Annotated in this window: 112 protein-coding genes, 1 tRNA gene and 1 rRNA gene (1 of these 114 cut by a window edge); 50 read left to right on the forward strand and 64 right to left on the reverse strand. The window is 61.6% G+C overall.

Features of this window, described 5'->3' with window-relative positions; translation table 11 throughout:
* The 6 genes from D3250_RS00005 to D3250_RS00030 all read right to left on the reverse strand — a co-directional run.
* Positions 1-94 (reverse strand): 16S ribosomal RNA (locus D3250_RS00005); the annotation flags it as partial.
* A 443-nt stretch (positions 95-537) separates the two neighbouring features.
* Positions 538-2,073, reverse strand: coding sequence for a maltokinase N-terminal cap-like domain-containing protein (locus D3250_RS00010; RefSeq protein WP_119901319.1), 1,536 nt, complete (start codon positions 2,071-2,073; stop codon positions 538-540).
* Complete coding sequence (gene rlmB, locus D3250_RS00015; RefSeq protein WP_119901321.1) at positions 2,070-3,065, reverse strand: 23S rRNA (guanosine(2251)-2'-O)-methyltransferase RlmB; 996 nt, start codon at positions 3,063-3,065, stop codon at positions 2,070-2,072. Before rlmB ends, D3250_RS00010 begins: the two co-directional genes overlap by 4 nt.
* Positions 3,066-3,067: 2 nt before the next feature.
* Positions 3,068-4,510 (reverse strand): cysteine--tRNA ligase, encoded by a 1,443-nt coding sequence (gene cysS / locus D3250_RS00020; RefSeq protein WP_119901323.1) that lies wholly within the window; start codon positions 4,508-4,510, stop codon positions 3,068-3,070.
* Positions 4,511-4,550: 40 nt separating this feature from the next.
* Positions 4,551-5,867 carry a 2-C-methyl-D-erythritol 4-phosphate cytidylyltransferase gene (gene ispD, locus D3250_RS00025; protein ID WP_119901325.1) on the reverse strand — a complete coding sequence of 439 codons (1,317 nt, stop codon included), beginning with the start codon at positions 5,865-5,867 and terminating at the stop codon, positions 4,551-4,553.
* Between the two features lie 32 nt (positions 5,868-5,899).
* Positions 5,900-6,400 carry a CarD family transcriptional regulator gene (locus tag D3250_RS00030; RefSeq protein WP_119901327.1) on the reverse strand — a complete coding sequence of 167 codons (501 nt, stop codon included), beginning with the start codon at positions 6,398-6,400 and terminating at the stop codon, positions 5,900-5,902.
* Positions 6,401-6,592: 192 nt separating this feature from the next.
* Here D3250_RS00030 and D3250_RS00035 point away from each other — a divergent pair, with 192 nt between their 5' ends.
* The 7 genes from D3250_RS00035 (at position 6,593) to D3250_RS00060 (ending at position 12,197) form a co-directional block, all read left to right on the forward strand.
* Entirely contained in the window at positions 6,593-7,156 is a 564-nt protein-coding gene (locus tag D3250_RS00035; protein ID WP_119901328.1) for a hypothetical protein, read from the forward strand.
* Between the two features lie 242 nt (positions 7,157-7,398).
* Positions 7,399-8,541: an ABC transporter ATP-binding protein gene (locus D3250_RS00040; RefSeq protein ID WP_119901330.1), complete on the forward strand. Its 1,143-nt coding sequence runs from the start codon at positions 7,399-7,401 to the stop codon at positions 8,539-8,541.
* A gap of 165 nt (positions 8,542-8,706) precedes the next feature.
* Positions 8,707-8,883: a hypothetical protein gene (locus D3250_RS11740; RefSeq protein ID WP_158583024.1), complete on the forward strand. Its 177-nt coding sequence runs from the start codon at positions 8,707-8,709 to the stop codon at positions 8,881-8,883.
* 258 nt (positions 8,884-9,141) lie between these two features.
* On the forward strand, positions 9,142-10,095 hold the full coding sequence (locus D3250_RS00045; protein ID WP_119901332.1) for a Cof-type HAD-IIB family hydrolase: 954 nt from the start codon (positions 9,142-9,144) through the stop codon (positions 10,093-10,095).
* Positions 10,092-10,982: a glycerophosphodiester phosphodiesterase family protein gene (locus tag D3250_RS00050; RefSeq protein WP_119901334.1), complete on the forward strand. Its 891-nt coding sequence runs from the start codon at positions 10,092-10,094 to the stop codon at positions 10,980-10,982. The genes D3250_RS00045 and D3250_RS00050 overlap by 4 nt, the downstream gene beginning before the upstream one ends.
* Before the next feature lie 60 nt (positions 10,983-11,042).
* The gene (locus D3250_RS00055) at positions 11,043-11,372 is read left to right on the forward strand and encodes a PLD nuclease N-terminal domain-containing protein (RefSeq protein WP_119901336.1); all 330 of its coding nucleotides are present in this window, start codon (positions 11,043-11,045) and stop codon (positions 11,370-11,372) included.
* Between the two features lie 96 nt (positions 11,373-11,468).
* Complete coding sequence (locus tag D3250_RS00060) at positions 11,469-12,197, forward strand: CDP-alcohol phosphatidyltransferase family protein (RefSeq protein ID WP_119901338.1); 729 nt, start codon at positions 11,469-11,471, stop codon at positions 12,195-12,197.
* On the opposite strand, the gene D3250_RS00065 is transcribed toward D3250_RS00060, so the two are convergent.
* The 7 genes from D3250_RS00065 to D3250_RS11705 all read right to left on the reverse strand — a co-directional run bounded on the left by D3250_RS00065 (position 12,194) and on the right by D3250_RS11705 (position 17,038).
* The gene (locus tag D3250_RS00065) at positions 12,194-13,165 is read right to left on the reverse strand and encodes a carbohydrate kinase family protein (RefSeq protein ID WP_119901340.1); all 972 of its coding nucleotides are present in this window, start codon (positions 13,163-13,165) and stop codon (positions 12,194-12,196) included. The two genes, D3250_RS00060 and D3250_RS00065, sit on opposite strands and share 4 nt — an antisense overlap.
* 72 nt (positions 13,166-13,237) lie before the next feature.
* The gene (moeB, locus tag D3250_RS00070) at positions 13,238-14,476 is read right to left on the reverse strand and encodes a molybdopterin-synthase adenylyltransferase MoeB (RefSeq protein ID WP_119901342.1); all 1,239 of its coding nucleotides are present in this window, start codon (positions 14,474-14,476) and stop codon (positions 13,238-13,240) included.
* Positions 14,473-15,207: a thiazole synthase gene (locus D3250_RS00075; protein ID WP_119902193.1), complete on the reverse strand. Its 735-nt coding sequence runs from the start codon at positions 15,205-15,207 to the stop codon at positions 14,473-14,475. Before D3250_RS00075 ends, moeB begins: the two co-directional genes overlap by 4 nt.
* Before the next feature lie 56 nt (positions 15,208-15,263).
* Positions 15,264-15,503, reverse strand: a complete 240-nt coding sequence (gene thiS, locus D3250_RS00080) for a sulfur carrier protein ThiS (RefSeq protein WP_119901344.1) — start codon at positions 15,501-15,503, stop codon at positions 15,264-15,266.
* 32 nt (positions 15,504-15,535) lie between these two features.
* Positions 15,536-16,183 carry a class I SAM-dependent methyltransferase gene (locus D3250_RS00085; protein ID WP_119901346.1) on the reverse strand — a complete coding sequence of 216 codons (648 nt, stop codon included), beginning with the start codon at positions 16,181-16,183 and terminating at the stop codon, positions 15,536-15,538.
* A 53-nt stretch (positions 16,184-16,236) separates the two neighbouring features.
* Positions 16,237-16,860, reverse strand: a complete 624-nt coding sequence (locus tag D3250_RS00090) for a CDP-alcohol phosphatidyltransferase family protein (protein ID WP_119901348.1) — start codon at positions 16,858-16,860, stop codon at positions 16,237-16,239.
* Positions 16,853-17,038: a hypothetical protein gene (locus tag D3250_RS11705; protein ID WP_147383446.1), complete on the reverse strand. Its 186-nt coding sequence runs from the start codon at positions 17,036-17,038 to the stop codon at positions 16,853-16,855. Before D3250_RS11705 ends, D3250_RS00090 begins: the two co-directional genes overlap by 8 nt.
* Positions 17,039-17,190: 152 nt before the next feature.
* Between D3250_RS11705 and D3250_RS00095 the strand changes: the two genes are divergently transcribed.
* From D3250_RS00095 to D3250_RS00105, 3 genes are read left to right on the forward strand one after another with little or no spacing between them, the layout of a single operon-like run.
* Positions 17,191-18,273 carry a type III polyketide synthase gene (locus D3250_RS00095; protein WP_119901350.1) on the forward strand — a complete coding sequence of 361 codons (1,083 nt, stop codon included), beginning with the start codon at positions 17,191-17,193 and terminating at the stop codon, positions 18,271-18,273.
* Between the two features lie 12 nt (positions 18,274-18,285).
* Positions 18,286-18,978, forward strand: a complete 693-nt coding sequence (locus D3250_RS00100; RefSeq protein WP_119901352.1) for a methyltransferase domain-containing protein — start codon at positions 18,286-18,288, stop codon at positions 18,976-18,978.
* Positions 18,971-20,083: an FAD-dependent oxidoreductase gene (locus D3250_RS00105; protein ID WP_119901354.1), complete on the forward strand. Its 1,113-nt coding sequence runs from the start codon at positions 18,971-18,973 to the stop codon at positions 20,081-20,083. Before D3250_RS00100 ends, D3250_RS00105 begins: the two co-directional genes overlap by 8 nt.
* A gap of 10 nt (positions 20,084-20,093) precedes the next feature.
* Here the strand turns inward: D3250_RS00105 and D3250_RS00110 are convergent, their stop codons facing one another.
* A complete protein-coding gene (locus D3250_RS00110; protein WP_119901356.1) occupies positions 20,094-20,951 on the reverse strand; it encodes a UbiA family prenyltransferase in 858 nt (285 codons plus the stop codon).
* Between the two features lie 76 nt (positions 20,952-21,027).
* Here D3250_RS00110 and D3250_RS00115 point away from each other — a divergent pair, with 76 nt between their 5' ends.
* From D3250_RS00115 to D3250_RS00125, 3 genes are read left to right on the forward strand one after another with little or no spacing between them, the layout of a single operon-like run.
* Positions 21,028-22,752: an ABC-ATPase domain-containing protein gene (locus D3250_RS00115; protein ID WP_119901358.1), complete on the forward strand. Its 1,725-nt coding sequence runs from the start codon at positions 21,028-21,030 to the stop codon at positions 22,750-22,752.
* Between the two features lie 60 nt (positions 22,753-22,812).
* Positions 22,813-24,327 carry a succinic semialdehyde dehydrogenase gene (locus D3250_RS00120; protein WP_119901360.1) on the forward strand — a complete coding sequence of 505 codons (1,515 nt, stop codon included), beginning with the start codon at positions 22,813-22,815 and terminating at the stop codon, positions 24,325-24,327.
* Positions 24,328-24,338: 11 nt separating this feature from the next.
* Positions 24,339-25,175: an SDR family oxidoreductase gene (locus D3250_RS00125; protein ID WP_119902194.1), complete on the forward strand. Its 837-nt coding sequence runs from the start codon at positions 24,339-24,341 to the stop codon at positions 25,173-25,175.
* On the opposite strand, the gene D3250_RS00130 is transcribed toward D3250_RS00125, so the two are convergent.
* Both D3250_RS00130 and thiO read right to left on the reverse strand, forming a co-directional pair.
* A complete protein-coding gene (locus D3250_RS00130) occupies positions 25,153-25,653 on the reverse strand; it encodes a DUF3995 domain-containing protein (protein ID WP_119901362.1) in 501 nt (166 codons plus the stop codon). The two genes, D3250_RS00125 and D3250_RS00130, sit on opposite strands and share 23 nt — an antisense overlap.
* 62 nt (positions 25,654-25,715) lie before the next feature.
* Positions 25,716-26,942 carry a glycine oxidase ThiO gene (thiO, locus tag D3250_RS00135; protein ID WP_119901363.1) on the reverse strand — a complete coding sequence of 409 codons (1,227 nt, stop codon included), beginning with the start codon at positions 26,940-26,942 and terminating at the stop codon, positions 25,716-25,718.
* Between the two features lie 256 nt (positions 26,943-27,198).
* Between thiO and D3250_RS00140 the strand changes: the two genes are divergently transcribed.
* The 3 genes from D3250_RS00140 to D3250_RS00150 all read left to right on the forward strand — a co-directional run bounded on the left by D3250_RS00140 (position 27,199) and on the right by D3250_RS00150 (position 29,715).
* On the forward strand, positions 27,199-28,191 hold the full coding sequence (locus D3250_RS00140) for an alpha/beta hydrolase (RefSeq protein ID WP_225973052.1): 993 nt from the start codon (positions 27,199-27,201) through the stop codon (positions 28,189-28,191).
* A gap of 131 nt (positions 28,192-28,322) precedes the next feature.
* The gene (locus D3250_RS00145; protein WP_119901364.1) at positions 28,323-28,916 is read left to right on the forward strand and encodes a TetR/AcrR family transcriptional regulator; all 594 of its coding nucleotides are present in this window, start codon (positions 28,323-28,325) and stop codon (positions 28,914-28,916) included.
* A gap of 37 nt (positions 28,917-28,953) precedes the next feature.
* Entirely contained in the window at positions 28,954-29,715 is a 762-nt protein-coding gene (locus D3250_RS00150; RefSeq protein WP_119901365.1) for a maleylpyruvate isomerase family mycothiol-dependent enzyme, read from the forward strand.
* A gap of 163 nt (positions 29,716-29,878) precedes the next feature.
* Here D3250_RS00150 and D3250_RS00155 read toward each other — a convergent pair whose 3' ends face one another.
* Both D3250_RS00155 and D3250_RS00160 read right to left on the reverse strand, forming a co-directional pair.
* Entirely contained in the window at positions 29,879-30,670 is a 792-nt protein-coding gene (locus D3250_RS00155) for a hypothetical protein (protein ID WP_119901366.1), read from the reverse strand.
* A 146-nt stretch (positions 30,671-30,816) separates the two neighbouring features.
* Positions 30,817-30,887 (reverse strand) — tRNA-Gly (locus tag D3250_RS00160).
* An 82-nt stretch (positions 30,888-30,969) separates the two neighbouring features.
* On the opposite strand from D3250_RS00160, the gene D3250_RS00165 reads away from it, so the two are divergent.
* The gene (locus D3250_RS00165; RefSeq protein ID WP_119901367.1) at positions 30,970-31,575 is read left to right on the forward strand and encodes a GNAT family N-acetyltransferase; all 606 of its coding nucleotides are present in this window, start codon (positions 30,970-30,972) and stop codon (positions 31,573-31,575) included.
* A gap of 4 nt (positions 31,576-31,579) precedes the next feature.
* On the opposite strand, the gene D3250_RS00170 is transcribed toward D3250_RS00165, so the two are convergent.
* The 4 genes from D3250_RS00170 to D3250_RS00185 form a co-directional block, all read right to left on the reverse strand.
* On the reverse strand, positions 31,580-32,392 hold the full coding sequence (locus D3250_RS00170; protein WP_119901368.1) for an alpha/beta fold hydrolase: 813 nt from the start codon (positions 32,390-32,392) through the stop codon (positions 31,580-31,582).
* A gap of 146 nt (positions 32,393-32,538) precedes the next feature.
* On the reverse strand, positions 32,539-32,889 hold the full coding sequence (locus tag D3250_RS00175; protein WP_119901369.1) for a DUF2200 domain-containing protein: 351 nt from the start codon (positions 32,887-32,889) through the stop codon (positions 32,539-32,541).
* Positions 32,890-32,911: 22 nt separating this feature from the next.
* Positions 32,912-33,931 (reverse strand): bile acid:sodium symporter family protein, encoded by a 1,020-nt coding sequence (locus tag D3250_RS00180; RefSeq protein WP_119901370.1) that lies wholly within the window; start codon positions 33,929-33,931, stop codon positions 32,912-32,914.
* 99 nt (positions 33,932-34,030) lie between these two features.
* Entirely contained in the window at positions 34,031-34,960 is a 930-nt protein-coding gene (locus tag D3250_RS00185; RefSeq protein ID WP_119901371.1) for a DMT family transporter, read from the reverse strand.
* Between the two features lie 160 nt (positions 34,961-35,120).
* Here D3250_RS00185 and D3250_RS00190 point away from each other — a divergent pair, with 160 nt between their 5' ends.
* Positions 35,121-35,678: a type 1 glutamine amidotransferase domain-containing protein gene (locus D3250_RS00190; protein ID WP_119902196.1), complete on the forward strand. Its 558-nt coding sequence runs from the start codon at positions 35,121-35,123 to the stop codon at positions 35,676-35,678.
* The gene (gene thiE / locus D3250_RS00195) at positions 35,675-36,388 is read left to right on the forward strand and encodes a thiamine phosphate synthase (protein ID WP_119901372.1); all 714 of its coding nucleotides are present in this window, start codon (positions 35,675-35,677) and stop codon (positions 36,386-36,388) included. Before D3250_RS00190 ends, thiE begins: the two co-directional genes overlap by 4 nt.
* Here the strand turns inward: thiE and D3250_RS00200 are convergent.
* The 4 genes from D3250_RS00200 to D3250_RS00215 form a co-directional block, all read right to left on the reverse strand.
* On the reverse strand, positions 36,385-37,158 hold the full coding sequence (locus D3250_RS00200; protein ID WP_119901373.1) for a LysR substrate-binding domain-containing protein: 774 nt from the start codon (positions 37,156-37,158) through the stop codon (positions 36,385-36,387). The two genes, thiE and D3250_RS00200, sit on opposite strands and share 4 nt — an antisense overlap.
* A 257-nt stretch (positions 37,159-37,415) precedes the next feature.
* Entirely contained in the window at positions 37,416-38,744 is a 1,329-nt protein-coding gene (locus D3250_RS00205) for an ABC transporter substrate-binding protein (RefSeq protein WP_158583025.1), read from the reverse strand.
* A gap of 67 nt (positions 38,745-38,811) precedes the next feature.
* Positions 38,812-39,717: a carbohydrate ABC transporter permease gene (locus D3250_RS00210; RefSeq protein WP_438830117.1), complete on the reverse strand. Its 906-nt coding sequence runs from the start codon at positions 39,715-39,717 to the stop codon at positions 38,812-38,814.
* Positions 39,714-40,703, reverse strand: a complete 990-nt coding sequence (locus D3250_RS00215) for a carbohydrate ABC transporter permease (protein WP_119901375.1) — start codon at positions 40,701-40,703, stop codon at positions 39,714-39,716. The genes D3250_RS00210 and D3250_RS00215 overlap by 4 nt, the downstream gene beginning before the upstream one ends.
* Positions 40,704-40,966: 263 nt before the next feature.
* Between D3250_RS00215 and D3250_RS00220 the strand changes: the two genes are divergently transcribed.
* The 11 genes from D3250_RS00220 to D3250_RS00270 all read left to right on the forward strand — a co-directional run bounded on the left by D3250_RS00220 (position 40,967) and on the right by D3250_RS00270 (position 50,406).
* Entirely contained in the window at positions 40,967-41,320 is a 354-nt protein-coding gene (locus tag D3250_RS00220; RefSeq protein WP_119901376.1) for a hypothetical protein, read from the forward strand.
* Positions 41,317-41,703, forward strand: a complete 387-nt coding sequence (locus D3250_RS00225) for a cation:proton antiporter (protein WP_225973053.1) — start codon at positions 41,317-41,319, stop codon at positions 41,701-41,703. The genes D3250_RS00220 and D3250_RS00225 overlap by 4 nt, the downstream gene beginning before the upstream one ends.
* Positions 41,700-42,671, forward strand: coding sequence for an MnhB domain-containing protein (locus tag D3250_RS00230; protein WP_119901377.1), 972 nt, complete (start codon positions 41,700-41,702; stop codon positions 42,669-42,671). Before D3250_RS00225 ends, D3250_RS00230 begins: the two co-directional genes overlap by 4 nt.
* Complete coding sequence (locus D3250_RS00235) at positions 42,671-42,979, forward strand: NADH-quinone oxidoreductase subunit K (RefSeq protein WP_119901378.1); 309 nt, start codon at positions 42,671-42,673, stop codon at positions 42,977-42,979. The genes D3250_RS00230 and D3250_RS00235 overlap by 1 nt, the downstream gene beginning before the upstream one ends.
* Complete coding sequence (locus tag D3250_RS00240) at positions 42,976-44,493, forward strand: complex I subunit 5 family protein (RefSeq protein ID WP_119901379.1); 1,518 nt, start codon at positions 42,976-42,978, stop codon at positions 44,491-44,493. Before D3250_RS00235 ends, D3250_RS00240 begins: the two co-directional genes overlap by 4 nt.
* On the forward strand, positions 44,490-46,010 hold the full coding sequence (locus D3250_RS00245) for a complex I subunit 5 family protein (RefSeq protein WP_225973054.1): 1,521 nt from the start codon (positions 44,490-44,492) through the stop codon (positions 46,008-46,010). Before D3250_RS00240 ends, D3250_RS00245 begins: the two co-directional genes overlap by 4 nt.
* Positions 46,011-47,804, forward strand: a complete 1,794-nt coding sequence (locus tag D3250_RS00250) for a complex I subunit 5 family protein (RefSeq protein ID WP_119901381.1) — start codon at positions 46,011-46,013, stop codon at positions 47,802-47,804.
* Positions 47,804-48,340 (forward strand): Na+/H+ antiporter subunit E, encoded by a 537-nt coding sequence (locus D3250_RS00255; RefSeq protein WP_147383447.1) that lies wholly within the window; start codon positions 47,804-47,806, stop codon positions 48,338-48,340. The genes D3250_RS00250 and D3250_RS00255 overlap by 1 nt, the downstream gene beginning before the upstream one ends.
* Positions 48,341-48,449: 109 nt before the next feature.
* Entirely contained in the window at positions 48,450-49,148 is a 699-nt protein-coding gene (locus tag D3250_RS00260) for a winged helix-turn-helix transcriptional regulator (RefSeq protein ID WP_119901383.1), read from the forward strand.
* Positions 49,145-49,762, forward strand: a complete 618-nt coding sequence (locus tag D3250_RS00265) for a dihydrofolate reductase family protein (RefSeq protein WP_119901384.1) — start codon at positions 49,145-49,147, stop codon at positions 49,760-49,762. The genes D3250_RS00260 and D3250_RS00265 overlap by 4 nt, the downstream gene beginning before the upstream one ends.
* 2 nt (positions 49,763-49,764) lie before the next feature.
* Positions 49,765-50,406 carry a dihydrofolate reductase family protein gene (locus tag D3250_RS00270; protein WP_119901385.1) on the forward strand — a complete coding sequence of 214 codons (642 nt, stop codon included), beginning with the start codon at positions 49,765-49,767 and terminating at the stop codon, positions 50,404-50,406.
* Between the two features lie 105 nt (positions 50,407-50,511).
* Here D3250_RS00270 and mutM read toward each other — a convergent pair whose 3' ends face one another.
* From mutM to D3250_RS00285, 3 genes are all read right to left on the reverse strand, one after another.
* The gene (gene mutM / locus D3250_RS00275) at positions 50,512-51,492 is read right to left on the reverse strand and encodes a bifunctional DNA-formamidopyrimidine glycosylase/DNA-(apurinic or apyrimidinic site) lyase (protein ID WP_119901386.1); all 981 of its coding nucleotides are present in this window, start codon (positions 51,490-51,492) and stop codon (positions 50,512-50,514) included.
* Between the two features lie 75 nt (positions 51,493-51,567).
* Positions 51,568-52,086: a GNAT family N-acetyltransferase gene (locus D3250_RS00280; RefSeq protein WP_119901387.1), complete on the reverse strand. Its 519-nt coding sequence runs from the start codon at positions 52,084-52,086 to the stop codon at positions 51,568-51,570.
* On the reverse strand, positions 52,083-52,598 hold the full coding sequence (locus D3250_RS00285) for a GNAT family N-acetyltransferase (RefSeq protein WP_158583026.1): 516 nt from the start codon (positions 52,596-52,598) through the stop codon (positions 52,083-52,085). The genes D3250_RS00280 and D3250_RS00285 overlap by 4 nt, the downstream gene beginning before the upstream one ends.
* Before the next feature lie 86 nt (positions 52,599-52,684).
* Here D3250_RS00285 and D3250_RS00290 point away from each other — a divergent pair, with 86 nt between their 5' ends.
* Positions 52,685-53,542 (forward strand): hypothetical protein, encoded by an 858-nt coding sequence (locus D3250_RS00290; protein ID WP_147383448.1) that lies wholly within the window; start codon positions 52,685-52,687, stop codon positions 53,540-53,542.
* A gap of 143 nt (positions 53,543-53,685) precedes the next feature.
* Here D3250_RS00290 and D3250_RS00295 read toward each other — a convergent pair whose 3' ends face one another.
* From D3250_RS00295 to D3250_RS00320, 6 genes are all read right to left on the reverse strand, one after another.
* Entirely contained in the window at positions 53,686-54,225 is a 540-nt protein-coding gene (locus tag D3250_RS00295) for a YceI family protein (RefSeq protein WP_119901390.1), read from the reverse strand.
* A gap of 274 nt (positions 54,226-54,499) precedes the next feature.
* On the reverse strand, positions 54,500-55,504 hold the full coding sequence (locus tag D3250_RS00300; protein WP_119901391.1) for a LacI family DNA-binding transcriptional regulator: 1,005 nt from the start codon (positions 55,502-55,504) through the stop codon (positions 54,500-54,502).
* 5 nt (positions 55,505-55,509) lie between these two features.
* Complete coding sequence (locus D3250_RS00305) at positions 55,510-56,955, reverse strand: GH1 family beta-glucosidase (protein WP_119901392.1); 1,446 nt, start codon at positions 56,953-56,955, stop codon at positions 55,510-55,512.
* Positions 56,952-57,860: a carbohydrate ABC transporter permease gene (locus tag D3250_RS00310; protein ID WP_119901393.1), complete on the reverse strand. Its 909-nt coding sequence runs from the start codon at positions 57,858-57,860 to the stop codon at positions 56,952-56,954. The genes D3250_RS00305 and D3250_RS00310 overlap by 4 nt, the downstream gene beginning before the upstream one ends.
* Positions 57,857-58,822 carry a carbohydrate ABC transporter permease gene (locus tag D3250_RS00315; protein WP_119901394.1) on the reverse strand — a complete coding sequence of 322 codons (966 nt, stop codon included), beginning with the start codon at positions 58,820-58,822 and terminating at the stop codon, positions 57,857-57,859. Before D3250_RS00315 ends, D3250_RS00310 begins: the two co-directional genes overlap by 4 nt.
* Positions 58,823-58,825: 3 nt before the next feature.
* Positions 58,826-60,142 (reverse strand): ABC transporter substrate-binding protein, encoded by a 1,317-nt coding sequence (locus D3250_RS00320; protein ID WP_225973055.1) that lies wholly within the window; start codon positions 60,140-60,142, stop codon positions 58,826-58,828.
* 342 nt (positions 60,143-60,484) lie between these two features.
* Here D3250_RS00320 and D3250_RS00325 point away from each other — a divergent pair, with 342 nt between their 5' ends.
* From D3250_RS00325 to D3250_RS00375, 9 genes are read left to right on the forward strand one after another with little or no spacing between them, the layout of a single operon-like run.
* A complete protein-coding gene (locus D3250_RS00325; RefSeq protein WP_119901395.1) occupies positions 60,485-61,261 on the forward strand; it encodes an FHA domain-containing protein in 777 nt (258 codons plus the stop codon).
* A 14-nt stretch (positions 61,262-61,275) separates the two neighbouring features.
* The gene (locus D3250_RS00330) at positions 61,276-61,776 is read left to right on the forward strand and encodes an FHA domain-containing protein FhaB/FipA (RefSeq protein WP_119901396.1); all 501 of its coding nucleotides are present in this window, start codon (positions 61,276-61,278) and stop codon (positions 61,774-61,776) included.
* Positions 61,777-61,783: 7 nt separating this feature from the next.
* Positions 61,784-63,346: a PP2C family protein-serine/threonine phosphatase gene (locus tag D3250_RS00335; RefSeq protein ID WP_119901397.1), complete on the forward strand. Its 1,563-nt coding sequence runs from the start codon at positions 61,784-61,786 to the stop codon at positions 63,344-63,346.
* Positions 63,343-64,812, forward strand: a complete 1,470-nt coding sequence (locus D3250_RS00340; protein WP_119901398.1) for an FtsW/RodA/SpoVE family cell cycle protein — start codon at positions 63,343-63,345, stop codon at positions 64,810-64,812. Before D3250_RS00335 ends, D3250_RS00340 begins: the two co-directional genes overlap by 4 nt.
* Positions 64,813-66,273, forward strand: coding sequence for a penicillin-binding transpeptidase domain-containing protein (locus D3250_RS00345; RefSeq protein ID WP_119901399.1), 1,461 nt, complete (start codon positions 64,813-64,815; stop codon positions 66,271-66,273). It abuts the gene before it with no gap.
* Complete coding sequence (locus D3250_RS00350; protein ID WP_119901400.1) at positions 66,270-68,117, forward strand: protein kinase domain-containing protein; 1,848 nt, start codon at positions 66,270-66,272, stop codon at positions 68,115-68,117. Before D3250_RS00345 ends, D3250_RS00350 begins: the two co-directional genes overlap by 4 nt.
* Entirely contained in the window at positions 68,114-70,387 is a 2,274-nt protein-coding gene (locus D3250_RS11745) for a protein kinase domain-containing protein (RefSeq protein ID WP_158583027.1), read from the forward strand. Before D3250_RS00350 ends, D3250_RS11745 begins: the two co-directional genes overlap by 4 nt.
* A 9-nt stretch (positions 70,388-70,396) precedes the next feature.
* Positions 70,397-71,689 carry a Mur ligase family protein gene (locus tag D3250_RS00370; protein ID WP_119901401.1) on the forward strand — a complete coding sequence of 431 codons (1,293 nt, stop codon included), beginning with the start codon at positions 70,397-70,399 and terminating at the stop codon, positions 71,687-71,689.
* Positions 71,689-72,450 carry a type 1 glutamine amidotransferase gene (locus D3250_RS00375; protein ID WP_119901402.1) on the forward strand — a complete coding sequence of 254 codons (762 nt, stop codon included), beginning with the start codon at positions 71,689-71,691 and terminating at the stop codon, positions 72,448-72,450. Before D3250_RS00370 ends, D3250_RS00375 begins: the two co-directional genes overlap by 1 nt.
* 19 nt (positions 72,451-72,469) lie before the next feature.
* On the opposite strand, the gene D3250_RS00380 is transcribed toward D3250_RS00375, so the two are convergent.
* From D3250_RS00380 to D3250_RS00385, 3 genes are read right to left on the reverse strand one after another with little or no spacing between them, the layout of a single operon-like run.
* Positions 72,470-73,099: an anthranilate synthase component II gene (locus D3250_RS00380; RefSeq protein ID WP_119901403.1), complete on the reverse strand. Its 630-nt coding sequence runs from the start codon at positions 73,097-73,099 to the stop codon at positions 72,470-72,472.
* 9 nt (positions 73,100-73,108) lie between these two features.
* A complete protein-coding gene (locus tag D3250_RS11825) occupies positions 73,109-73,273 on the reverse strand; it encodes a hypothetical protein (RefSeq protein WP_192892536.1) in 165 nt (54 codons plus the stop codon).
* The gene (locus tag D3250_RS00385) at positions 73,273-74,133 is read right to left on the reverse strand and encodes a class E sortase (protein ID WP_119901404.1); all 861 of its coding nucleotides are present in this window, start codon (positions 74,131-74,133) and stop codon (positions 73,273-73,275) included. Before D3250_RS00385 ends, D3250_RS11825 begins: the two co-directional genes overlap by 1 nt.
* Before the next feature lie 81 nt (positions 74,134-74,214).
* Between D3250_RS00385 and D3250_RS00390 the strand changes: the two genes are divergently transcribed.
* Positions 74,215-74,514, forward strand: coding sequence for a cell division protein CrgA (locus D3250_RS00390; RefSeq protein WP_225973056.1), 300 nt, complete (start codon positions 74,215-74,217; stop codon positions 74,512-74,514).
* A gap of 3 nt (positions 74,515-74,517) precedes the next feature.
* Here D3250_RS00390 and D3250_RS00395 read toward each other — a convergent pair whose 3' ends face one another.
* Both D3250_RS00395 and D3250_RS00400 read right to left on the reverse strand, forming a co-directional pair.
* Entirely contained in the window at positions 74,518-77,787 is a 3,270-nt protein-coding gene (locus tag D3250_RS00395) for a S41 family peptidase (RefSeq protein ID WP_119901406.1), read from the reverse strand.
* Positions 77,788-78,033: 246 nt separating this feature from the next.
* Positions 78,034-78,807 (reverse strand): hypothetical protein, encoded by a 774-nt coding sequence (locus tag D3250_RS00400; RefSeq protein ID WP_119901407.1) that lies wholly within the window; start codon positions 78,805-78,807, stop codon positions 78,034-78,036.
* Between the two features lie 59 nt (positions 78,808-78,866).
* On the opposite strand from D3250_RS00400, the gene D3250_RS00405 reads away from it, so the two are divergent.
* From D3250_RS00405 to D3250_RS00415, 3 genes are all read left to right on the forward strand, one after another.
* Complete coding sequence (locus tag D3250_RS00405; RefSeq protein ID WP_119901408.1) at positions 78,867-79,412, forward strand: peptidylprolyl isomerase; 546 nt, start codon at positions 78,867-78,869, stop codon at positions 79,410-79,412.
* 77 nt (positions 79,413-79,489) lie between these two features.
* Positions 79,490-80,281: a rhomboid family intramembrane serine protease gene (locus D3250_RS00410; protein ID WP_119901409.1), complete on the forward strand. Its 792-nt coding sequence runs from the start codon at positions 79,490-79,492 to the stop codon at positions 80,279-80,281.
* 212 nt (positions 80,282-80,493) lie between these two features.
* The gene (locus tag D3250_RS00415) at positions 80,494-81,357 is read left to right on the forward strand and encodes an NAD(P)H-binding protein (RefSeq protein ID WP_119901410.1); all 864 of its coding nucleotides are present in this window, start codon (positions 80,494-80,496) and stop codon (positions 81,355-81,357) included.
* Between the two features lie 20 nt (positions 81,358-81,377).
* On the opposite strand, the gene D3250_RS00420 is transcribed toward D3250_RS00415, so the two are convergent.
* The 5 genes from D3250_RS00420 to D3250_RS00440 all read right to left on the reverse strand — a co-directional run bounded on the left by D3250_RS00420 (position 81,378) and on the right by D3250_RS00440 (position 86,532).
* Positions 81,378-82,772 carry a cryptochrome/photolyase family protein gene (locus D3250_RS00420; protein WP_119901411.1) on the reverse strand — a complete coding sequence of 465 codons (1,395 nt, stop codon included), beginning with the start codon at positions 82,770-82,772 and terminating at the stop codon, positions 81,378-81,380.
* Positions 82,769-84,358, reverse strand: a complete 1,590-nt coding sequence (locus D3250_RS00425) for an SDR family oxidoreductase (protein ID WP_225973057.1) — start codon at positions 84,356-84,358, stop codon at positions 82,769-82,771. The genes D3250_RS00420 and D3250_RS00425 overlap by 4 nt, the downstream gene beginning before the upstream one ends.
* A gap of 223 nt (positions 84,359-84,581) precedes the next feature.
* Positions 84,582-85,577 carry a M56 family metallopeptidase gene (locus D3250_RS00430; protein ID WP_119901412.1) on the reverse strand — a complete coding sequence of 332 codons (996 nt, stop codon included), beginning with the start codon at positions 85,575-85,577 and terminating at the stop codon, positions 84,582-84,584.
* Positions 85,574-85,963, reverse strand: a complete 390-nt coding sequence (locus tag D3250_RS00435; RefSeq protein ID WP_119901413.1) for a BlaI/MecI/CopY family transcriptional regulator — start codon at positions 85,961-85,963, stop codon at positions 85,574-85,576. Before D3250_RS00435 ends, D3250_RS00430 begins: the two co-directional genes overlap by 4 nt.
* Positions 85,960-86,532 carry a hypothetical protein gene (locus tag D3250_RS00440; RefSeq protein WP_119901414.1) on the reverse strand — a complete coding sequence of 191 codons (573 nt, stop codon included), beginning with the start codon at positions 86,530-86,532 and terminating at the stop codon, positions 85,960-85,962. Before D3250_RS00440 ends, D3250_RS00435 begins: the two co-directional genes overlap by 4 nt.
* 95 nt (positions 86,533-86,627) lie before the next feature.
* Between D3250_RS00440 and D3250_RS00445 the strand changes: the two genes are divergently transcribed.
* Genes D3250_RS00445 through D3250_RS00460 form a run of 4 tightly spaced genes read left to right on the forward strand, consistent with a single transcriptional unit; the run spans position 86,628 to position 90,221 of the window.
* Positions 86,628-87,416, forward strand: a complete 789-nt coding sequence (locus tag D3250_RS00445) for a DsbA family protein (protein ID WP_225973058.1) — start codon at positions 86,628-86,630, stop codon at positions 87,414-87,416.
* Positions 87,416-88,288, forward strand: coding sequence for a cytochrome c biogenesis CcdA family protein (locus D3250_RS00450; protein WP_119901415.1), 873 nt, complete (start codon positions 87,416-87,418; stop codon positions 88,286-88,288). The genes D3250_RS00445 and D3250_RS00450 overlap by 1 nt, the downstream gene beginning before the upstream one ends.
* The gene (locus D3250_RS00455; protein ID WP_119901416.1) at positions 88,285-89,556 is read left to right on the forward strand and encodes a PQQ-binding-like beta-propeller repeat protein; all 1,272 of its coding nucleotides are present in this window, start codon (positions 88,285-88,287) and stop codon (positions 89,554-89,556) included. The genes D3250_RS00450 and D3250_RS00455 overlap by 4 nt, the downstream gene beginning before the upstream one ends.
* A 29-nt stretch (positions 89,557-89,585) precedes the next feature.
* Positions 89,586-90,221 carry a class I SAM-dependent methyltransferase gene (locus D3250_RS00460; RefSeq protein ID WP_119901417.1) on the forward strand — a complete coding sequence of 212 codons (636 nt, stop codon included), beginning with the start codon at positions 89,586-89,588 and terminating at the stop codon, positions 90,219-90,221.
* A 238-nt stretch (positions 90,222-90,459) separates the two neighbouring features.
* Here the strand turns inward: D3250_RS00460 and D3250_RS00465 are convergent, their stop codons facing one another.
* The 10 genes from D3250_RS00465 to D3250_RS00510 all read right to left on the reverse strand — a co-directional run bounded on the left by D3250_RS00465 (position 90,460) and on the right by D3250_RS00510 (position 100,957).
* Entirely contained in the window at positions 90,460-91,206 is a 747-nt protein-coding gene (locus tag D3250_RS00465; RefSeq protein WP_119901418.1) for an SDR family NAD(P)-dependent oxidoreductase, read from the reverse strand.
* Position 91,207: 1 nt separating this feature from the next.
* Complete coding sequence (locus D3250_RS00470; protein ID WP_119901419.1) at positions 91,208-92,059, reverse strand: fumarylacetoacetate hydrolase family protein; 852 nt, start codon at positions 92,057-92,059, stop codon at positions 91,208-91,210.
* A 69-nt stretch (positions 92,060-92,128) separates the two neighbouring features.
* Positions 92,129-93,451, reverse strand: coding sequence for an enolase C-terminal domain-like protein (locus tag D3250_RS00475; protein WP_119901420.1), 1,323 nt, complete (start codon positions 93,449-93,451; stop codon positions 92,129-92,131).
* A gap of 43 nt (positions 93,452-93,494) precedes the next feature.
* Positions 93,495-94,754, reverse strand: coding sequence for a TRAP transporter large permease (locus D3250_RS00480; RefSeq protein WP_225973059.1), 1,260 nt, complete (start codon positions 94,752-94,754; stop codon positions 93,495-93,497).
* Between the two features lie 16 nt (positions 94,755-94,770).
* Entirely contained in the window at positions 94,771-95,319 is a 549-nt protein-coding gene (locus tag D3250_RS00485) for a TRAP transporter small permease (RefSeq protein WP_119901422.1), read from the reverse strand.
* On the reverse strand, positions 95,319-96,329 hold the full coding sequence (locus tag D3250_RS00490; protein WP_119901423.1) for a DctP family TRAP transporter solute-binding subunit: 1,011 nt from the start codon (positions 96,327-96,329) through the stop codon (positions 95,319-95,321). The genes D3250_RS00485 and D3250_RS00490 overlap by 1 nt, the downstream gene beginning before the upstream one ends.
* A 93-nt stretch (positions 96,330-96,422) precedes the next feature.
* Complete coding sequence (locus D3250_RS00495) at positions 96,423-97,478, reverse strand: Ldh family oxidoreductase (protein WP_119901424.1); 1,056 nt, start codon at positions 97,476-97,478, stop codon at positions 96,423-96,425.
* Positions 97,471-98,331 carry a GntR family transcriptional regulator gene (locus D3250_RS00500; RefSeq protein WP_438830118.1) on the reverse strand — a complete coding sequence of 287 codons (861 nt, stop codon included), beginning with the start codon at positions 98,329-98,331 and terminating at the stop codon, positions 97,471-97,473. Before D3250_RS00500 ends, D3250_RS00495 begins: the two co-directional genes overlap by 8 nt.
* Positions 98,328-99,500: a fumarylacetoacetate hydrolase family protein gene (locus D3250_RS00505; protein ID WP_119902203.1), complete on the reverse strand. Its 1,173-nt coding sequence runs from the start codon at positions 99,498-99,500 to the stop codon at positions 98,328-98,330. The genes D3250_RS00500 and D3250_RS00505 overlap by 4 nt, the downstream gene beginning before the upstream one ends.
* A gap of 17 nt (positions 99,501-99,517) precedes the next feature.
* Positions 99,518-100,957, reverse strand: coding sequence for an aldehyde dehydrogenase (NADP(+)) (locus tag D3250_RS00510; protein WP_119902204.1), 1,440 nt, complete (start codon positions 100,955-100,957; stop codon positions 99,518-99,520).
* Positions 100,958-101,528: 571 nt separating this feature from the next.
* Between D3250_RS00510 and D3250_RS00515 the strand changes: the two genes are divergently transcribed.
* Positions 101,529-102,902 carry an NAD(P)/FAD-dependent oxidoreductase gene (locus D3250_RS00515; RefSeq protein ID WP_119901425.1) on the forward strand — a complete coding sequence of 458 codons (1,374 nt, stop codon included), beginning with the start codon at positions 101,529-101,531 and terminating at the stop codon, positions 102,900-102,902.
* A 326-nt stretch (positions 102,903-103,228) separates the two neighbouring features.
* Here the strand turns inward: D3250_RS00515 and D3250_RS00520 are convergent, their stop codons facing one another.
* The 9 genes from D3250_RS00520 to D3250_RS00560 form a co-directional block, all read right to left on the reverse strand.
* Positions 103,229-103,699, reverse strand: coding sequence for an Lrp/AsnC family transcriptional regulator (locus D3250_RS00520; protein ID WP_119901426.1), 471 nt, complete (start codon positions 103,697-103,699; stop codon positions 103,229-103,231).
* A gap of 78 nt (positions 103,700-103,777) precedes the next feature.
* Positions 103,778-104,845 carry a C45 family autoproteolytic acyltransferase/hydrolase gene (locus tag D3250_RS00525; RefSeq protein WP_119901427.1) on the reverse strand — a complete coding sequence of 356 codons (1,068 nt, stop codon included), beginning with the start codon at positions 104,843-104,845 and terminating at the stop codon, positions 103,778-103,780.
* Between the two features lie 46 nt (positions 104,846-104,891).
* The gene (locus D3250_RS00530) at positions 104,892-105,761 is read right to left on the reverse strand and encodes an ABC transporter ATP-binding protein (protein WP_119901428.1); all 870 of its coding nucleotides are present in this window, start codon (positions 105,759-105,761) and stop codon (positions 104,892-104,894) included.
* Positions 105,762-105,763: 2 nt separating this feature from the next.
* A complete protein-coding gene (locus D3250_RS00535) occupies positions 105,764-106,558 on the reverse strand; it encodes an ABC transporter ATP-binding protein (RefSeq protein ID WP_119901429.1) in 795 nt (264 codons plus the stop codon).
* Positions 106,558-107,430, reverse strand: a complete 873-nt coding sequence (locus D3250_RS00540; protein ID WP_119901430.1) for an ABC transporter permease — start codon at positions 107,428-107,430, stop codon at positions 106,558-106,560. Before D3250_RS00540 ends, D3250_RS00535 begins: the two co-directional genes overlap by 1 nt.
* 1 nt (position 107,431) lies before the next feature.
* On the reverse strand, positions 107,432-108,373 hold the full coding sequence (locus tag D3250_RS00545) for an ABC transporter permease (RefSeq protein WP_119901431.1): 942 nt from the start codon (positions 108,371-108,373) through the stop codon (positions 107,432-107,434).
* Between the two features lie 35 nt (positions 108,374-108,408).
* Entirely contained in the window at positions 108,409-109,791 is a 1,383-nt protein-coding gene (locus tag D3250_RS00550; protein WP_225973061.1) for an ABC transporter substrate-binding protein, read from the reverse strand.
* A gap of 404 nt (positions 109,792-110,195) precedes the next feature.
* Positions 110,196-111,509 carry an NAD(P)/FAD-dependent oxidoreductase gene (locus D3250_RS00555; RefSeq protein WP_225973062.1) on the reverse strand — a complete coding sequence of 438 codons (1,314 nt, stop codon included), beginning with the start codon at positions 111,507-111,509 and terminating at the stop codon, positions 110,196-110,198.
* Positions 111,510-111,632: 123 nt separating this feature from the next.
* A complete protein-coding gene (locus D3250_RS00560; RefSeq protein WP_119902205.1) occupies positions 111,633-113,072 on the reverse strand; it encodes a gamma-aminobutyraldehyde dehydrogenase in 1,440 nt (479 codons plus the stop codon).
* A 194-nt stretch (positions 113,073-113,266) separates the two neighbouring features.
* On the opposite strand from D3250_RS00560, the gene D3250_RS00565 reads away from it, so the two are divergent.
* Positions 113,267-113,584, forward strand: partial view of an aspartate aminotransferase family protein gene (locus tag D3250_RS00565; RefSeq protein ID WP_225973063.1) — the start only. 1,098 nt of this gene lie beyond the right edge of the window; only the first 318 of its 1,416 coding nucleotides appear in the window; it begins with the start codon at positions 113,267-113,269; its stop codon lies off the right edge, out of view.

A 113,584-nucleotide genomic window follows, 5' to 3' on the forward strand; every position in this document is an offset into this window, starting at 1 on the left:
TCCACCAGTGCAAGCACCAGCTTCATCGTTCGACTTGCATGTGTTAAGCACGCCGCCAGCGTTCATCCTGAGCCAGGATCAAACTCTCCATCAAAAAATTAAAAGAGAGAAACAACAACCTAAATAAATAATCCAACTCTGCCGGAAAAACAGAGCCTCACAGGACTAAAAACCAAAGGCTGTTGCATAATCCATGGCTAATGTCGCAGATATCTATCACGGGGGTGACAGACCTGCGACCATAACCAATGTAAATAATTGGTTTTCAACAAACTTGGCACACTATTGAGTTCTCAAGCTACGAATGCTGCCGGCACCACCAAAAGAATTCTTTTGGATCGCTCCGGAGCAACTTTTCTATCTTACCGGAACCGTATTCTGAGTGTCAACTCAGTGTTCTCAGTTCCGAAGGGATAGAGGATTGGACCTGACGGTCCTGTTTCGCGCTACATGTCCGGGTAAGTTCCCTTCGCAATGAAGCGCGGATAGTTACTCTAGCACCAGGTTCCGCGGAATGTAAACTCCGCGGAAAACCCCCTAGTTATCGGCCTGAAGCAGCATGGAGGGACGGAAAACCCACTGGCCCTCCCAGCGCGAAAAGAGTGCGAGCGCGTCGGTCAACATCGCTGCACGGAAGAAGACTGAGTCCACTGCGCTGCTGTCGGCATCTGACGCTCGATAACCCTCGAGGAACTTCGCTGAACACTCCTCGTACCATTGACCGAAGTTCACCGGTCTTGGTGAGTCCTCAGCCTTCCCGGATTTTGGAGCATCTTCGGACGCCTGTGGGCCGTTTTCCAAGTCCGCCGGCGCCGCCTCCTGCGTAAGCGCTTCGCTAGCCACCTCCATCACAACGTTGGCCAGGGACATCAACCCGGTTGTCACATCTCGGAACCCTGGCGCATGCTCTTCAAACCCACCAGCTTCGCTGACCACCCATCTGTCTGAGGTGAGCCGATGAAACTGCGAGAAGCTGAGCTGCCCGTGAATGCGTTGGAGCAGCAGCGGCTCATCAGCGTCCCGCAGCTGCATGCTCATCAAGTCAATAACCTCGCTGAGATCAGCAGCTTCGTCCTCGTCGAACTCGTCTCGCACTTTGCGCCACTGAGCCAGCAGCGCGTGCTGCGCCTCTGAAGCCGAGGCTTTCAGCTGTTCCGGGGTTTGGGGGTACGCTCCGAGGGAACCCGCCAAGTCGGCGTGAAAGTTCCCCAACAGCTTGCCGAGAGCTCGTGCGTTGTCTGAGAAGGAGCTCCCGACTTGCAGAGCCTCACGCGCCATGGTCAACGCTTCAGGCGCCTCACTACCCGCTTCTCGGATAACGACCAGATTTCCCGTCAGCCACTCAGCGCTGCTCCAGCCGCGACCCGGGGCTCTTTCCTCCCAGGCGCCAGTCACAGTGCCAAGCACTCGCGATATGGCCGTGGAGTGCGCCGCGGTGAGGGTCTGGACCGTTTCCACCAGTAGCTCGCGCCTGGGACCAGGGCGTCGTGGAAAGTCGAGTACCACCTTGTGCTGCCAGTCGGAGTCTTCTGTGCCGCTGGGCTGAACCATGGTCCGAGTGCTCTGCGGCAAGACCGGTTCCGCTGGTTGCCTGCGCAAATCCAAGGTGAAAGCCTCCCGCTGATCGAACCCAGCGTAGGCATGGCCGCGGGACCGCCCATTGCGGCTTCCCTGCTGCCGACGGGCCATCTCCAGCACCGCTGCAAGGAATGCGCGGTCGCGCGCTCCGTCATAGACCCACCACTCATTGCCATCCCGGGTGGTGAGTTTGCCGATGAAAGCGGCTTTGCCTGCCAGCGCAGAAGGCCTCGAACGCAGAGCGATCGGCACCGAGATCCTAACCGGAGGTCCTCCGGTGCCTTCTACGTTTGTCACCTCAAAAAGGTGCAGTTCTAGCAGCAGCTGCGAGTCGGCGTCACCCTCCGGCGGCGGCAGACGCAGACCGCCCACTCGCGTCAGAGCACGGCGTCCCCTCGGCGTAGTTGGAAACCACGACTGATTGGCCAGCCAGTTGCCAAGGATGTCGAGAAAACCGGGCTGTTCTTCCCCACGAATGCGAGAATACTGGTTCACTGCTGACGGACCCCCTGCCGGAGGGTGGACACTTCGTAGAGGCTGATGCCTACGGCCATTGAGGCGTTGAGCGACTCAGTGGCCGCCGCAATCGGGATCGAAACGATCGCGTCGCAGGTTTCGCGAACCAGGCGGGAGAGTCCACGGCCCTCAGAGCCGACCACAATCATCAGGGGCTGGTCGGCTAGATTCAGATTGGGAAGATTCGTGTCCCCGTCACCGTCGAGACCAGCAACGAAATAGCCCTGCTCCTGAGCATCCTTGAGCGTTTGGGTCAGGTTCTTAGCTTTCGCCACCGGAATACGCGCGGCAGCACCTGCAGAGGTCTTCCACACTGTGGCGGTGACGCCTGCACTGCGCCGTTCGGGAATGACGACGCCGTCTGCCCCGAAGGCAGCAGAGGCCCGGAGTATGGCGCCCAAGTTCCGAGGGTCGGTAATGGAGTCACACGCCACCAGCAGCGGAGGTTGGGCGATGTGCCCCTTTGCGGAGGCCTCGATCAGTTCCGCCGTGAGCTCGGCCGCGTCTGGGTAGTCGTACGGCTCCAGGACGAGGGCAATTCCCTGGTGCACGGCATCACCAGTGCTGGTATCGAGCTGCCGACGGCTGACCTCTTTCACTCGAACTCCCTGCTCAGCGCAGTGCTGGAGGGATTCCCTGACTCGACCGTCAGTCTCGATGTCTCGGGCAACGAGCAGTTGCTTGGCCGGCACACGCTCAGCCAATGCTTCGACCACGGCGTTCCGACCAGCGACCACGTCATCGGCGCCGTATCCGGAACCGGAAGTGCGTGCTCTGCTGCCAGGGCGTTTGGCCGCAGCTCTCTCTGCCATCTGTTTCTGGCGGTGAGCCTTGTGATAGACCCGGTCCTCGGCTTTGGGAGTCGGCCCCTTACCTTCGAGGCGACGCTTACCCTGGCCCCCTGTTCCTTTGGTGGGGCCTTTGCGCTCTTTCCTTACCGCGGACGTCTTCGGTCTGGAATCTCTCGGCATGGTCACCCTCCACTCTTGACGGACCATTGCGTACCCTGCGGAGTGTCCTCGATGTGCACTCCTGCAGAGGCAAGCTGATCTCTGATCGCATCGGCCTGGGCGAAATCCTTGGCTGCCTTCGCTTCTGCACGGCTGCTGAGCATACTCTCCACCAGCTGTGCCAGAGCCGTCTCCCCGGGGCCTCCTGCGACCTGGGGCTCAGGCACCTCGCTGATGCCCAGAATCTGGAGCATCGCAGCTGTCTCCGACGCCAAGCCCTGGGCGGCTGAGGCGTCGCCGCGATCCAAAGCAGTGTTGCCCGAACGCACCGTCTCATGCAGCACGGCCAGCGCGGCGGGAACGTTGAGGTCATCATCCATGGCATCCCTAAACGCTGACGGGACACGGGCGCGCCGGCCCTCTGCGCCGTGCGGCAGTGCGCGGTCGAGGAAGTGCTCGATACGCTCCAGGGCCGCTTCAGCCTCCTGCAGCGAGCCCGGCTTATACACCAGTTGGGAGCGGTAGTGCGCCTGCCCCAGGAAGTAGCGAACCGCTTTCGGCCGCGCTGCAGCCAGCATCTCCTCAGGAGAGACGGTGTTGCCCAACGATTTGGACATCTTCTCTCCGTCAAAGGTGACCATCCCGTTATGCAGCCAGAACCGGGCGAAGCCATGCCCGGCCGCAGCCGACTGGGCAAGTTCGTTCTCGTGATGGGGAAAGCGCAGGTCGAGGCCGCCGCCATGAATGTCGAAGGTTTCTCCGAGGTACTTGGTAGCCATCGCAGAACACTCCAGGTGCCATCCCGGACGGCCTCTCCCCCAGGGTGACTCCCACGCGGCGGTCTCGGGCTCGCCAGGCTTGTGACCCTTCCAAAGAGCGAAGTCGCGTGGATCGCGCTTTCCTCGCGGATCAGCGTCGGGAGCATCCTGCATCTCGTCGAGGTTCTGCCGGGTCAGCTCGCCGTAGGCCGCCCAGGACCGTACGTCGAAGTAGACATCCCCAGAGCCATCGGTGGACGGGTAGGCGTGGCCGGATTCTACGAGGCGCTGAATCAGCGTATGCATCTCTGTGATGTGGCCGGTGGCCCGAGGCTCATGGCTAGGCCGACGGACACCCAACGCATCATAGGCATTGTGGAAGGCCTGTTCGAACCGGTAGGCCAACGCGAACCACGGCTCATGAGCCGGATAATCAGAGTCTGCTTGGAAGTCAGGAGCATAGGAGGCAGCTGACTTCTCGAGAATTTTGTCGTCAATGTCGGTGACGTTGCGCACGCTCAGGACCTCGTATCCTGAAGCCTCGAGCCAGCGGATCAGGATGTCGAAAGCCACTGCTGATCGCACGTGTCCGACATGCGGATTTCCCTGGACAGTGGCACCGCAGTAGTAGAGGGACACCTTCCCCGGTTCCAGGGGCTGGAAGTCATGCACCTGCGCGGTTCTGGTGTCGTAGAGTCTCAGGGTCACGGGCCAACCTTACCGGCTCAGGAGCAGAAATCCGCTGTGGTCAGTAAAGCACGGCGGTTGCTGTAGCCGCGATGCCTTCGCCGCGGCCGGTGAAGCCCAGCCCGTCGGAGGTCGTAGCTGAGATCGCCACGGGCGCACCCGCGGCCTCGGTAAGCACCTGCTGGGCCTCCTCCCGGCGGGTCGCGAACTTCGGGCGGTTACCGACGAACTGGACGGAGACGCTGCCAATCCGGTACCCGGCATTCCGCACAATCTGTGCCGCCTCGGATAACAGCACGAAGCCGCTGGCTCCCCGATATTCGGCTCGGCTGGTGCCGATCGTGTCAGCCCCGAAATGCGTGCCCAGGTCCCCCATGCCAGCAGCGGAGAACAGCGCTGCACACGCGGCATGGGCCACGGGGTCCGCATCTGAGTGACCCGCGAGGCCCCTTTCGCCTGGCCAGTGGAGTCCTGCGAGCCACAGCTGGGCGGACTCTTCCGGCGATGCGAAGGCATGGATGTCGTGACCGATTCCTACGCGTGGGACTGCGAGACCTTGAGCCCCCGGTAGTACTGCGGGGGGAACCTCGGCCTGCTGGCCTTCGGTTTCGGCAATGAGTGCGCGGACAGTGAGGAGGTCAAGGCTGGTGGTGATCTTCAGGGCGTGTGGGTGACCTTCTACGACCGCGACCTTCTCGCCGAGATTTTCGACCATCATTGCCTCATCGGTGAGGTCAGCGGCCTCCTCCTCAGGAAGCTTGTCAATGTGCGAGAAGGCACGCTCCAGCAGTTTGAGAGTGAATCCCTGCGGAGTCTGTACTGCACGCAGCTGTTTGCGCGGCAGGGTCTGCGCTACCTGCGCCGAGGCGTCGACCCGCTTGATGGTATCCGTGACGGGTAAGGCCGGGACCACACACTGTGCTCCTGCGTCCAGGGCTTCCAGTACGCGATGGAAGACCTCGGTGGGAGTGAGCGCACGAGCGGCATCGTGCACCAGGACCTGAACAGGACCACTCCAGGACTTGCGCTGAGCGTGCTGCTGCACTGCCCTCACCCCGGAACTGACCGACTCCGTACGGGCCTCACCTCCGGGGATCGTGAGGACCTCAACGCCGCAGCGGTCGGCAACCACGGCACTGGTGGCAGCGAGCTGCTGTTTAGCGTGAGGCTCCCGGGGGAGCACCAGCACCACCAGGTCCAACTGCAGAACGCCGCTGACAGCGTCTAACGCATGCTCCAGCACGGTCCGGTCTGTCACTGGGACCGCAGCTTTGGGCATTCCCAGTCCCAATCGCGTCCCAGACCCGGCCGCCACCACGACCAACGCCCGGCGACGGACCGTGCGTGTGAGCACAGCATCATCCGGGCGTTGCGTCATGTATGGAATTCTAAATGCTCGTCAGCGCCAGATTACGCTGAGGCAGGAACGGTTTCTCGAAGGACGTCGTCGAGCAGGTTCTCAGCGTCTTCCTCCTCCAGCTCTTTTGCGAGTCGGAGTTCTGAGACCAGGATGCGCCGAGCCTGGGAGAGCATCCGCTTCTCACCGGCGGAGAGGCCCCGATCGTTCTCCCGCCGCCAGAGGTCCCGTACGACCTCGGCGAGCTTGTGAATGGAACCGGAAGCCAACTTCTCTACATTGGCCTTGTACCGGCGTGACCAGTTGGTCGGCTCCTCTGTGTGCTCCGCCTTCAGCAGGCCGAACACTTTCTGCAGTCCCTCTTCATCCACTACGTCACGAACGCCAACCAGGTCGACGTTGTCAGCAGGGACCTTGATGGTCAGATCCCCTTCGGAGACCCGCAGAGTGAGGTAAGTCTTCTCCTCGCCCTTGAAAGTTCGCATTTCCACCTCTTCAATGGTGGCTGCACCGTGGTGCGGGTAAACGACTGTCTCGCCGACTTCAAAATTCATGTAATTATTCCCCTTTCCCGCAGATAAGTTTATCACGCCAAGGGGGTCACCGGCGTGTCGCTAACCCCTGTACGGCGGGCAGTATTAGAGTTCGCCGCGCAATATTTCTTCTACACAAAGTAGAACTGTGCGACGATCGAGTAGTCTGGTGCTATTGGTTCGCGCACCCATTCGTCTGAAGGAGTTCCCGCGGTGAAGTACACCTCCCCGGCCCATCGTGCAGCTGCGGCAGCTGTGCTGGTCGGCGCTCTCAGCGCCACCGGCTGTTCAGCCATCAACTACCAGGCGACCACACATGTGTACTCCGGCTCCGACGGAACCATGTTCGACGCGGAGGACGTGGCGCTGCGGCATATGGCGCTCGTCGCTGGCGAAGAGAACGGCGCTGCGCGGCTTCTGGGGTTGGCGTCCCACACCAACCCCACTGCCGACAGTCCGGCGGAGGTATCCCTCGCGGTGGCTGGTGACACCTTCGACCTGACCCTCGAACCGGGAGAGGCGATCAACCTGGAGCATGACGAAGAGCTGATTGTCTCAGCCATTGACTCCGGTCCCGGTTCACTCCAGGAAGTGACCGTTACAGCTGACGGCACTGAGGAGTCCTTCTATGCCACTGTGGTGGACGGCACCCTGGAGGAGTACAGGGACCTCTTGCCGGACGGCTTTGACGCCACGGTTCTGGATCACCTTGAGCACGGTCCTGACACATGGGGTGGCGGAGCAGCTCATTTCGACGCCGAGGGCGACGACCACTGACCAGGCGCACTGCAGCACCCCAAAGCCCCCTCCTTCTCCGCTGAGCAGGCAGGGGGTTTTGCTGTTCCTCGGCATGATCACCGATCCGCTCACTTGCGTAACGCACGTCACAGATGGACTTAGGGGTCCGGATGTGGTGTGATTCTGTTGCCCGTGTGAGACGAACCACATGCCGCTTCCTCGGGCTGCTTACCTTCACTACGGATCGTCGGGCACGTACCTGCCCGTGAAAGGGACCCACTATGGCTTCTGTGACCTATGACCAATCGAGCCGAATCTATACGCCGGGAGCACGGCCCGCCATCAACCAGCTTGATCTGGAGGTCGCCGACGGCGAATTTCTAGTTCTGGTCGGGCCGTCTGGCTGTGGCAAGTCCACTGCACTCCGCATGCTCGCAGGGCTGGAGGAGGTCAACGAGGGCCGCATTCTCATCGGCGGCGAGGACGTTTCGCACGTCTCTCCCAAGGACCGAGACATTGCGATGGTCTTCCAGAACTATGCGCTGTACCCACACATGTCAGTGGCGGAAAACATGGGCTTCGCACTCAAGATTGCAGGAGTCTCCAAGGACGAACGCGCTAGGCGCGTGCGGGATGCCGCCAAGATTCTAGACCTTGAGGCGTATCTGGATCGCAAGCCAAAGGCCCTCTCCGGTGGTCAGCGACAGCGTGTGGCGATGGGGCGCGCAATCGTGCGCAGCCCCAAGGTCTTCCTCATGGACGAACCGCTTTCGAATCTGGATGCCAAGCTCCGTGTACAGACGCGTACCCAGATTGCCGCTCTCACCCGTGAACTGAAGACCACCACCGTGTACGTCACTCACGACCAGGTGGAGGCTATGACCATGGGGGACCGCGTCTGCGTACTCAAGGACGGCGTGCTCCAGCAGGTGGACAGCCCCCGCAACCTCTACGATGCTCCTGCCAACGTCTTCGTCGCGGGCTTCATCGGCTCTCCGGCGATGAGCCTGTTCAAGGTCAAGGTGGACTCGGGTGAGGTGCTCCTGGGCAATGAGCGCCTCACTGTCCCTGGAGTGGATCTTCGAAGCAAATCCGAGGTAATCCTCGGGATGCGTCCTGAAGATATGGAGGTCTCCAACGACGCTGCCGGCATCGCGATGGTTGTCGACGTCCTTGAGGAGCTCGGAGCTGACGCCTACATCTACGGGACTCCCCAAGACGTTCACACATTCCAGCCCCTCATTGTCCGTGTGGGAGGCCGCCGTCCCCCCGCCAAAGGCGAGAAGGTCTACATACACCCGGCGCCGGAGCATGTGCACCTGTTCGATGTGGAGACCGGCCTGCGCCTCAACGGAGATATCCCGGAGCACACTCCGCATGCCACGCTTGATGATGTCGAGGCCCTGGCCGAGGCTGAGGATTAGTCCTCAGCGCCAACTCAGGCGTCATGACTCATTAACTGGCAACAGCTGAATAAAGCGGCGGAAAGTGGTGATTCTTCGCACTTTCCGCCGCTTTTTGGCTAATTCACACTGCGTATCGTGTATCTATCCAGTAAACGTCCAGCAGCACTCTCGTAGTGTGGAGCCATGGCTAGAAATGCACTCTCAATTGCTATTACTATCCTGCTCACAATCGTGTTCATTTGGCTTGCCTGGTGGCTGCTGACTGAGATCATCAGTATCGTGGGCAGCGTCATCCTGTCGATCATCATTGTGGTGCTCGCACTGTTCGTCCTGCGGGGCATCACGCGAGCTGCAAGCTAGCAGGACAGCCTGAAATTTAACCGATAGCACCCAATAACCAAAGGAGTATTCACATGCGCGGTGGCGGAATCTACATCGGCGGCGGCCTCTTGACCATTATTGCAATCATCATCATTCTGGTGGTTCTTCTCTGAACTGAACGGCCAATGCTGCGGAAGCCTGTGCGAGTCACTCGCACAGGCTTCCTGGCGTTAAGGAGGTCGAGCTCAGACCCTGAGCCTGGTGCTCTCACGTGGGTTTGTCCGATACTTTAGGAGCATGGACACTGAGCCCGTCGCGCCCGATCCACCCAGGGCGCCCACCTTGAGCGAAGCTCCCGTCAAGCTAGTCGCTACTGATGTGGACGGGACGATCCTCTCCTACGGGGAGTCGATGACGGGGGATCTCTCAACCCGCACTGTTGAGGCGTTCCAAGCCGCTCAGGAAGCAGGCATCGCGGTGGTTCTGGTGACGGGCAGGCCGGTGCGCGGTCTGCGCGGCATAAGCAGCACCCTTGGCTTGTTGGGCCCTGTGATCGCCTCCAATGGTGCAATGACCTACGATCTCGCGGCTGATACGCCGCTGGATCATCAACCGCTGGCAGCTCAGTCGATGTTCGAGGTGAAGGACCTCATCCTAGAGTTGGACCCAACGGTCACCTTTGCGGCGGAGACTCCAAGAATGGTGCATATGGAGGAGTCATTCGCCCGCGGATCTCTGTGGTTCGAAGACAAGCGCCGACGTGCGGTCGGGATCCGCGACGAAGAGCTCCTGCTGGGCCCGCTGGATGAAACTCTCCAACGGACTTCCGACTGGCACCCGCAGGCTGGACCATCCGGGCCCCAGATCCCGGTCCTGAAGCTTCTGGCCAAAACCCATGCGATGGCAGCCGATGACTTCATCGCTGCTGCGCAGGAGCGGATCGGCCATATGGTGACCGTGACGCATTCCGCCCCCGGGATCAGTCTCCTCGAGATCTCCGCCAAGGGTGTAAACAAGGCTCAGGCACTGCGCCGATACGCTCAATCCCTGGGAATCGGCGCGGAGCATACGATCGCCTTCGGAGACATGCCGAATGACATCGAGATGCTTCAATGGGCGGGGACCTCGTGGGCGGTCGGATCAGCCCACCCGATGGCACGCTCGGCAGCCGATCGCATAGCAGGACCCTGTGAGGACGATGGCGTGGCTGAAGTGCTGGAACTGCTGCTGAAAGGGCAGTTGCCCAGATGAGGTGTGCAGCCGGCCAGGGGACGTGCCAGCATCCGAATCGGCCTGTGCCATACCTTCTGAATTCTGCGCCAGGCCGGTTGCACCGCGCGCCGCTTGCGTTTGCGCACCGTGGAGCCGATCCTGCCCGGGAGAACACCATGGGCGCCTTTCACCGTGCGGTAGCTCTGGGGTTTCGTTATCTCGAGATCGATGTGCGCACCTCATCTGACGGTCGGTTGGTGATCTTCCACGACGAAACACTCGAACGGGTGACAAACGGTGCCGGCAGACTCTCCGATCACACGTGGGACCAGCTGAGCAGGCTGCGCGTCACTTCAAGTGTGGAGGCTGATCCCACAGACACCACCTCACCTGGTGCGGCAGAGCCCTTAGTGCTGTTCGAGGAGGCGCTGGTGGCGTTCCCTGACACTCATTTCAATGTAGATCTCAAGGACAAAGAAGCTGCGGCACACTTTGCTGAGATCGTCGACCGACTGGGAGCTCATCACCGTGTGTTGGCTACCAGTTTCAAAGATTCCCGAAGGCATCACCTCAATCACCTCCTGGCCCAGCCGGTGGCGACCTCGGGTGGCTGGACTTCCGTAGCTCTGATGGTGCTGCTGGGCCCGCTGGGCGGTTTTCGCAGAATCTCTCGGCGGATCGCACGCATCGACTGTGTTCAGGTGCCGATTCGGCACACCCGCATACCGATTGTGCGCCCTAAGTTCGTCAGACGTTGCCACCGCGCAGGACTGCAGGTTCATGTGTGGGTAGTCGATGACCCTGTTGAGATGCACCGGCTGTTGGATATCGGGGTGGATGGAATCATGACCGACGACGCCGAAGCACTCGCTGGTGTGATGCGCCAGAGGTCAGTCTGGCCGCAGACAGATTCTCAGCCGTTATAGCCCAACCGCCCTGCACCTCTGGTCAAGGTGGCGGTCAGGAGCAACCGTTAGGCTGAACCCATGCCCACAGAGATTCTGATTGCGCTGGCCCAGGACGCCACGGCCGGGTCGGAGGCAGTCCCGTGGTGGTTGCGATTCGGAGTGCTCGTCTACGGTGCCCTACTGGTCGCGGCCTTCATGATCTATGCGCAGACTAAGCATCAGCGGCCATGGAACGTGCTGTGGGTGTTGATCATCGCCTTCGTTCCGATACTCGGCGCCCTCTGCTACTTCATTGCCCAGACCGTCATCTCTCGGCGGAAGAGCGGCAGACTGGTGAAAGGGCGTGCGGAGACGATGGCCCCCGAAGAGTACGGGCCCGAGGCAGCTGGGGATTCCCCAAAGACCTGACCGCCGGGCGCTCCGCGACCTCCGAAGTACTCCACCACACCCCTGACTCGCCCTTTGGTGTGCCGTTTGGAGGGTGGCGCAGACTAGGGTGAGTTCATGGCTTCACTTCGCACCGCCACACCCCACCGCTTCGCCGCAATGGCAGTCCATGCCTATACCGCCCTGGGGGTGGTCCTTGCGCTGCTGATGGTCCACCTTTCTTACGCCGGTGAGGTCGAAATTGTCCTGTGGCTCTTTCTCGCCGCAATGATCATTGACGGCTCGGACGGCTTTCTAGCGCGCCGTTTCCGCGTCAAGGAGGTAGTACCAGGGTTTGATGGTGCACTGCTAGACAACATCATCGACTACATCACCTATGCATTCGCACCGATGGTCCTCCTGTGGAGCACAGGGTATCTGCCGGAGGGTTGGGTCGGTGGAGTCATTGCTTCCGTGCCCCTGCTTGCCTCCTGCTACCAGTTCTGCCGCAGCGACGCGAAGACAGATGACCACTTCTTTCTGGGGTTCCCCAGCTACTGGAACATTGCGGCGTTCTACCTGATTGTGCTCGGCGCTGGCACCGGAGCCACGACCATCACGTTGATTGTGCTTACAGTGCTGGTCTTTGTCCCGATCAAGTATGTTTACCCTTCCCGGACGGAGACTGCATGGTGGCCGACCATGACTCTCACCACTGTGTGGCTGGGCGTCTATGCGCTGATTTTGGCGCAGTTTCCCTCACCGAGCATGTGGCTGATAGCCCTTTCCGGTGGCTACGTGCTCTACTACGCGGTCCTGAGCCTGCACCTGACACTGTCACGGCGGAGTGAAGCGCAGCTGGCCTAGCTCAGGTGGCCCGCTGCGGACGGGTCAGCCAGTGCCGCCGCGAGTTCCCCGGCGGTCGGCGGCTGAGCTCCGAAGCGCGAGGAGGTGATCGCTGCGGCCTGAGCGGCAGTGTGCAGCACCTCGGCGACATCACGCTCCGAAATATTCCCCAGGGCGTCCCGCTGAGCCGCCCCAAGCAAACCCCGCTCACGCAGACTGGAGAGCGTTGCCGCCATGAAAGAGTCACCTGCTCCCACGGTGTCGGCGACGTCGATGGGGAAAGCTGGCTGTTCGACGAATCCCGAACGGGCGAGCGCCATGGCCCCCGAGGCTCCGCGGGTCACGGTGACCAGCGCTGGCCCTAGTTCCAGCCACGCTTGCATGGTGTCGGAAAAGCTGCGTTCAGGGTAAAGCAGCTCGAGATCGTCAGTGGAGGCTTGCACCACGTCCGCCAGAGTCACGAACTCTTCCGTCTGCTGCCGAGCCAAGTCCCGGTTCGGCACCAGAGTTGGCCGGTAGTTGGGGTCATAGGAGATGGTCGAGGTTTCCCGCACTTGGCGCAGTACCGCTTTGACCACTGAAGCGCCCGGTTCGATCATGGCCGCCAGGGAACCGGTGTGCAGGTGCCCAATAGCGCCTGCGGCCTGCGTCAGTTCGGTGGCGAGCTCATCGGCCGGTGGCAGCGACCAGTCCAGCGAGAACTCGTAACTGGCCTGGCCGGTCGGATCCAAGGTGGCTGTAGCCACGGAAGTGGGTTGCTCATCGGCTTCGAGCACGGAGATGATCCCTTGCGCCCTGAGCGCCCGCGCAATCATGCGTCCGTAGTCATCATTTCCGCGCCGGCCTGCAAACACTACCTTGTGCTCCAGCAGTGCTAGTCCGACGGCCACGTTGAAGGGGCTCCCCCCAACATGCGCTTTAGGGGCAGACGTCTCTGATTCGACAACGTCTACCAAGCATTCACCAATGACTGCCAGGTACTGATCCACCCTTCTAAGCTACCGCACAACAGCCGACTTGAGCAGGTTGAGGTGCCTGCCCAAGTGGACCTCACGCCACTGTCACTGCTGCTGCCAGAGCGCGAATCCTCCCAGAAGGTTCTTGACCGGATGATGAGGAAACCGCTGCCTAAGCACGGTCAGGGCCTGCCGCGACCGGATGCCATGCTCGCAGTAGACCACTGCGGGTGCGTCCTCAGTCGCGCTCTCCAACCCTGGCGGAGGGTGGTCCGCATGCCAAAGCTCCATCAGCGGAAGGTTGACTGCTGATTCGATGTTCCCAGCGTTGTGTTCATGCGGTTCGCGCACATCCAGGATCAGACCAATCCTTCCGCTTGCGGCAGCTTTCCGGAGCTCGGCTGGGGTGAGGTCGTCGTCCTGTTTCGGTTCACCCGTGAAGGGGTTGAAATCAATGTCTGCGACCAAGTCACCTTCCTCCGCCTCTGCCGTCCCCGCGGTAGTCCCGCTTGAGGCGCTGGCAGCTGGGGTTCGCGGAGCGGCAGCATCGGGGGCATCACCGTTGCCCATCCTGGTCACCGGCGTCCTCTGCGGGTCCGGCCGCAGCCGGAACTCCCCGAAGTGAGAGTTCAGCGCGTCATAGGTGATGACCCGGCCAATGAGCGGCTCACCGATTCCCGCCAGAAACTTGATGGCCTCAGTGGCCATCAGGGAGCCGACGACGCCAGGAAGGACGCCGAGGACTCCGGCTTCTGCGCAGGTGGGCACCTCACCGGGATCCGGGGCTTCCGGGTAGAGATCCCGATAGGTGGGTCCCCGCTCCCCGGAAGGCAGCTGCGACCAGAAGAGGCTCACCTGACCCGAGTAGCGCAGTATGGACCCTGACACTAGCGGTTTGCCCGCAATCTCGCAGGCATCGGAGACCACATAGCGGGCGGCAAAGTTGTCCGAACCGTCAATGACGATATCCGCCGGTGCGACCAGGTGCAGAGCGTTGGCTTCGGTAATCGCCTCCTGATGCTCGGTAATCTGAACCTCTGGGTGCAGCCCTCGCATCATTGCAGCGGCTGAGCTGGTCTTAGGCTGCCCGATTGTGTCCTCTGAGTGGATGACCTGGCGGTGCAGGTTGGTGCGGTCGACGACATCGTGGTCAATGATGTCGATATTGCCCACCCCGGCGGCGGTCAGGTAGGTAAGGATAGGGGCCCCGAGGCCGCCTGCACCGACAACTACTGCCCTGGACGTCAGCAGTTTGGACTGGGCGTCGATGCCGAAACCGGCTAGGGCGAAGTGCCGCTGAAAGCGCTCAGCCTGGCTGCGGGTGTAGTTGCTGAGACCACTCACGTCAGGTCCTCCAGGGGGTTGATGATGCCCGCAGCAGGGGACGAGGCGAGCGCATGTTCGCGCTTTGGTATGCGGCCGGCCCGCGCAGAGTGCAACCCCGCCTCTACGGCCAAGCGCATGGCCTCTGCCATAGCGGTGGGATCTTGGGCTCGCGTGACCGCGGAAGCGACCAGAACCGCTGAGCAGCCCAGCTCTATAGCCAGTGCTGCTTGGGAAGCGGCGCCGATCCCAGCATCGAGCACTACCGGGACCGCGGCCCTGGAGCATATGAGTTCAATGTTGTGCGGATTCAGGATGCCCAGACCGGTGCCGATAGGTGCGCCTAACGGCATAACCGCAGCCGCCCCGGCCTGTTCCAGGCGCAGCGCAACTGCCGGGTCGTCACTGGTGTAGACCAGTGGGGTGAATCCTCTGTCGGCGAGCTGTTCGGTAGCCTCCAGCGTTTCGATCACATCAGGCAGCAGAGTGCGCTCATCGGCGATGACCTCCACCTTGATCAGATCGGTCTCAAGGGCTTCGCGCGCCAACTCCGCGGTCAGCACGGTGTCTTTGACGGTGTAACAACCGGCGGTGTTCGGCAGCACGTCAATTCCCAGACGCTCCAACATAGAGAACACCGACGTCTTGGTCTCTGGAGTGTACCGGCGCATGGCCACCGTGGTCAGCGTGGTCCCAGACTGCACCAGTGCTTTCTCCAAGGCGCTCAGATCTGTGATGCCGCCGGTGCCCATAATGAGGCGGGACAGCAGTGAGTAGCTGCCAATTCTCAGCGCAGAGGACTCCACCTTCAGCCCCCCTGCACCGCGGTGACGATCTCCAGCTCATGGCCGGCGCCCAACTCGGTGGTCGCCCAGCGGCTGCGTGGAACCACCTCACCATCGAGTGCTACGGCAACACCTAAGCGCCCCCCGTCCACTGGGGCGCCTGCATCGGTGAGTTCTCGTCCGGTGGTGCGGGCGACGGCGTCGACCACTGTTGCCTGTTCAGGAAGGTCTACGTCACTGTCATTGATGCGGACTGTGGTCATAATGCCAGCATACGCCGGAGCGCCCTCTGTTATCAGACCCCTTGGGACTTGGAGCCGGTCCGGACCTGCACGTGGCCGCTGCGCAGGCTTGCATGCAGAACGTTGGTGCAGTCATGCTCCAACGCGGTCCACGGATGAGCAGCAATATCTGAGCCGCTGAGACGGCAGACCGCCTTCGCGAGGGGGCGGCATACCCTGCCTGGTCCGTTAGGTTCCTGCATGTCGCAGATACCAAGCCGGGCTTCGGGGGTCGTGAGCTCCCACATAACCCTCCAGGCGCGGGGCCAATCCACCATCAGTGATAGGGAATACGTCGCGAGCGCAGCGTCAGCCAGCGGCCGGCCACCCTCCCGGACCACATGCGCGGAGACCGAGGGCTCATCCAGAGCGGTGGCGTCGGCATGAATGAGGATGATGTTTTTCCAGCCGTTGCGCTCTGCCTTACGCTGAGCACGCGCGAGCATGGCTGCGCTGCGGTCTATGCCCACCAGGATGCCCTCAGCACCTATCTGCTCACGGAGCAGCGAGAAGTTGAGACCAGTGCCGCAGCCAATATCGAGAACCTGCTGGCCTCTCTGCAGATCCATCAGTTGCAGGAGTCGGCGCCGTCCCGCCCCGTAGATCGGGTACTCGGCTGAAAGCAGATCGTACAGTGGGGCGATGGTGGTGTACTTCGCCATAACGGGCTCCCTCTGGCTCCCGGGGGATTTACCCCCACACTACTGGCAAGGACTCAACGGAGCGCGTGGAAGCCCGCCGCTATGCGGTGAGCAGCGCTGATGCCGACCAACACCGCCCAGCCGACCGCTATGTGGGGTGCAGCGGCGGGAAAGATCAGCCACAGACTGTGCACCAAGATAGTCTCGGCGCCTTCAGCCAAGCCACCGAGGAAAGAGAGGGAGCGCCCGTCGCTGAGCTGTTTGCCCTTGCGCTCAGCAATGGAGGAGAAGGCCAAGAATGAGGCTCCGTTGATATAATAGCCGAAGAGTACGAGCATAAACGGCAACCAGGGTGCCTCATAGCCGACGCTTGCACCGATGGCCACCCCGATCACGGTTGCGCCGTAGACGATGAAGTCCGCACAGATGTCCCAGAACCCGCCCTGGCCGGTGTCTTCGGAGCGGCTCTCAGCGCGCCGTCGGGCAAGTGGGCCGTCCAGTCCGTCGGCCAGTCGGCAGAGCAGCCACATAAGAAGCGCCAGGAGCCAGAGCTGGGATGCCGCCAGGGCGGCGCTGGCCAGCCCGGCTGCGAGGTTGAGCGCCGTGAGGCGGTTCGGTGTCACTACCGGAAAGTCGATCAAGCGCGCCGCGACATCGAAGGTCGGGGCGAGCGCGACGCGCAGCCGGGCATCAAACATGGTCGCGCCCAGTCTGCCTGCGCCTGCCGACTGCAAAGTCTGCCGCCCCGATGGTCAGGACGCCCAGCACGGCCAGCGCCGCCTCAGCTCTGAAGCCAGGTACCAACCCGTAAGCAGGTAGTGCTACGAAGCTGGTAGGGCCGTGAGACGTGTTGCTCGATTTCTCCGGACCTTCCACAGGTTGAGCGTAGTGGAAGTCAGCATTCCTCCGCGCTGGACCTCGTGATCTTCGGCCTCCCGGCGCTGAAAGAGTCGCTTCGTGCCTGACCTGCGCGGAGTCCTCGGCCGTCCCCGTCTCTTGAGGCAAGCTGGGCATGGTTAAGTGGACTTATGCCCACGCGGATCGCATCAATAGGCACGTCAGTTCCTCCGACCTCCCTGTCTCAGGTTGATCTGCGCGATTTCTTCGCAGCTCAACCCGGCAGAGACCGGCTCGCCCGGCGCTACATCTCCGCCGCGTTCGACGCCGCCGGGATCGACAGCAGGAGCACCGCGATCTCCGGCCTGGGGGGCACACCGGACGGAGTTTTCGTAGCCGAGGACGGGAGCTTGCTTAGGCCCACCACTGGAGTGCGGAACGCTCTGTATCGAGAGGCCGCACCGCGACTTGCGGCAGAAGCCGCACGCTCCGCCGTCGCCGAGGCGGCCATCTCGGCCGCGGACATCACTCATCTGATTAGTGTCTCCTGCACAGGATTCTTCGCCCCTGGGATCGACTACCACCTCATCCGAGATCTCGGTCTGCGGCCCACTGTGGAGCGCAGTCACCTGGGATTCATAGGTTGTGCTGCCGCCTTGCCAGCCTTGCGACTAGCCACACAGATCACCCAGGCCCAGCCCGACGCCGTGGTTCTCGTGGTCTGCGTAGAGCTGTGCTCACTGCACGTGCGGGAAAGTTCAGACCCAGAGCAGATTGTCGCCTCGTCCGTCTTCGCCGACGGTGCCGCGGCAGCGGTGGTCACCGCCGATGAGCAGGTCGGGCGCTCGGGGGGCCTCCTATTAGACCGTTTCGCCTCAGCCCTGACTGACGAAGGCGAGTCGGACATGGTCTGGACCATCGGAGACCATGGGTTCGAGATGCGACTCTCCGCTGAGGTGCCACGCATCATCGGACGCGAAATCAGGGATGCGGTAGACAAGTTCCTCGGAACGGAGGAGCCTCCCGACACTTGGGCTGTCCACCCCGGTGGCCGCAGCGTGCTTGACCGTGTGGAGAATGGGCTGAACCTACCTGCAGAGGCGTTGGCGGCCTCCCGCACCGTGCTGCGAGACTGCGGCAATATGTCCAGCGCCACCATCCTCTTCATCCTGCGCCGGATGATGGCTGATCCGACTGTCACCGGGAGCATCGCGGCCCTGGCCTTCGGACCCGGCCTCACTGTGGAATCCGCCCTCCTGCGCAAGGCGCTGTGAGCAGCACTGCCAATGGACCTCTCGAAGCGCGATGAACAACTGCGCGAACTCATGGATGACCCCCACTGCGATCCGCAGCGCCTGGATGCCACCTTGCGGCGCTTCGGCCTGGTCAACAAGTTGGTCTCAGGCTGGGGCTCCGTTTACCGCAATCATTTGAGAGGCCTCCTGGTCGGTCTGGACCGTCCTGCCCGCGTCCTAGACCTCGGCTCCGGCGGTGGGGACGTGATCGCCCAGCTGGCGCAGCTGGCACGCCGCGACGGCCTCTCGGTGGAGTGGACGGGCGCGGACCCCGATCCCCGAGCACACGACGTCGCATCCCGCACCGAGGTGCCTCACAGCACATTTGTCTGCGCCGACGCCAATGACTTGCTCGCCGAGGGCGCGAGATTCGACCTGGTGATCTCCAACCACGTGCTGCACCATCTGGAGGCCTCCGAACTTCAGGAGTTTGCTGCCACCTCCCAGCGGTTGGCGGGCACCGCGGTGCTGCACAACGATATCGCCCGCAGCCGGCTCGCCTACGCGCTCTTCAGCGTCGGCATCAGCCCCCTCGCTGCGGGCACGTTTCTCCGGGTGGACGGGTTGCGGTCCATCCGGCGCAGCTACCAGCCCGCGGAACTCAGCGCGGCCTTGGGGGCTGAGTGGTCCGTCACCTCACCGGCAGCCTTCCGACTGATAGCTCAGGGGCCGGGACGTGGCTGAGGTGCTCGTCATCGGGGCAGGTCCGGTGGGGCTGCTGCTGTCTGCAGAACTGCACCGTCGCGGCGTCGGCGTCGAACTGGTGGAGAGCCGCAAAGCCACGAGCCCCGGCAGCCGGGCCATCGGTGTGCACCCGCCCACATTGGCGGCACTGGAGGAATCCGGAATCACGGAGCAGTTGCTTGGACGCGCTGTACGCGTCCGCCGTGGCGAAGCCCGCTCCAACAGCCGGCCGCTGGGTTCGGTGCAGTTCGACCAGTTGCCCACCCGGTTTCCCTTCGTGGCGACCCTGCCACAAGCTGCGACCGAGGAGATCATGTCCGCAGCGGCTCCCGCGCCGCAACGTGGCGTCCACGTCACAGCACTCACTCCGACCCAGCACCGGGTGGAGTTGCAGACTTCAGCGGGGGCCCAGTGCGCACCAATCGTGGTCCTGGCCGGTGGAGCCCGGTCTCGGTCCCTGGTGTACCGGGCTCCCGCAGCGCACGACTATCCGGATCGGTATCTCATGGTGGACTCTGTTGTCGACGCCGCGGCAGACTCGCCCACGGCGGTGGTCCACCTGGATGACAGTGGCGTATTGGAATCATTCCCGCTGCCCGGCGCACGCCGACGATTCGTTGCCTGGGATCCGCCAGCGGCCGATCAGGATCCCGCTGCCCAGCACGCACGCATGGAGAGTGCGTTGGCGCTTCGCGGCCACCTGCTGGACGGCACCACCACAGGGTTCGGGGTGCGACGGTTTGTGGCACCTCGACTCCGCAACGGACGCATGTTCATCATCGGCGATGCCGCCCATGAAGTCAGCCCCATTGGCGGCCAAGGAATGAACCTAGGACTTCTGGACGCGGTCACTCTGGCGCCGCTGCTGACCGAGTGGGTCAGGACAGGCCGCCCGCCGGAAGCAGATATCCGGCTTTGGGAGCGGGCGCGTCTGAGCTCGGCTCGTCGAGCCGCTGGATTGGCTGGAATCAACACGCAGTTGGGACGCCCAGCATCCCGCACTGCAAACCTGCTGCGCGGCAATTTGGTGCGGTTGATGCTCGGCCCCGGGGCCGGCAGGCTGCTGACTCGCGCCTACGCCATGGGCTTCGACCGCCACAGCTGATGGGCTCCGCTCACCCGCTGAGCGACCCACCAGCGGCCACAAGCTGCGCGGCAAGCACCAAGGCCGCGAACATCACCAGCCGGAACAGCGAGCGGCCTGAGCGGCCAGAACGAACCAATCCCACCGTCACCGCTGCCACTATCACGACGACGCCGAAGAACAGCCACGCCAGAAACGACACCTCCGCCAGGTGGCCCTGGCTGGGGCCCAGGGTCGCGGCCAGGCCCCCGACCACCACGGTGGCCGCTGCAATTCGGGCAGAGAGGCGTCCACCCATCCGGTGCGGCAAACCGTGGATGCCGGTGCGAGCGTCGTCGTCGAGGTCTGGAAGCACATTGGTCAGGTGCAGGGCAGCTCCCAAAGCGGCCCCGGCCACCCATGCCCACGGCGCGGCGAACTGCGGTTCGGCAGCGGACAACGTGGCCAGCGAGGGAAACAGCCCGAAACTGAAGATGTAGGGCACCACTGACAGTCTGGTGGCCTTCACCCCGAGGTTGTAGGCCCAGGCAGAGCTCAGAAAAGCGGCATGGGCCAGCAGCAGACCCGCTCCCAGGGGAACGGCGAAAGCGAGAGCAGCCCCGAACGACACGGCAGCGCCCACCCACGCAGTTCGCACGCTGATGTCCCCGCGGGCAAGTGGCTTGTCCGTACGACCGACAGCACGGTCCCGGCGGGCGTCCAGTGCATCGTTGGAGATCCCCACGGACAGCTGACCGGCGAACACGGACGCCACGAGCAGCGCGGTCCTGCCCGGACTCACACCGCTGGCCAGGGCCAGGGCCGCCGACAGCGTGGTGACCACCAGCGTGGGGCCTGGATGCGAGGATCTCCACAAACCACCCACTGCTCGCACCGCTGCTCCGATCATGGGGCCAGTCTCTCACTGGACAGTCGATGAGAGGATGACACGGTCACGACCAACAGCCGATGAGGAGGCCAGGCAGATGACTGACCGCTCCGCCTTAGAACGCACGCTCCATACCCTCGACGGACGCGGCTACGGAGGATACAAGCAGATTGCCGGAGTCCACCGCCTGGGAGCGTTCACCCTAAGTGTGGACAAGGTGCAGGTTGATCCGTTCGCGCCGCCGTCACTGATGCGGATCAGCATTTCGCGGGAGGCAGCAGACCTCCCTGAGCATCTTGTCGCCGACCGGGCCGGACGCATAGCCGTCGGGGACTACATCACCCGGGCCTTCGATGAGGCTGCACGTTCCCGTTCCGCGCAACCCGAAGACGGCAGAAAGGGCCCAGTGAGCATCGGAGCTCCGGGACAGCAGGTGCTGGAACGTTCGAGTGTGCAGATTTCGCCGGAAACCGTGGAGGCCCGGATCGCAGTGGAGCTTCCCGCCGCCGGACGCAAGGCGTTGGGGAAGAAGGCCGCACGCCTGCTCACCCAGGAGCTCCCGGAGATCGCGGCGGCCGCACTGCTGCACACCTCACTTAACTCTCAGGCCCTGGAGCATCACGTCCGTCTCTACCGTGACCAGGAGTACCTGCGCGGAGAGTTGACTGAGGAAGGCTTGGTGGCCTTTGTGGGTGACGGGTCCACGCTTGCCCGCCGCTCGGGCAACTCGGACAGGCCCTTGGAGCACGGCGTGGTTGAGTTTGCCAGCCCGGACTCAATGCGCACCCGCTTCACTCTGCCCAGCGGCCGCCAGGTCACCGGTATGGGCGTCCCTGAGGGAGTGACGGTGATTGTCGGCGGCGGATACCACGGAAAGTCCACGCTGCTTCGCGCCATTGAGCGCGGGGTCTACCCGCACATCGCCGGCGACGGGCGCGAGTGGGTCATCACCCGACCGGAGGCGGTCTCCATCCGGGCCGAGGACGGCAGGGCCGTGACAGGGGTTGACATCTCACCGTTCATATCGGGACTTCCTTCGGGAACGGACACGGCAGCTTTCAGCACCACCAACGCCTCCGGGTCCACCTCGCAGGCGGCAAACCTGGTGGAGGCCGTGGAGGCTGGGGCCTCTGCGCTGCTGATCGACGAAGACACCTCGGCCACCAACTTCATGATCCGCGACGAGCGCATGCGCCAGCTGATTCCCGCTGATCGCGAACCCATCACACCATTTGTGGAACGCGTTCGGCCCCTCTTCACCGAACGCGGGGTCTCCACGGTGCTCGTCGCTGGCGGATCCGGTGCGTTCTTCGAGGTGGCCGACCAGGTGATAGCTCTCCAGGATTACGCGCTCCAAGACGTAACGGAACGCGCTCGCAGCATCGCCGCCGAGCATGCGACCGCGAGTGCGAGCCCGGGAAATTCGGAGGATTCCAGCTCATCGACTCCCACCTTCCCGCCCGCTCGCGGGCGTGCCTTGCGCACGGGTTCGCTGCGCCCTTCCGGTAAGACCAAGTCGGCACGGGCCAAGGGCCGCGACACAGTGCAGTTTGGCAAGGAGCTGATCGACCTGGCGGCTCTGGCACAAGTGGTTGACCCCGCGCAGACTGAAGCGATCGCAAAGATCATGGACAGACTTGCCGAGGCCGCCGACGGCGCCCAGGAACTCAGCACGTTGGTGGTGGAGATCCTGAATCAGGTCGAAGAGCACGGATTAGATGTGCTGTCACCGCACCGCGGGCATCCTGGGCACCTCGCCAGACCAAGGGCCCACGAAGTCCATGCCGCCGTGAACCGATACCGGGGTCTGACGCTGGCCTGACCGCAACGTTGTGCTGCGCTGAGCGTTCGCGCCTTGTGCTGACCAACTACGATCGCACCTATGGATCCCCGCGAAGACCCCCACGCCGCGTCCACCGGTGAGCCCCGCAGCTTCACCGTGACCTGTCCGTTCGACGAGACCGAGGTGGGCACGCTGCCCAGATCGTCGCCGGAGCAGATCCGCGATGCGTTCGCTGCTGCCCGGGAGGCTCAGCGGCACTGGTCACAGACGCCCGTGGAGCAGCGCATTGAGGTCATTCGTCGCTTCGCCGACCTGGTGTTCGACCACCAGAGCGAGCTCTTGGACTTGACCCAGCGGGAAACTGGCAAGGCGCGTATCAGCGCCGCCGAAGAGTTAGCCGACATAGGACTATGGACGCATTACTTGGTCCGTCAGGGTGCAGCAGCCTTGCGCACCAGAACGCGTCAGGGAGGTTTTCCGCTCCTGACCAACACCTATGAGCGCCGGGTCCCTCTGGGCGTGGTCGGGGTCATCACTCCCTGGAACTACCCTCTGACCATCCCCGTCACCGACTCACTGCCGGCTCTGTTAGCCGGAAACGGCGTCGTTCTCAAACCCGATGAGCAGACCTCGCACACCGCTCTGCGCTTGGTTTCCCTACTCCGGGAGGCCGGACTACCGGCGGAGCTTATGAGCGTAGTGCTGGGTTCGGGGGAGGAAGCCGGTGCGACTGTGGTGGATGAAGCGGACTATGTGATGTTCACTGGGTCCTCTGCCACCGGGAAGGTGGTCGCTCAACATTGCGCACAGCGCCTGATCGGATTCTCCGGCGAGCTCGGTGGGAAGAACCCAATGCTGATCTTGGAAGACGCTGACGTTTCCCAAGCTGCCCGAGCGGCGGTGAGCTCCTGCTTCGCCAACACCGGGCAGTTGTGCATGAGCATCGAGCGCATCTACGTGCACTCCTCCCGGTGGGAGGATTTCACCTCCGCACTGGTGAAGCGGGTGCACGCACTGAAGCTCGGCGCAGGGCTGAAATGGGACGTTGATGTGGGCAGCCTGGTCGGCCCAGCCCAGCTCAACAGGGTTGCCGAACGCGTCAATGAGGCCGTCGACGCCGGCGCGGAGATTCTCACCGGAGGACGGGCACGCCCGGACATCGGCCCTTACTTCTACGAACCCACGCTGCTCACCGGGGTGACCGATGAAATGCGCGTGCACCGTGAAGAGACGTTTGGGCCCGTGGTGAGTCTGTATCGGGTCAACGATGAGGAGGAAGCTATCACCGCTGCCAACGATTCCGAGTACGGGTTGGTGGCAAGCGTCTGGTCCCGGCAGCGGGGAGATCAGGTTGCCCAGCAGATTCGGACAGGCAGCGTCAACATCAACGATGGACATACTGCCGCCTGGGCATCTATGGATGCCCCTATGGGAGGTTTCGCCCAGTCTGGCATCGGACGTCGACACGGCCGTGAGGGCATCACTAAGTACACCGAGTCCCAAACCGTAGCCCGTCAGCGCCTGGCACCGGTGGCAAGGATCCCGGGGGTCCCCCTGCGGCAGTGGGCACAGATGATGATGATGGGAGTGCGGGCGCTCAGACGGATCCGATAGCATGGCCGATCGTGCGCTATCACCTCACCGGCCGACGACTCCTCATCACTGGAGGTGCCAGCGGACTTGGACGCCGCCTGGCACTCAAGGCAGCCGCCCGGGGTGCACATGTGGTGATTTGGGACCTCTACGAGGCCGGAGGTCGGGCCACAGCTGAGGAGATCACCTCCGCCGGCGGCACTGCCACGGCGATGACCGTTGATGTCGCAGACCGCGAGGAAGTTCGTCAGGCCGCCCAGCACTGCGGGAATGTTGACGTACTGATCAACAATGCTGGCGTCATCAATGGTCAACGCCTGATGGAGACCTCTGAGGACCAAATCTCTGAGACTCTGAACGTCAACACGCTGGCGCTCTTCTGGGTGACTCGCGCCTTTCTTGATGGGATGATCAGCCGCGGCCATGGGGCTGTGGTCACCGTAGCCAGCTCTGCCGGTTTGGTCGGTATTCCCGGCCTGACCGACTACGCCGCGAGCAAGTTCGCAGCATTCGGATTCGCCGAGGCGTTGCGTGGCGAGCTCAGCCAGGACCGTACGGGCGTCACCTCACTGACGGTCTGCCCCTCTCACCTGGACACTGCACAGTTCGACGGCGTGTCCACGCGATTCCCACAGCTCCTCCCCCGCTTGTCCGCGTCCCGGGTGGCGGAGAAGATCCTCCGGGGAGTTGAGCGACAGAGATCACAGCTGATCATGCCGCCGCTGGCTCGCACTATCCCGGTAGCCCGAGCCATGAATGTCCGGCATTTCGACAGGATGATGGCGTTCTTCGGGACGGGCACCGCCATGGATGCATTCCGGGATCCACGGGCGTTGAGCGCGAGCGCTACGCCGCATCCCGGCCTCTAGTGCTTCGCATGACTGCACGGAGGCCCAGGGCCAGGAGGAGCCCCCAAAGCAGGAGCATGGGATACCAGATGACTGCCTGCCCGATCCGCCCCGTCGGATCCGCTACCGAGGTGAAGAGCAGCAGGGCGAGATTGAGTGCCACCCCGACTGCGCCGTAGAGGATGAGGGCCAGGCAAACCACCACCGCCGCACTCCACCAGAGCCTACGGTGCCGGGAGTGCCCCAGGAGAAGCAGCGGCAAGAGGCTCGCGGTGGTCTTGGTCAACGCAATGGTCAGGAGCGCGATGCCAGTCCGGAGCGGGAAGTCGGAACGCAGCTCCACCAGCCACATTCCTATCGTCTCTAGGAGCAGTTCACCCCCCAAGGCCCAGTAGAAGTTGGGAGCCGCGTTGAGCAGGCCAATGATCCCAGCCGCCCACAGCAGACCAGCCGGTCGGCGTTCAGCCCACTTCGGGCGGGCGAACTGGGCTGCTGTCATGACGCTCCTCTGCGTGCAGGCGCTTGTCCTATGGGTCCCGGGATGTGGTGGGCAAGTAACTCTTATCGAGTAAGCGCGCAGGCCCCCAAGTATTGTTCGTCCTTGTCGGTGAATGAGTCGCCGTTGAGCAGCGCGGCGCCGAGTCGGGCAGCCAGTGGAGCCAGGAGAATGCCGTGCCGGTGATACCCAGTGCTGATGACCACTGGGGCACCACCCGCCGCCACCCCCAGGTAAGGACGATCATCAGGGGTTCCAGGGCGTGCCCGAGTGGTGATCTCCACCAGTTCCATCTCCCGCACAGCCGGAAGCACTGCCGCCGCATCTTCCAGCAGCTCGGCCACACTGCCGGTGTGTGTGCCAACCATGCCGTCCTCCCGAGAAGAGGCGCCAATCACTAGCCCCCTAGGCTCCAGGGGGTCGTCCGAGCCTCGCGGTACCAGATATACGGAGCGGCCGCCCACCCGGGCGCGAACGGTCGCCGAGAGGAGTTGCTCCTCCCCTCGGGCCAGCTGCTCATTCCTCACCCGGAGCCGAACAACATCGCCGTGCACAGGCCGCAGGTCCAGTGCGTGGTGTTCGGGGACCCCGGCGATCTGTCCGTACCCAAGCCCAGGCACCAACACAGCACTGCTGAAATTGTCGGTCGCTGCGTCGTCGTAGTGGATGTGCAGTCCGCCCTGCCTGGTGGTCTCCACCCGAGTCGCTCGGCGTGCAACCCATGCTGCAGGAGGCCCCGCATCAGGGAAGTCGCTTGTCTCAAGCGCCGCGTTCAGCCCCTGGGTCACACACCGGATGAGCTGGCGTGGGTTCACCTGGTGATCAGCTGGCACACTCCAAGCTTTGGCCAGGCCCGGTCGGAGCGCAGGCTCCTGGCGACGCAGCGCGGAGCTGGTGAGCGGACTGACCTCCATGCCGTGGCCCTGCTGCACCGCCACCAGATCAGCCACGGCGGCACGATCGCCCGGGTCAGCGGCCACCAGGAGGGTCCCGTTCTCCCGGTATCCCGAGGGCGTACTGACCGCGCGCTCCAAGGTGCTCACGAATTCTGGATACTCCGTCCGGGACGCCGTCATCAGATTCCAGAGCTCCTGCTGACCGTATTGGACTTCGCTGATCGGAGCGAGCATGCCGGCGGCGGCATAGGAGGCCGCTGCGCCCGGATCTGGGTCGATGACCGTCACTGCGTGCCCGGTCAGCCGCAGCTGCCAGGCAGTCAGCAGTCCGACGACGCCGCCACCGACAACTGCGGTGCGGGGTCCAGCGGTGTGGGATGCAGCAGGTCTCGCCATAGCTGACCAGCCTACTTTCTCCACCTGAGTGCCTAAATCTTGAGCAGTCCCGGCGCTGAGCTCCTCCCCCCCCCCACCCTGTCTCCTGAACGCGAAGTCCACCCCCTTTCGGCGACACCACGCGCTACATCGCAGGGTAGCGCCGAAAAGTGGCGGTATTCGGGTCAGGCGTTGCCTTCCCGGGGTCGTGCCGCAGGCCGAAGTTGCCTGGATCACATAGAGTGAGCTGACCTGCCACATCACGAGGAGGACACCGGTGAATGCGTACCCCATCCCGCCCTGGGACCCGGAACTGGTTCAGCCCCTAGCCCAAACCCGTGCCAACACGCCCGCATTCTCACTGGAGAGGCTGGAGGATCGGCGTCACAGCATGGCAGAGGGCCTGCCCGGGGAGCCCGAACCCGATCTAACCGCCGGTGGACGAGTCCGGGTGGAGGAGCGGCAAATCCCCGGGCCCTATGGAGCTCCGGATATCACGGTGCTCATCCTGAAGCCGACGTCCGCGCCCTCTCCAGTCGCTGGAATATACTACATACACGGTGGCGGTATGGTGATGGGCACCCGGCGAAATGGGGTTGAATCCCTCGTCAGCTACGCAGCAGAAGGTCTCGCCACAGTGGTTTCAGTGGAATACCGACTCGCACCGGAGAACCCGCACCCGGCGCCGGTGCAGGACTCCTACGCGGGGCTGGTCTGGACCGCACAGAACGCTGAAGCACTGGGGATCGCCCCCAAGCACCTGCTCATCGCGGGTACCAGCGCGGGTGGCGGACTGGCTGCCAGCACCGCCTTGATGGCCAGGGATCTCAGTTACCCGGTGCTTTCACACCAAATACTCATTGCCCCAATGCTCGATGACCGCCTCGAGACCCCCAGCAGTCAGATGCTCGACGAAGCAGGGCTTTGGGATCGCGAAGAGAATCGCATGGGCTGGACAGCCCTGCTGGGTTCCCACCGCGGCGAATCCGAGGTCTCTCCGTACGCCGCTGCTGCGCGAGCTGAAGATCTTTCCGGGCTGCCCCGCACCTACTTGGACTGCGGATCCTCTGAGACATTCCGCGACGAAGCCCTCGACTACGCTCACCGGCTGTCAGCAGCAGGAGTCAGTGTCGACCTGCACATGTGGGGAGGGGGCTTTCACAGTTTCGACTCCATAGCCCCGGAGGCGCAGGTTTCTCAGACCTCTTGGGCGGTACGAGATGCGTTCATCCGACGTGCGCTGACAGAGCGGCCCCCCATCCATACGTGAGAGTGACGGAAGTGGCGCCCTGAGATCTCCGGTGAGTCCCAGGTTGTGACGGATCCGCTGGTCCCTGCTACTGCTGCGCTTGGGCTGGGGAACCTGGACAATTCGAAGACAACGGTGCTGTACTTCTAACTATGTTAGGAAAAACTAAGCGCGATAGGCAGGCCGAGCGCCGTGAGGCAACTCAGGCAGAAATCATCGATGCGGCGTGGGACATGACGCGTGAGGTCGGACTGGCTCAGATAACCCTGCGTGGAGTCGCCGACCGGGTGGGCATGCGGGCACCTTCTCTCTACACACACTTCGACTCGAAGAACGCCATCTACGACGCAATGTTCGGTCAAGCCTGGACCGAGTGCCTTGCACACTTCGAGTCAGTAAAGGCACAAGCGCCTGCCGGTGCGCGTGAGGCGCTCCGATTCGCCGCCCACACCTTCTTCGACTTCGCGGTCAAAGATCTGGCTCGTCATCAGCTGATGAACCTGCGGACGATTCCCGGTTTTAGCCCAAGCGAGGAGAACTACGCCCCCGCCGTCGCCACACTCGACCTGGCGCGGGAGCTCTTCTTCAGCAACGGCATCACAGACCCAGAGGATTTGGATCTTTACACCGCGCTGATAGGAGGCCTGGTCGACGCCCAACATGCCAACGATCCCGGAGGTGACCGCTGGGCCCGCCTTCTTGACCGTGCTGTAGACATGTACGCCGACCACCTCGATCTGCCCTGAACCCACACCCACCCACATCCAGCACTAAGGAGCAGTCATGAGCACCAAATCGCCAACGCTCACTGACAGAAATAACGCACGCCGCCCCCAGCTTGACCGCGATTCTGCGATGCGGCTGGCGGCCACCGAATATGAGCGCGTCGCTGACCTGCTGGCTCGGCTTACACCTGAGCAGTGGTCAGCCCAGACCGACTGCCCCGCGTGGGACGTGCGCGCGATGGCCGGTCACATGCTGGGCATGGTCCAGATGGCCGCCTCGGTGCCCGAACTGATTCGTCAGCAGTTGACCGCAACCCGTAGGGCCAAGCACAGTGGTGGCCTTCAGATCGATGCGCTCACTGCATGGCAGGTGGAGAAGAATCTGAGTCTCACCGCAGAAGAAGTCATTGATGAATACAGGAGACTCAGCCCCCGGGCGGTGAGCAACAGACGCAGATCACCGGCAGTCCTCCGAAACCGAACAATGCTGGAAGAAACGGATGGTACATGGACCTTCGGCTACCTACTGGACGTGATCCTCACACGCGACCCGTTCATGCACCGGATCGACATCACCCGCGCTACAGGGTTACCGATGGTTGCTACCGCAGATCACGAAGGAGCCCTAGTCGAGGATGTCGTGAACGAATGGGCACAACGCCACGGCAAGCCATTCACCCTCGAGCTCAGCGGGCCCGCGGGTGGACATTGGCAGGTCGGGGACGGTGAACGCATCGCCATGGACCCGTTTGAGTTCTGCCGCGCGATCAGCGGACGCGCACCGGTCAGTGGTCAGCTAGCGACTCAGGTCCCGTTCTGAACCACCAACCACCTTGCCGCACTGTTAAGGAAGGAATGAGCCCTCTCCTGTGTAGGAGAAAGGCTATGACCCAGAGCTTCCTGATCGAAGCTTGTTGAAGATTTGTGGGCTTCGGATGGCTGGACTCATCCAACGGCACATCGGCTAGGACGCCGCCTTGCGGCTACTCATCTACGGCGTCTTGCCGTTCACCCGTTTCTTGAGAACTCGAGCTGCGGTCATCGCTCTCATTGGATTCCTGGTTCCCAGGGTTGCGTACCAAGAAATACATCGCTGTCATGGTGATCAGACCAGCTACCACCGCAGCCGGCACAACACCCTCCTCGCCCACGAGATCCTCAAGGAACGTCCGTGCATCGGATTCCGGAACCGCCAGTGCCAGGACCACGAACGTCGCCACGACGACAGTGGCCAGGACCTCCCCCAACCGTTGGCGCCACCGCGTTTTTCCTTTGTTGGCCAGAGACTCACCGGCTTTGGCTACCTGTTTGGCGCGCAGCACTCGTAGGGCGCCCACACTGCGCAGGACGCGGAAAAGCTGCATGGGGCCGATGCTGAAGATGACCGCCAGAACAGCTGCAAGTGTCAGACCAATAAGCCACCAGTTGCGGCGTACCCAGTCAATTTTCTTCGGCGAAAGGAGAAAGAACACCACAGTCTCGAAGATCAGCACGGCGGTGGCCAACCACAGTCCTACATGCCCGATCATCTCGAAGGGCTCATCCAGCAGGGTGAGGAACACCGCCGGGACCGAGGCAATGGCAGCGATCATCACCGGCCAGGCCAACCAGTTTTCCCAGCGTTCTCGAACCTCTTCGACCCGCTTTTCGTCGGAGTTGCCTAAGGCAGCGGCACTGAGTTCCTTTGCTTCCTCAGGTGCTTGGTTGACAACTTTCTTGACACGCCCAGGGTCCGTGTCGTCGTCAGAGTTCTGCGAGGAGTGAGAAGAGGTCACCCCTGAAACGATACCGCGGGAATGTACTCTCAGAGATCAAGACCGTGGGCTGGATGCCCTCTCCTGTGTAGGAGAGAGGCCCTGGCCTAGGACTTACTCTTCATCCGGCGGCTTGAGCGGCTCACGACCGGCAGTTTTGAAGTGAGAGCGGCTGACGGGAATCGAACCCGCGTCGTCTGCTTGGGAAGCAGAAGCTTTGCCATTAAGCTACAGCCGCTGGAGCGCCGCCATGAGTGCGAGTGATCCCACCGTGGCGGCGTGGTGATCAGTGTACCCCGCTGCGGATAAACTCTGTGCATATGACCAGACCAGCACCTTCGGCCGAGATCAGCTTCGTTGCGCTGCGCCCTGAAGATCCCGACGACGCCGCCGCACTCACCGATTTCCTCACTGCTCAGCACTACCCGTTCCACGTCTGCGCAGAACTGAGCGTTGAGCGCGTCAGAGCCGGAATTCGCGAGGGCCGCTACGGGCGAAACCCCGCACACTACTCCACCACTGCTGCCTCCGAGACCGACCATAGGGGTTGGTGGGTGTGGGCAGATCAGACGCGCCTGGGCGTCGTCGTGCTGGATGATCTGACCGAGGGAGCACCGCTGTTCGACCTGCGCCTGGCTGACGCGCACCGAGGGCGCGGTTGGGGCGCTGCAGTGCTGCCGGGCCTGACACGTGTGGTCTTCGAGACCTATCCGGAGGTGGACAGGCTCGAGGGGCAGACTCGCGAGGACAATATCGCCATGCGCAAGGTCTTCCTCAAATCAGGTTTCGTCAAAGAGGCCCACTACCGCCGAGGCTGGCCGATGGAGGGTGGTGAGCCGGTAGCCTCGGTAGCGTATGCGATTCTTCGTCAGGACTGGGTCTCTGGGACGACCACAACCTTCCAGTGGGAAGACCTCGCAGCCTGAGCACTCACCGAGCCAGGAACGGAATCAGCGCTGCATTGAACTCCGTGACGTGGCTGACATTGAGCCCATGGGGTGCGCCGTTGACGAGTGCAAGCTCGGAGTCGGCGAGCGCCTCATGCGTCCGCTTGCCGGAACCTTCGAACGGAACGGTGGCGTCACTGTCGCCGTGGATGACCAAGGCTGGGACGGTCACCGCGTCAAGATCCGACCGGAAGTCAGTGTGCGCCCAAGCGTCCATGCAGGCCAGCGCGGCGTGCTGATCGGACTGACGGGCCATCTGGACGGCTTCCTGGCGCTGTTCCTCACTGACCGTCAGCTCCTCCCCCACGGAGAAGAAGCCGGTGGTGAACTCGTCGAAGAAACTTTCGCGATCCTCCTCCAGTGAGCCGCGCAGCCCCTGGAATGTCTCTTCATCCAGCGGCCCGTCGGGGTTGTCGCTGCTCTGCATCAGATACGGTGGCACCGCTGCGGCGAAGACCACGGAGTGGATGCGATCCATCCCGTGGCGGGATGCATAACGCGCCACTTCGCCGCCGCCCATGGAGAATCCCACGAGGGTTACGTCCTGCAGATCGAGTGAGCGAATCACCTGATCCAGATCATCGGCGAGAGCGTCATAGTCGTAACCGTCCTGCGGCTTCTCTGACCGGCCAAATCCGCGGCGGTCGTAGGCGATCACGCGGTGTCCGGCGTCGCTCAGAGGCCCAATCTGTTCGGACCACGAATCCGCAGCAAGGGGCCAGCCGTGGATCAACACTACGGGCCGGCCCGTGCCGCCGGTGTCGTCAATGTGGAGTTTCACTGGTTCAGCGCTCATTGGTTCCTCTCACATGGGTGACTCAGACCCGGCGCGGACTCTCCGCCCCGAGATAAGTCACTGTAATGGAGGTTTCCGAATGCCCGGTGAACAAGTGTCGAGGGCTTCGGAGATGCGCCTTTCCCGACGCAGGAGGCCCTTGAGGCTCAGGTGCGCAAGATTTTCGACATAGTTTTGCCTCGGGCGAGCTCGTCGATGAGTTTGTCCAGATAGCGGATTTCCCGCATGGTCGGCTCCTGGATCTCCTCGACGCGAACTCCGCAGATGACGCCTGTGATCTGTGCTCGGCAGGGGTTGAGTTCAGGAGCCTCAGCGAAGAACGTCTCGAAATCTTTCTCGGCCTTCAGCTGGGCATCCAGCTGCGACTGCGAATAACCGGTCAGCCAGCGGATGATCTGGTCCACCTCGTCTTTGGTTCGGCCCTTACGCTCAGCTTTGTTGACGTAGTGCGGATAGACCTGCGCCACACTCATGGTGTAGATGGGGTGCTTGGTCATGCTCCGGTCCTCTCACTGGTGGTCAGGTGGCAACCGGGGTGGTGCTGGCGTCGTCGTGCTCCGTCTGGGGCGTCTTCGGGCGGCGGGATCCCCAGAAGGAGGCCAGCAGGCCCCCGGAGATGTTGTGCCATACCGAGAATATCGCGCCGGGCAGGGCGGCCTCCGGGGAGAAATGAGCAGCGGCGAGACCAGCGGCAAGCCCGGAGTTCTGCATGCCGACTTCCACGGAGACCGCCCGTCGGGTAGGCACGGGCGCTTTGGTGAGCATGGCTGCCCCGTAGCCGAGGACATAGCCGAGCAGGTTGTGCAGGACCACACCAAGGAGCAGCAGCGCCCCAGCCGAGGCTAAGACCTCCGAGGAACCTGCCACGACCGCCAATACCACGTACGTGATCCCCAGCACTGAGATCCACGGCAGCGCTGGCTGCACACCCTGAACGATCTTGGGCAGCAGCAGGCGCAGCAGCACGCCGCCGATCACCGGGATCAGCACGATCCGGACAATGTCCCAGGCCATATCACCTGCGGGAACGGGCAGATACTGGCCCGCCAGCCACAGGGCGAGCAGGGGAGTCAGGAGCGGGGAAAGCAGGGTGGAGACCGAAGTCATGGTGACGGAGAGCGCGACGTCGCCGCGGGCCAAGTACGTGACCACATTGGAGCTGGTGCCGCCGGGTACGGAACCGACCAGGATGAGCCCTGCTGCCAGTGCGGGAGGCAGTTGGAGGGCCCAGGCAATGCCGAAGGCCAGCAGCGGCATGAAGCCGAACTGGAAAGCCACTCCGGCCAGCACGGGCAGGGGCCGCTTGAGCACCATGAGGAAGTCGGGCAGGGTCAGTGTCAGTCCCATGCCGAACATAATGATCATCAGGGCGTAGGTGACCCCCGCGCCTAAGGGAGCGAATGTGGCCGGAGCTAGCAGGGCGAGAGCGGCACCCGCGATGATGAGCAGGGGAAAGACTGTCACCGCCAGTTTGGCGCTGCGCGGAGACTGGTCTGCCGGGGTGCTTGGCTGGTTCGGGGGTGCGGGTGAGTCTGGCATAGAGCTTATGGTCGGCCGCGGCGCTTCTAAGGGTCAACGACCGGAGCACGGGTTCTTACCATGTGGACAGCTGAGTGAGGCGATGGCGCCGGGCGTCTCTCAGGCGGGCGCTGGGGCACGGTCGGGCGTCGGCTCTGCGTGACTTCCTCTGCCCCGCCGCCGGGGTGTGCGCCATTGAACGATAGCGACTCCGACCAGGCAGATGACACCGCCAATGATTGCCAGTGCCGGCGGAACCTCCGCGAGGAAGATCCAGGCCATGACTACTACGATTGCCGGGACGCTCAGAGTGCTGGCGGCAACCCTTCCCGCGGGGAACTGCATCATGGCGTAGCCCCAGAACATGAACGCCAACGCTGTGGGGCCGATCCCCATATACACCGCACCGACAATGCTGCCGGCGGAGGCATCGCCCACCTCAGCGATGGTCTGCGGGATAAACGGCAGTAGGGCGACCACGCCCGCGGCACAGGCGATCCATGTAGCAGTCAGTGGATCCGTATGGCGAAGCGTGAGCTTCTGGATCAGCATTCCCACGGCGTAGAGCACGGCGGCGGCCAAAGCAATGAGCAGCCCAGCTAGGGAGAGCCGGCCAGTGGTGCCGGCGAAAGTGATCAGACCGATTCCCAGCAGTGAAACCGCCATCCCGGCGAACAGTTGGCGCGGAAACCCCTCCCCGAAGAAGAACCCCCCACCCAGGGCGATCATCAGCGGCGCCAGGTTGACCAGCATGGCGATGGTGCCAGCGTCCAAGAAATGCCCGGCCCAGTTGAACGCGAGGGTGTAGACCGCGAACCACACCACGCCGAATGCCGCACCCAGCAGCAGGCCGCGGCGGCCCGGCAGCCGCGCTCGACCGCGCCGCAGCCAGAGCAGCATCACAGATAGCGTGATCACTCCTGCCAAGAGGCGGAGCAAGCCCAGGGGACCGGGAGAGAGCTCCTCGGCGAAGGCACGGATAACTACGAACGACGAGGCCCACATCGCAACGGTCGCGACAATCGCCCCTACAGCCAGCTTCTTCTCCACAATTGAGGAACCTCACGACTGCACAGTATGTTCCCACTCACACCGATCCAGGGAGAAGACGTCAAGCCAATATGGAGGTCCTGCTCCTTGCAGGTTGAGCTCACGTTCCTAGATTGGTCGAGTATTGACGCTGTACCCGTTTGTTATAGGAGAAATGATCATGGCTGATGTTTCCATTCCCGACACCAAGATTGCTGTGCTGACTACAAAGGGTGTAGAGCAGCCAGAACTCACCGAGCCCATTGCTGCCGTCGAGGCCGCCAGAGGGACACCGGTGATTGTGTCCCCGCAGGACACACAGATCCAAGCGATGAAGGGCGACTGGGAGCATGCCGACCACTTCGATGTGGATGTTCACCTGCCCTCCGCAGACCCTGAGGACTACGCTGGCCTGATTCTTCCCGGCGGCACCCTCAATGCCGACACACTGCGCATTGATGAGGATGCCCAGCGGTTTGTGAAGGCCTTCTTCGACGCCGGCAAACCGGTGGCGGCCATCTGCCACGGCCCATGGATTCTCACAGAGATCGGCGCCGCCAATGGAAGGAAAGTGACCAGCTTCCCCTCATTGAAGACGGATCTGACCAACGCTGGAGCCACCTGGGTTGATGAGCCCGCTGTGGTGTCCGACGGTCTGGTCACTTCTCGGAACCCCAACGACCTTGAGGACTTCAATCGCGCATTCCTGTCACTTGTAGCCGATAGTGTGAAGGTATGACTGCCAGCACACCGGAACCCACTCATCTCGGTCAGCTGCGTCGGGAGCGTCTGCTCTCGGCGCGGCTCTATGTCTGCACTGACTTGCAGCGGTTTATTGCCTACCCCGAGGCCGGACCGGTCGAGGAGCTCGGCTTCGAGGCGCTTAGGTCGTTCTACGCGGATGCTTTTGCCGGTGGAACTGACATCATCCAGGTCCGGGACAAGAAGGTGTCGGTACAAACCGAGATCGCAGCCCTGACACTGCTTAAAGAGGTCGCCGATGAGTACGGTGGGCTCTCCGCTGCCAATGACCGGGCAGATCTGGCGGCGATCACCGGTGTCGATGTCTTCCATGTGGGTCAGGAGGACCTCTCCACAGAACAGGCGCGCGCCATTCTGGGTGACGACGTCATCATCGGACGCTCCTGCCGCACCTTCGAACAGGTCCGGGAAGCTGACTCAGACATTGGCATCGACTACTACAGCACGGGACCTGTCTGGGAGACCCCCACCAAACCAGGGCGCGCCGCAGTAGGCCTGAGCCTGCCCGCCCAGGCCGCAGCACTGGAGACCCCCAAGCCGTTCTTCGCCATCGGAGGCATCGACGCGGCGAATATTGACGAAGTCACCGCTGCAGGTGCCGACCGGGTGGTTGTTGTGCGAGCGGTGACCGAAGCCGATGACACCACCGCTGCAGCGCACGCCCTGCGGGAGAAGCTCCCGGCCTAGCGACGCCGCGGCTTCCGGGGCCGTCCCGATCTGCCAGCGCGCGCTCCGGACTGCGAGCGCAGTTTCTGGCCCCCTGGGCTGCGGTTCGACTTTGCGGGAGGTTCCTGCGAGCTCAGTGAGCTGCGGGGGGACCCTTCTTTCCGACCGCGGGCGATCCCTATGAACTCCTGGATCAGGTCCGAATCACGTGCCCGCAGCCAGGCCAGTCCCGTCTCGTAACCGGCCGCTCCAGCGATTCTGCGAATCACCACATCCCGGCGGCTGAGCACCCTCGCCACCGAGTTGGGCAGCACGACGACGCCGGCACCGCTGGCTGCCACCTCCAGGGCTATCCGCTCCGCACCCGCCAGACTCGCCCCAGACCGCGTGCTGTGCACGTCCAGGGACTGGGGCGCTGACCCAGCATCGGCCCCCACACCTGCGGCGGAATCACGGCTCCGCTGGAGTATCTGAACCGGATCCACAAATGCCTCATCAATCAGGTCCGCCGCGTCGACGGAGTCGTCGGCCGCCGCAATCCAGTGCTCCGCAGCGGCACATACGACCGGATCCTCCCGGTAGAGCAGCACTCGGTGGAAGAGCTCTGTGTTCAGTTGAGACTCTTGCTCCCGGAACCGCACGTACCCGATGTCCACGGTGCCTGAGCTGAGCCGCTCGAGCTGTCCGGTGTCGTCGTAATACTTGACCTCCAGTGCGTGGTCCGGAAACCGCTGGCGCCAACGTGTTGCCCATTTGTCCGGTGTGGCTCCGGGAATCGCACCAAGGATCATAGTTCTAGTCAGACGACTTTCTCGTGGAGGAAGTCCACGTTGCGGGAGCTGACGTCATCATGCTCGAGGAGGGAATCGGTGGCACCGGCCAGCTGGCGATCACGGCGCTCTGTCGGCAGCTGGGACATCAGCTCACCAGCCTCCTGACTGTGATGGGTGCGATGTGCGGGGTCTTCGCTGCCATGGAATTCTTCTCGTGGGACACGTCGGCCCTCCTCAGACTACTGAAGAGGGCCGACGTGGGGAAAGGGTGTTGGTCAGTCCTCGAGCTCGTCTGCGAGATCAGTCTCGTACAGCGACTCAAACTCTGCCTCGACCCGTTCCATCTCCTCACGCACATCATCGCCGGTGGTCAGGAGACTCTGGAGTGTGGTGGCAAGCTCCAAGTCAGCACCGGGCAGGAAGACGCGAGCGTAATCCTGGACTCGTGCCCGCTCCAGCTGGTCCACAGCTGTCTCAAACTGAGGTGTCTCAGCGTAGACATCGGACATGTCGGAATCCTGATGAGAGGGAACGTAGCCGGTGCCCTCGGAGAAGAATGCCTGGGATTCTGCGGAGGACATGTGACCGATGAACATGGCAGCCGCCAGCTGCTCCTCAGGAGAGGACGCCGAGGCCAGCATCAGGCCGGCACCACCGGTGGGAGTCTCGCCTTCAGCGGCAGGCCCGTCCGGCAGGAAGGCGGTACCCACCTCGAACTCTGCCGTATCCAGTATGCCGTTCAGCGAACCAGTGGACTGGATGGTCTGTGACGCGACACCGGAGGAGAAGTCATCTGTCTGAGAGGTGGCAGCAACGTTTGCCCATCCGTCCTCCACACCTGACTGCGCAAATTCCAGAGCTTCGACGGTCTCATCGGAGGAGACGGTGGAGAAGTCCCATTCGTCAGACCATGCCCCGCCGTAACCCCACACCAGGTTGGCCATGCCCCAGGCTGGATACTCGTCCGAGGGCGGGAAGGCGTAACCGAACTGCGCTACATCCTCATCAACTAGGGTTTGGGAAGTCTCTGCAACTTCCTCCCAAGTCTCCGGTGGACCGTCAATGCCAGCCTCTTCGTAGTGGTCCACGTTGTAGTAGAAGAGGGGGGTGGACCGGGCGTAGGGGACGCCGTAGTGGCTGCCATCGTAGAGGTAATCCTCGTAGAGAGCCTCGACATACCCATCGACGTCAATGTCGGCGGCTTCGAGCACATCATCAACTGGGATCAGTGCGTCATTGAGGTAGTTGGGGAACCAGGTAGCGTCTGAGAGCACCACCACATCCGCATTGGATCCACCACCGGTCTGGAACCACTGCGAGGTCTCCTCGTAGTTAGCTCCGGAGGTAATGACCTCCACCTCGATGTCAGTTTCCGAGGTGAACCGCTCAATGAGCTCATCCTCCAGATCCTCTGAGCCGCCGGGGTGGTTAGTAGCGAAAACAATGGAGTCAGCAGGCTCGACGTCTGACCAGTCGGCGTCTGAGGCTTCATCGTCCCCATCGCCGCCATTGGTGTCCGGGCCGCAGGCAGTGACCGCCAAGGCGGCCACGCTGAATACGGCAATGCCCTTCCAGCTCAGATTGATGGGGGATTGTTTCATCATCGTGCTCCTTCGTGAGTGATTCAGTCGATCTGGGCAAAGGGGTGGCATCACATCAGCTCCTTGAGGCTCACTTCACAGCGCCCTGGGTGAGACCAGAGACGATATAGCGCTGAAGCATGGCGAAGATGATGAGCATTGGGACGATGACCAGCACGGCGCCGGCCATCAAGATCCCGTAGCTTGAGACCTGGTCCTCCACGCTGCGCAGCTGATTCAGGGCCACCGGCAGGGTCATCCGGTCCCGGGTGTCGGTGATGATGAGTGGCCAGAGGAAGCTGTTCCACTCGTTGACGATGGTCACCAGGGAGACAGTGGAGATCGCCGGCAATGAGACGGGCACGGCTATCTGGAAGAGTTTGCGGAAGTGTCCGGCACCGTCGAGTTCGGCAGCTTCGAAGAGCTCTTTGGGGAGCGATTTGAAGTGCTGGCGGAGCAGAAAAGTTCCGAAGGCTGTGCCGAGGCCGGGCAGGATGATGCCCCACAGTGTGTTGCGTCCGCCCAGCGCTTCGATCGTCATGAAGTTCGGGAGCATGGACACTTCCGGCGGTACCATCAGTGCCACCAGGATGCCCAGGAAGATCAGGTTGGCACCCGGGACGCGAATGTACACCAGTGCATATGCGGTGGTGATGGCCAGCAGCACTTTGATGATTGAGCCGACAGAGGTGACGATCACACTGTTCTGGAGCACGGTCATCAGTGGGATGCGGCGGTCCACCGTGGCGTAGTTCTCAGTGGTGGCCTCCTGCGGGAGCAGCTGAGGGGTGAGTGTGACGATCTCGTTGACCGGCTTGAAGCTGGAGGAGACCATCCACACTAAGGGAAGCACAATGATGAGCAGAGCGATCAGGATGGGCAGGTACCCGGTAAGCATCGTGTCGGCGAGGTTTCGCGGGCTGAAAGCCTTGGTCCACTCCGGGGCAGACCGTCGTTTGACACCGGACCGAGGTGCTTGAGGCGTGGTGGTGCTCACTGGTAGTGCACCTTCCTCTCCACGAAGCGGAGTTGGACGGCGGTGATGATGAACAGGGTGAAGAACAGCACAACGGCGATGGCCGCGGAGTAACCGGCCCGATTGAACTGGCCGAATGACTGCAGATAGATCTCAAAAATGATGGTGTTAGTGCCGTTGCCGGTGGGCGTCATGACCCGCAGGATGTCGAACGCATTAGTCATGGAGAAGATGATGTTGGTGACCAGAAGGAAGAACACCGTAGGTGTCAGCAGCGGCAGCACTATGGAGAAGAATCGCCGGATGGGTCCCGCCCGGTCGATGGTGGCAGACTCCAGGAGGTCACTAGGGATTGACTGCAGGCCGGCGAGGAACACCACTGCGCAGTAACCCAGGTTCTTCCACACGTAGACAACGATGACCATCAGCAGGTTCGCATCAGGGTCCAGGAACCACTGCGGAGAGTCGATGCCCAAACGGTCCAAGATAAACATCAGAGCTCCGCGCTGGGGGTCAAAGATGAACATCCAGACCAGCGCGACTCCGACTCCTGAGAGAACATACGGGCTGAAGACCGCGGTGCGGGCGAAGGTGCGTCCGGGGATCTTCTTGTTCAGCACCAGGGCGATCAGCAGACCCAGAATCATCGAACCCAGCACGGCGCCGGCGGTGAATATTCCCGTGACCCGCCATACTTCAAGACCGGAGGGTGAGGTGAAGAACCGCTGATAGTTGGCCAGTCCCACTGAGTCCGCACGGGGTGCGCCCAACCGCCAGTCCAGGGTGGAGAAGTAGAGGTTCATGGCCAGCGGGTAGTAGATGAATGCCAGAATCAGCAGAATGTTGGGACCGGCAAAAAGGAGGAACAGTGACCAGTTTTTGGAGCTTCTGCGCCGATGCGCCTTCTTCCTCGCGGCTTCGAGCCGCGCAGGATCCTGCTCAGGAGCGACGGACGCCTCGGGTCGGTCCCGCGCCGTATGCGCAGGACGCGATTCGGTGGTCGTCAAACTCTTCCCCCTCATGGTGGCTCAAACGGGCGGCGCCCCGCATGCCATGGTGCGCGTCCCCATCGACTCGCAGGTGTATTCCGGGTGAACCACAGATGAATCCAGCCTGTGACTCACAGCACAGCTCTCGTGCTGCACATATCGTACCTGGAATTAGCATGTGCCCGGGGGAATGTGTAGGCGCAGGTGGAAAGTTGTCCATTAGGGACTCCGTGGGGGACGAACGCCTCCCACCGGCGAGGCGTTGAGGAGGAGGGCAGCCCGTGGACCACGTGATGATCGCCGTCGGCACCACCTGCCTCATTGTGCTTCTGCTGAATATCGGTGCCGCCCTATTCGCCTTCGTCCGCCGCGGATTCAGTGAGGATTGGCTGCTGGTAGTGCTGCTGAGTGGGACCACCGGTGCAGCGGTGGTGGCACTGCTGATCGTCTTAGCACCCTTGCTGGCAGATTCTCCGGACCCGCCGTTCCGACTGGCGGATGTTGCAGTGATCCTCACCGGTACCGCCGCGCTGACCGCGGCCGTTCGAGCCGCTGCTGGGGCCCGCACCCGGGAAGATGCGCGCGCCGGCCACGACTCCAGTGGCTCCACCGCGTCCCGGGAGGAGCGCTCGTGAACCTCATCCTGGACATTGCGGCGGCGTTCCTGATGCTCGGCGGGGCCTTTTTCTTCTCGGTGGGGACGTTGGGACTGATCAGGTTTCCTGATGTGCGTTCCCGCCTGCACGCTCTCACTAAGGCAGACAATCTGGGTCTGGGGATGATACTCAGCGGGGCGGCCCTCTGGTTGGCGGACTTGGCCGCGGCAGGGCTGATGCTGCTGTGCTGGCTGTTCGCCCTGGCCGGAGCCTCTGTGTCAGCCCATGTGATCGCGGGGCTTGAGACCGACCACGCCGAGGAGCGGGAACCGGTACACCACACGGATGAGCTGCCGGCACTCCCCTCAAAGACAAGCGGGGATGACCCGCACCGTGCGTCGGGATCGGTGGGGCATCCATGATCTCGCTCCTTGACCTCGGCCTGGGGCTAGCGGTACTGGCAGTGACTGGGCTCAGCCTGATCCCACGCTCTCGGCTGGTAATCAGCATGGGATTTCTGGTCTTGGGGGTGCTCGTGGCCATTGTCTGGCTGCGCCTCAACTCTCTGGACGTAGCGCTGGCTGAGGCTGCCATCGGCACCGGTCTGCTCTCCGGCCTGATGGTGTGGCTGGCCGTACGCAGCCCCGTGCCGCCGGGGGCCGGCGGGATGGAGTCCAGCCCGCGGCTCCCGTGGCTGCGGCCTGTCCTCGGGCTGATCTCAGGCACCGCTCTCACCGTGGTGGCTGCTGCAGTGTGGATGCGTGCTGAACACCAATTGCCGGCATGGCGTGAGCCGGCCGAGACGCAGCTTCCAGCTTCCGGTGTGGAGCACCAGATTACGGGGGTACTGTTGGCCTTCCGAGCCTATGACACGCTGTTGGAGTCGGGGATACTCATGCTCACCGCCGCCGCTGTCTTGGCTCTGTCCCGCAACGGCGGGCTCTCGGGGGAAGGCACTCGCCAGTTGGGCATCCACCAGATTGATTCGCCTATGCCACCGGTGCCCTCGGCCCTGGCCTGGGCCGCCCGCATGCTCGCACCGGCCCTCGTACTGCTGGGACTGTGGCTTCTGTTCGCCGGGTCCACCGACTCTGGGGGCGCCTTCCAGTCGGGTGCCGTGCTCGCCGCAGCACTCATCATGCTGCGCTCCGCTCAGGTGGATATCAGCGTTTTCACCGCCCACTGGCTGCGTCCGCTCCTGGTGGGCGGCGTCGTCGTTTTTGTTCTTGCGGGCCTGTTGGGCCCAGTGCTGGGTTTGCCGTGGCTGTCCTGGGAGCCGGAGTGGGCATTCGCCGCCGTTCTGTCGGTGGAGGTGCTGCTCACCGCGGGCATCACCACTGGTCTGTACACCCTCTTTCTCACCCTGGAGAACCCAGAAGGGGTGCGCTGATGGAAGCAGGCATCGACATCGTCAGCTGGTACTTGCTGATCGGGACAGTGATGACAATTTTCGGCATAGTCCGTCTGCTGCTGGTCCGGGACCTGCTGGCCCGGCTGATCGCCTTGGATGTGACCGGAATCGGAGTGCTGGTCTCCCTCGTAGCGCTGGCCGCACGCTCTGAGCCTACCGATCCGGTCTTGCAGGCCCTGGTGATCACCGGATTAGTCATCGCGGTGGCATTCACCGGCCTCGGGGCGGTGCTGATCCGTCGACTCGAAGGTCTGCAGGAGGACCCGCCAAGAGGTGACCACCAGTGACGCTGGCACAGTTCAGCCTCGGAGCCTTAGCGCTGGTCCCCCTGTTGGGTGCCGCCCTCACAATGGTCCTGCCGCACCCGGCGCGGCGGGCGCTCGGTGTGGTCACATCCCTCCTGATCGCCGGACTGACCGTGCCCGTGATGATCAGCGTCATCTCGGGAGAACTGCCCGAGCTGGTGCTGGGCGGCTTCGAGGCCCCTCTGGGCATCCACCTGCGCGGCGACGGGTTGGCAGCAGTGTTCCTCGGAGTGACGTCCCTGGTGGGCGTGACCATCACCGGTTATGCGGCCGTGCTGCCTAAATCCACAGGAACCTACCTCAGTTCTACGGCCTGGGTCCCGGGCCACCCAGGGTTCTGGCCGTTGTGGTTGGGCTGTTGGTCGGGCCTGAATGCTGTGTATCTGTCCGGGGACCTATTCAACCTCTACGTCAGTCTGGAACTCGTGGGTCTGACGGCCGTGGCCCTAGTGGCACTCGGCGGCCGCTCTTCGTGGGAGCCGGCGCTGCGGTACCTCTTCATCGCCGTGCTGGGCTCATTGATGTTCCTGGCTGGAGTGGGGCTGCTCGTCTCCGTGACCGGCACCCTTGACCTGCAGCAGACCCGGGGTGAGTTGGAAGGGTTGGAGGACCCAACCCTGCCGCTGCTGGCCCTGACTCTGATGACCGTGGGCCTAGCGATGAAGGTCGCGCTGCTGCCAATGCACCGGTGGCTCGTACCGGCGCATTCTGCGGCTCCCAGCGCTGTCTCCCCGATCCTCTCTGGATTGGTGATCAAGGCCGCTATGGTCGTGATGCTGCGCTGCTGGCTATGGGCGGTTCCGGTGCTGCAGGGGTCCGAGTGGCTAGCGTGGATGCTCGGTGCTCTCGGTGCGGCAGGCGTGCTGATCGGCTCCGTGCTGGCGCTGCGTCAGGACAGACTGAAACCCCTGGTGGCGTATTCCACGGTGGCTCAGATCGGGTATTGGTTCTTGGCCTTTCCGCTCCTCCTGCCCGGTGAGAACGATGCCGCCCAGCTCGCCTCAGGCGCCTATGGCGGGGTTGTTGCCATGGCGGTGGGTCACGCCATCGCCAAGGCCGGACTTTTCACTGCCGCAGGGTTCCTCAAGGACCGGTGCGGCACAGATGAGATGTCTGCCCTACGCGGCGCTGGGGCCCACCATCCTGTCCTGATCTTGGCGATGGGAATGTGCGCGGTAGGGCTGCTAGGACTGCCGATCAGCCTAGGGTTCTCCGGCAAGTGGCAATTGGCAACTGCGGCCGTCGCTGCTGAACATTGGTGGGTGATACTGGTGGTCGCGGCCGGGACCCTGCTCTCAGCGGCGTACATGCTGCGCGGGATCGCCCCACTGCTGCTCCAAGCCGAAATCGCCGAAGATGCCCCTGCTGCGAGCCCAGTCAGTGTCCGCGAGCGCGTCGGTGAGATCGCGGTGCTGGTCCTAGGTGTGGCGACCATCTGCACAGGACTGCTGGGTGCCGGGTTGAGTGACCTGCTGGAGGTCGGCTCATGGTGGTGAACGACGTAATTCCGCTGGGGCTGGTGCTGCTGTCGGTAGTGGTGGCGGCCATCATCTTCCCGCTGCCTCAGCGTCTCGCCGGGCTGCGCAGTGCGGTCAACCTTGCCGGTGCGCTGATCAAGCTTGTACTGGTGGTCCTGCTGGTGCCCCCGGTCGTGGCCGACGGGGCACGCCCAGAGTTCGCCGTGCCGTTCCTGCCCACCGGCGGTGGGGAGGCCATCTCCTTGGTCCTGCGGGTGGACCCGTTGGCGCTGTTTTTCGCAGGGCTCTCAGCAGTGCTGTGGCTGCTGACCACGATCTATGCCATCGGATATCTGAAGGGCACCGCGTACCAGAGTCGATTTTTCGGATTCTTCAGCCTGTGTGTAGCCGCCACCGTAGGCATCAGTTTCTCCGGGAACCTCATCACGTTCCTGGTGTTCTACGAGCTGCTGACCCTGGTCACCTACCCGCTGGTGGCCCACTGGGGTGATGAGAAGTCCTTACAGGCGGCCAGGCTGTACATGCGCTACGCCCTCGGTGGCGGCGTGGCGGTACTTGTCGGCGTGGTGTGGCTGACCATGGAAGCCGGACCGGCCGACTTCGCTGAGGGCGGCGCGGCGGATGTGGCCGAGTTCGCGGTCCGCTCCCCCACCGTTGCGGTCATCATCTTCGCCCTGCTGGTCGGAGGCCTAGGCGTGAAGTCAGCTCTGGTGCCGCTGCACTCGTGGCTGCCGGCCGCCATGGTGGCCCCCGCCCCAGTATCCGCTCTGCTACACGCAGTGGCCGTCGTCAAAGCTGGAGTGTTCGGCATCGTCCGTGTGGTGGATGATGTCTACGGCATTGAAGTCGCCTGGGAGCTGGGGGTGCTAACCCCTCTGCTGGTGGTCGCAAGCGTGACGATCATCTATGGTTCCTACCAAGCGCTGCGGCAGACGGAGATCAAACGGCGTCTGGCGTTTTCCACGGTGTCGCAGGTCAGCTATGTGGTGCTGGGGGTGACTATGTTCTCCATGGCAGGCACCGCCGGAGGGGTAGTGCACTTGGTCCACCAGGGCATCATGAAGATCACTCTGTTCTTCTGCGCCGGCCTGTTCGCGGAGGCAATGGGCGCGCACAAGATCTCCGACCTGCGGGGGGCGGGGCGTCGCATGCCGTGGACCTCAGCGGCGTTCACGGTGGGAGCGTTCGGGATGATCGGTCTGCCACCCACCGCCGGATTCATCTCCAAGTGGCAGTTGGGGCTGGGGGCCTTGGAGTCTCCCCACCCGTGGGTCCTCGTGGTGCTGGTCATCTCTTCACTGCTCAACGCCGCCTATTTCCTCCCGGTGGTCTACTCGCTCTGGTTCGGCGAGCGGGAAGACGACGCCGAGGCACCGGAGACAGCCCATGAGCAGGAGCGGGTTCACGAGCCGGGGCTTCTCCTGGCGCCGGCTCTGTGCACAGCAGGATTCACGCTGATCGTCGGCCTGGCGGCATCGTTGCCGTTCTCACCTCTGGAAATCTCCCGATACATCGCCGAGGGGGTGTTCAGCTAGATGCTCATGGTGCTGAGTCTGCTGACTCCCTTAGCTCTGACCGCCGTCATCGCCCTGGCTGGAACGCTGGGCCCGGCGCGTGGACATAAGGTGCGCCGCGCTGCTGCCATGCTGTCGCCGGTGACGGTCCTTCCGGCCGCGACGCTCAGTGTGATCACCCCGGAGGCAGAGCTGCAGGCACCATGGCTGCTGTTCGGGACAGTTTTCACTTTGGATCCGGCAGCACGGGCGCTGACTCTGATGGGAGCGCTGCTCTACGGTGCCGCGCTGATGGCCGTGACCTGGGTGAAGCTCAGGCATACTGAGCGCGGCTCCGGGGCACTCAGCGGATTCCTCATGGTGTGCTTCGCAGGCAATATCGGCACGTATTGGGCTGCTGATGCGGTGAGCTTCTATCTCGCATTCGCGGTGATGAGCTTCTCGGCGGCTGGACTGGTGATCCACTATCGACACCGGGCAGCGCGGCGGGCCACCCGGATCTACCTGGTGATGTCAGTCATCAGCGAGACGGCCATTCTGGGGGGACTGATCCTGACAGCTAGCGCCGGTGGTTACTTGGTGGCTGATGCCCCTGCTGCAGTAGCTTCCTCAGACCGTACGGGCCTCATAGTGGCGCTGCTGCTGATTGGGTTCGGGGTCAAGGCCGGGACGGTCCCGCTGCACGTGTGGTTGCCGCTAGCGCATCCGGCGGCACCTCCGGCGGCATCTGCGGTGCTCTCCGGCGCCATGGTCAAAGCAGGGCTGGTCGGCTGGGTGCGGTTCCTCCCCCTGGGCGAGGAACCTGCCCATGTTGTGGCGGGACAGATCCTGCTGACTCTGGCGCTCGTCGGGGCGTTCGCCGCAGTTGTGGTCGGGGTGCTTCAGAAGGATCCGAAGGTAGTGCTGGCCTACTCAACGATCTCTCAGATGGGCTTCATGACCTCCCTGGTGGCGGTCGCGCTGCTGGTCCCGGACATAGCCAGCGCGGCGATTGCGGCAGTGGTGCTCTATGCGGTCCACCACGGCTTGGCAAAGGGCGCCCTATTCCTGGGGGTGCCGGTGGTCAAACACTATGGCCGAGGTCGCACCGGCGTGTTGGTCGCTCTAGGCATGGCGGGGGCCGCGCTTGCCGTAGCTGGTGCTCCGCTGACCTCGGGCGCTTACGGAAAGTACGTCTCGAAGGATGCGGTGGAGGGCATCAGCGTGCTGGGTGTGGGCCTGGATCAGCTCCTGCCGCTGGTGGCGACAGGTTCGACTCTGCTGCTGATGCGTTTTGCCTGGGTGCTCAGCCGTGCGGAACGAGCACCTGTGGGCCCACCCGACGGCGAGCTGCTCTCGTGGTTGGCGGTCTGCGCGGCTGGGGTGACAGTGCCGTGGATGGTCGGTCTGTGGTGGCTCCCCGGCGCGGGTGAGTTCGGTTGGACTGCAACCGCACTGTGGGACGCCTCTTGGCCGATCCTGCTGGGCATCGCAGTGGGGGTCGCGGCCTGGTGGGCTGCCCTGCGGGATCTGTTGCCAATCTGGCTCAGACCAGACGGAACGAAGGTCGAGCCCGGGGACATTGTGGTGGCCAAGGAATCGCTGGTCATGCGCGGTTGGGAGGGTGCCTCCGCAGGACTTGAAGCTGCCCACGCTGCCTCCACGACCGTGCGTTCCCGCGGTGCAGGAGCCGGGCGCGGAGTTGCGGAATGGTTACGCCGTGGCGCTGCGCGGGCTGAGCTCACCTTGAGCAGCTGGGAGGGATCCGGCCTCGTCATTCTGGTGTTGACGGCCGCTGCAGTCGTCATCGTTGTGTGGGCAGGAGGTATGTGGTGATGCGTTGGGCAGTCGCGGCGTCGCTGCGAGCTGTAGTGCTCGGTGTGCTCTGGGCCGCCTTTACGGCAGCCTCGTCGGAGTATGCGGTCTATGGGCTGTTGTCGGTGGCCGGGTGCACTGCGCTGAGCCTGTGGCTGATGCCCCCGCAGGCACCTGCAAGGGTGGACCGATGGCCGAGGCGCATCTGGTTCTTCGCCGTGCTGGGTCTGTGGTTCCTGTGGCAGTCGGTGCTCGGCGGAATAGACGTGGCGGTGCGGTCACTGCGGCACCCGGTGCGCATCGCACCCACTGTGGTGACTGCACCCATCGATCTGCCCGAAGGCCATGCGCGTCAGGTCGCGATGGTGCTGATGAACCTCATGCCTGGGTCCATGATCCAGCGCACCACTGACCAAGAGGGGATCACGGCGCTGGTCACCACGAACGCAGAAACCGCGAAACCGGTCATGGTGGAGCTGCACACCCTGGCCGCAGAGCTGGACCCGGCCAGGCAGTGGAAGCAACTGCAGCACCGGGTGGTACGTGCCTTCGACTGAGCGCCTAGTCGACAGGGACCGCATTCCATTCTCTTCATCAACGACACGCAGCAGTGTTCCCGGCACCCTTTACTTGTTATTTACAAGTACGTAGTGGTAAAAACGATGTATGCGTACTTACCGTGATGCCTGTGGAGTCACACGGGCCCTCGATGTGGTCGGTGAGCGGTGGACGCTTCCTGTGGTCCGCGAGCTCGTCTTCGGTCCGCGTCGCTATTCCGATCTGGCCTCGGCCCTGCCGGGGGTGAGCACCAACATCCTGGGCAGCCGGCTCAAGGAGCTCACCGATGCCGGTGTCATAGCCAAGAGGCGCCTGAGCCCGCCTGCTGCGGTCACCGTCTATGAGCTCACCCCCTGGGGCGCCGGACTCGAACCGATACTGGTCTCCCTGGGTCGCTGGGCTGCCCATACTCCGGTCAACCTGGAGGAGCAGTCATTCAGCGCCTCGTCGTTCGCCCTGTCGCTGAGGACGACGTTCGATTCCCAGGCCGCCCGTGATTCGGAGCTGCATCTGACGTTCCTCATGGGTGAGGACGTCTTCGAAGCCCGGGTGGCGAAGGGCGTCTTCACCATTGCGAGACACGAGGAACATCCCGGACTCTCAGCACACTCTAGGGTGTCGACGGACTCCAGCCCCACCCGCGTTCACGCTGATCCGAAAACTCTGGCCGCCATCGTCTACGCACGGCTCGACCTTGCCGAAGCAAGCCGAGATGCCCGGGTGCGCATTGATGGCTCACCGGCTTCAGTCACCGCCTTCGCCCGCTGCTTCACACTGCCGACACCTCCGATGGAAGGACCCGCATGAGCAACGTCATCGCCGATATTTCCATGTCACTGGACGGTTATGTCACCGGCCCCGGGCCAGACCTCGAACACGGCTTGGGGCGGGGCGGGGAGGCGATCCAAGAGTGGGTTTTCGCCTCCCACGACTCGCCTGAGGATCGCGCGTTCCTCGAGCACGCGGAAGGCTCGACCGGTGCGGTTGTCATGGGCCGGCGCACCTTCGACTTCGTCGATGGTCCCAACGGATGGGATCAAGACATCAACTACGCCTACGACCACCCGACCCCGGCCATGCCGCCGATCTTCGTCGTCACCCACCAAGTGCCTGCGCAGACCAAGCACACTCAAGGATTCACCTTCATCAGCGACGGCATCGAGTCGGCCGTCTCCCAGGCGCGGGACACCGCGGGTGAGAAAGAGGTCGTGATCATGGGCGGCGGCGAGACCATCGCTCGCGCGATCTCCGCCGGGGTGGTCGACAGGGTGCGCGTGCACCTTTCACCGGTGCTGATGGGCGCCGGGACCAGCCTCTTTGCGCTCATCGACCAGCAGATCCAATTGACCCAGGTCGACGTCGTGGTCACCCCCAATGCTACCCACCTCACGTATCAGATCGGAACGAGAAGAAAGACATAGTCATGAAACTCAGCATCAATTTATTCATGACCCTCGACGGGGTCTCGCAATCACCGGGAAGCCCAGAGGAGGATCCCCGAGGAGGCTTCACCCGGGGCGGTTGGCTCATGCCCGTCTTCGACGAAGGCTGCGGTCGGGCGGTCGGTGAATGGTACTCCCATACCTCGGCGCTGCTTCTTGGACGCACCACCTATAACACCTTCTCCAGTCACTGGCCCCAGATCACCGATCCGGAGGACCGGGTCGCCTCCCAGATCAACAACGGGCAGAAGTACGTTGTCACCTCTGGCTCAGTAGCCGACGTCTGGGCCGATACCACTACTGTGCTCGGCAAGGATTTCCTGCACCGAGTCCGGGAACTGAAGGCCCAGCCCGGGGATGAGCTGCAGGTCCACGGAAGCATCCAACTGGCGCGCACCCTGCACCAGGCTGGCCTGGTGGATATTTATCGTTTCCTCATCGCGCCGGTCCTGGTCGGCGAAGGAGCAAGCGTCTTCGGCCCTGAGAACCCAGCCAGCACTATGACCGTCACCAGCAGCACCGTCACCGACAGCGGCGTCGTCTCCCTGGAACTGACACCCGGGGAGTTCAGCCAAGCAGCCGCCGTCGTCGAGGACGGCAAAGACAGCATCCGGCAAGATTAGCCCTGGCACTCAGCAACTTATCCCGCTCCGGTCGGCCCAACTGATTGAGCCTCGCAGTCACTCCTCGGCGAGCCGACGGCCAGAAAAACGAAAGAACTCCGGAGGCTACCACCTTCCATGGCGAGGGCGAGGCTGGCAGTCCGGGCACCAGTAGGAGGAGCGGCCCATGAACTTCGCCCGCTGGATCACGGCTGCTGTGTGAGCTGCGCCGTTGGCCACTGCCGCAGCACAGCGGGGGCACTCCCGGCCGGCCTGCCCGTAGGCTTTCAGTGAGCGGTCAAAGTAACCGGAGGCACCATTGACGTTGACATACAGCGCATCGAAGCTGGTACCGCCAGCCTCCAGGGCTGCGCCCATGACCTCCTGCAGTCCGGTCAGCAGCCGGGCGGCTGCGGCCCGGGTGATGGTCTCGGTGCGGCGAGCGAAATGCATCTGCGCCCGCCAGAGTGCCTCGTCCGCGTAAATGTTCCCCACACCAGAGATGACGGTCTGGTCCAGCAGGGCCCGTTTGAGCCCAGTGCGACGACGCCGCAGTGCCGTGAACAGCCATTCCGCGGTCACAGCAGTCTCCATTGGGTCTGGGGCTATATGAGTTGCCGACTGCGGGATCAACCGTGAGGAGCCAGTGTTCACGACATCGGGGACCAGGGGGGCCAGGTGCATGCCGCCAAAGATGCGCTGGTCCACGAAGCGCAGCTGGTTCGGTGTGCTCCGCGGCTGTCCAGTGGCCTCAGTATGCACTCTTGCGCCTAGGTCCAGGTCCAGGTCCAGAGTGATCTTTAGGTGCTTCTCTGCGGGGGCGGCGTCGTGCTCCATGAGCACCTGCCCACTCATACCAAGGTGAATCACCAGAGCGGTCGAGGGCTGCGGCACGTCACCGCTGAGCAATGGAATCCAGAGAAACTTCCCGCGACGCTGCGGCTCTCCCAGCCGGCGGCCGGCCAGTTGGCGCCGAAAATCCTGAGGGCCTTGATGGTGTCGGCGGAGGCTGCGTTCGTCGTGGACAGTGACGTCCAGTACGGTGTGCCCAGCAGCCCACTGGTGCACCCCGCGGCGCACCACCTCAACCTCCGGCAATTCAGGCATAGCACCACAGTGTGCCAGATCCTGCTGGGCTCCGGGGGTGTGCTGTCCGGTGCAGCATGGAAACGAACCGCGGTGTTATTGGGGGCCGCGAACCATGCGAATTTCCACGATGCCAGCCAGGGCCGCGGCACCTTCATCTTCGCCGAGGTCCTTCTCGGCACCGTCGGGCTCGAATCCGTGCTTGCGGTAGAACGCCAGCGCTCGTGCGTTGTTCTTCAACACCCAGAGGGACGCCGATTTGTGATGGAGCAGCTCTTCCATCATTTCGGACGACGCTCCGCTGCCCTGGTGCTCGGCCAAGAGGTACATCATGTAGAGCTCATGTTCGACGGCCACATCGTCCTCACGCGGAGGTCCGATCTGAGCCATGCCTACCACGGCGCCATCCACTTCGACCACCCTGGTGCGAGCCCTGTGGGCTTGGTCGGCTAGCATCTGCCGCCAGGAGTTCAGCCGACGCTGGTAGGCATCCTCGTTCCAGAACTGATCCGGCAGGACTCCCTGATAAGTCTGCTCCCAGGCCTTGATGTGGACATGGGCGAGCCCTTCAGCTTCATGAAGCTGTGGGTGGCGGATGGTGTAGTTTTCGCTCATTGCGGGCTCCAGACCATACGAGTTTTGGGGAGGTTAGCGATAGTCGGAAGCCGCTCCACAGCGCCGTCGTGCCAGTACCCACGCTTGCGGTAGTAGGCGATCGCCCGGCGGTTTTGCTCCATGACCCACAAGTAGTGCGCGGGCCGTTCGGGCGTCAGTTCGTGGAGCAGCCTGTCGGAAAGACCGCTGCCGTAGGCCTCGGAGAGCACATACAGCCGGTGAAGTTCGAAGCCTACGGGAGCGTCGGCGTCCCGAGCGGTGCCGAAGATGCCGAACCCAAGCACCTTCTCTCCCGCTTCGGCAATGCGCACTCTGCGCAATTGGCCCTCGGGCGCAGGTTCACTGAGCAGCTGATGCCACTGCTCGGTGCGCTTTGCCGGGGTGTTGCGCTGGAACATCCAATCGCGCGGGAAATAAGATCCGTACGCCTCGTCGGCGGCGACGGAGTGCGCCCTTCCCACCCGCTCGGCGTCGTCCAGCTCCGGCGTCCTGATCGCGATCTGTCCCAACACCAGACCAGGATATGTTGCCTGGGGTACATGGACTAGCGGTCTCCCAGTTCGCGACAGCACAGCAGCCCGCCGTATAGTCGGCATCTGTGAGTACGTTCCGTGATAATGCCAGAGGTGGCGAGGAGGAACTTCCTCGCCATTCCACCGAACCGAGTGCTGAGAAGCCTCCCCGCCCTTCGATGCCGCAGACGCTGGCGGGCATGCTGACAGCGGTCAGTGTGACCTACTTCATGTCCTTCCTGGGGGTCGCAGGCACGGTCATCGGCGTGGCCTTGGTGAGCGTCCTCACCGTCCTTGGGAACTTTATGTACTCGTCAGCCATCTACAGCGCCAAGGAAAAGGTCAAACGTGCGCAACCCAAGGTTCGAAACCAGGCTCAGCGGTCCGAGTCCCTGGATGGCAGTGTGAGCAATTATGCATATCAGTCTGCGGCTCGTTTCGAGACCGCGACCGATGCTCCTGAGTCCTTCAGCTCTGGGCCCGGTGGCCCAGAGACGACCGAGCCAGAGCAGGAGGAACCCTCGACGGTCTATCCGGAAACTCCAGAGCAGTCATCACCTGGTCGCATACGCCAGGCCTGGAGGGCCATGATGGAACGCTACGGCCCCAAGAAGATCTTCGGCTCGATCGCGCTGGTCTTCGTGCTCCTGGCAGGGACGGTGACCGTGATCGAGATGTCAGTGGGTCAGCCTCTTTCTGACATCGTGCGCAATGAGGACAGCAGCGGCACCACGTTCTTCGGTGGTGGAGGCGGTTCGGGCGGCGAGGGAGATGAGCCGGACGTTGAAGATGACAGTGGCGATGAGCTTCCACCACCCGAGCAGGAGGACGTCGTAGAGGACCCCGCGGCACCCGAGGCGCCGCCCCAAGAGGAACAGGGCCCGGTAGAGCAGCCCCAGCAGGAAGAACAACCAGCCCCTGAGGAAGACGCCCCGGAGCAGTAAACCGGGCAATGCCCCCCAGTGCCGTACCGGGCAAGTGACGCGGCGCGACGTAAGAACTCCCCCGGCGCGAGTGCTGCTTTGCCGGGGGAGTTCTGTGAGGCCGCCAGCCCGCTGCGCGCCGGCGGAGTAGGGGTCTTAAGGAATTACTCGCCCTGGTGAACGAACGCGACGTCGAGGTCGATGTTGACCTTGTCGCTGACCAGCACACCGCCTGCTTCCAGGGCGGCGTTCCAGGTCAGGCCAAAATCCTTACGGGAGATGGTCGTGGATGCGGAGAATCCAGCGCGGGTCATGCCGAAGGGATCCACGGCCTGGCCGCCGAACTCCCCCTCGAAGGTCACCGTCTTGGAAACCCCTCGAATGGTCAGTTCACCGGTCAGGTCGAACACTTCGCCGGTAGGCTTCACGGTGCTGGCAACAAATGTGAGCTCAGGGTGCTTCTCGGCGTTGAGGAAATCCTCGCCCTTGACATGGGCGTCGCGGTCTTCAGCTTTTGAATTGAAGGAGTCCGCGCGCACCACTGCATTGACATCAGTCGTTCCGTCTTCGCCGACCTTCACAGTGCCGGTGGACTCTTCGAATACAGCGCGCACCCGGGAGATTCCAGCATGACGCACGCTCATGCCGATCTCAGAGTGGGAACCGTCCAAGGTCCAGGTACCGGGGGTAAGAGTAATTGCCATTGGGATGTTCTCCTTCATCAGTTTCTTGGGTGACGACTGCTCACACCGTGCGGCCCGCGGGTCTTCCGCGGTTCGATTGGTGACAACTCACCGTCAGACGGATTTATTTCAAAATTGAAAAACTTTTCGGATGGTCCAGATGCTGGACTCCCGTCCGAACAGCAGCCTACCTGCCTCAGAGTGCTGCAAAGCGTCTCTGGATGTGGGAAACAGGGCCTGTTTTCGGCGTCGTTTCCCACATCCAGAGACGCTGTGGTCCGGGGTCGTGAGGGGACTAGGCGGAGTCGCGGGGAACCAGCTCGGTCGGAAGGATGACATGCTCCACCTGTTGACCCTCCAACAAGGTCAGCAGCATCTCTACCGCTGTGCGCGCCAACCCCGTGGTGGTACTCAGCACGGTGGTCAGTGGCGGACGGGTCAGCTCGGCCACCTGTGAATCATCAAAGCCCACTACCGCCACATCTCCGGGGACATCAATACCGCGCCCCTGGAGTTCCTGAATTACCGAGACCGCCATGAGATCGCTGGCCGCGAACACCCCGTCCAGGTTCGGCTCCCGCTCCAGCAGCTGCTGCAGGGCCACGCCGCCGCTTGCCGCCGTGAAATCTCCGTATTCCACCAGATCGTCAGCAAGACCAGCCTGGCCCATCGCGCGGCGCCACCCAGCGAGCCGGTCGGCTCCGGAGACCATGTCCTGCGGCCCAGCCACTGTGCCGATCCGGCGCCGACCTCCATCGATGAGTCGCTGAGTCGCCAACATGCCACCGGTGACATTATCGACATCCACATAGGGGAGCCCCACATCGCCGGCATGGGGACGACCGATATAGACCGCCGGAAGCTGGATCTCGCGCAGGACGTCGGAGATTCCATCGTCGCGGTGGTGAGACACAACAATGGCCCCGTCGGTATACCCGCCACGCAGGTAGCGCTCAATCTTGTCTCGTCTTCCGGGCGGCGCTACCGCCAGCAAGACCTGTACGGGGGAATCGGCCAGCTTGGTGTAGATCGCCCCCAAGATGGCGGAGAAGAACGGATCAGAGAAGACCCGCTCCTCGGCCTCCGGCACGACGACGGCAATGGAGGCGACATCGGGGCGCACCAGGGACCGGGCTGCCCGGTTCGGCCGGTAGCCCAGGTCCCGGATGGAGGCGTGCACCGCTTCCCGTGCGGAACTGCCCACTCGGGGGTCTGCATTGACCACCCGGGAGGCCGTTGCCCTGGAGACCCCGGCCCGGGCGGCAACGTCCTCCAAAGTGGGCAGACGCTTAGTTGGCATACCCCCTAGTCCACCACACCGGTGCGCGCTACCCCGGCAAACCAGTGGGCTGACGCCTTCGGAGTCCGCTCGAGGGTCTGATAATCCACCCGCACTATCCCGAACCGTTTGGCATAGCCGAAGGCCCACTCAAAATTGTCCAACAGCGACCAGACGAAATACCCGCGGACATCGGCGCCGGCCTCCATAGCTTCATGCAGCGCGCGCAGATGCCTGCGAATGTAGTCCAGACGCTGAGTGTCCTGAACCGAACCGTCCGCTTCCACGACGTCGTCATAGGCCGCTCCGTTCTCGGTCACGTAGAGCGCCACACCCGCTTCGGCGGTGTAATCGGTGTGCAGCCTGACCAGCAGGTCCCGCAGCGCCTGCGGGTACACTTCCCATCCCATCGCCGTCTGCGGCAGCCCCCGGCGGACCGAGGACACATGCTCGGAGCCCACATTCGGATTGGGTCCACCCTCTGTGCGTGCTGAAGCCGCAGCGGCAGAAGCCTCCCCCGGGTCCGCCCCCGTGAGCAGCTCTCCGGTATAGAAGTTGACTCCCAGCACGTCAATAGGAGTGGATATCAGCTCCATGTCACCGGCATGAATCAGATCGTCTGGCCACAACCCGGCCTGGTCCTCCAGCGCATCCGCCGGATAAGTGCCGTGAAAGATCGGCTCTGCGAAGAACCGGTTGAAGGACCCGTCCAGCCGGCGCGCCGCATCCACATCACCGGCTGATGCCGGATCCGCAGGACGATAGTCCGTGAAGTTCAGCGTAAGCCCCAGCTCCAGCTCCGGGTCGCGCTCGCGCAACCTGTGCACTGCCAGACCATGGCCCAGCAGCAGATGATGCGCCGCGGCCAATGCAAAAGACGGTTCCGTGCGGCCCGGGGCATGGTGCCCGTTGGCATAGCCCAGGAACGCTGCGCACCAGGGTTCGTTCAGCGTGGTCCACTGCCGGACTCTGTCCCCCAGAGCCTCATGGAGCACAACAGCGTAGTTCTCAAAAGCGTAGGCCGTCTCCCGGTTGGCCCAACCACCGGCGTCCTCCAACACCTGCGGCAGGTCCCAGTGGTACTGCGTCAACCATGGGATGATCCCAGCATTCAGAAGTTCGTCGACCAAATCTGAGTAGAACCGCAGACCTTCCGGATTCACCGTCACCCCATCGGGCATCACACGTGACCAGCTCACTGAGAAGCGGTAGACGTTGAGGCCCAACCGCTTCATCAACGCCACATCTTCGCGGAAGCGGTGATAATGATCGCAGGCTACGTCCCCGGTGTCGCCACCGTGAGTCTTTCCTGGGGTCTTGGAGAAAGTGTCCCAGATGCTGGGAGCCCTCCCACCGGCGGCGTGCCCACCTTCCACCTGATAGGCGGCTGTGGCCGAGCCCCACAGGAATGACTTGGGGAAGGTCACCGCGCTCGGTGTGGTGGCGGCCTCGGACGGCGTAACGATGGTCATGCTTTAACAGCTCCTTGCATAATTCCGGACACCAATTGGCGGCCAGCGAAGACGAACAGAATCAACAGCGGCACAGTGGCCAGGGTGGCTCCGGTGAGCACCAGCGAATAGTCCACAAAATGCGCAGCCTGCAGCTGCTGCAGGGCAACCGGCAATGTGGGGTTCTGGGGTCCGAGCACAATGAACGGCCAGAAGAAGTTCGTCCAATTCAGAACGAACGTGAACAGAAACAGCATGGATGCCGCCGGGCGGGCCGCAGGCAGACAGACATGGTAGAAGGTGCGGATCATGGAACAGCCATCCACCGTGGCAGCCTCGATCAGTTCATCCGGAATCGCCTGCCGCAGGTACTGAGTCATCCAGAACACTCCGAAGGCAGTCACCAGTGCCGGAACGATCACAGCAACCAGGTCCCCGGTCCAGCCTAGGGCCGCCATCACCTGATAGAGGGGCACCACGCCGAGCTGGGTGGGCACTGCCATGGTGGCGATGACGAAGACCAGCAGCGGTCCTGAACCCCTAAAACGCAGCTTAGCGAAGGCATAACCGGCAAGGGTGGAGAAGAACACCACAGAGAACGCGGTGGTGGTGGAGACAATGATCGAGTTCATCGTCGCCCGCCAGAAGGGGATGGTGTCCATCACCGTAGCGGCGTTTACCAAGAAGTTCCCCCCGGGCCACCATGGGAAGCTGGTCTGCGACAGGATAGTGGAGTGGTGGGACCCGATCAGGAAGCTCCACCACAGCGGGAACATCCCGCCGACCACCACTGCGGCCAGACAGCCGTAGACGATGAAGCCGGGTCTGCGGTTCTGGCCCCCGGGCGCAGAACGACGCCGGCGCCCGAGGGTTCGGCCCGAATCAGCCTGGGCGTTCACAGGTGCAATTGGTGCGCTGGCCGTCATGACCTGACTCCCTTCGCGAAGCGACGCCGCGACGCCGTCTTCTTCCGACCATCACCGGTGGCGATGCGCCGGGTAATGGTGAAGTTGATGATGCCGATCGCGACGATCAGCAGGAACAGCAACACCGCCACAGCGGACGCGAGACCGAAGTCGGACCGGGTCCAGCCGAGTTCGTACAGGTAGATGGTCATGGTCTGCCATTGGCCATCTGTGCCGCCGCGCCCGTACTGGTCGTAAAGGCGGGGCTCGTCGAAGATCTGCAGTCCTCCGATGGTGGAGGTGATGACCACGAAGATGATGGTGGGTCGAAGCATGGGCACGGTGACGGAGAGGAACTGACGTACCTTGCCCGCCCCATCTATCTCTGCCTGCTCGTAGAGGTCGCGAGGGACGGCCTGCATGGCCGCCAGGAAAATTAGGGCGTTGTACCCGGTCCAGCGGAAGTTCACCATGGAGGCGATTGCCAGGTGACTGGGAAGCACTTCAGACTGCCAGCCGATGGCATCGATGCCGATGGTGTCCAGCACCGAGTTCACCAGACCGAACCGCTGGGAGAAGAAGTTGGAGAAGATCAGCGCCACTGCTACCGGGGTGACCACGTATGGCAGCAGGACACCCATTCGCCAGAAGGTTCTGGCTCGGAGGTGACTGTCGAGCATGTAGGCGATGATGATCGCCGCCACCACCTGAGGGCCTGTGGAGAGGATGAAGATGCTCAGCGTATTGCGCAGGGCGATCCAGAAGGCCCGCTGTCCGACCACGTGGGCAAAGTTGTCGAAACCGACGAACTCTCCCTGGCCCATGATGAGGTCCCAATCGTGGGCTGCCACCCAGACGGTGTAGACCAGGGGGAAGAGCCCGACCACGGCGAACAGTAGGAAGAAGGGGCTGATGTAGAGATAGGGCGAATACTTCCGGTCCCAGGCCGAGGCCCGGGACCGGAGGTGTTTGCGTGAAGCCATGGGTTACTTCATAGCCTCAACGTCGTTGACGAACTTGTCCCACGATGTCTCGGGGTCGTCGATGCCGTCAACGTCGACGCGGTTGAGTGCGTCTTGAATGGCCACATTGATCACCAGGTAGTTGGGTCCTTTGAAGGGCTGCACCTCAATGGCCTCAGCACGGTTGGCGAGGATCTCACCGACGGGAGCATCGTTGAAGAACTCCTCTGATGCCGACTGAATCTCTTCGGACTCCAGGGCCTCCACTGTGGAAGGGAAGGCGCCGATGGCCTCAAAAGCTCTGATCTGTTGCTCCGGAGCGGTGAGCCAGGCCGCCAGCTCCTTGGCGGCGTCCACGTTCTCGCCCTGCGTGGGGACGGTCAGGTAGGACCCGCCCCAGTTGCCACCGCCGCCTGGGAAGGCGTCGGCCACATCCCAGCCGTCGACTCCGTCGGCATTGCCTTCAATGACTCCGAGCATCCATCCCGGGCAGAGCATCGTGGCGAATCCGTCCCGCTGGAAGGCGTCGTTCCAGTCACCGGACCACTGGGAGAGGCCGGCGGAGAGCTCATCCTCAACGCTGGCCTGCAGAAGCTGGTCATAGAGACCCTGCACCTCCGAATTGGTGTCGGCGATGATCTCACCATCTTCGGTCTCAAATGGCACCTCGACCTGGTTGATCATGCCCTGCCAAATGTTGTCCGAACCGGAGTACCAGGCGGAGTCTGAGCTGGCCACAAAGTCACGGCCGGCGTCGAAGTAGTTCTCCCACTCACCCTCCAGCAGTTCAGCGACGTCGTCCCGGTCAGTGGGCAGCCCGGCCTCCTCGAATAGATCCGCCCGGTAGCACAGCGCCTGAGGGCCAATATCGGTGCCGTAGCCAATCTGACGCCCCTCCTCATCTACGGCGTCGTCATACTTCCAGTCCAGCCAACGGTCCTCGAGCTCAGGGTCGGCGAGGTCTTCGAACCGATCGGAGTACTGCATGAACTCCACCAGCCAGTCCAACTCAACGGCCTCAATATCCGATGCGCCCGATCCTGCGCCCAAGCTGTTTCGCAGGGAATCCCGTGCATTCTCTGCAGTGTCGACCTTGTTGTGTTCGATCCGTATACCGGTCTGCTCCTCATAATCTTCGAAGAGCTCCTCGTAGCCGAACTCATTGAATGTGGTGACGCTGAGGCTCTCGGGGGCTTCGGTGTCGCCGTCAGCGTCATTGTCTGCAGAATCCGCGTCAGCGCCTCCACCGCAGGCAGAGAGGACTAGGGTCGCGGCAGCACCCAGTGCCGCCGCCTGGGACAACCGGCGACGCCGGGGGTGTGTCAAATCTGTGGTGCTCACAATTCCTCCTCAAGGTTCCTGATGTGAGCAGTGGAGGTGATTCCACTACATATCGCAGATGCTCTCTTATCTGTGAGAGCGCTCTCACGACGTGATGAGAGTAACACCAGCGCTCTCCATGTGACAAGACTCACCGTCTGCTCAACACCCGCGCCACCCCTTCGAGGACCCGAGAAGCACCCCGTGAGAGCGTACCGGGAGGGCCCACTTTCTCTGTTGGCTTGAGGGTTTGGGTGCGCTTCCCCCAGGGTGAGACAGTAGACTCTGCGCGAGACTGCCCACCGTGTGTCCGCCTGCAATATGCCGGACGCACCTAAGACCAAAACCCTGTAGGAGGTGCCTGTGGGACTGCTCGACACACTAGAGCGCAGTATCGAGAGAGTCGTCCGGGGTGCCTTCTCCGGACGCGGAGGGAGCGTCGGCCCCGTGGAGATCGCTACAGCAGTACGCCGCCACATGGACCGGGAGTCGTCAACGGCTGAGCACGGCGCCGCGCTGGCGCCCAACCTTTATAAGATCCGCCTCTCCGAGCACGACTTCGCCGAGGCGAAGAAGTACGGCACCGCCCTGGCCGAGGAACTCTGCGATGAAATCATCCGCCACGCAGAATCTCAGGGCTACACACTTCTGGGTCCGGTGAAGGCCACGTTCGTGAAGAACACAGAGCTGCGGCGCGGGCAGATGAGCATCGAGACCCAGACTGACCGGACCGTAAAATCCTCCCCGCCCCAACCTCAGGCAGGGGTCCCCCGACCGCCCCATGCGCCGTCCTCCGGTCCTGCGGCCACTGCCGCGCTCCCGGCCCAGATGGCCCGCAACACTCTGGAAGCCCGGAGCGGACTCGCCACGCTGGAGCACGATGGCCGCAGCTACACGCTCGAGGAACAGTCCACCGTGATCGGTCGCTCATCCTCTGCGGACATCACTATCTCCGACACCGGAGTCTCCAGGAAGCACCTTGAGGTTGCCAGCAGCGGCAACCGTTGGGTTGCCCGCGACCTCGGGTCCACCAATGGCGCGTATGTGGACGGTCAGGAGCTGCGCAGCACTGAAGCCGAGCTGTTCGATGGGGCAGTGATCACCCTTGGCAATGCGCGAATGCGTTTCCGGCTTGGCTGAGGACGCCTTCTGACATGAGCGAACTCGCCATCACCGTCCTCCAGTTCGGCCTGCTGCTGCTGCTCTGGATTCTTATTCTCTCCATCATCGCCGCCCAGGGCCGCGACATGATGGTGTCCAAGCGTGCTCGTACCCGTGCACCGGGCACTGACGCGCCGAGCGCAGTGACAGAGGCCGATGGCACACCTGCCACGGTCCACCATTCGGGAAAGACGCCCCGGCCGCGACCCAAGCGCCTGGTAATCTCCGAAGGCCCATTGGTGGGCACTGAGATTGAACTCGGCTCCATCCCGATCATGCTCGGCAGAGCTCAGGAATGCACCGTGGTCCTCGACGACGATTACTCCTCCGGCAAGCATGCTCGCCTTTTCCCCCAGGGCTCACGCTGGTTCCTGGAGGATCTCGGGTCCACCAATGGGACATGGCTGGGTGATGAGCAGCTCACCCGCGCTACCACCGTGGAGCCCGGGGACCGCATCCGTATCGGCAAGACTGTCCTGGAACTGAGGACCTGAGACCGCAATGAGCCTGGTCTTCCGCTTCGCAGCCCGCTCCGACGCCGGTGCCGTCCGCAGCAAGAACGACGACTCCGGATACGCCGGACGGTACTTTGCTGTGGTCGCCGACGGTATGGGCGGCCACGCCGGCGGGGATGTGGCCTCGGCCTCCACCGTGCTGGACCTGGCCCATCTGGACACCCGCGGATTCGCCGAACCGGACACGGTGCTGCCGGACGAGATCCAGACGGCGAACGCCTTCCTGAACAAACTGGTGAAGACCAATCCCAAGCTCTCCGGAATGGGCACCACCATCACCGCCTGCCTGGTCACTGGCGACAAGCTTCAGTTCGCCCACATCGGCGACTCCCGTGCCTACCGACTGAAAAAGCGCCGGTTCCGTCAAGTGAGCCATGACCACACATTCGTCCAACGTTTGGTTGACGAGGGACGGCTGGATCCCGCGGCCGCCGAATACCACCCCCACAAGAACGTCCTGATGCGCGTGCTCGGCGACGTCGACGCCTCCCCGGAGCTGGATATCACCAGTTTCCCGTTGGAGGCCGGCGAGCGCTGGCTGCTGTGCTCCGACGGGCTCAACGCTGTGGTCTCCGACCGGCTCATCGAACAGAAGATGCGCAGCGCTGACTCCCTGGACAAGATCGTCGACGACCTGGTGGACCTCACCTTAGAGGGAGGTGCCCCGGACAACGTCACCGTCGTCGCGCTAGACGTGGTCAAAGCTGAGGAGGAGCACCTGGCCAGCTCCGACACGGTGCCGCTCAGTGAACAGGCTGTGGCCTCCGCCGGCCGTTTCGGTGACGAGGCGGGCCAGCACACCATAGAGCTGGACGTCATCCCGGTGGTCAACCGTGACGCGCTGGAAGGCCTCTCCCCCAAGGAGGGAGAGCTTTCACCCCTTTCAGCCTCCATGGTCGAACGCACCCTAGGTGTACGTCCTCACACGCTTGTCGGGGCAGCAGTGGCAGCGGCCGAGACCGGCACCATCCCGGTGGTACCTCGCAACGTCGACGAACATCCCATGGCAGCGCTGCTGACCGGACAGCCGCTCAAGCCGGTGCGCCACACCTATTCCGAGATGCTGGGCGAGTCCCCCGCAGAGCGACCCGCTCATGACGACGCCGCAGCGGCAGACAGCGCTGAATCAGCTCACCAGCCGGCCCAAGCGCAGAGTGCCGAGCTCGACGGTGACGAGACCGAATACGTGCTCGACCAGGATGAAATTGCCACTGTCCGAGCCGCTCGACGGGGTCGTCGATGGTTTCTTCCTACCTTTGTGGCACTGCTGGTGACCCTAGTCGGCATCGTCACGTTCTTGGGTTACGTCTGGACCCAAACTCAGTACTACGTGGGCGAGGATGACGGCCAGGTGGCGATCTTCAGCGGCGTATCGCAGTCACTGGGGCCCATCACGCTGGCCGAGGTGGATGAACACACTGAGATCAGTGTGGACGATCTCCCCCGGTACGACCGCAACCGTGTGGAGTCAGGGATTTTCGCTGAGAACAGGGGGCACGCAGAACAGATCGTGGAGAATCTGGAGCAGGGCATCGGGGGTGAACAGTGAGGTCGAAGGATCTTGAGGGACACCCCAAGCCGCGGCGCACCATTGAGCTGCTGCTGCTGCTTATCGCCCTGACCATAGGTATCGGAGCCCAGGTTTTGGTGGGCCTGAACTTAGAAGACACCATCGACCAGCGCTACTGGGCAGTAGGCGGGCTCCAGGTGATTCTGGCCGTGGCCTTCCACATCGCTCTGCGCCTCAAGGCCAAGTACGCCGACCCCTTCATTCTCCCGATAGTGGTCACCCTCAATGGGCTGGGCATCGCCATGATCCACCGGCTGGACTTCACGAACCGGTACGACGGAGTAGCCGAGCGGCAGCTGATGTGGACTGCCATCTCCATGGTGGCGGCCATTGCACTGCTGGTCCTCCTCAAGGACCACCGCAGACTCCGGCAACTGACCTACATCTCCCTGGCGCTCAGTGTCCTGCTGCTGTTCCTGCCGATTGTGCCTGGCCTTGGGCAGGACATTCAGGGCGCTCAGGTGTGGATCCGCATCGGCGGCATGAGCTTCCAACCGGGGGAACTGGCCAAGATCACCCTCGGCATCTTCTTCGCCGGATTCCTGGCAAATAACCGCGACCTCATTCTGCTCGCCGGCCGGAAAGTGGGACCCCTGACATTCCCCCGGCTGCAGGACCTCGGGCCCCTATTCCTGGCATGGCTGATCGCCCTGGGCGTGCTCATTGTGCAGAACGACCTCGGCAACGCACTGATGTTCTTCGGTCTGTTCGTCGCGGTGATCTATGTGGCGACCTCGCGAATATCCTGGGTCGCCATCGGTGTGGTCTTCGTGGCAGTGGGCGCTGTGCTGGCCTATCAGTTCGTTTGGCACGCACGAAATCGATTCGACATCTGGCTCAACGCGTTCGACCGAGACATCTACGACCAGCTCTACGGATCCCATCAGCTGGTACAGGGTCTCTTCGGGCTGGCCCACGGGGGGCTCACCGGCACCGGCCTAGGCTCAGGCTCTCCGCAGATCGTTGCGCTGGCCAATTCCGACATGATCATCGTGGCCTTCGGGGAGGAGCTCGGTTTCCTGGGACTCTCCGCGATGTTGGTGTTGTATCTGATTCTGTTCTCCCGGTACATGCGTGCGGGTCTGGGCACCAGAGACCATTTCGGCAAGCTGCTGGCTGTGGGACTGGCGATGGTGCTGGTTCTGCAGGTCTTCGTCGTCGTCGGGGGTATCACACGGGTGATCCCGATGTCTGGCTTGGTCAGTCCGTTCCTCGCCGCCGGAGGCTCTGCTCTGTTGGCCAATTGGCTCATCGTGGCAATTGTGCTGTTGATCAGCCACGCCGCCCGTCGCCCCATTGTGGTGGGCCCCATGCTCAACACCACGGGGGAAGGAGCATCGGGTACGGAAGATCCGCTGCGAGGTCGGAACACGGGCGAACAACACCCGGTCACCGGATCACAGGGCTCCCAGATGGCACCGGCGCTCAAGGAAGGAGAGTCCTGAGTGAATAACGCCATTCGTCACACATGGGTCGTTTCCGTCGTCCTGTTCCTCTCCCTGTTCGCCGCCCTGTCCCTGGTGCAGGTCGTGTTTGCCGATGATCTCGGCTCAGACGACCGCAACTCCCGCCAGTTCATTGCTGACGCCGGCGCTCCGCGCGGAACAATCACGGTGGACGGAAGCCCGATAGCCGAATCTGTAGCCAGCGAAAGCAGCCAATACGACTACCAGCGTGTTTACCACGACCCCGAGCTCTACAGTCATCTCACCGGATACTTCTCCGTGGTCCAGGGTGGCCCCTCTCAGTCAGGCATCGAGGGCGCACTCAACGATTACATCTCCGGACATTCGGACTCGCAGTTCTTCGACCGGTTCACAGCCCTGATCACCGGAGACACCGTCATGGGTGCGCAGGTGGAGCTGACCGTGGACCCCGAGCTGCAGCGGTTGGCCTACGATCTCATCCCGGATGATCAACGTGGGACGATCATCGTCACCGATGTTAACAACGGCGATGTCAAAGCGATGATGTCCAAGCCCAGCTACGACACCAATGAGCTCGCAGTACACTCCGGCACTGAGTACCAGGAGAACATGGAGCGGCTTGAGGATCAGTCAGGCCTGCACGTGAACTACAACGTGGCTGTGAACCGGCCCATCTTCCCGGGCTCGTCCTTCAAACTGGTGACTGCACTGGCTATGTTGGAGTCCGGAGAGTACGAGATTGACACCCAGCTGGAAAATCCGGCCCGGCTTGAATTACCGCAGTCTGACCGGACGCTGCCCAACTTCGTTGCCGGAAACTGCGCACAACGCAGTGAGGCAGAGTTGAATTGGATCTTCGCGGAATCCTGCAACACGCCCTTCGCCGAGGCTGCCATAGAGCTCGGGGGTGACTCGCTGCTGGAGGCCGCAGAAGCCTACGGTTGGAACGAGGCGATGCGCATTCCGGTCTACGTGCAATCCTCACGCTTCCCCGAAGTCTCCTCTGACGCAGAGTTGGCCTACGCCTCTATCGGCCAGGCAAGCGTGACGGCCACTCCGCTCCAGATGAACATGGCTGCTGCGGCCATCGGCAACAGCGGCACGCTGATGAAACCCCAAATGGTGGACACCGTCCGGGGCTCCGATCTGCAGATTCTCTCCAATCCTGAACCTGAGGTGCTCAGTGAGGTCATGGATGAGTCGGTCGCGGATGAGCTGAACGAGATGATGATCTCTGTGGTCGAAGAAGGAACCGGCTGGCGGGCTGACTCCGGGCGATTCCAGGTAGCGGCCAAAACCGGCACTGCGGAGCGCGGGACATCTCCGGAGACCTACAATTCCTGGATTACCGGGTTTGCTCCGGCTGACGATCCTGAATACGCGGTCACCGTGGTCTATGAAGAGGTCGACTTCAACGTCGGCCCTGAACTCACTGGACCTCAGATGCTCACTATGCTGGAGGCGGTGATTGACGAATGAGACCCGCAGTGGGACTCACCATGGGTGACCGCTACAAACTCACCGAACGTATCGCCATCGGTGGTATGGGAGAGGTGTGGAAGGCCGACGACACAGTCCTCGGCCGCACAGTCGCGATCAAAATTCTCAAAGAGGAGTACACCGGCGATGAGGCATTCCTCCGTCGGTTCCGAGCCGAAGCTCGCCACACCGCGCTGTTGAACCACCCGGGTATTGCCGACATCTACGACTATGGCGAACAGGCAGGGTCGGGCTACCTCGTGATGGAGCTGGTGCCGGGCCGCCCGCTGAGCGTGATCCTGGAGAAGGAAAAGACCCTGCCGTGGGAGAAGGTGCTCTCGATCATGGCCCAGACCGGCCGAGCGCTCCAGGTAGCCCACGATCAGGGTCTGGTTCACCGTGACGTCAAGCCTGGCAACCTGTTGGTCACCCCGACGCGTCGAGTGAAGATCACCGACTTTGGAATTGCGCGCCTGGCCGACCAGGTGCCGCTGACCGCAACCGGACAGGTGATGGGCACTGTCCAGTACCTCTCACCGGAACAGGCCACGGGTCAGCACGCCACCGGCTCCTCCGACATCTACGCTCTGGGGGTGATCGGCTATGAGGCACTAGTCGGTCACCGTCCCTTCACCGGCGAGTCGCAGATCGCAATCGCGCTCAAGCAGGTCAACGATCCGCCCCCGCCGCTGCCCGACGATATCCCTGCACAGGTGCGCGCGCTGATTATGTGCATGCTGTCCAAAGACACCGATCAGCGTCCGCCCAACGCCAGCAAGATGGCTGACGCTGCCGAGGCCCTCCTGCGCAGAGACACTGCGGCGGCGCTGGCAGCAGTCCCTGCCCTTGAAAACCATCTCCAGGGGACCGGAGACGACGACGATACGCAGCTGCTGCCCGTGACAGGCGGGGCTGCCGGCATCGACACGGCACAGCAGGAGAGCACGGCAGTCCTGACCGCCGCCACGCCAGAACAGCCCGCCGAGGCGCAGGCTTCTCTGCCAGCCACCGCGCAAGCGCAGGCTGCAGGCCTTCCGAGTCCTCCTGACGCCCGACGCATCGCACCTGACGACAAACGGTCGAGCATCGCCTCGCGGTGGCGCTGGCCCACACTGACGCTCATTATCCTGGTGCTTATCGCCGTGTTCGGCGCCTGGGTGCTGCCGATGATGGCCGCGAACGACGACGAGCCCGGAGGCGCCTCACCAACCCCCACCCACTTTGTGACCGAATACGCGACCGAAACCGCCACCGCGGAAGCCGAACTGGTCGAAGTTGATGAGGACGAGCTGCTCGGTCGCGACGTGGGAGAGGTTCAAAGTCTTCTCGAAGACGCCGGACTGCAGGTGGACGCCGAACAAGTGATGTCAGACCAGCCCTCCAGAACGGTCACCGGTGTCACGCCCGCCGGCAGCCTGCCTGTCAACACCACCGTCACACTCTTCTACGCGGCTGACCCCCCACCGCCGCCTGCCACCACCCAGGCACCGGCACCGCCGCCTGCGACCACCCAGGCACCGCCCCAACCGTCTCCCCGCCCCGTCCCGCCTGAGAATGACAATGACGCCCCGGAGCCGGAGCCCGAAACAGAACCGGAGCCGGAGACGCAGCCCGAACCGGAATCCACCCCGAGCCCCGAACCAGAACAGGAGCCGCAACCCACGGAGGACGACACCGACGCTGCAGGGACACCAGAGGCTCCCACGGAGACTCAGAGGTCCCCAAGCATCGAATCCAGCTCCACCGGTGTGAAGCTCATGGGGCATACTGTGTCCTCCGGCCCGCAGTCCAGCGCCGGAAGGTCCTCGCAACTCAACCACGTCGCCCCAGGAGATGACCGATGACCGAGCGAGTGCTCAACGGCCGCTACCGGATCGAGGCGCTGATCGGGCGCGGCGGCATGGCAGATGTCTACCGCAGCTATGATCTCTCTCTGGAACGGGATGTTGCGGTGAAAATGCTGCGGCCCGATCTGGCACGTGACCCGATGTTCCAGACCAGGTTCAAGCGCGAAGCCCAGTCCTCGGCCTCACTGAACCACCCAAATGTCGTGGGGGTCTACGACACCGGCTCTACCCACATCCCCGAAAACGGTGGCGACACCAAGACGCCTTACATTGTTATGGAGTTCGTCAAAGGGGTGACCCTCCGGCACATACTCCACGGCAGCCGGGGTGAAGCCTCCCAGGAGGAGGCAGACGGCCCGCCACAGCCTCCCGAGCCTGCCGAGTCCACCGGCGGAGTCACACGAACTGATTCGGACGTCCTCGGGGTGACCGATCCTGACGCGACCCAGGTGGTGTCACAGGTCAACGAGCCCCTCCTCAAGAAGATCGACACTGCCCTCAATAGGCCCCTGAGCGACCAGGAGGCTGCGAGCTACATGTCAGGGATCCTCGCAGCCCTGAGCTACTCTCATACGCGGGGCATTGTTCACCGGGACATCAAACCCTCCAATGTGATGGTCTCCCACAGCGGTGATGTGAAGGTAATGGACTTCGGGATCGCTCGAGCCCTGGCCGACTCCGCACAGACTATGACCCAGACCTCCGCTGTGGTCGGCACCGCCCAGTACCTCTCGCCCGAGCAGGCGCGCGGTGAAGTGGTAGATCATCGCAGCGATCTCTACTCGGCAGGCTGCGTTCTGTTCGAACTGCTGACTAATCGTCCCCCATTCACCGGGGAGTCGCCCGTATCCGTGGCCTATCAGCATGTCCGTGAGCAGCCTCCCGCGGTCTCTGACTTCAACCCTCATGTCTCCCCCGCCATGGAGACAGTGGTGTCGAAAGCGCTGATCAAAGACCCGGCGCTGCGTTTCCAAACGGCAGACGAGTTCAATGAGGCGCTCAAGGAGGCGCTGCATGGAGTCCCGGTGGACGAGGTCGCCACCACACAGCTCGCAGCAGTGGGGGCCTCCGGGTTCGACGACGTTGTCTCGCCCGCTGGTGCGGTTCCGATGTCAGCCCGCACTCCAGAGGACCCCGACTACCAGGACTATCAGGAGTACGGCCAGCCCCGAAAACGGCCCAACCGCGCGGGCCTCTATGTGCTGCTGGTCCTGCTGGCGCTGGCCCTCTTGGCGGGGACAACTTTTGTGCTGTCGCAAATGTTCGGCGGCGTGGGTGATGGGGACGACATGGTGCCCGTGCCCGCTGTGGAGGGCATGCCTGAGGATGAGGCGGTGGAGGAGCTCACCGATGCTGGCCTGAGCCCGGAGACCGCGACCGAATCCAGTTCTGAGGTCGAGGCTGATCTGGCCATCCGGACGGACCCTGAGGAGGGGACCGAGGTCGAGAGCGGCAGCGACGTGATGCTCTACATTTCAGAAGGCGCAGGCGAAACGGAGGTCCCAGACGGGCTGGTCGGCGAGCAGGAGGAGACTGCGCGCAACATGCTCGAGGAGGCCGGCCTAGAGGTCGGCACTGTCACCGAAGAGAACCACCCGGAGGCCCCAGAGGGTGAGGTGACCAGCACCGACCCTGAATCCGGCACCTCCGTAGACGCCGGCTCAGAGGTGGACCTGACCGTCTCTACCGGTGAAGTTCAGCTCCCGGGAGCCATTGAAAACTACGTGGGACAGCACCGCAGCCTCGGTGAGCAGTTCCTCACCTCGGAGGGTTTCCAACTCACCCCGGAGCCCCGCTGGGTCGAGACCAATGAGATCAGCGGCAGCGGTGAGCTGCTCGGTTACGAGGTCAACGGTGAGCAGGTCTCCGGAGGGGATTCCATACCCAACGACGCCCTCATCCAGATAGTCGCCGGGACCGTTCCATCACCTCCGCCTCAACAGGACTCTGGACCCGGGCCGGATGATGATGACGACGACGATGACCGCGACGACGATGACGATGAGCCGGGCACTACCGAAGATGACGACGACGACGACGATGATGACGATGACGATGACGATGAGCCGGGCACTACCGAAGATGACGATGACGACGAAGCCGAAGATGACTCCGCCGCAGACGAGGACGACGAAGCCGAAACCGAAGATGACTCTCCGGGGAACAGCAACGGTGGAAACAATGGCAATGGCGGGAACGGCAACAACAACGGCAACGGTGGGAACAGTAACGACAATGGCAACGGCAACGATGATGACGAGGAGTGATCTTTGGCGATGACCCGTCTGCGCTTGCCCCGGCCCGCCACTATTGCTGTGGGGAAGACAGCGCGTGCCCTGACCAGAGTCCGCGGGGGGTCCGGTTCGGCGTTCCCGGGGTTGGTCGTTGAGCGTCTCGACCCCAGTTTCCTCGCTGCGGTGCTGGCCCAGCTGCCCCGCGGCGTCGTCGTAGTCTCGGGAACCAACGGCAAAACAACGACCACCAAGATGGTGGTGGAGCTGCTCCGCGGCCAGGGCCTGCGCGTGTTCACCAACCGCTCAGGTTCCAACTTCACCCGAGGGGTGGTCGCCTCCATGCTCGGAGAGATCAGTCCCACCGGCAAACTCGAGGCAGACATCGCAGTCCTGGAATTGGATGAGGCTCACGCTGTGCACTTCGTGCGGGCCGTTAACCCACAGTATTCGCTCCTACTGAATGTGATGCGTGATCAGCTGGACCGATTTGGGGAGATCGACTCCACCGCAGCACTGCTGCGGACCATCGCGGAGCACACCTCAGAGGGTGTGGTGCTCAACCGCGAAGACTCCCGCATCGCTGCGATCGCTGACTCCCTAGGCTCGCAGAAGGTGCGCTACTTCGGCCTGGCAGCTGAGCTGCGCGCCCATTTTCCCTCTGACGACGAGCTGCACGGCGTCGCTGCCAAAGACGAGGCCACCCGGCCAGAGGCTGATGTGCTGCTGACTGGACTCGGTAACCAGCAGGGTACCTTCCGCATCGGGGGCGAGGAGATCACCACCGACCTCACGGTCAATGGTGCCTACAACATCTACAACGCTGCTGCCGCTCTGGCCCTGGTGAGGATGGTCTTGGGGGAGACGGTTGACCGCGATGCGCTGCTGGACTCGCTGCGCAGAGCATCCCCGGCGTTCGGACGTGGGGAGTCTCTCACGGTGCGGGGTCAACCGCTGGACCTCGTCCTTGTGAAGAACCCCTCCGGCTTTCGCTTGGGACTTTCAAGCTTCTCTGCCGAGGGCGTCGCCACCATGATAGCCATCAACGACAATTACGCAGACGGACGAGATATGAGCTGGCTGTGGGATGTTGGTTTCGACTCATTAGCCGAGGGCGGCGTCGCGATGGTCTCCGGAGTCCGTACCTATGACATGGCCCTACGGCTCACCTACGACGAAGTCAGCATCGCCGCAGTCGAGCCGGAGCTCGCGAAGGCACTGGATGAGTTTCTGGCCGCGCACCCGGACACCCCGAAACGAATCTTCTGCACGTACACCGCCATGCTCGCCCTGCGCCAACACCTTGGCACCTACACCGAGGTGGAGGCTTTCAACTGATGACACAGCATGCACCAGCAGATAAGCAGATTCGCGTTCTGCAACTCTATCCGCGAGACATGAACATCTACGGCGACTACGGCAACGCCCTGGTTCTCATGCGGCGGATCCAGTGGCATGGCTTCACACCCGTGATGCTCTCCTACAACCCCGGTGACGAATTCCCAGAGGCACCGGACATCCTGATCGGAGGAGGCGGGCAGGACTCCGGACAGGACCGCATTCAACAGGACCTCCTGGGTCTCGGCGACCGCCTGCGATCGCTAGCCGAAGAGCACACACCGATGCTGATGGTGTGCGGGCTGTATCAGCTCTTCGGACACTTCTTTGAAACCCGGGATGGTTCACGAATCTCGGGAATCGGAGTGCTTGATGTGGAAACGTACGGCACGGACAACCGGCTGATCGGCAATGTGGTCTCAGAATCCGCAGACTTCGGGCGGATCATCGGCTACGAAAACCACTCCGGACAGACCTACCTAGGGCCAACCGCCACGGCACTGGCAGAGGTGGTGGTCGGTGAGGGCAACAATCAGCGGGACAGTCACGAAGGCGCGCGGTTCCGCAACGTGCTCGGCAGCTACCTGCACGGGGCCCTTCTGCCGAAGAACCCGGCCATCGCCGACTTTCTCATCGGTACCGCCGTGGAGCGAAAGTTCGGAGAGGGTCTCGGCCCCCTGAAAGCCCCCCAGTCATCTCCGGAGACGCTGCAGAGGCTGACTGAACTGGCCCGGGAAGCTGCTTCCGCTCGGCCTCGCTGAGCAGCGGGGTGCAATGTGGTCAGCGGATGGGATTGAGGTCAGCAGCCTTCTCTGCAGCACCCTGCATGCCAAGAGATTCCAACCAGTTGCCCAACATCCGGTAGCCGCCCTCCGTCAGCACTGACTCCGGGTGATACTGCAGTCCCCACAACGGCGCGCTGCGGTGGGCGAAGGCCATGATGACACCATCGGCAGTCGTAGCCGTGACCTCCAGGACATCCGGTACCGTATCCGGGCGTACAGCCAATGAGTGGTAGCGCGTAGCCTCGAAGGTCTCCGGGAGCCCGGCGAAGGACTCGTGCCCGGTATGAGTGACCGGAGAGGTCTTTCCGTGCATCAACTTATCGGCGTGCGTCACTGTCGCGCCGAACGCCTCACCCAGGCCCTGGTGGCCCAGACAAACACCCAGCATGGGAGATCGGGCCTCACCACACCACCGGATCAGCTCGACGGTGAACCCCGCGTCCGCAGGGGTCCCTGGACCTGGAGAGATCAGCACTCCGTCGTGCTCTGCGGCCAGCTCGGTGACTTCTTTGAGGGTGAGGTCGTCATTGCGGATCACAGTGGTCTCAGCGCCGAGCTCACGCAGGTATCCCACAAGCGTGTAGACAAAGCTGTCGTAGTTGTCGACGACCAAAATACGAGTCATAGCGCTCCATTATCCGTCATCCAGAGTCACTTCACCCAATGGGCTGTAGTCGCTCAACCAGGGGAAGACGAATTCCATCAGACCGTAGACCACCGCCGCGAGCAGAAACACGGTGGTGAGGATCCGGAGCCAGAGCGGACCGGGGAGCACCTTGCGGAAGAACCAGGCGTACATCAGTCAGCACCTCCGGCGTCGAACATATCCGCAACCGGCTGGTGGTGGACCAAATCCTCCGGCGCTGCTCCACCGACCGGCACAAAGTCGACTATCTCAGCGTGGTGGATGAGCCGCTCGCGGTTTGAGTACATGGGGTGGCAGGTGGTGAAGGTCAGCACACCGACCTCGGCCTCTCCGCCCGGGTCGTTCGGCACGGGGGCCAACACCTCCCCCTGACTCGGATCCACCACGTGACGCTCTCGAACCTCGTAGACATAGATGCCGTCATAGGAGACCACGTAGATGGGGTCCCCCGACTGCAGGTCATCCTGGTTGCCGAGCATAGATGCATTGGTGTTGCGGTGACCGGCCAGTGCGAAGTTTCCCGCTTCGTCCGGCCACTGGGTCTCCGTGTAGTGCCCGACCCCACCCCGGTCAATCTGCTCGGAGCTGGTGCCGTGTCTGATCGGTGCCGCCCATTGCTCACCCAGCCGCGGCGCATAGACCGTGCCCATGATGTCCCCCGGACCCGTTTGGCTGCGCATGTGATCAGCGCATCCGATGTCCGTGCCGTCCTCCAAGGTGTAGCACGCCTCGAAACCGGCCGGTTCAGCGTCGTCAGCTTCTGCCGCCTGGGGCTGTGCCGACATGTCGGCGTAGAACTCCTCCAAGGAATCCTGCCGGTCCGCTTCAGCCTCGATGCCGGTCCACCACAGTTCCCACACGATGAAGAGCAGACCCAGCACGCCCAAAGTAATAAGCAGCTCCCCGAACCAGCCAAGAATTTTGGATCCCAGGGAGCGACGAGGCCGACGCGCCGGAGGTTGACGTTCCGTCCACTGTGCCGGGTCGGCATGCCGGGGTCCTGCCAACGTCATCGTGGTCCCTTGCTCGCTTTGCGTAGAATAGCGCGGAGAAAGTCAGACACTCATAGAGTACCTAATATCCAGGAGTTACCCGTGCCCGAGTCCCGACGCCGGAAGAACCGCAACGCCGGCGATCAGCAGTTGAACGATCCGAAGTCCCCGTTGAACAGTGCGGAACAGTTCAGTGTTGAGGGTCTCGACGGCGAGGATGAGTCCCTGCCGGCCTGGTACCGGGTGACGATGTTCGGCCTGATGATCGTCGGTCTGTTATGGCTGATCATCTGGTATGTCACCTCTGGGGCACTTCCGATCAACGCCGCCGGAGGATGGAATATCATAATCGGTTTCTCTATAGCCATGGTCGGGTTTTTCATGACCATGCGCTGGCGTTGAGACTCAGCTCCTCACCTTGGGCTCAGGCAGTGCCGGAGGTGCTGCCGCCGGTTTGGTCTCCAGCTGTGCATAAGCCTCCGCGATAGCGCGATCCAGTTGCGGGTCTTCGTCACTGAAGAGCTGTCCCGGCTTGTGGACCACCTCAATGTCGGGGTCCACACCGTAGTTCTCGACATCCCAGCCCTCACCTTCGATCCAGAACGCGTACTTGGGCTGAGTGACGGCGGTGCCGTCCACCAGGTCGAACCGCCCGTCGATGCCGATGACTCCACCCCACGTGCGCGTGCCGACCACAGGGCCGAGATCCATCGCCTGTGCCACGGCGTTGACGATGTCACCATCCGAACCGGAGTTCTCATTGGCCACCAGCACTACAGGCCCCCGTGGGGCCCCGTCGGGGTACGCCATCGCCTCTGCCTCGTGGCGTGCCCGAGCCCACGCCACGACCCGTTGGGCGAGCCGCGCGATCACCAACTGAGAGGTGTGCCCACCGCCGTTGTAGCGAACATCGGCAATCAGTCCCTCTCCCCTGGTGGCAAGTCGCAGATCCCGGTGCAGCTGCGCCCATCCAGAGGCGACCATATCCGGGACGTGAAGGTATCCCAGCCGCCCGTTGGTCTTCTTCGCGATGTACTCCCGGCGAGACCGCACCCAGTCCTGGTAGCGAAGCTCGGACTCATCCGACAGCGGAAGGACCACCACGCGTCGACTTTGGCCACCCCGCAACAGGGTGAGCTCCACAGGCTTATCGGCTGAGCCTGCCAGGTGCTTGGCGGGACCAATGACGCGGTCAACCGGCTGACCATCGACTTCGGTGATGAGGTCTCCTGGTTCCGCATTCACTCCAGCTGCGTGAAGCGGCGAGCGCGCCTGCGGCTCGGAGGATTCGCTGGGCAGTATCCGATCGATGCGCCACCCTTGATCGGCCGGTGAGAGATCAGCCCCCAGCAGTCCCAGTTTTTGGTCCTCGCCGCGGGGCGGGCCCTGGTCGATCACATAGGCGTGCGACGTATTGAGCTCGCCCACGGTCTCCCAAAGGATGTCGACGACGTCGTCCTTGGTGCGTGCCTTGTCCACCAGCGGTCGGTAGCGCCCCACCACGGACTCCCAGTCCACTCCGTCCATATCGGCGCGCCAGAACTGTTGCGTCATCAGTCGGCAGGCCTCTTCGAACATCTGTCTCCATTCGGCCTGCTGGTCCAGCTGGAAGCGGAGGCGGGAGAGGTCAACGGTGACCCGGTCGGCGTCGTCGTCCTCGACCTTCTTGGTGGATGGCTGAACGGTGACGGTGTTCTCATGCCGCAGCACGATCCTTTCCCCATCCCCTGAGACCGCGTAGTCGGTGAGTTTATCCACGATGACGGTGGTCTTACGCTCCTCGAAGTCCCAGCGGACGAGCTGCTCAGCTGGCTGCTCACCGGGCACTCCTGCCCGGCGGGATCCCAGCTCGCCGGTCTCCTGGGGAACCGTGACCCACAGCAGGGCGCCTTTGGCCGGACGTAGATCGCGATATGTAGCAGAAGGGACGGGGAACGGGATGACTCGCTCTTCGGCACGTTCGGCGTCGACATCCGGACTCGCCGGGATCTTTTCCCGACTTGGGGTCTCCGCCTTGGCACCGTCGGCATTTTCGGGACTCGATGAGAGCCGCCACCCCTGGGAGCTGGGGCCGAATGGTGGTGGCTCCGAGGCAGAGAGCGGGAGCAGCCAGGGACGTGTGGCCCCGGAAAACGACAACGAGAACTCATGCGTGTCGTAGTGCGGGTCAAATGTACGGTTGGACAAGAAGGCGATGTATTTGCCGTCCCGGGTGAACGCGGGTGAGAAATCGTGGAAACGGTCGTCTGTCAGCGCCACAGGATCATGGTCGCCTTGGGTGTCGAGCACCATCAACCGGTGGATCTGACTTTCCCCGGTGGTGGGGTGAGACCACAGCAGGTACCGCCCGTCCGGTGAGAAGGACGGTGACTTCGGCTCCCCGCAGGTGGATCGCAGGACGCGTCGCGCTGCTGGGACAGCTGCACGCAGCGCCCGTTTTGATTCGAGGTTCACCAGGCGGACCCAGCCATCGTGGGAGAGCACGGCCAGCCGTTCCCCGGCGGGGTCGGAGGCCATGTGCAGCACGCGGCCCAGGTCACCGGTCAGAATCCGCTCTGGTGCTGCTGATCCGTCCAGTGTATGGATCTCCAGGCTGTCCTCGCCCGCAGCATCCGTGACTACTGCCGCCCGACCGGTGTTGCCCAGGAGGATCGGCTCTCGGGTGCGAACCCCTGAGTCAGCAGCCAGGGCACGGCCCGGGCCTTCTCGGTGGGTCAGCCAGAACGTTTTGCCCCGCCAGGAGACCAGGCTTCCGTCTGCGCCATTATCTGGAATGAGACGGTCGAGGTTCTCGGTCGGCTGCAGGGTCAGCGGCGCCGGTGCGGTGCCGGGGAGAGTGACCTCAAGGCGACGGGCCGAGGCGTCGATACTGTCTTTGACCCAGATCTCACCGCGGCTGTGCCAAGTGATGCGGGTGCCATCGCTGGTGGCGTCCCGGACGTACCCGGTCGCCTCATCCTGGAACGTCAACTGCTTAAGGGTCTTCTGCTTGTTGGTGGCGGGCTTCTCCCAGCTCCAGAGGTTGGCCTGCATAGTGGCGCTCTTGGGGAAGCTGGCGGCCCGGTCGGAGACGAAGACCAGGGTGTCTCCGATCCACATGGGGTCCACGATTCCAGCGGTCTCATTCTCCAGCAGCTGCGTCCAAGCACCTTTGCCCTTCGCGTCCAACCAGAGTTTGGGCGCTGTACCGCCACGGTACCGCTTCCAGTGGGCGGGTGTGCGGTACTCCGGGGTAGTCAGAGCAACGGCGCCGGAGCTCGCGAGGGCCAAGCCAGTCGCCGACCCGTAGCTGAGACGTTCCCACTCCCCGTTGAGCGACAAGGCGCGGACCACCTGGTCGCGGTGGACCTGACCGGCATTGGTGGACACCAGGAGGCGGCCATCAGCGGCCCACTCCAGGATCGTGGTCCGTCGGTTGCCCCACCAGGTCAGGCGCCGAACCTCACCGGAGTCCACACCGACCGCATAGACTTCGTGGTGACCGTCCCGTGTGGAGATGAAGAGGACCTCGGTGCCATCTGGGGAGATGCGAGGATGCTTAACGGGTGCGGCGTCGCGGGTCAGGCGCCACGCTCGGCCACCGTCAGCGCGCGCCAGCCACACGTCGTCCGCGGCAGTGAAAGTGATGTGGTCGCCATGCAGGTGGGGGTATCGCAGATATGCTCCGGAACTCATCCGCTCAGCCTACACAGCAGGACCTCCGCCATCCCCGCAAACACCCCTGCAAAGACTCCCGCGTCCGTGCGTATCAGCGCCATGTTGCGATGGCAGCCTCCTACAGCGTCCCGATTTCTCAATGAGGGCCGGGAGGCTCGCTCAGATCAGTCCCACACTGTGCCACCCGTTCCGCCCCTCCACTCACGAAAGAGGGCCCCACACCTATAGGTGTGAGACCCTCCTGAAGAAGTGAGTCGTTCAGCCTCAGGCAGCAGGCTTGGGCGACGGGACCTCCGAGCTTGCGGGCTTGGCGTCCGTGTTGGTCTCCGCCTGAGCCGCTGGCTTGGGCGAATCAGCCGGAACCTTTGCCGAAGACACGGGCTCTGGCTTCTTCCAGGGGTCCTCAACCGGCTGGGACGCCCTCCAGGCAGCTACTGCGGCAGTCACTCCAGCAGTTACGGCACCGAAGACCAAGAGTCCCTTCTTTCGGGACTTCGTCTTCTGCTGCTTCTTCAGCTCCTTGGCCGCAGCTTTCGCGGCCCGCTCAGAGTTCTTCCGCAGCTTCTTAACGATGTTCTTGTCCCCGGTGGCCTTGACAAGTGCCGCCTCAACCCGCGGGTCGACCTGTGCCTTGTGGATCAGCTTGGCGGTCTGGTCCGCGTAGCCTCCCAGTTTGGCCGAGGCTGCGGGCAGGGTGTTCTTGGTGAAGTCAGCCTTGGCGTCGTCGTATTTGGCGACCACCCTCTGGACTTCCTTCTTGGCCTTCGGCGGCAGCTTGGCATACTGAGCCGCGATACCGTCACCGGCCTGGGATGAAAATTCTTTGATCTTGGAACCAGCCACAGCCGCACCGTCATTCACCGCGTGAAGAGCTTTCGTCGAGGCACCCTGTACCTTCGGAGCACTCTTGCGGTAGGTGTCCTCCGCCCAGTCAGCGGCCGAACCAACTTTCGGCGCGGCCCACTCCTGAGCAGTCTCAATTCCGGCGAGCACTGTGTGCCCCCAGCTGTGGCTCGGTTTCTTCTTCTTACCGAACATGCATGTCCTCCGAATCAGGATGGGTTGCTCTCCTTAGCCTACATGGAACAATAGCCCCTATGACTGCTATTGCTACCCATAAAGCGACCATCAAGACCAACGCCGGCAACATTGTTGTCGAACTCTTCGGTCACCATGCCCCGGTGACGGTGGAGAACTTCGTGGGGCTGGCCACCGGTGACAAACCGTGGAAGCACCCAGAGACTGGTGAGGACCAGACGGGCACCCCACTTTACGACGGTACGGTATTCCACCGGATCATCAAGGATTTCATGATCCAGGGCGGCGATCCGTTAGGCCTGGGAGTGGGCGGACCGGGGTACCAGTTCGACGACGAGATCCATCCTGAACTGGACTTCACTGAGCCGTACAAGCTGGCTATGGCCAATGCCGGAACCCAGAACGGCAAGGGCACCAACGGTTCCCAGTTCTTCATCACCTCCGTAGCCACCACCTGGCTGCAGGGCAAGCACAGCATCTTCGGTGAGGTGCGCGACGCAGAAAGCCGCAAGGTGGTGGATGAGCTCAACTCCGTCTCCACCGACATGCGTGATCGCCCCAAGGAGGACGTCGTGATCGAGTCCGTCGAAGTAGCCACACTCTGAACACCTGTTTCAAACATCAGAACAAAGAGGCCTATGTGCAGTGCCAGCGCTGCGATAGGCCTCTTTGTTCTGCCTGCATGGTAGAAGCTCCGGTGGGCTTTCAGTGCCCAGTGTGTCTTGATGAGGCACGCCGCCGCAGGCCCACCCCGCGGACGATCTTTGGGGGGCGTGCCGCCTCGGGACGGCCCACCGTCACGTACTCAGTCATCGCAATCTGCGTGCTGGTCTACCTCGTCCAGATCTTGCCGGTGTCTGCCGGCCAGCTGCTCAGCGCGCTACCTGATCTGACGGACCTGTGGGCCTATGCTCCGGCATATACCTCCACCTGGTATCCGATGTTCGAGCCATGGCGGATGTTGACCTCCGCCGTTCTGCATCATCCGGGAAATGCCATGCATATCGCCTTCAACATGCTCGCCCTGTGGTTCGTCGGCCGAGCGATGGAACCTGAGATCGGCCGTTGGCGCTTCATCGCCCTGTTGGTCCTGTCAGCCTGGGGCGGATCTCTGGCCATATTGATGAGCTCTGTGTTCGGCCTCACTCACCCTTTCGGGCCAACCGTGGGGGCCTCCGGCGCGGTATTCGGCCTGTTCGGCGCCCTGTTCATCCTAATGCGGTCCTCCGGCTCCCAAACTGGGGGCATCGTCGCCTTGGTGGGCATCAACATGGCGGTGAGTTTCCTAGTTCCCAACATCTCCTGGCAGGGTCATCTGGGTGGTCTGCTGACAGGTGCGCTCGTCGCACTAATCATTGCCAAGGCACCCCGAAAGAACCGCACCCTGTGGACGGCGGTGGGACTGACAGGGTTGGCCACTGTCCTACTGATGCTTACTGCGGTGGGGGTCCAACTCGTACCCTTCCCCATGTAAGCCCCACACTGGCCGTGCCAGCACCTCCGCATTCCCCAGATGTCACATAAGCATGTGGGTAACTTCCAGCCCCGCGCCTTGGCGGTGGCCGTGTGTGCTTCTCACAAGGAGCGTTCACTCCTCGTTCTGAAAAGTTACACCGGTGTAGTTTGTCCACACTGTGGATAACTGCTGTGGATAACTCTTTCAGGGCGACGGTCTAGGCTGGCACCATGTCATCGTCACCTTCTGCACACACGCGCCCATCCCCGCCTGAAGGCAACCACGTGCTGCTTGCAGGATGTGGTGACTTAGGTGCTCATGTGGGCCAGCTGCTGACCCGGTCCGGTCATCGGGTGACCGGGGTCCGGCGCAATCCGCAGACAGCTCGAGTGCCATTCCCGGTGATTGGCATGGACTTAGCTGACCCTGGGACTAAGCAGCTTCCCGCAGTGCACGCTGTGGTGATCGCGCTGACTGCCGACACCTACGACGCCGCAGGTTATGAGCGCGCCTACCGGCAGACTCTTCGCGGGTTGGCGAAGGCTTTGCCTGAGGCCCCAGAACGGGTGGTGCTGGTGTCTTCGACGGGCGCGCTTGGGGAGCACGATGGCCAGGTGGTCACCGAGAAGACCGAACCGCGCCCCGAACGCGCCACAGGAAAGGTGCTGTTGGCAGCTGAACGGGATGTGCAGGAAATTTTTGAGGCGGTGACAGTGCTCCGCGCTGCGGGCATTTATGGTCCGGGGCGCACTCGGACAATCGACCAGGTGTTGCGTGGGAGCCCGGTTGACCACCAGCGCATCACCAATCGCATTCACCGTGACGATCTCTCAGCTGTCATTGTGCGACTGCTTGAAACCGAGGATGCCCCTGCCTTGCTGCACGGAGTGGACACCGAACCGGCCCCCCTGGGCAGGGTAGTGGAGTTTGTAGCCGGGCTACTGAATGTTCCTGTGCCGGAAGATTCAGGCTCGGGTCGACCCCATGGAAAGACGCTTGACGGCACCGCCCTGCAGCGCTTTCTGGGGGAGCACCCCCTGCAGTTCCCTACGTATCGTGAGGGCTACGCGGCGCTGGTGGAAGCCAGGGGCTGATCAGACCGCAGGCAGACCTGCTATGTGTTCTTACCGGTGATAGTGGCGTAGTCGGCTAGGGCATTCTGCCGCGATTCCTGAAGGTCGACCAACGGTTCGGGATAGTCCTCGGTTCCATACTCGGGAATCCACGTGCGAACATAGCGAAAGTCGGGGTCGAACCGCTTCTGCTGGCGTTCGGGGTTGAAGATCCTGAAGTACGGTGCAGCGTCGGCGCCGCAGCCTGCCACCCACTGCCAGTTGACAGGATTGGATGCGGCGTCGGCGTCCACGAGCGTGTCCCAGAACCAGGCTTCACCGGCCCGCCAATCGATGCCCAGGTTCTTCACCAGGAGGCTCGCGGTCACCATACGTACGCGATTGTGCATGTTTCCGGTCGCCCAGAGTTCTCGGAGCCCGGCATCGGCCAGCGGAAATCCGGTGCGACCGGCCGTCCAGGCCCGGAATGTCTCGGGGTCATCTTGCTGCCCCTTCCAGGGGTAGCTGTCGAATTCGGCGCGCATATTGACCGTCGGCAGCTCGGGGAAGTGGTACAGAAGGTGCCAGCTGAAGTCCCTCCAGCCCAATTGAGTGCGGAACCTGGTCTTACTCTCGGCGTGAGTGATCCCGCCAGCAGCATCCCAGACCTGCTGAGGACTCAGCTGTCCGAAGCGCAGATAGGGCGAGACTCGCGACGTCGCAGTCGCGTCCGGGTACTGCCCGTGCTCGTGGTAACTATCCGCCTCCTCCTCGACGAACGTCTTCAGCCGGCGGTGTGCCCCAGTCTCTGTTGGGTCCCAGATCTCGTGCCAGTCTCGAGCCCAATTCGGCGCGGTGGGACGCAGCGCAAGACTTTCAACGTCCCCGATGGGGACCCCTAGTTCGGTGAGCCTGGCTGAGGCGCTGGAGAGATCCCCCAGTGCCGCAGGGGCATCCTGGGGTTCTGCAATGTCTCGAGCGCTGAGTGCTCTCCAGAAGGGGGTGAAGACTTTGTATGGTCCTCCAGTGGTGGTTTGGATGGTCCATGGTTCCCCCAGCAGTGTCGCCGCGAAACTGTGGGCCGCGGTTCCTTGATCCGCTAGGCGCTGCTTCAAACCGGCGTCGAGTTCACGCTCGGGACCCCCGTAGCGACGCGACCAATGCACCCGATCCGCCTTTGTGTCAGCCACTAGCGCCGGGAGCAGGGTCTGTGGATCTCCACTTCGGATCAGGAGTGGAATGCCGCGATCGCCGAGCTCTTCCCGCAGAGAGTTCAATGCCTCATGGAGCCACCATTTGGCCGCTCCGCCAAGGGGTCGGATGCCGGTTGAGTGTTCGTCCAGGATGTACACTCCCAGAACATCACCAGGGTCTTTGGCGCGGTCTCGCGCGGCACGCAGCGAGGGGTTGTCCCATACACGGAGATCATCCCTGAACCAATGGATGGTCCGGCTCATCGGGCTCCCTCTGCAGTGCCGGAGGACGCCCTTGACTCAGCATTCCGTGCCTCTTCGATGATGTTCTCCAGCATGGTGGGGAAAATGGACCGGTGGAATGGGGCCATAGATCTCCAGTACAGGCGGCCTCGGAGATTCTGCGCGTAGAACACTGCCCGTTGAGTGAGCCGAACGGTGCCGTTGGGTTTGCCGGGCTCGAGTTCTTCCACGGTGAATTCCAACCAGGCATGGCCGGCAACCTTCATCTCCGCACGCAGCAGCAGACGATGTCCCGGTTCCAGTTTCTCCACACGCCACCAGTCCACTGGGTCTCCGACTCTGAGCGTGTCCGGCAGACGACGTCCCCGATTCAACCCGGCTCCGCCGACCAACTTGTCCCACACCCCGCGCACTTTCCAGGCCAGCGGCCAGGAGTGCCACCCGTTGGCGCCGCCGATTCCTTCAATGACTTCCCACAATGCTTCACTGCTGACCTGGTCCGTCTCTGTACTGCGGGCGTCCTCAAATCGGGCAAGTCCTGCCCATTCCGGGTCAGAGGGGAGGGACCCTGCAGATTGATCCAGGGGACCCATATCGGCGTCCCAATTAGTATCCACCTCACCCTCGTGCTCGCGACGCAATGCTAATGTCACAGCCTCACGGTAATTGAGCAGCCCAGCTGGCGGCTGAGGGATGTATCGATCTACTTCTCTGCTGTTGGTGACGGCGTCGTTCTGAAGTGACCGTACCAGCGGAATAGTGAGCGTCATGGGCAGAGGTGTGACAAGACCAACCCAGATGCCGGAGAGCGTGGCCGCCGGAAGCGGCAACGCGAGTACCTTTCGGGGCTTCAAGCCCGCGATGGCGGCGAACTCCTTCATGACTTCCGAGTACTTCATTGTCTCCCCGGAGCCGATGTCCAGTATTTGGTTGATGTCCTCAGTCGCATCAGCGGCGGCGAGCAGATAGTGCAGGACGTCACGAATAGCCACCGGTTCTACCCTGTTCTCCACCCAGTCAGGTGCGGGCATCACACGGAGGGCGAGTGCAAGATGTCGGATCATCTCAAAGGACGCGGATCCGGAACCAATGATGATTCCCGCCTGGAATGCCACCGTGTTGACCGGGCTCTCGAGCAGGATCCTGGCCACCTCGGCCCGTGACCGCATATGTGGGGAGAGCTTCACACCTTCCGGGTGCAGGCCCCCCAAATAGATGATGCGGGAAACGCCTTCCCGCTCAGCGGCAGCGGCGATTTGGCGAGCGGACTCCGCTTCACGCTCCTCGAAGTCGCCTCCGCCGCCCATGGCGTGCACCAGCAGGTAGACCACATCAACGCCGTGCATGGCTCCATCCAGGCCCGTGTTGTCCTCGAGATCCACATAATGGATCTCGACCTGATCCCCCCAAGGAGCGTGCTGCATCTTGGTCACTGACCGGGCCGCAGCGCGGACCTCGTGCCCTGCCTGTAGGAGTCGGGGAACTAGGCGGCCCCCGATGTATCCGGTCGCGCCCAGCACCAGGACCTTCTTCGGATGCGCGCTGGGTTGGATCTTCTCTTTTCCCAACCGGTCCTGACGTGCATTCGATTGTTGAGACTGATCCACTGCAAACCTCCCACGCGTCGGTGCCCGTAGGCACCAGCATCACCAAGTGGTTGATGCCGCGAGTCGGTTCCCGGAACGTTTTCAGCCTACGGGCCAATGAGGTTATCGTCTCACAGGCAAATCGAGCGTTCCTGGGAAACTGGTGAGACGTGGGACTCTGAAGAGAGACCGGGTGCCGCGTTCGCTTCAGGCGCGGTGCGCCAATGGACAGCCAAGTGCTTGCCTAGATCGCACATCCTGTCACGACTGCGGCGATGGCGGCACCGTGAGCGGCGGTGCTGGTCACGACGAGGACCGTCATGATTGCGAAGATCGCCATCGCTCCAAGAGTCCCCTGGCGGGGATCTGCTGGAGATATCAGTTGCCGCACCCGTTCCGGACCCGCGGCGAGCATCATCCGCTGTGGCCCCGACTGCTGGGTCGCGGTCCGCTGTGCGTTGCTCGCATCCCCCATGATCAGTAGGGCGGAGGCAAGCGCACGTGTCCCGACCTTTCGCTGGGCAGCGTTGTCTGCTGAAATCTCCAAGTAGTGCGGTACGGCGTCGGCAATGGCCGCAGCGAAAGGCACCCATCTCAGGGGTCCTGTGATGCTGCCGATGAAGTCTAAGATCAGATGATGGCGCTCGCGCAGGTGAGCCGCCTCATGCTCAAGAACTGCGCGCAGCTCCTGTTCGTCCAAAGCCTCGAGCAGGCCTGTCGAGACTATGATTCCGCAGCTGTGCCGGCCCAACGCGAAAGCGGCAGGCTGAGGGTCGGCGACCACCGTGACCTGGTAGCCCGCGACGTTCTTGCGTCGTCCCACGGGCAGCAGCGTCTGACACGTTGTGCGCAGTTGAGCGTGACGCTTGAACACGGAGCGCAGGCCGAGGACCATCACTACCGCCAGCGCCAACGCCGGCGCCAGCAGGAACACTACCGAGGGCACACTGGTCTCCACCGCCACGCCGGAGGCGAACGGGTTGGAGGCCTCCAGGCATCGCTGACAGACCTCCGCCATCGGTGCGGGCAGCGGACTGGGCCCTGTCAGCGCCCAGGCCAAGAAGAGCCCTGCCGCTATGACAGAAGCCATCCACAGCAGCAGACCTCCCCCAAGGGACAGGACGGTGGCACGGGGGAAGCGGGTCAGCAGCGGAGTCGCTGCTTGAATCAGAGGGCGGCCGACAAAGGCCACTGCCACAACGACCCCGACCATCAACAGGGCCAGCGGGAGCGCGCTCACGAGGTCTTCCCGGGATTCTCATCGGCAAGGTAGGCGCGCAAGAGATTCCTCTCCTCATCTGGCATGGTGTCCACAAAGTGCAGGATAGAGGCTGTGCGATCTCGGCTGACGCCCAGCGCCTGGCGCATCAGGGCGGCAGTGTGCTCTTCACGCGTACATCGTGGGGCATAACGAACGTACCGTCCTTGCCGTCTTGCTTCAACAAGGCCCTTGCGCTCCAGATTTCCCATGACGGTCGCAATGGTGGTGTAGGCGGGCTGACTGGGCAGCTGATCCATCACTTCACGCACCGTGTGTGAGGAGTAGTCCCACAACAAGTCCATGACCCGCTGCTCCAGGGGCCCCAGCCGTTCACCGGTCACGGTCGAATGGGTGTCTGAGCTCATGCGGGAACTGCTGCCTTCCGAACGGGTAGTGCGCAGGCCACCTGCCCCTTGAGCCGCCAGATCAACGCCACCCCCGTGAGAAGCATGGCGCCAAGGGCGAGGAACGGCTGTATGGGGGCGAAGTACGTGATCGCCCCGGAATACCCAAGGGCTAGTAGTGCAATTTTGTTACATACGGGACATCCGACGGCGAACCACGCCATCACTCCCCCGATTATACCCAACCGGCTGCCGCGCCGGTCTTCGGAAGCCGAGTCGTTGGGCCCCTGATCCCCAGTGGGGGCTGCAGCGGCGAGGTCCGACGCGGGGGCACGCACATAGGTCGCCAGGAGCATGCCGCTCAGGACGGAGGTGAGGATCCACACCGGATAGTTCCACCAAACCGGTGCGATATCTCTGGCAAAGACAGGATTGGGGATCAGTACCGTTGCCACTCCTATGAGGAGCCCGACGATGATGGCAGCAACTGCAGCGACCGCTATCTGCCGAGTATTCCAGGCACGCAGGGCCTGAACGGCTAAACCGGTCTGGGTACGCCAGCTGGTACGTCGATCAAAGAGGGAAACCATTCCCCCACTATGCCCTACGTTCAACTAAGTTGCATAGTTACTACGCATCATAGTTACTATGGTGGGCAGTAAGTTTTGTCGTGAAAGGCGCCGTTATGCTCTCAGATACCACTTCCTCTCGGTCGAAGCCACCAATGCGGATCGGCACCGTCCTCCCAGTGGTCGTCATTGTGATCGCCGCGGCCCTGACCGCGTTCGTGATCTGGCAGGCAAGTAGCGACGACTCCCCGGATCAGAGTGTCGAATCTGCCGATGAGACCCAGGCTGAAGATGGACCCGAAGGTGATGGGCCGGTGACGGTTCCGGAAGGGGGCGTCGAGCCGGAGCAGCCAGACCTGAGTGATATTGAGCGTCGTGCCCCAGAGGATCTGTTGGCAGTCGGTCCGGCCGAGGCGCCGGTGGCTCTTGTGATGTTCAGTGATTTCCAATGCCCGTTCTGTGCCACCTGGCACGAGGAGACTCTGCCCACCATGATGGACTACGTGGAGGCGGGCGACCTTCGGATCGAATGGCGCGACGTCAACGTCTTCGGTGACGCTTCAGAGCGAGCAGCCCGCGCCTCCTACGCCGCGGCGCTGCAGGGCCAGTTCCTCCGCTACCACGAACTGCTCTTCCCCAATGGAGAGACGCTTTCCGAAGCACAGCTCAGCGAGGAGAGCCTCATTGAACTGGCGCAGCAGTTAGATATGGATGTCGACCAGTTCGAAGAGGACCTGAAGTCCGCGGAAGTTGCAGATCAAATCAGCGCAAACGCAGAAGAAGGGCTATCTATCGGAGCGTACTCCACGCCCACATTCATCGTCGCAGGCGAACCGATCGTCGGTGCCCAACCGACGGAGGTCTTCATCTCGGCTGTCGACGACGCGCTCGCAGACGCTGACTGATGGAGATCAGTCTGATCACCGCCTTCCTCGGAGGCATGCTTGCCCTGCTCAGCCCCTGCAGCGCTCTGTTATTGCCGGCTTTCTTCGCGTCCACCGTCGGCGCCCGCATGAAACTGTTGACACACGGGGCCACCTTCTATCTCGGACTTGTCGTCACGCTAGTACCGTTGGGGTTGGGTTTGGGTGCGATCGGTACGCTGTTCACAGACCATCGGGGCACCCTCATCGTCGCCACCTCGGTGATCCTCATAATCCTTGGGGTTGTTCAGATGGCGGGGTTAGGGTTCGACCTCTCGAAGGCACTTCCGGGAACTCAGCGCCTGCAGCAGCAAGCGCATACACGCAAAGGTCTTCTCCGGACCTTCCTCCTGGGTGCCGCCAGCGGTGTGGCGGGCTTCTGCGCGGGTCCGATACTTGGGGCGATCCTCACCTTGGCTCTCGCACACGGCAGCGTCGGGCACGCAGGACTCATGCTTGCAATTTACGGCGCAGGCATGGTGGTCCCCCTGATCATCCTGGCCGCGCTGTGGGGACGAATCGGAGCGAGGTCGATGACGCTGATCAGGGGACGCAGCTTCTCGCTCTTCAGTCGCCGACTTCACACCACCTCAGTCATCGCCGGAGCGCTGATAGCTGGTGTAGGAGTACTGTTCTGGACCACTAATGGCCTGGTGACAGCACCTTCGCTGGTGCCAAATGAAGTCCAGGCGTGGCTGCAAACGTTCAGTGCTTCAGTCTCTGGTCCGGTGGCCGACATCTTGTTGATCATCGGTGCCGCTGCCGTGATCCTCACGATTTGGTCAGTCAATCGTCGCTCCGCCAGCCGCGCCCGGGCCAATGAGGGAAACGACCGTCAGGAAGCCCAGCGATGAAGTCTCCAACTATGCGCCTGCCGTTTCACCGAAGTGCCGCGCTGTTGGGGGCCCTGGCACTGACGCTGGTCGCGTGCACTTCTGACGAGGATCGCCAGTCCGCCGAAGATGTTGACGTGCCAGAACCTCAAGTCCCTTATGACCCGGAACCGGTCAGCGTTCAGGCACCCGCCGAAGACGCAGAAGTCGATGACGTTCAATTTCCCACGCATTTGTCGGATCGCATCAGTGTGGACCCAGCATGGGACACTCCCCCGCAAGTCCACGACGGGGTCTTCCTTGCCCCCCGGGAACAGGAGGGCAAACTCGTGTTCAGTGCCGTTGGTGCTGAGGGGACCCTCCTGTGGACCGCCGAACGGCCACTGAGCGGCTCAGGTTTCACTGTGACTGCGGCCGACGATCGGCCGCTCGCCGTGTTGACTGATTTAGACAACCAGAATGAGACTGATGAATCAGCAGGCGTTAACGCGGCGACCGCCTATGATCTGCACACCGGTGAAGAGGTATGGGGCCCCGTCGAGATTCCGGGACCGCATCAGGGCCCGGGGTTGGTCTTCGCCGAGCAGGACGACGAATCGGTGGACAGTACGGGGCGGCAAGTCGCGCTCGACTCCGCGACGGGCGAGCCAAGCGAGGAGGATTCTCACATCATTGGAGAGTTCTTCGGAACACTAGTCTTCACCGACGGTAATGAGCTCGTGGCCTCCACGGACAGGCAGACCAATGAGCTCTGGCGAACCACGGTCCCCGAAGATCTGACCCATGAGGCCACCGAGGAGATTGTCAGCCCCTCAACTAACCGGCTGCCACCGGGGAGTGCGCTGATCGGATTGCCCGAACAAGGTTACGGGCTGTGGGATATCACTGAGGGTGAGCTCCTGAAGGGCGACCTCGATGATGCGATGTTCGACCTTATGTCAGAGACCTGGGTTGGGGTCCGAGAGGAAGAACTGGTGGGATTTGATCTCAACGGTGAACAGGTCTGGTCCGAAGAGCTCAGCGCTGAGGCGCAGCTCCTCGGGGTGGGTGGAGTGATGGCGTACGTCCTGACGGAAAAGGACGAATTGCGGACCTACAACACGGTCACGGGCAGCACCACCAGGCTCTACGATCCGCTGGAGGAAGGCACCGCAGCCATACCTTTGGCTTTCACCGACCGGGGCGCCACGGCTGTGGACACCGGCACGGAGCTCCTTCTGGTCACCGACACATCACGTCCTACGGAAGACTATGCAGAAGATGAGACCTCGATCGACGCCGATCCCTAGAGATTTCTGACACATGAGAGGCAACCGCTGTGGAAAACCAAAGCGCGAAAGATTTCTGGGAGAACCGTTACGCCGACTCGGATCGTGTGTGGTCCGGACAAGTCAATGCGACAGTCAGCGCTCTCGTCGGCGAGCTGACTCCGGGCCGGGCACTCGACTTGGGCTGCGGTGAAGGCAGTGACGTGCTCTGGCTGGCGAAGAACGGTTGGGAAGCCCTGGGGGTCGACATCTCAGCAACGGCCGTAGAGCGAGCCAAGACTCATGCCGTGCAAGGAGGTCCCGTCACGGACAACGCGAAGTTCTTGGTGGCGAAGCTGCCTGAGCAGCTTCCCGAGGGGCCTTTCGATCTGGTCAGCGCTTCCTTCCTGCAATCGCCTGTCGCCTTGGACCGCCTTGCCATCCTGCGCGCTGCGGCAGAGCAAGTAGCGGTCGGCGGTCACCTACTCGTGGTCTCCCACGCCGCGGCACCTCCGTGGGCGCAGCACGACCATGGACCCTCGGAGATGCCCACGGTGGAGGGCGATCTTGAGGCCCTGCGGCCGCCGGGAGCTTGGAACATCAAAGTCGGGGAAACTCGGCAACGCCCCGCAGTCGGCCCACAGGGCCAGGCAGCAACCCTCGAGGATGCAGTGATCTTCGCTCAGAAGCTGCACCACTCCAGCTAGGAGCGGGGCTCGCCGCCTGTGCCCCGTATCCGTGATCATCCACTCGTGTGTCAGCGACGGCCATATGCTGCTGTAACGCCCGTGGCGTCCATACCTGCACAAACCTTCCTGGGGCGCTCACCAAGAAACACAGTACTTGCCTCAACCGGTGTCCGGTCTCCACAAACTAGTGCAACGTGGTGAAGGTCAACCAGCGGTCCCAGCCCTACCCAATACCCATGCCTACATCGCCGAGCTTCTAGTCCGGACGCAGCCTCAAAGCTTCCATCCCTCCGTCTACGGGGAGGCACACGCCGATCGTCGAACGATTTTCCGGGTCTGCCAGGTAGGCTACGGCCCTCGCTACCTCTTCAGCGCTGACCAACCTACGATGTGGCTGGCGGGCTTCCAAGGCCGCGCGTTCCTCATCGGGCTTATCAGCCTGATCTAACAACCGTTGAATCCAAGGGGTATCCGCCGTACCGGGAGCCACACAGTTGACACGGATACCCTCCCTCACGTGGTCAGCAGCCATGGCTTTCGTCATAGCCATCACTGCTCCCTTAGTCGCTGAATAGAGGACTCTCTGAGGAAGACCCGCCATTGAGGCCACAGAGGCCGTATTGGTAATGGAAGCGGCTGAAGATTCTCTTAGATGAGGCAACGCCGCGCGGGCAACCCGCGCCATACCGACAACATTCACCTCCCATGCCTGGCTCCATTCAGCATCAGAATTCGCCGCAACGTCACCTTGGGCTCCGATGCCAGCGTTGTTCACTACGACATCTAATCGGCCGAAACGCTCAATGGCCCCTGCTACCGCAGCGTTGACTGAGTTGGTATCCGCCAAGTCGCATTTCTCCCAGTGGTGGCTCGAGTGTGTCTGAGCTACATCTAAGACCGTGACCTGCGCCCCCTCCCGGGAGAGTTGGTCTGCGACAGCTGCTCCGATACCGGAGGCACCACCGGTTACTAGTGCGGCAAGTCCTTCGAAACGTCCTACCATGTCATTTCCTCCATGCGCTATAGGTTTGGCGCTGCCGGCCGAGACCCTCGATCTCTACTTCCACGACGTCTCCAGGCTTCAGGTAAGCGAACCGACCGGAAACTGCAACGCCCTCGGGTGTGCCCGTAGAGATGATGTCGCCGGGTTCCAACTGCATATGCTGGGAGAGGTCGTGAACGATCTCTGCACAGCTGAAGATCATGTCGGAAGTCCGTGAGTCCTGGCGTGTTTCTCCATTGACCCAGGAACGAAGGTTAAGGTCCGAAGGATCGAAATCGTCAGCTGTCACAATCCAAGGACCCAAAGGCATGTAACCTGGGCTGCACTTTCCTTTGCTCCACTGCCCTCCGGAGACAGCGAGCTGGAAGTGCCGCTCTGAGAGGTCGTTTGCCAGTACGTAACCTCCGATGTGCTGGGCGGCATCCTCGATTGACTCGCAGTATGCGGTGGTGGTGCCGATGACTATGGCGAGCTCGACTTCCCAGTCAGTCTTTTCTGAACCCCTTGCGAGAGTGACTTCGTCATCGGGACCAGCGATGGTATTTGGCGTCTTCAGAAAGACAATAGGATGCTCCGGGGGCTCGGCCCCGGATTCGGCGGCGTGAGCCGCATAGTTCTGGCCTATGCAGATCACTGCCGAAGATGACGCCACCGGTGACCCGTATCTAGCTTCTTCAGCTAACTGGAGCGGCGTCAACTTTCCCTCAGCAGCGAGTTCCTCGAGCATTTTGGGCCCGCCCGTTGCCCAAAATGCTGGGCCAAAATCTCCTACTGGCGAGGCATCGTAGAAAATGCCATCAATCTCTGCGACTGGAATCTCGAATCCTGCTTCTCCACGACGGGTAAGCTTCATGTCTTCTCCTCGTTGGTATTGGTCCCGTTCGGTTTGTCCGGTCTTCCATGAGCGGCGCTCACGGGGCGCTTAGTTGAAAGTCACTGCTGCCTGACCAGCAACTTCCTGCCAGCCACTGCCCTCGGGAAAACTCCACCGGGTACGTGAGTCTGCGTGCATTTCTGCGCCAATGCCGGGTTTCTTCGGGGCTTGGTAGCGAGCGTTCCTTATCACCACGGGCTCGGCGAAATGCTCGTGCAGGTGATCGACATATTCGATGTACCTGTTTTCGAGACTTCCGGAGACTGCAGCGTAGTCGAAGAACGAAAAGTGCTGAACCAATTCACACAATCCCACACCCCCGGCGTGCGGACACACAGGGATACCGAACTTTTTGGCCAACAATAGGTTTGCCAGGTTCTCGTTAACCCCTGCTACGCGCGTAGAGTCGATCTGCAACACGTCGATCGCCTCGGCCTGCAGAAGTTGCTTGAAGATGATTCTGTTATGGACGGCTTCACCTGTGGCTACTTTCATCGGCGAGACCGCCTTCCGAATGGTGGCGTGACCAAGCACATCGTCGGTGCTGGTTGCTTCTTCAATCCACCAGGGGTTGAACTCCGAAAGTTGTTGTAACCATTCAATGGCGTCGGGCACATCCCACCGCTGATTGGCGTCAATTGCGACCTTGACGTTCTCGCCGACCGCTTCCCGAACGATCTTCAATCGACGTCGATCGCTGTCAATGTCACCGCCGACCTTGAGCTTTATGAGATCGAAGCCATTATCCACCGCCTCTTTACTGAGCCGGACAACCTTTTCATCGGTGTAACCTAGCCACCCTGGTGACGTGGTGTATGCAGGATATCCGTCTTCCTCAAGGGATCGGATGCGCTCTTCCTTGCCTCGCTGGCCCCCCTGCAAGATTTCCAAAGCTTCCTGAGGCGTAAGCGCATCGGAAATGTGCGTGAAATCGATGGCGTCAACGATCTTTTCGGGGGGAAGGTCAGCGAGATACCTCCATAGTGGTTTCCCAGCCCGGCGGGCTGCCATGTCCCAGAGAGCGTTGATGACAGCACCAGCCGCCATGTGACTGACGCCCTTCTCGGGCCCCAGCCAGCGCATCTGAGAATCGTGAACCAGGAGCTTTGAGGCCGCACCAAGGTCGGAGAGGAGGTCATCCAATTCACGTCCCGCGAGGAGCTGTCCATATGATTCGATAGCTTTAGCAATCACTTCGTTGCCTCGGCCGCAAGAGAAAACCAGGCCATGACCCACTTCTCCGTTGTCCGCCGTCACCATTAGATAGGCAGCGGAGTAGTCGGGATCCACATTAACCGCGTCGGACCCGTCAAGCTCCAGCGAAGTGGGAAACCGAACATCCTGTACTTTAATATTATTGATGAGTGGCATATTTTCCTTTCGAATACATTGAAGACTTTTTATTATTATTTTTCTAAGCGAGGATGCCCGGGAGCCAAGTACTGAAGAACGGGAAGAAAGTGATTAGTAGCAGGACCAACAGCAGGATTCCGTAGAAGGGCGCAACACCGCGAATAACCTTCGTCACCGAGTAGCTCGTCACTGAAGACAATACGAATAGCACCAGTCCCACCGGTGGCGTCAGCAGCCCGAGCATAAGGTTGAAGATCACGATCACAGCTACATGCAGGGGCTCGAGGCCGAACATGGTGGCCACCGGAGATAGGACGGGCACAAGGATCAGAATCGCGGCTGTCGGCTCTAGGACCGCACCAACGATGAGCAGCACGATGTTCAACAAGATCAAGAACACGATCGGGTTGGTCGTGATCTCAAAGGCCAGATCTGCCACAACCTGGGGGGCCTGCTCCCTGGAGAGCACCCAGCCGAAAAGAGCGGCAGCACAGACTATTAGCAGGACCGAGCCACCGGTCTCAACGGAATTAGTCAATGCTCGTTTGAGCTGGGCCCACCTGATGGATCGGTAGCAGAGCGCCAACAGCAGCATGTACAAAACGGCAACCCCAGCGGCCTCAGTCGGCGTGAAAATGCCTCCAAGGATGCCACCTAAGACGATTACTGCAGTTCCGAAACTCGGTAACGCGGTGAGAACCGGCATCCATCGTTCCCTGCCGCTGACACGCTCCAGACGAAGCTCATCCCTCTTCCGGAGCTTCAAGAACACAACAATGCTCAAAGCAAACATGAGGAGCATGGCCGGGATGATTCCGGCAACGAACAATGCACCCACTGATATGCCAGCAGTCACAGCGTAAATAATTGCGGGAATTGAGGGCGGGAGAATAGGAGCAATGAGCGAGGAGGACGCAGTCAGACCTAGGGTGAAGCCCTCCGGGTATCCCCGCTTGACCATCGCCGGGACTTGAACCCTACCCATCGCCGCTGCATCGGAAATCGCTGCACCAGACATCCATGCGAACCCGAAGCTCGTCGCCACGTTCACGTACCCCAGACTCCCGCGCAGTCGCCCAAAGATCGCTGTTGCTGCATCGAACAATCTGTCTGAAATCCCAGAAACATTGGCAATGTTACCCATAAGAATGAATAACGGGACTGCCAAAAGCGGAAATGTGTTGACCCCTGACATTGTCTGCTGAGCCGCTGTTCCGAATCCCACAGTGGCATCAAGAAAAATGTACACAAGAGAGGGAACCAACAGCGCAATCGCTGCCGGCACGCGCAGCACTAACAGCACGAGCAGTGCTATGACCATTAAGAAGAGCTCCATGTCACAAACCTGCCGTTTCGATGTCTTTTTTCCCGACAAACTGTTCAGGGTGACGCAGCGCCAGCACGAGGTTCAGCGAAGCGTGAAGTGCGATCAGAGCGAATCCGATCGGTAGTGCTGAATAGACGAACCGGTAGGGGAGCCCGGTGCCCGGAGACGAGATATTCCACGTACTTTGAACCATCAGAAACCCGCCAATCACCATTGCGATGCTGACTGCAATCACGATGGTGTAGGCAAATACCTCTATCGCCGCAATAAGCCTCCCGGTTCCGCCCCCACCATAGAGTTGCACAATGATGTGTTTACGACGAGCGGCCACGAAAGACGCCGCGATGAACGTGAACCATATGAAGGTGAACCGCGCCAACTCCTCAGTACCGCTGATTGGTGCGCTGAAGCCATGCCTCGCCGTTACCTGAATAATGATGAGTAGGAACAGGGTCACCAATAGGAGTATTGCCAGCGCCTGTTCAACTCTCACCAACCCTCGGTAGATACCAGACTTTGATTCCAGGAACTCATCATCCTGAGGCGACACGGTCGACATTAGTTTTCCTGAATCTCAAGATAGATGTCGCCCCACTCAAACTCGTTCGGGATCCGCTCTGCGGCGCGGTCGCGGAAGTGGTCGACATCGACGCCGTCATTAATCTCAATCTCACCACTTTCCTCCCACTCCTCCAGGTACGATTCCTCTTCGTCCTCGATGCATTCACGAACGTCGTCAGCGGCCTCGGCAGCCGCTTCACTCAGCGCTTGTTGCTGATCTTCCGGCAGACCCGAGAGAGCATCTTCATTGCCGACCACCATGACTCCCTGAATTACGTGATCCGTGATGTTAATGTAGTCCTGGACCTCTTGGAAACTGTTGCTAGCAATGGTCGGAATCGGATTTTCCTGCCCATCGATCGTTCCCTGTTGTAGTCCAAGATAGACTTCTCCGAGTGCCATAGAGGTGGGAGAACCCCCAAGAATTTCAGCCATAGTTTGGTATAGGGGCGCTTCAGGAACTCGGAGCGTTTGTCCAGAAAGGTCTTCAGAAGTTGTTACTTCCACATCGGAGGTCAGTTGACGCGTTCCGTAGTACCACGAAGAAATGACCTCCAGACCTGAAGATTCACGCAAGTCGTTCCAGATACCTTCCGCGACGTCTCCGTTAAGAGTCTCTTCAAAGTGGTCAACGTCTGAGAAGAGGTACGTAGCGTCGAAAAGCTCCGCGTTCTCCTCCCATACTCCGAGAAACGACGGTCCAGCCACAGCGAGATCGAGAGCCCCTGACTGAACCTGTTCCAGGAGCTCTTCTTCGTTTCCAAGCTGTCCGGCAGCATAAGAGCTGACCTGGAGGCCGGACCCATCGAGTGAGTCGTTCATAGCAGGAACACCACATGTCTCCACCGGGTGATCGGGATCGTAGACGTGAGCGAAGCGCAGCTCATCTCCTTCAGCCGCTCCAGCGTCGCCGTTTTCAACTTCAGCATCGTCACCCACACAGGAGGTGATGCCTAGGGCAATGGCGGCGCTGGCAGCGAGAAACGTACTGGATCGAAAGTTTTTCATGAAATTCTCCTTTGAACTTACAATTGGCGTATTTAGTTAGACGTGAATTGAGTTCTTGGAACTTGTATTGTCTTATAGGAATAAAGGAACAACTCAGGACAGTTCTGGTGCAGGGACTTTCCACCTTGTTGCTGAGTCGCGCAGCAGCTCGACAGTGCTAAGGCTGAGTTCAATATGGTGGGCGTGGTTCTCTCGGTTGAGCGCCTCAATGTCGCCCGGAGCGCGGACCTCGTCTCCCGAGGCGCGAACCCTATTTCGGAGTTGGGTCAAGCGATCCCGAGTGTGCCTTGTCCCGCCGAAGAATTCCGGGTTAATGGCCAGAAGTGTGTGACCCACATTCATTTTCGAACCCGGATCCACCCAGATGTCGACAGTCTCGTGTGCATATGAGGCTTGGCTTAGAGCTGCAGAGAGGCCCTCAAGGGCAATCGATAGACCTGAACCTTTGTGACCGCCGAATGCAGTGAGTGCACCGTCGAGCGCCTGTTGCGGGTTAGTGGTCGGAACTCCCTCGGCATCTACCGCCCATCCTTCAGGCAGGGCCTCGTTCGAGTTCCGGGCGGAAACTACTTTGCCGTAAGCGCCAGTGCTGGTAGCCATATCCATTGTCATGCTCTGACCATCTGTAGTGGGCAGCCCGATTGAGAGGGGGTTTGTGCCTAGCACCTTGCCTGATCCGCCGAACGGAGCGACTGCGGGCCCCGTGGTGGAACTAGCCACCGCTATGAACCCGTGCTCAGCGAGCTTCTCTACCCAATAAGCTCCTGCGCCAAAATGGACGCTGTTCTGGACTGCGACCACTGTGCATGCGCTTCTTGAGAGTTCATCAATACTGAAGCGCACTGCCTCCCTCATCGCCACCTGGCCGAATGCTCCATCAGCGTCGAGTAGACCCCCGCCTGGTGACTGGCGAAGCCATGTCATCTGGGGAGCGGTATTGATGCCTCCTTCTGCAGCCGCTTCGGCGTAGAGAGGAAGCCGCAGAAGCCCATGAGACGCAATGCCGCTTCTGTCTGCAAAAACTAGGTTCTGTGCCGTAATGCTTGCATCTTCTTCCCGGGCACCCACTGCCTCGAGAAGGCGCCGGGCAAATCCTTCGGCCTCTCCGACTCCGACCTGCTGCTTATTGTGCCCTGGACTCTTAGTCATACTGCCTCTTCGTTGTGGTGTTCTGAAGTGCTGGAGAAATCGTCTCCGACCCCCCCCCGTTGCCGATCTGGCCGGGCTCTGATGCAGTGAGAATGTGCGAACGTACGGTTGCGAGGCTGGAGAAGGTGTCTCCCCCTCGTAGTCCTGCGGAGAACCTGTCCAACGCGGCGAACAGATGGGCCCGCATCGCTTCCTCAGCTGCGTGTGGGTCTGCCCTTCTTATGGCTTCGGCGATCGCCCTGTGTTCCTCGATGGTGTGCGCCCCGTTCAAGTCCGCCGGGTAGAGACGAAAAAGATGCAGGTGTGCGTGCAACTGACGAAAAGCATCATGGAGGAAGGAGTTGCCTACAGCATTGAAAATCATGTCGTGGAAGGCAACATCATGGGAAGCCAACGCGTAACCCTCGTTTCTGAGCTCCCCTAGCGCAACGAAACGATCGATTTCTGTCAGCATTTCGCGGCCTGGATTCGTGGCTCGGTCGTGCGCTACTGAACGGGCTGACCAGGGTTCCATCAGGAGGCGGACCTCGATGAGGTCTCTAAGCTCTCTCTCGCCTAGTAAGGGAGTCGTCCAGAGCCCGCGTGGTTTCTTGCCCACCACCAACTTGTCTCCCTCAAGACGTTGCAGCGCTTCACGTACTGGAGTTTGTGAAACGCCAAGCTCGCGAGCCAGTTTGTCGATGTTGAGCTTGGTGTCCGGTGGTATTGCTTTGGAAAGGATCATTGCCTTGATCCGATCGTACGGAGGCTGGGCCCCCTTTCGATCGCTCTCGAACCGACTTTCCGTTCCTGAAGGCTCTACGAAGGGAATCTGGTGGCCATCGCTTTCTTCCATATACGAGGTGTGCTTCATGGCCTGTTTCCTGCGTCCTCTAAACGGGCGATATCGCGGGATAACGTGCGGATACCATAAGTCCACTTCGGAAGTTCTTCTGTCCTTCCGACCTGATTGATGAGCGCTCCGAGGCTATTATTAGCGATCGTGACAACGTCACCGATCTTGTGAGTGAAGCCTTCCCCGGGCACGTCCCTGTCCTGAGTCGGGGCGAACAGTGTTCCCGTGAATAGTGCGAATCCGTCGGGGTACTGGTGGTGATCTCCGCGGGTAGCAATGACTAGGTCCTCGAAAGTACGGCTAAGTGCCGAGACTGCGTTCATCCCCCGGAGCGTATAACCCTCTGAGCCCTCAACCGTGAGGGATATCTCCAGCTTACGTGCGTCCTCAAGGCTGAAACTACTATCGATGAGCCGGATAAACGGCCCAATAGCAGTAGAGCGGTTGTTGTCCTTGGCCATCCCTAGGAGGAGGGCGCTTCGGCCCTCCACGTCACGTAGATTTACATCGTTGCCCAGGGTGGCCCCCACGATGCGGCCGTGCGAGTCGACGATGAGCACGAGTTCGGGTTCCGGGTTGTTCCACGATGAGAAGGCAGGGATGCCGATGGGGCTGCCACTGCCCACAGCTGCTAGAACCGGGGCTTTGGTGAAGACCTCGGGGTCGGGACCGAGCCCTACCTCCAGGTATTGAGACCACCAGCCGCGTTCCATAAGCGCTTGCTTGACGGTTTCGGCCTCTTTTTCCCCCGGTGCGATAGTGGCCAGGTCGACACCGATTTCGTCTTGCATCTGCTTTCGAACTTTGGCTGCAGCACTCGGGTCTCCACCGCTGCGTTCCTCGATCACGCGTTCGATCATGGAACCGACGAATGTCACCCCGCAGGCCTTGATGACTTGGGCATCTAAAGGCGCGAGAAGCTGCGGCACACCTGCACGTTCTTGACTCTCCAAGTAGATGTCTTCGAGATCCCATGTGCTGCGTCCTTGCCGCAATTGCAGAAGCTGCTCAGGCAGGTCCTGCATCTCGAGCAGATCTGCAGTGGTGGGAGCTACGACAGACGCGTCCCATATCTTGCGGTCAGCGTAGAGCACAGGCACTGGAAGTCCCCGGGACGGATCCCAAACCCGTCCTATGTAGACCCCAGAAACGTCTTCAGGAAGCACATCGATGATGGTGTGGTTCATAATCATCAAGTGCTACCTCAGCGCTTCCAGTCGCCATCGACTCGGCGACGTAAACCGAGTGGATTGTCATCCTGAAGAGGGGCGGGAAGGTCAGCGTCAGTGAAGTCTTGATACGCTACGGCCCTGAGGAAGCGTGAGACGGCCGCCGTTCCGACCGATGTGCCCAAGGCTGTGGTTGCTGGGTAAGGCCCACCGTGGTGTTGGGCGTAAGTAACAGTGACTCCGGTGGGCCACCCGTTCTTCAGTAGTCGACCGCACCGCTGGGCCAAGGAAGTCATGAGATGCTCGATGTTTTCTTCATGCTCGGCATGGACAGTTCCTGTCAGCTGACCCGGTAGATGACCCAGTACGCGCAGGAGTTCTTCAGAATTCTCGTAGCTGATGACCACGGCTGCAGGTCCGAACATCTCAGTGTGTAGGACCTCGGCGTCCGGGCCCAGTTCTCCCGCTTGCGCATAGAAGACACTAGGGGCAGGCGGATCCGAGCTTTCGCTATCCATCTCTGTGATCCTCGTCACCCCGTCGAGATGGTCGATGTGATGCCGGGCCTCCGCAAAACCCTCGGCAATGCGGTCATTAAGCATCTTTCCAGGAAGTTCCACGCCTTGAAGTGCGTGAGTGATCGCGTTTCTTGCCTGGTCTGCTATTGCACTCGGGACGAACACGAGACCAGGCTTCGTGCAGAACTGACCGATTCCCATGGTCATAGAGCTCACGAAACCCTCAGCGATTTCATCTCCACGGCTGTCCCATGCCTGCTCAGTAACAACCACTGGGTTGATGGATCCAAGTTCGCCGTAAAACGGAATTGGCTCAGGACGGGATGTTGCACGGTCGAACAACGCGCGGCCGCCCGGTACAGATCCGGTGAATCCAATCGCTTTCACCTTGGGGTGCTCCACCATCTCGATTCCGGCTTCACGACCAGTAATTGCTGAGAACATTCCGTGCGGAGCGCCCGCCTCTTGTAGGGCATCGATAACGATCTGAGCCGTTAATTCCCCCAGCTCAACGTGACCTCCATGAATCTTGTGGACTACGGGGCATCCCGCAGCCCACGCCGAGGCCGTATCCCCGCCTGCTACAGAGAACGCAAAGGGAAAGTTCGAGGCGCCGAAGACACCGACTACGCCAAGCGGCACATTGAGTCGACGGATATCGGGCCGAGGGCCCATCCCCCAATCGGGATCATGGTGATCAATCGTGGCATCCAGAAACTCTCCTTGACGAACCTCTTGTGCAAGGAGCTGAAGTTGGAAGACCGTTCGAGTCAGCTCACCATTCAGTCGAGCCTCAGGCAAGTTAGTGTCTTTCTGACCGACCTCCACCAGCCGCTCACGATTGACTTCGAGAGCATTCGCAGCAGCTTCGAGCCAGCCAGCACGCTCGTCGAGGCTGTGGTTCTGCATGACGAGGAACGCCTCATGGGCCTTCGTGATTTTCGTATCGACTGACATAGTTTTCCCCTTTCGCTGGAGGCCACCGGGATTCGAACCGTCTGAATCCTTCACTTCCCAAGCCATGCGACTCGAGAAACGGGGCCTAGACTCCGCTTTCCTATAGCTTCTTTGCAAAACCTATAGTAAATATGAGTGTGTTGCAACTCACGTTCGTAGGTCTGCACGGAGGATAGCGCGGCAAGTCGTAGTCAAACTTCTGTGTCGAGATCTCCAGAAGACCCAGAGGTTTCGATGCATGCTCTGGACTACTCCGGGTTCCCAGAGTGGTCCTCTTACTGAGCGAAGTGTGGGTTCAGCAGCGCGCACACAAGAAGATACTTTGGCGGCCGCAGGAGGAGACTGCTCAGAGGGAAAGGTGAGTCCCGCTAGATACAGGAATGTTCACATCAGACGGTGAAGACGAGAGCTGTCATCCTTGCCAGCTACCCACCGCAGTGACAACCACCGCGTTAACGCGGCAGATCGTGAGGGTCCCATTAGGATACAAACGCAACGGCTTGATCAACGATCATCAGACCCGAGGAATGGCAACACCACCATAGAAGCGGCGCTATTGAGGAGTCACGATTTGACCACCAACGGAGACGTGTCATTCTGGTACACGCAATCTGGCCTCCCCGCCTGTCGGGCAGCTCTTGACGGTGATACTACAAGTGATGTCGCAATTGTGGGTGCCGGTTACACCGGGCTCTGGGCCGCCTACTATCTCAAGAAAGCTCGTCCCGATCTACGAATAGCCATACTGGAAAGTCGCTTCGCCGGTTTCGGCGCATCAGGCCGCAATGGGGGATGGCTAACAAATAGCATCACCGGTGGTCGAGACCAGTACCTGAAGAGCCATGGACGGGACGTGGTTGCTCGGTTCCAGAGGCTGCTGAACCACACCGTAGATGAAGTGATTGCAATTGCAGCTGCTGAAGGAATAGACGCAGGGTTCCACAAAGGCGGCGAGCTCAACGTGGCTCGCAACCCCGCACAACTTGCGAGATTGCGATCCCTGGCGTCCGCCGAAGCCAAGTGGCCGGAATCAGGGGCAACCCTGCTCTCTGCTCAGCAAACCGACGAGCGGGTGGGGATCTCCGGCGTCCTCGGCAGCCTGCACCAACCTCATGCCGCACGAATCCACCCGGCAAAGCTGGTACGCGGACTGGCGAGAACGGTGGAAAAGCTAGGGGTCCGTATCTATGAGGACACCAAAGTCACTGAAATCCGGCCACACTTGGCCACGACAGACAAGGGTGACGTGCAGGCTGCCTATATCCTGCGCGCAACTGAAGGGTTTACTGCAAATCTGAGGGGTTTTCACCGCCAATGGCTACCGATGAATTCTTCCATGATCGTGACGGAACCACTCAGCGACGGCATCTGGGAAGAACTCGGGTGGAGCAACTTAGAGTTGGTAGGCGATATGGCTCATGCGTACATGTATGCGCAAAGGACGACAGACAACCGAATCGCCCTGGGAGGTCGAGGAGTTCCCTATCGCTTCGGATCTGCGATAGATTCCGACGGGAGCACCCATCCCTCGACGATTTTAAAACTCACCGCGCTCTTGCACGATATGTTCCCGGCCACGCGTCAATCCAAAGTTGAGCACGCATGGTCGGGGGTCCTCGGCGTGCCGCGGGACTGGAAAGCTACGGTAGGGCTTGACCGCAGCACCGGTCTCGGTTGGGCTGGTGGATACGTGGGCACCGGTGTCACAGCAACAAACTTGGCCGGCCGAACCTTGAGAGATCTCCTTCTAGGAGCAGATAGCGAGCTCACGGCCATGCCTTGGGTTAACCGTACTGTCCGCAAGTGGGAAATGGAACCGGCTCGATGGATCGCTGTCAGTGCATTATATCGAGCCTATTATGCGGCAGACAGGGCGGAAAACAGTCGACTTAATTCGACTTCTTGGGTTGCCAAAACTGCGGACTTGATTTCCGGACGCACATAATTAGTCACGTAAGCTTACCCAGCAGGGCGACAATTATAAAGAATTAGCACCATACTACTTTCAGTCCTTCGCCGGGCATCGACGAGGGTTCATCAACTCCCGTGATGCTTACACAGCAGCCCGCGAGGCTTTTCAATCAGTATCCGAGGCATGTTGATGCCAACAAAGTAGCGTTTGGACGCTGAAGTAACCAGTGGCCTTAGATGCTGCAAATCACAGTGTCCAGCGAGTCACGGAGGGTGTACGCCGGCATGGCCGGATCGTCGCCGGAGGATCGGCGCTCATCTAATGATGAAATGACATGCGATATAGGTCTGAGAAGTAGCTCAACGAACACCCCAAGTGTAGGTCTGTTTGCGTAGGCTCAAATACATGAACGTCTCAGTACCTACGACACCGTCAATGGCGCGGATTTTTTGCGAGATGACCTCCAGCAGGTGGTCGTCATCCTCGCAGACGACCTCGGCAAGCACGTCGAAGGTTCCAGCGGTTATCACCACATAGTCTACTTCTTCGTAGGCCTCAAGCTCTTCGGCCACAGGCTCGAGAGGCCCCTTCACCTTGATGCCGATCATGGCCTGACGAGGGAACCCTAGCTCAAGCGGGTTCGTCACCGCAACGATCTGCATGACGCCAAGGTCAAGTAGGCGGTGCACCCGTTGCCGCACTGCTGCTTCCGAAAGCCCCACCGCCTTCGCGATAGCGGCGTACGAACGCCGTCCATCTTGTTGGAGTTGCTCGATGATGGATTTAGAGACATCGTCGAGCTCCATCACATCCGTCGCTTTCTTAGCCATGGATGGAGTCTTTCACAGGACGCCGCCAGTCTTTCTTTTCGCCAGTCGGAGCAAGACCCCCAGAGCGATCAGGCTGAATCATACAGTGAGGCTGAGCCACTCTTTCTCCTCGGCCTCCGTCGGCATACCATCCAGAATCTCCGCGGTGCGGCGGGACGGATCGAGAGCCACGGTAGCCAACGTGCGCCACCGGTGCCCCAGGCTCAGACCTGGCTCTGGGAGACAACACAGTTGAGCATCTCCTGGACCAGAACGCAGCATCCCGACCACATCAGACAGCTCATGCAAGTTAGTGGGCGCCTCGGCTCGAGTCTTCAACAGCTCCATCCTCTCGATGGAATCTGGGTTATAGGCTTCACTTCGCTCCCCCTCTGCAGGCTCCGGGCGGAGAAAATGGTTCGTGTGCAGAAGGGGCCCCTCGCTTTGCTCAACAATGAAGACTCCGGCCGGGCTGAGCTCACACATGACGGTCCGGCCCGACTCCACGAGCGTGAGCACGCTGGAAGAGGAAATCTCGGCAGAACCCAACAATTGCTGAGCTTCCTCGACGCTCCGGCACTCACTTAGTACGGCTGCGCAGAGTATGTGAACAGGAACTCCTCCCACCGCGTCTTGTCGGTGGGCAAGGATATTCAAGTGCACTCCCAGCCCTGCCTCGTTGAGGCCAATCTTGGCCAAAATCCCCTGCTCGGTGACCCCCACGTGTTCTAAGCCCGGCCCGCGCACCGTCTGAGTGTGCCAGTACTCGCTCAGCTCATCATGCCAGTCCCAAGTCTGGGCACTGCCCCACCCCTGCCGCAGCGGTGCCGCGACGGTTGAGCATTCCCGAGCTCCCAAGACTCCGGCCCCGGAGAGGATCTCTGTCCGGGCGTTGAGCGCGCTCACCTGCCACTCAGCCATGCCTACCGTCGCGGCGAGGGACTGGATCTGCTCTGCATAACCCGGGTTGAAGGCAGAGACAGCCTCGAGGCTGCTTTCACCGGCTCTCTGCACATCACCAGAAGTGATTCCAAGAGTTTCAAAGAGCTCAGAATAACCTGCGAACGCCAGGGGCAACGACTGGTCCAACAGTCGTCCCCGAGCGGCCCCAAGCGCGATGTGGGAGGAACCCTCGATCTCGAGATGGGCTCTGGCAGAAGCAGTCATAGTGTCTTCCTTCTCGGAGGGCTTGGTTGATCGGACGTTCGTGGCATCAGGTTTCCGCTCCCAGTAGCCGTGAGCGAAGATTACGCTGTGGTTTCCATCCGGGACGGGGCGCGCTGTCAATCAGCAACCGGGTATACGGGTGCTCCGGAGAGTCTAGGACCTGACTAACCGGCCCTGCCTCCACAACGCGGCCATACCGCATGACTAACACCGCGTCAGCGACTTCCCGTACCACGGACAAGTCATGTGTGATGAAGACGTAGGTGAGGCCCCGCTCGTGGCGCAGTCTCTTCAGTAGTTGCAGAACCTGCGCCTGAACCGAGACATCGAGAGCGGAGACCGCCTCATCGAGCACCATGATCGTGGGTTCAGCAGCGAGTGCCCTGGCGATCGCGACACGCTGCTTTTGCCCCCCGGAGAGGGCCGCTGGCAGTGCGTCCGCATGCTGCTCCTCAAGCCCCACGTCGGCGAATAACCGCAACATCTGACTCCGCCGGGCTCGACGGCCCATTTCTGGGAAGTGGGCACGGAGAACCTCATCCACCGCGGCACCCGCAGGTAGACGGCGGTTGAAAGACCCCTGGGGGTCCTGGAACACCATCTGGACCAGTCTCGAGCGGGTTCGGCGGTTCTTTCGCGAGGCGCCGAAGCGAACTTCGTGTCCATTGAGGACTACGGTGCCGGCATCAGGACGTTCCAACCCCACGACGATTCGCGCGAGCGTAGTTTTCCCAGACCCCGATTCTCCTACCACCGCCAGGCACTGCCCGTGCCCAATTGCATAGTTAATATCATCCAGAGCCTGAACGGTCCGACCCCGTCCCATGACGAAGGTGCGGCTTAGTCCCCAGAATTCGACGGCATGCTCTGGCCGGATCTCCGGGGTGGAGAATTCATCTGTCTGACCTTGAGCCATCTTCACGCCTCCTCAGGATGGAGCTTGGGCCGGGCGTTCATCAGCTCCCGCGTGTACTCGTGTTGCGGAGCGTCCCTGATTTCCTCCGGCGTTCCGATTTCCACGAGTTCCCCATAGCGCATCACCGCGAGCCTGTCGCATACCGCGGCCGCTAGGTCGAGGTCGTGACTCACGAATATCATTGACATCTCCGCTTCACGGCGTTTCTCATCCAGAATGGCTGCGACTTCAGCCTGCGTGGTGACGTCGAGAGCCGTCGTAGGCTCATCTGCGAGTAGCAACTTCGGTTGCGCCGAGATTGCTCCCGCGATAACCACACGCTGGAGCATCCCACCGGAAAGCTGATGAGGGTAGGACCGGAGCACCCGTTCGCTCTCCTCGATGCCGACCGAGCGCAGCAGTTCGCTGGACCTCAGGCGCGCCCGAGCTTTCGGCATACTCCGGGCCTCTGACATTCCCTCCATCAGATATTTGCCCACAGGAAGCACAGGATTGAGAACGCTGTGCGGGTTCTGTGCAATCAACGCCAGATCCTCCGCGCGAGTGCGTCTCAGTTCTTCCCCCCTCAGCGCCCGGAGATCCCGGCCTTCCAGTTCGATGCGACCACCTACTGAACTGCCCGGAGGCTCAATGCCGAGGACGCACTGGAGGGTCATGGACTTTCCGGAACCAGACTCACCCACCAACCCCAAGGCCTCTCCGGCGGCCAGGGTGAGCGAGTTTCCCCTGAGTATCTCGCTCACTCGCCCGGTGTCCGGGTCGGTGATGGAAAGCTCGAGGTTGTCAATGGTAAGCATCAGCGGACCCTCCCTGCCGCGCGACGTCCACCGAGACGTTCGCCGATATAGCCAAAGGCGGCAACTGTGACCACAATCGCTAACCCTGCTGCGACACTTTGCTCAGGGTAACCCTGTAGGAGGGAGGATTGCCCGCTGGAGACCATCAGCCCCCAATCGGCGTTTGGCGGCTGTACCCCCAGGCCTAGGAACGACAACGCGGCGAGCTCGATCATGGCATAACCGAAGTTGATAGTCATTCCGGTCAGGATCTGCGGCCAAACGTTGGGCAAAATGTGCCGCACCGTAATGACAAAACCGTAAATTCCCTGCATACGGGCAGCCGCGATGTAGGGCAGGTTCCGCTCACGCAGGGCAACGCTGCGGATGACACGTGCCGAATAGGGTACATAGCCAATAGCCAGTGCCAGTGATGCGGTAAGGAGCGAAGGGCCGAATATCGCGATGGCCAGGATTGCCAGCAGAATGTTCGGGAACGCGAAGAGAACATCCAACACACGCCCCAGAAAGGAGTCCACCCGCCCGCCGTACCACGCAGCCGTAAGCGCGATTGCCGTCGCGAGCACGGCGGTGACCACAATGACAATAAGCGGGCCCAACAGACTACTGCGCGCTCCCCAAATGACGCGAGAGAGCACATCACGCCCGGACTGATCCGTGCCTAGCAAGTGGTTGACTCCCGGTGCCAAGTGACGGTCAGCGACGCTTCCCTCGTAGGGACCATAGGGGGCGATAAGAGGGGCCAGGAGGGTCGTCAGAACGATAACCGCGATTATCGTGACACATACCATTCCCAGGGTCCCAAGCCGCCGGTGGGCGCGTCCAGCAACTACTGAAATGCGCGAGGACGGCTTCACGAGGCTTTGGGGCATTCTAGGCCGCCTTTCCGAGTCGGATCCGAGGATCGATCACCGCGTAGAGTAGATCGACGGCCAGGTTAATCAGGCCGAAGGCCACCACCAGGATCAGGGCAATAGCTTGGACCACCGCGAAGTCCTGCCGATGAACCGCGTCCACAAGCAGCGCTCCAATCCCATCCAGGGTGAAGGCATACTCAATGACGAAGGCGCTGGCAAGTAACGCAGCTAGGTGCGTACCGATGACAGTTGTAACGGGCAGTAGAGAGTTACGCACCGTGTGCCGCCATAGGACAAGCCGGCGGGGCACCCCACGAGCGACAGCCATCAAGACGTGATCAGAGCCTGATTCCTCTCTCACTGACGTCCTGGTGATTCTTGCGACCACCGCCAACGACGGGAGAGAGAGGGCCACCGCGGGAAGCGTGAGGTGGAAGAGCCTACCCCCGAACCCACTCCCCGATCCGGTGACTGGGAACCATCCCAAGGCCCCACCAAAAACGGCCATAAGAAGCAGCGCTGCAAAGAAAGTGGGAACAGCAAAACCCAGGTTAGAGCCGAAGACCACAATCTTCTCGAAAACACCCTCACGAGTGCCGGCGATGACCCCCAGTCCAATGCCGAAGACCACCACCAGCACCCCAGCGTAAAGAGTGAGAAATAGGGTCGTCGGCAGCCGCGCAGCGAGCAGGTTCGATACATCCTGCCGCGTGGTCAGCGATCGTCCGAAATCTCCCTGCACGGCGCTAGTGAGCCAGTTCCAATAACGGGTGAGGAAGGGATCGTCTAGAGAGTACTGCACCCTTATGGACGCCAGCACTTCAGGACTCACGGTACGGCCCTGAACCAAAAAGTTCTCGGGACTTCCTGGTACCAGATACATGCCGCTGAAGACCACGAAGCTAGAAACAACGAACACCAGACACAGCGACCACAGACGGCTGATCACATATCTCACCAGACGCTCCCCTCCTTCCCTTTTCGCACCAGGACTCAGCCCTCGTCAGAGGCGCCCAAATCAGCGGCCCAAGGGTAGTAAAGGTAGACGAACGAAGCCGGGGGTCCGGTCACACCATCGGCGAGGTAAACCCGGGAGGCCAAATCTACAATGTTCATCCACGGCTGTTGCTCCATCACCAGAGCTTCGGCCTCGATCACGAGCTCGGCACGGGCCTCATCATCCTCGGTCGCGTAGGCCTCCTCCAGAAGCGCGTCGATCTCCGGATCGGAGAAGTCTGAATAGTTCTCATATCCCTCGGAATGGGCAATGCTATTCAACTTCCCCAGCGCGTCTGCCGTGCTCAGGTAGTTCATCGTGACGAAGGCGTCGTAGTCCTCACGGGCGGCTGGGTCAGAGAAGAATGCACCGAACTGCGCACTAGGAACACTCACTGGCTCCACTGTAAGGCCGATCTCAGATGCTCCATTGGCAATCACATTGATGATGTCCGCGTAGAAACCCCGTTCGCCCGGATAAGCTATTGTGATCGGTTCTGACAGGTCAGCCTCCGCGTCCTCAAGAATCTCCTGAGCCGCCTCGATGTCGTGGGAAAGGTCGGGCAGTGCATCCTCTCGGGCGCCTGCAATCTCCGGCTCCCATGCTCCTGCGGGAATGAGCGACTCCGACGGCCAAGCTGTTCCCTCAAACACGGTCTCCGCGACAGCTACTCTGTCCGTGGCCCGGGTGAGTGCGCGGCGGACCGCAGGATCGCCAAAAGTTCCCTCCCCGGTGCTGATGATGGCCATGTTCTGCAAACCCTCGCCCAAGAGAAGTTCGCCCTCATCAGCTCCCTGCAACTGGGAGATCGTGCTCAAAGGCACGTCGAAACCGCCGTGGACCTCCCCGGTCGCCAGTGAATTGCTGATGGCCGCGGCGTCCACAGTGAAGTTAATTTCCACTTCTGGGGTAAGGGCCCGGGCGTCCTCCCTCCAGTAATCTTCGTAGCTCTCCAAGAGGATCGAGCTGCCCTGATTCCATTCCGAAACTTGGTAGGGACCGCTACACATCACCCCTTCACTAGGATTGCCGTAGTCCTCTCCGGCCGCCTCTCGGTGCTCTTCCTGGACCACCACCCCCACGATGGTTGCAAGCTCATTGGTGAAGACCACGTTGGGCTCGTGAAGCTCAATAGTCACTTCCCATTCGTCGGTCTGCTCGACAGAAGCAATATTCTCGGTCGTGTTGGAGGCCCAATAGCTGCCTTCCTCTGGGTCCAAGTGCCTGTTGATGCTAAAGACGACGTCATCGGGTGTCATAGGCGTTCCGTCCCAGAACGTCACGTCGTCCCGGATCTCAAGCACATAAGTGCGGTCCCCTTCGACCGTGACCGACGACGCGAGATGGGGCTCAACGCTGAAGTCTGGTTGCAATTGCATCAGACTTTCACACAGATTGGATACAACCGTGTTCTCGGGGTAATTGAAAGCCAGAATGGGATCTAGACTGGCGTGCTCTCCGTAGGGAGAGTTCCATACTGCTCGCTCGAGCCCCTCGCTGCCTGGTTCGGTCGTGGTCAGGAGGTCCTCGACCTCCGCCGCCCCAGATTGCTCGTCGTTGTTGGTTCCGCCAGGATCACGATCGCCACAGGCGGCTAGCAACAAAACAGCCGCTGTTAGAGCGGAAATTTTGGCCTTCTTCATTTGTTTCCCCTTTCACGGTGTATCAAGTGATTACCCTAAACCTCTCACTGAAGAGGAATGTTTTTGGAAATGCTCACGCACATTGGTGCTGCAAGCATTCATCTAAATTTCGATATCCCTGTGTTCCGCTCGCCCGACACTTATGAGTCGAACCCCAATCCCAGCCGGTCCATAGTGCGAAGCCAAAGGTTCTTTTTACCCGACTTGTCTTCACGTGCCCGCGCCCAAGTGGTGACCAGGATCCCGAACCATGCGAAGGGCTCCGGCGGAAACGGCAGTGGACGCTTCCGCACCATTTCCAGCAGCGTGCGCTCCGTCTCGACTCCCTCCAAGCGGTCTAGCATGACCTCCGCGGCGAAGCGCGACGCCCCCACCCCCAGTCCGGTAAACCCGGTTGCGTAGACCGTCCGACCACCGTGAGCCTTCCCAAAGAGTGCGCAGAATTGCGAGGAGGTGTCTATCACCCCGGACCATCTGTGTGTGAACCGTACGCCTTCTAACTGAGGAAACGTTTCCGCGAAGTGATTAGCGAGCTTCCGAAACGTCTCGGGCCTGTCGAAATGTTTCGTTTTTATGGACCGACCGAAATGGTAAATTACGTCATAACCGCCCCAAAGAATCCTGCGGTCTGGGGTAATGCGGTAATAGTGAAACTGATTACCAGCGTCGGCCACTCCGATCGCTGGATCCCACCGAATGGCCGCAAGCTGCTCATCGGTCAGGGGTTCGGTGGCGAGCACGTAGTCATAGACCGGGACCGTCTCCCACCGTGATCGAAGGTGTTTCAGGGACTTACCCAGCGGGTTCGGAAAGGCATTGGTGGCCAGCACGGCACGGTCCGCCGTCACTGTTGCCATCCCCTGCGGAGTCTCAAAATGCGCCTTGACTCCGTCACCAGAGCCACGTTTAAGGGCTTGCAGCGCGTCAAGTCGGCTATGTTCAGCGATCGTCACCCCCAGCGACTCAGCAACGTCAGCTAGGCCCCAAGCCAACCGGGCGGGATCGACGACGGCGCACTCTTCAGGGGCGTAACGGCCTGCCAAGTACGTGGGAGAGTCGACGTATTCGCGGACCGCGGCCGCGTCGAGGAACCCCGGCTCCCCCGGCTCGAAGGCCTCCACCTCATGGGAACGAGTGGCCACGCTGAGGATCCCTCCACGCAGGAAACCGCAATCTATCCCGTAGCGCGTGATCGTGTCTTGAATCTCATCGAGATTCTTCAACCCCAGTTGCTCAAGCTTTTCGTATTCCTCCGGCCAGCGGTTGCGGCCATTCTCCTCCCCATGCGTCAGACTTGCCTCACAGAATCCGCCGTTGCGGCCCGTCGCGTGTTCTGCAATGCGGTCAGCTTCCACTAACAACACCCTGGTCCCAGGCGCTCGTTCCACTGCCCGCAAAGCCGTCCACAGTCCGGTGAAACCGCCGCCTACAACCAGCAAGTCGGCATGCGTCATGTCTTCTGCAGAATCACGGGGAACTGGGCGCTCTTCGGAATCCAGCCAAAGAGGGGTCAGTTGAGAATCCTTTAACGCCTCGCTCGCCCAGTTCGTCGTGCTCGTCGTCATAACTAGTCCGCCCTACTCGCCAGTCCCGATAAAGCTCATCACATGCTTAACTCGGGTGTAGTCCTCAAGTCCGTACATAGAGAGATCCTTGCCGTACCCGGAGTGTTTGAAGCCTCCGTGCGGCATCTCAGATAGGTAAGGAATGTGCGTATTGATCCACACACATCCGAAGTCCAGCTGCTTGGAAGCCCGCATCGCCCGGCCATGGTCACTAGTCCACACGCTGGAGGCCAAGCCGTACTGAACACCATTAGCCATAGTGAGCGCCTCATCCTCTGTGGTGAAACTTTGCATCGTGATGACCGGGCCGAAGACCTCCTCTTGGATGAGTTCGTCCCCTTGCTTAAGTCCCGCGAGCACGGTAGGGGCATAGAAGTAGCCAGACTCACCCACTCGGTGACCACCAGTGATTAACTGCACGTGCGCCGGCCTGGAACTCACCTTAGCTGCGACCTTCTCCAGCTGATCCGCATTGTTGAGCGGGCAGACAGCGGCATCATTGTCATCAGGACCGCCAACTGATGTGTTCTCCGCCTGCTCTTTGAGCGCGGCAAGGAACTCATCGTGAATGGATTCATGAACTATCACCCGGGTCGCAGCGGTGCAGTCCTGACCGGCATTGAAAAAGCCGGCGGCGGCGATCCCCTCCGCTGCAGAGGGGATATCGGCGTCCTCGTATACGATGACGGGCGCCTTGCCACCAAGCTCGAGGTGGACCTTCTTCAGATCCTTTGATGCGGCCTCGGCCACTTGCATTCCGGCGCGGACCGAGCCAGTAATGGATACCATGGCAGGGGTCTCGTGCGAGACCAGTGCCCGGCCGGTGTCGCGATCGCCACAAACGACATTAAAGACGCCAGGCGGGAGGATCTGAGAGCAAAGCTCCGCAAAGAGAGACGAGCTTGCAGGGGTAGTATCGCTAGGTTTCAGGACAATCGTGTTCCCCGCCGCCAGCGCGGGGGCGACCTTCCATATCAACATGGGCAGTGGGTAGTTCCACGGGGTGACCTGCCCCACGACACCGATCGGTTCGCGCCGCACGAAAGATGTGTGATCCTGCATATACTCTCCGGCAGACTTCCCTTCGAGGATCCGGCCAGCGCCGGCGAAGAACCGGAAGTGATCGATGTTGACCGGCATCTCCTCCGAGGCCGTTAGGTGCCTAGGTTTGCCCGTATCTTGGCACTCCGCATCGACAAATTCATCGAAGCGAGCTTCCAGTGCGTCCGCAATCTTTAGCAAAGCCTCGCCGCGCTCCTTGGGGGTGGTGTGCTTCCAGGACTCGAAAGCCTTTCTAGCCGCTGCATATGCACTGTCGATGTCTTCTTCACCAGATAGCGGAGCCTGCGCATAGACCTCTCCGGTGTGGGGTGCGAAGACGTCATAAGTCGCGCCTGTTGCGGCGGAAACCTTCACTCCGTCAATAACGTTGAAGAACTGCACATGTGCCATCATTGGCTCGCTTCCCGTTGTGTGCTTTGTCCGGACCGGGCACAAAGCGTGGCCCAGCTCACTTTTCTTTCACCCTACACAAGAGGTCCGGATTACTCTATATATTCGCGTGTTACGTACTGATTTCGTAGCATGCTTTTATCTTGACGAGTGATTCTCTTGAATTTAATAGGTTTTGGGTGCACGATGGTTTAGTGACTTATAGCGCTTTGCCTCCACAACAGACCTCCCGTTTGCAAGCGGCTGCCAAAAAGCACCTCTGGATGCACTTCACCCAGCACGAGGCGCACGCGGAGAAGGATGTGCCGATCATGGTCCGCGGCAGGGGCGTCCACCTGTGGGATGCGCAGGGTAAGCGCTACATCGACGGTTTAGCAGGTCTCTTCACGTCGCAACTGGGACACGGCCGACACGAACTGGCTGAGACTGCAGCAACTCAAATGTCGCAACTGGAGTTCATGCCACTATGGTCGTACGCCCACCCACCAGCCATCGAACTTGCCCAACGGCTC

The organism is Nesterenkonia natronophila (genome assembly GCF_003595215.1).
Lineage (GTDB): Bacteria > Actinomycetota > Actinomycetes > Actinomycetales > Micrococcaceae > Nesterenkonia > Nesterenkonia natronophila.

Bases quoted from the DNA above. Each gene is read 5' to 3' on its own strand.
- rlmB (WP_119901321.1), bottom strand. From the start codon at position 3,065: ATGCCGAGAGATTCCAGACCGAAGACGTCCGCGGTAAGGAAAGAGCGC.
- ispD (WP_119901325.1), bottom strand. From the start codon at position 5,867: ATGACGCAACGCCCGGATGATGCTGTGCTCACACGCACGGTCCGTCGC.
- D3250_RS00030 (WP_119901327.1), bottom strand. From the start codon at position 6,400: ATGAATTTTGAAGTCGGCGAGACAGTCGTTTACCCGCACCACGGTGCA.
- D3250_RS00040 (WP_119901330.1), top strand. From the start codon at position 7,399: ATGGCTTCTGTGACCTATGACCAATCGAGCCGAATCTATACGCCGGGA.
- D3250_RS11740 (WP_158583024.1), top strand. From the start codon at position 8,707: ATGGCTAGAAATGCACTCTCAATTGCTATTACTATCCTGCTCACAATC.
- D3250_RS00045 (WP_119901332.1), top strand. From the start codon at position 9,142: ATGGACACTGAGCCCGTCGCGCCCGATCCACCCAGGGCGCCCACCTTG.
- D3250_RS00050 (WP_119901334.1), top strand. From the start codon at position 10,092: ATGAGGTGTGCAGCCGGCCAGGGGACGTGCCAGCATCCGAATCGGCCT.
- D3250_RS00055 (WP_119901336.1), top strand. From the start codon at position 11,043: ATGCCCACAGAGATTCTGATTGCGCTGGCCCAGGACGCCACGGCCGGG.
- D3250_RS00060 (WP_119901338.1), top strand. From the start codon at position 11,469: ATGGCTTCACTTCGCACCGCCACACCCCACCGCTTCGCCGCAATGGCA.
- D3250_RS00075 (WP_119902193.1), bottom strand. From the start codon at position 15,207: ATGGGCACCGGCGGCATCACAGATCTGAGCGCCTTGGAGAAAGCACTG.
- thiS (WP_119901344.1), bottom strand. From the start codon at position 15,503: ATGACCACAGTCCGCATCAATGACAGTGACGTAGACCTTCCTGAACAG.
- D3250_RS00085 (WP_119901346.1), bottom strand. From the start codon at position 16,183: ATGGCGAAGTACACCACCATCGCCCCACTGTACGATCTGCTTTCAGCC.
- D3250_RS00090 (WP_119901348.1), bottom strand. From the start codon at position 16,860: ATGTTTGATGCCCGGCTGCGCGTCGCGCTCGCCCCGACCTTCGATGTC.
- D3250_RS00095 (WP_119901350.1), top strand. From the start codon at position 17,191: ATGCCCACGCGGATCGCATCAATAGGCACGTCAGTTCCTCCGACCTCC.
- D3250_RS00100 (WP_119901352.1), top strand. From the start codon at position 18,286: ATGGACCTCTCGAAGCGCGATGAACAACTGCGCGAACTCATGGATGAC.
- D3250_RS00110 (WP_119901356.1), bottom strand. From the start codon at position 20,951: ATGATCGGAGCAGCGGTGCGAGCAGTGGGTGGTTTGTGGAGATCCTCG.
- D3250_RS00115 (WP_119901358.1), top strand. From the start codon at position 21,028: ATGACTGACCGCTCCGCCTTAGAACGCACGCTCCATACCCTCGACGGA.
- D3250_RS00120 (WP_119901360.1), top strand. From the start codon at position 22,813: ATGGATCCCCGCGAAGACCCCCACGCCGCGTCCACCGGTGAGCCCCGC.
- D3250_RS00130 (WP_119901362.1), bottom strand. From the start codon at position 25,653: ATGACAGCAGCCCAGTTCGCCCGCCCGAAGTGGGCTGAACGCCGACCG.
- thiO (WP_119901363.1), bottom strand. From the start codon at position 26,942: ATGGCGAGACCTGCTGCATCCCACACCGCTGGACCCCGCACCGCAGTT.
- D3250_RS00145 (WP_119901364.1), top strand. From the start codon at position 28,323: ATGTTAGGAAAAACTAAGCGCGATAGGCAGGCCGAGCGCCGTGAGGCA.
- D3250_RS00150 (WP_119901365.1), top strand. From the start codon at position 28,954: ATGAGCACCAAATCGCCAACGCTCACTGACAGAAATAACGCACGCCGC.
- D3250_RS00165 (WP_119901367.1), top strand. From the start codon at position 30,970: ATGACCAGACCAGCACCTTCGGCCGAGATCAGCTTCGTTGCGCTGCGC.
- D3250_RS00170 (WP_119901368.1), bottom strand. From the start codon at position 32,392: ATGAGCGCTGAACCAGTGAAACTCCACATTGACGACACCGGCGGCACG.
- D3250_RS00175 (WP_119901369.1), bottom strand. From the start codon at position 32,889: ATGACCAAGCACCCCATCTACACCATGAGTGTGGCGCAGGTCTATCCG.
- D3250_RS00180 (WP_119901370.1), bottom strand. From the start codon at position 33,931: ATGCCAGACTCACCCGCACCCCCGAACCAGCCAAGCACCCCGGCAGAC.
- D3250_RS00190 (WP_119902196.1), top strand. From the start codon at position 35,121: ATGGCTGATGTTTCCATTCCCGACACCAAGATTGCTGTGCTGACTACA.
- thiE (WP_119901372.1), top strand. From the start codon at position 35,675: ATGACTGCCAGCACACCGGAACCCACTCATCTCGGTCAGCTGCGTCGG.
- D3250_RS00200 (WP_119901373.1), bottom strand. From the start codon at position 37,158: ATGATCCTTGGTGCGATTCCCGGAGCCACACCGGACAAATGGGCAACA.
- D3250_RS00205 (WP_158583025.1), bottom strand. From the start codon at position 38,744: ATGATGAAACAATCCCCCATCAATCTGAGCTGGAAGGGCATTGCCGTA.
- D3250_RS00230 (WP_119901377.1), top strand. From the start codon at position 41,700: ATGATCTCGCTCCTTGACCTCGGCCTGGGGCTAGCGGTACTGGCAGTG.
- D3250_RS00235 (WP_119901378.1), top strand. From the start codon at position 42,671: ATGGAAGCAGGCATCGACATCGTCAGCTGGTACTTGCTGATCGGGACA.
- D3250_RS00250 (WP_119901381.1), top strand. From the start codon at position 46,011: ATGCTCATGGTGCTGAGTCTGCTGACTCCCTTAGCTCTGACCGCCGTC.
- D3250_RS00255 (WP_147383447.1), top strand. From the start codon at position 47,804: ATGCGTTGGGCAGTCGCGGCGTCGCTGCGAGCTGTAGTGCTCGGTGTG.
- D3250_RS00260 (WP_119901383.1), top strand. From the start codon at position 48,450: ATGCGTACTTACCGTGATGCCTGTGGAGTCACACGGGCCCTCGATGTG.
- D3250_RS00265 (WP_119901384.1), top strand. From the start codon at position 49,145: ATGAGCAACGTCATCGCCGATATTTCCATGTCACTGGACGGTTATGTC.
- D3250_RS00270 (WP_119901385.1), top strand. From the start codon at position 49,765: ATGAAACTCAGCATCAATTTATTCATGACCCTCGACGGGGTCTCGCAA.
- mutM (WP_119901386.1), bottom strand. From the start codon at position 51,492: ATGCCTGAATTGCCGGAGGTTGAGGTGGTGCGCCGCGGGGTGCACCAG.
- D3250_RS00280 (WP_119901387.1), bottom strand. From the start codon at position 52,086: ATGAGCGAAAACTACACCATCCGCCACCCACAGCTTCATGAAGCTGAA.
- D3250_RS00295 (WP_119901390.1), bottom strand. From the start codon at position 54,225: ATGGCAATTACTCTTACCCCCGGTACCTGGACCTTGGACGGTTCCCAC.
- D3250_RS00300 (WP_119901391.1), bottom strand. From the start codon at position 55,504: ATGCCAACTAAGCGTCTGCCCACTTTGGAGGACGTTGCCGCCCGGGCC.
- D3250_RS00305 (WP_119901392.1), bottom strand. From the start codon at position 56,955: ATGACCATCGTTACGCCGTCCGAGGCCGCCACCACACCGAGCGCGGTG.
- D3250_RS00310 (WP_119901393.1), bottom strand. From the start codon at position 57,860: ATGACGGCCAGCGCACCAATTGCACCTGTGAACGCCCAGGCTGATTCG.
- D3250_RS00315 (WP_119901394.1), bottom strand. From the start codon at position 58,822: ATGGCTTCACGCAAACACCTCCGGTCCCGGGCCTCGGCCTGGGACCGG.
- D3250_RS00330 (WP_119901396.1), top strand. From the start codon at position 61,276: ATGAGCGAACTCGCCATCACCGTCCTCCAGTTCGGCCTGCTGCTGCTG.
- D3250_RS00335 (WP_119901397.1), top strand. From the start codon at position 61,784: ATGAGCCTGGTCTTCCGCTTCGCAGCCCGCTCCGACGCCGGTGCCGTC.
- D3250_RS00350 (WP_119901400.1), top strand. From the start codon at position 66,270: ATGAGACCCGCAGTGGGACTCACCATGGGTGACCGCTACAAACTCACC.
- D3250_RS11745 (WP_158583027.1), top strand. From the start codon at position 68,114: ATGACCGAGCGAGTGCTCAACGGCCGCTACCGGATCGAGGCGCTGATC.
- D3250_RS00370 (WP_119901401.1), top strand. From the start codon at position 70,397: ATGACCCGTCTGCGCTTGCCCCGGCCCGCCACTATTGCTGTGGGGAAG.
- D3250_RS00375 (WP_119901402.1), top strand. From the start codon at position 71,689: ATGACACAGCATGCACCAGCAGATAAGCAGATTCGCGTTCTGCAACTC.
- D3250_RS00380 (WP_119901403.1), bottom strand. From the start codon at position 73,099: ATGACTCGTATTTTGGTCGTCGACAACTACGACAGCTTTGTCTACACG.
- D3250_RS11825 (WP_192892536.1), bottom strand. From the start codon at position 73,273: ATGTACGCCTGGTTCTTCCGCAAGGTGCTCCCCGGTCCGCTCTGGCTC.
- D3250_RS00385 (WP_119901404.1), bottom strand. From the start codon at position 74,133: ATGACGTTGGCAGGACCCCGGCATGCCGACCCGGCACAGTGGACGGAA.
- D3250_RS00395 (WP_119901406.1), bottom strand. From the start codon at position 77,787: ATGAGTTCCGGAGCATATCTGCGATACCCCCACCTGCATGGCGACCAC.
- D3250_RS00400 (WP_119901407.1), bottom strand. From the start codon at position 78,807: ATGTTCGGTAAGAAGAAGAAACCGAGCCACAGCTGGGGGCACACAGTG.
- D3250_RS00405 (WP_119901408.1), top strand. From the start codon at position 78,867: ATGACTGCTATTGCTACCCATAAAGCGACCATCAAGACCAACGCCGGC.
- D3250_RS00410 (WP_119901409.1), top strand. From the start codon at position 79,490: ATGGTAGAAGCTCCGGTGGGCTTTCAGTGCCCAGTGTGTCTTGATGAG.
- D3250_RS00415 (WP_119901410.1), top strand. From the start codon at position 80,494: ATGTCATCGTCACCTTCTGCACACACGCGCCCATCCCCGCCTGAAGGC.
- D3250_RS00420 (WP_119901411.1), bottom strand. From the start codon at position 82,772: ATGAGCCGGACCATCCATTGGTTCAGGGATGATCTCCGTGTATGGGAC.
- D3250_RS00435 (WP_119901413.1), bottom strand. From the start codon at position 85,963: ATGAGCTCAGACACCCATTCGACCGTGACCGGTGAACGGCTGGGGCCC.
- D3250_RS00440 (WP_119901414.1), bottom strand. From the start codon at position 86,532: ATGGTTTCCCTCTTTGATCGACGTACCAGCTGGCGTACCCAGACCGGT.
- D3250_RS00445 (WP_225973058.1), top strand. From the start codon at position 86,628: ATGCTCTCAGATACCACTTCCTCTCGGTCGAAGCCACCAATGCGGATC.
- D3250_RS00450 (WP_119901415.1), top strand. From the start codon at position 87,416: ATGGAGATCAGTCTGATCACCGCCTTCCTCGGAGGCATGCTTGCCCTG.
- D3250_RS00455 (WP_119901416.1), top strand. From the start codon at position 88,285: ATGAAGTCTCCAACTATGCGCCTGCCGTTTCACCGAAGTGCCGCGCTG.
- D3250_RS00465 (WP_119901418.1), bottom strand. From the start codon at position 91,206: ATGGTAGGACGTTTCGAAGGACTTGCCGCACTAGTAACCGGTGGTGCC.
- D3250_RS00470 (WP_119901419.1), bottom strand. From the start codon at position 92,059: ATGAAGCTTACCCGTCGTGGAGAAGCAGGATTCGAGATTCCAGTCGCA.
- D3250_RS00475 (WP_119901420.1), bottom strand. From the start codon at position 93,451: ATGCCACTCATCAATAATATTAAAGTACAGGATGTTCGGTTTCCCACT.
- D3250_RS00480 (WP_225973059.1), bottom strand. From the start codon at position 94,754: ATGGTCATAGCACTGCTCGTGCTGTTAGTGCTGCGCGTGCCGGCAGCG.
- D3250_RS00485 (WP_119901422.1), bottom strand. From the start codon at position 95,319: ATGTCGACCGTGTCGCCTCAGGATGATGAGTTCCTGGAATCAAAGTCT.
- D3250_RS00490 (WP_119901423.1), bottom strand. From the start codon at position 96,329: ATGAAAAACTTTCGATCCAGTACGTTTCTCGCTGCCAGCGCCGCCATT.
- D3250_RS00495 (WP_119901424.1), bottom strand. From the start codon at position 97,478: ATGACTAAGAGTCCAGGGCACAATAAGCAGCAGGTCGGAGTCGGAGAG.
- D3250_RS00500 (WP_438830118.1), bottom strand. From the start codon at position 98,331: ATGAAGCACACCTCGTATATGGAAGAAAGCGATGGCCACCAGATTCCC.
- D3250_RS00505 (WP_119902203.1), bottom strand. From the start codon at position 99,500: ATGAACCACACCATCATCGATGTGCTTCCTGAAGACGTTTCTGGGGTC.
- D3250_RS00510 (WP_119902204.1), bottom strand. From the start codon at position 100,957: ATGTCAGTCGATACGAAAATCACGAAGGCCCATGAGGCGTTCCTCGTC.
- D3250_RS00520 (WP_119901426.1), bottom strand. From the start codon at position 103,699: ATGGCTAAGAAAGCGACGGATGTGATGGAGCTCGACGATGTCTCTAAA.
- D3250_RS00525 (WP_119901427.1), bottom strand. From the start codon at position 104,845: ATGACTGCTTCTGCCAGAGCCCATCTCGAGATCGAGGGTTCCTCCCAC.
- D3250_RS00530 (WP_119901428.1), bottom strand. From the start codon at position 105,761: ATGGCTCAAGGTCAGACAGATGAATTCTCCACCCCGGAGATCCGGCCA.
- D3250_RS00535 (WP_119901429.1), bottom strand. From the start codon at position 106,558: ATGCTTACCATTGACAACCTCGAGCTTTCCATCACCGACCCGGACACC.
- D3250_RS00540 (WP_119901430.1), bottom strand. From the start codon at position 107,430: ATGCCCCAAAGCCTCGTGAAGCCGTCCTCGCGCATTTCAGTAGTTGCT.
- D3250_RS00550 (WP_225973061.1), bottom strand. From the start codon at position 109,791: ATGCAATTGCAACCAGACTTCAGCGTTGAGCCCCATCTCGCGTCGTCG.
- D3250_RS00555 (WP_225973062.1), bottom strand. From the start codon at position 111,509: ATGACGCATGCCGACTTGCTGGTTGTAGGCGGCGGTTTCACCGGACTG.
- D3250_RS00560 (WP_119902205.1), bottom strand. From the start codon at position 113,072: ATGGCACATGTGCAGTTCTTCAACGTTATTGACGGAGTGAAGGTTTCC.